109 protein-coding genes and 1 tRNA gene (2 of these 110 running past the window's edge) are annotated in these 113,177 nt (G+C 70.6%); 25 read left to right on the top strand and 85 right to left on the bottom strand.

All coding sequences use genetic code 11. From position 1 onward, the window contains the following. The 13 genes from hutI to PIR02_06940 all read right to left on the bottom strand — a co-directional run. Window positions 1-1,002, bottom strand: partial view of an imidazolonepropionase gene (hutI, locus tag PIR02_07000; protein ID WZH39089.1) — the 5' portion only. The gene continues 141 nt to the left of window position 1, outside the view; only the first 1,002 of its 1,143 coding nucleotides appear in the window; its start codon is at window positions 1,000-1,002; its stop codon lies beyond the left edge, outside the window. Window positions 1,003-1,031: 29 nt separating this feature from the next. Next, window positions 1,032-2,348 (bottom strand): formimidoylglutamate deiminase, encoded by a 1,317-nt coding sequence (locus PIR02_06995; GenBank protein ID WZH38410.1) that lies wholly within the window; start codon window positions 2,346-2,348, stop codon window positions 1,032-1,034. Then, complete coding sequence (locus PIR02_06990) at window positions 2,345-3,547, bottom strand: allantoate amidohydrolase (protein ID WZH38409.1); 1,203 nt, start codon at window positions 3,545-3,547, stop codon at window positions 2,345-2,347. The genes PIR02_06995 and PIR02_06990 overlap by 4 nt, the downstream gene beginning before the upstream one ends. Window positions 3,548-3,550: 3 nt before the next feature. Continuing rightward, a complete protein-coding gene (locus PIR02_06985) occupies window positions 3,551-4,318 on the bottom strand; it encodes an enoyl-CoA hydratase-related protein (protein WZH38408.1) in 768 nt (255 codons plus the stop codon). Further along, the gene (locus PIR02_06980; protein WZH38407.1) at window positions 4,315-5,277 is read right to left on the bottom strand and encodes a 3-hydroxyacyl-CoA dehydrogenase family protein; all 963 of its coding nucleotides are present in this window, start codon (window positions 5,275-5,277) and stop codon (window positions 4,315-4,317) included. Before PIR02_06980 ends, PIR02_06985 begins: the two co-directional genes overlap by 4 nt. Beyond that, a complete protein-coding gene (locus tag PIR02_06975) occupies window positions 5,274-6,494 on the bottom strand; it encodes a CoA transferase (GenBank protein WZH38406.1) in 1,221 nt (406 codons plus the stop codon). Before PIR02_06975 ends, PIR02_06980 begins: the two co-directional genes overlap by 4 nt. Then, window positions 6,484-8,079, bottom strand: coding sequence for an aromatic amino acid ammonia-lyase (locus PIR02_06970; GenBank protein ID WZH38405.1), 1,596 nt, complete (start codon window positions 8,077-8,079; stop codon window positions 6,484-6,486). The genes PIR02_06975 and PIR02_06970 overlap by 11 nt, the downstream gene beginning before the upstream one ends. Continuing rightward, window positions 8,079-9,812 (bottom strand): urocanate hydratase, encoded by a 1,734-nt coding sequence (locus PIR02_06965; protein ID WZH38404.1) that lies wholly within the window; start codon window positions 9,810-9,812, stop codon window positions 8,079-8,081. The genes PIR02_06970 and PIR02_06965 overlap by 1 nt, the downstream gene beginning before the upstream one ends. Next, complete coding sequence (locus PIR02_06960; GenBank protein ID WZH38403.1) at window positions 9,782-10,699, bottom strand: ABC transporter substrate-binding protein; 918 nt, start codon at window positions 10,697-10,699, stop codon at window positions 9,782-9,784. Before PIR02_06960 ends, PIR02_06965 begins: the two co-directional genes overlap by 31 nt. A gap of 80 nt (window positions 10,700-10,779) precedes the next feature. After that, the gene (locus PIR02_06955) at window positions 10,780-11,496 is read right to left on the bottom strand and encodes an ABC transporter permease subunit (protein ID WZH38402.1); all 717 of its coding nucleotides are present in this window, start codon (window positions 11,494-11,496) and stop codon (window positions 10,780-10,782) included. Beyond that, on the bottom strand, window positions 11,493-12,143 hold the full coding sequence (locus PIR02_06950) for an ABC transporter permease subunit (GenBank protein WZH38401.1): 651 nt from the start codon (window positions 12,141-12,143) through the stop codon (window positions 11,493-11,495). Before PIR02_06950 ends, PIR02_06955 begins: the two co-directional genes overlap by 4 nt. Continuing rightward, on the bottom strand, window positions 12,140-13,237 hold the full coding sequence (locus PIR02_06945; protein WZH38400.1) for an ABC transporter ATP-binding protein: 1,098 nt from the start codon (window positions 13,235-13,237) through the stop codon (window positions 12,140-12,142). The genes PIR02_06950 and PIR02_06945 overlap by 4 nt, the downstream gene beginning before the upstream one ends. After that, window positions 13,234-13,908 carry an IclR family transcriptional regulator C-terminal domain-containing protein gene (locus tag PIR02_06940; GenBank protein WZH38399.1) on the bottom strand — a complete coding sequence of 225 codons (675 nt, stop codon included), beginning with the start codon at window positions 13,906-13,908 and terminating at the stop codon, window positions 13,234-13,236. The genes PIR02_06945 and PIR02_06940 overlap by 4 nt, the downstream gene beginning before the upstream one ends. A 124-nt stretch (window positions 13,909-14,032) precedes the next feature. Between PIR02_06940 and PIR02_06935 the strand changes: the two genes are divergently transcribed. Then, window positions 14,033-14,521: a HutD family protein gene (locus tag PIR02_06935; protein WZH38398.1), complete on the top strand. Its 489-nt coding sequence runs from the start codon at window positions 14,033-14,035 to the stop codon at window positions 14,519-14,521. 31 nt (window positions 14,522-14,552) lie between these two features. Beyond that, a complete protein-coding gene (locus PIR02_06930) occupies window positions 14,553-15,146 on the top strand; it encodes a hypothetical protein (protein WZH38397.1) in 594 nt (197 codons plus the stop codon). A gap of 105 nt (window positions 15,147-15,251) precedes the next feature. On the opposite strand, the gene PIR02_06925 is transcribed toward PIR02_06930, so the two are convergent. The 5 genes from PIR02_06925 to PIR02_06905 all read right to left on the bottom strand — a co-directional run bounded on the left by PIR02_06925 (window position 15,252) and on the right by PIR02_06905 (window position 20,178). Further along, a complete protein-coding gene (locus PIR02_06925; GenBank protein ID WZH38396.1) occupies window positions 15,252-15,689 on the bottom strand; it encodes a MerR family transcriptional regulator in 438 nt (145 codons plus the stop codon). An 83-nt stretch (window positions 15,690-15,772) separates the two neighbouring features. Continuing rightward, window positions 15,773-16,762, bottom strand: a complete 990-nt coding sequence (locus PIR02_06920) for a DnaJ C-terminal domain-containing protein (GenBank protein ID WZH38395.1) — start codon at window positions 16,760-16,762, stop codon at window positions 15,773-15,775. 8 nt (window positions 16,763-16,770) lie between these two features. Beyond that, entirely contained in the window at window positions 16,771-17,388 is a 618-nt protein-coding gene (locus tag PIR02_06915; GenBank protein ID WZH38394.1) for a nucleotide exchange factor GrpE, read from the bottom strand. Between the two features lie 9 nt (window positions 17,389-17,397). Next, window positions 17,398-19,269, bottom strand: coding sequence for a molecular chaperone DnaK (gene dnaK, locus PIR02_06910; protein ID WZH38393.1), 1,872 nt, complete (start codon window positions 19,267-19,269; stop codon window positions 17,398-17,400). Window positions 19,270-19,404: 135 nt separating this feature from the next. Beyond that, window positions 19,405-20,178, bottom strand: a complete 774-nt coding sequence (locus tag PIR02_06905) for an SDR family NAD(P)-dependent oxidoreductase (protein ID WZH38392.1) — start codon at window positions 20,176-20,178, stop codon at window positions 19,405-19,407. Window positions 20,179-20,233: 55 nt separating this feature from the next. Between PIR02_06905 and PIR02_06900 the strand changes: the two genes are divergently transcribed. Further along, on the top strand, window positions 20,234-20,668 hold the full coding sequence (locus PIR02_06900) for a MarR family transcriptional regulator (GenBank protein ID WZH38391.1): 435 nt from the start codon (window positions 20,234-20,236) through the stop codon (window positions 20,666-20,668). A 205-nt stretch (window positions 20,669-20,873) separates the two neighbouring features. Here PIR02_06900 and PIR02_06895 read toward each other — a convergent pair whose 3' ends face one another. Further along, complete coding sequence (locus PIR02_06895) at window positions 20,874-22,586, bottom strand: DEAD/DEAH box helicase (protein WZH38390.1); 1,713 nt, start codon at window positions 22,584-22,586, stop codon at window positions 20,874-20,876. A gap of 128 nt (window positions 22,587-22,714) precedes the next feature. On the opposite strand from PIR02_06895, the gene PIR02_06890 reads away from it, so the two are divergent. Next, window positions 22,715-24,085: an MFS transporter gene (locus tag PIR02_06890; GenBank protein WZH38389.1), complete on the top strand. Its 1,371-nt coding sequence runs from the start codon at window positions 22,715-22,717 to the stop codon at window positions 24,083-24,085. Window positions 24,086-24,401: 316 nt separating this feature from the next. Here the strand turns inward: PIR02_06890 and PIR02_06885 are convergent, their stop codons facing one another. Beyond that, window positions 24,402-24,908 (bottom strand): MarR family winged helix-turn-helix transcriptional regulator, encoded by a 507-nt coding sequence (locus PIR02_06885; protein WZH38388.1) that lies wholly within the window; start codon window positions 24,906-24,908, stop codon window positions 24,402-24,404. 106 nt (window positions 24,909-25,014) lie between these two features. On the opposite strand from PIR02_06885, the gene PIR02_06880 reads away from it, so the two are divergent. After that, the gene (locus PIR02_06880) at window positions 25,015-25,872 is read left to right on the top strand and encodes a hypothetical protein (protein WZH38387.1); all 858 of its coding nucleotides are present in this window, start codon (window positions 25,015-25,017) and stop codon (window positions 25,870-25,872) included. 147 nt (window positions 25,873-26,019) lie between these two features. On the opposite strand, the gene dcd is transcribed toward PIR02_06880, so the two are convergent. Beyond that, entirely contained in the window at window positions 26,020-26,625 is a 606-nt protein-coding gene (gene dcd, locus PIR02_06875; protein ID WZH38386.1) for a dCTP deaminase, read from the bottom strand. 242 nt (window positions 26,626-26,867) lie between these two features. Here dcd and PIR02_06870 point away from each other — a divergent pair. After that, a tRNA-Gly gene (locus PIR02_06870) sits at window positions 26,868-26,941 on the top strand. 751 nt (window positions 26,942-27,692) lie between these two features. Beyond that, the gene (locus PIR02_06865; GenBank protein WZH38385.1) at window positions 27,693-28,268 is read left to right on the top strand and encodes a YdeI/OmpD-associated family protein; all 576 of its coding nucleotides are present in this window, start codon (window positions 27,693-27,695) and stop codon (window positions 28,266-28,268) included. A 78-nt stretch (window positions 28,269-28,346) separates the two neighbouring features. Here PIR02_06865 and PIR02_06860 read toward each other — a convergent pair whose 3' ends face one another. Further along, window positions 28,347-28,970 carry a Pr6Pr family membrane protein gene (locus PIR02_06860; protein ID WZH38384.1) on the bottom strand — a complete coding sequence of 208 codons (624 nt, stop codon included), beginning with the start codon at window positions 28,968-28,970 and terminating at the stop codon, window positions 28,347-28,349. Between the two features lie 238 nt (window positions 28,971-29,208). Further along, complete coding sequence (locus PIR02_06855; GenBank protein WZH38383.1) at window positions 29,209-30,198, bottom strand: LacI family DNA-binding transcriptional regulator; 990 nt, start codon at window positions 30,196-30,198, stop codon at window positions 29,209-29,211. A gap of 99 nt (window positions 30,199-30,297) precedes the next feature. Between PIR02_06855 and PIR02_06850 the strand changes: the two genes are divergently transcribed. Together PIR02_06850 and PIR02_06845 are read left to right on the top strand one after the other, a co-directional pair. Then, window positions 30,298-31,005 (top strand): ThuA domain-containing protein, encoded by a 708-nt coding sequence (locus PIR02_06850; protein WZH38382.1) that lies wholly within the window; start codon window positions 30,298-30,300, stop codon window positions 31,003-31,005. Next, window positions 30,978-32,063 (top strand): Gfo/Idh/MocA family oxidoreductase, encoded by a 1,086-nt coding sequence (locus PIR02_06845; GenBank protein WZH38381.1) that lies wholly within the window; start codon window positions 30,978-30,980, stop codon window positions 32,061-32,063. The genes PIR02_06850 and PIR02_06845 overlap by 28 nt, the downstream gene beginning before the upstream one ends. Before the next feature lie 10 nt (window positions 32,064-32,073). On the opposite strand, the gene PIR02_06840 is transcribed toward PIR02_06845, so the two are convergent. The 16 genes from PIR02_06840 to PIR02_06765 all read right to left on the bottom strand — a co-directional run bounded on the left by PIR02_06840 (window position 32,074) and on the right by PIR02_06765 (window position 46,201). Then, on the bottom strand, window positions 32,074-32,499 hold the full coding sequence (locus tag PIR02_06840) for a BLUF domain-containing protein (GenBank protein ID WZH38380.1): 426 nt from the start codon (window positions 32,497-32,499) through the stop codon (window positions 32,074-32,076). Between the two features lie 11 nt (window positions 32,500-32,510). Continuing rightward, complete coding sequence (locus PIR02_06835; protein ID WZH38379.1) at window positions 32,511-32,795, bottom strand: hypothetical protein; 285 nt, start codon at window positions 32,793-32,795, stop codon at window positions 32,511-32,513. A gap of 95 nt (window positions 32,796-32,890) precedes the next feature. Beyond that, window positions 32,891-33,130, bottom strand: coding sequence for a hypothetical protein (locus PIR02_06830; protein ID WZH38378.1), 240 nt, complete (start codon window positions 33,128-33,130; stop codon window positions 32,891-32,893). Next, window positions 33,127-33,627: a hypothetical protein gene (locus tag PIR02_06825; GenBank protein ID WZH38377.1), complete on the bottom strand. Its 501-nt coding sequence runs from the start codon at window positions 33,625-33,627 to the stop codon at window positions 33,127-33,129. The genes PIR02_06830 and PIR02_06825 overlap by 4 nt, the downstream gene beginning before the upstream one ends. A 33-nt stretch (window positions 33,628-33,660) precedes the next feature. Next, window positions 33,661-34,050: an ester cyclase gene (locus PIR02_06820; GenBank protein WZH38376.1), complete on the bottom strand. Its 390-nt coding sequence runs from the start codon at window positions 34,048-34,050 to the stop codon at window positions 33,661-33,663. A 179-nt stretch (window positions 34,051-34,229) separates the two neighbouring features. Beyond that, entirely contained in the window at window positions 34,230-35,807 is a 1,578-nt protein-coding gene (locus PIR02_06815) for a GMC oxidoreductase (protein WZH38375.1), read from the bottom strand. Between the two features lie 16 nt (window positions 35,808-35,823). Then, window positions 35,824-37,317, bottom strand: a complete 1,494-nt coding sequence (locus tag PIR02_06810) for an MDR family MFS transporter (protein WZH38374.1) — start codon at window positions 37,315-37,317, stop codon at window positions 35,824-35,826. 130 nt (window positions 37,318-37,447) lie between these two features. Then, the gene (locus tag PIR02_06805; protein ID WZH38373.1) at window positions 37,448-38,200 is read right to left on the bottom strand and encodes an SDR family NAD(P)-dependent oxidoreductase; all 753 of its coding nucleotides are present in this window, start codon (window positions 38,198-38,200) and stop codon (window positions 37,448-37,450) included. Next, the gene (locus PIR02_06800; GenBank protein WZH38372.1) at window positions 38,197-39,168 is read right to left on the bottom strand and encodes a fumarylacetoacetate hydrolase family protein; all 972 of its coding nucleotides are present in this window, start codon (window positions 39,166-39,168) and stop codon (window positions 38,197-38,199) included. Before PIR02_06800 ends, PIR02_06805 begins: the two co-directional genes overlap by 4 nt. Further along, complete coding sequence (locus PIR02_06795; GenBank protein ID WZH38371.1) at window positions 39,165-40,202, bottom strand: amidohydrolase family protein; 1,038 nt, start codon at window positions 40,200-40,202, stop codon at window positions 39,165-39,167. The genes PIR02_06800 and PIR02_06795 overlap by 4 nt, the downstream gene beginning before the upstream one ends. Further along, window positions 40,199-41,332: an FAD-dependent monooxygenase gene (locus PIR02_06790; protein ID WZH38370.1), complete on the bottom strand. Its 1,134-nt coding sequence runs from the start codon at window positions 41,330-41,332 to the stop codon at window positions 40,199-40,201. Before PIR02_06790 ends, PIR02_06795 begins: the two co-directional genes overlap by 4 nt. 36 nt (window positions 41,333-41,368) lie before the next feature. After that, window positions 41,369-42,361, bottom strand: a complete 993-nt coding sequence (locus PIR02_06785) for a cyclase family protein (protein ID WZH38369.1) — start codon at window positions 42,359-42,361, stop codon at window positions 41,369-41,371. After that, window positions 42,358-43,302, bottom strand: a complete 945-nt coding sequence (locus PIR02_06780; GenBank protein WZH38368.1) for a fumarylacetoacetate hydrolase family protein — start codon at window positions 43,300-43,302, stop codon at window positions 42,358-42,360. The genes PIR02_06785 and PIR02_06780 overlap by 4 nt, the downstream gene beginning before the upstream one ends. A gap of 4 nt (window positions 43,303-43,306) precedes the next feature. Next, complete coding sequence (locus tag PIR02_06775; protein WZH38367.1) at window positions 43,307-44,323, bottom strand: VOC family protein; 1,017 nt, start codon at window positions 44,321-44,323, stop codon at window positions 43,307-43,309. A gap of 106 nt (window positions 44,324-44,429) precedes the next feature. Further along, complete coding sequence (locus tag PIR02_06770) at window positions 44,430-45,158, bottom strand: hypothetical protein (protein WZH38366.1); 729 nt, start codon at window positions 45,156-45,158, stop codon at window positions 44,430-44,432. Continuing rightward, complete coding sequence (locus PIR02_06765) at window positions 45,155-46,201, bottom strand: Gfo/Idh/MocA family oxidoreductase (GenBank protein ID WZH38365.1); 1,047 nt, start codon at window positions 46,199-46,201, stop codon at window positions 45,155-45,157. The genes PIR02_06770 and PIR02_06765 overlap by 4 nt, the downstream gene beginning before the upstream one ends. Before the next feature lie 110 nt (window positions 46,202-46,311). Between PIR02_06765 and PIR02_06760 the strand changes: the two genes are divergently transcribed. From PIR02_06760 to PIR02_06745, 4 genes are all read left to right on the top strand, one after another. Next, window positions 46,312-47,580 carry an ROK family protein gene (locus PIR02_06760; GenBank protein WZH38364.1) on the top strand — a complete coding sequence of 423 codons (1,269 nt, stop codon included), beginning with the start codon at window positions 46,312-46,314 and terminating at the stop codon, window positions 47,578-47,580. Between the two features lie 84 nt (window positions 47,581-47,664). After that, entirely contained in the window at window positions 47,665-48,078 is a 414-nt protein-coding gene (locus PIR02_06755) for a hypothetical protein (GenBank protein ID WZH38363.1), read from the top strand. Beyond that, complete coding sequence (locus PIR02_06750) at window positions 48,075-49,097, top strand: restriction endonuclease subunit R (protein WZH38362.1); 1,023 nt, start codon at window positions 48,075-48,077, stop codon at window positions 49,095-49,097. The genes PIR02_06755 and PIR02_06750 overlap by 4 nt, the downstream gene beginning before the upstream one ends. Before the next feature lie 196 nt (window positions 49,098-49,293). Next, window positions 49,294-50,601 (top strand): cytochrome P450, encoded by a 1,308-nt coding sequence (locus tag PIR02_06745; GenBank protein ID WZH38361.1) that lies wholly within the window; start codon window positions 49,294-49,296, stop codon window positions 50,599-50,601. A 100-nt stretch (window positions 50,602-50,701) separates the two neighbouring features. Here the strand turns inward: PIR02_06745 and PIR02_06740 are convergent, their stop codons facing one another. From PIR02_06740 to PIR02_06680, 13 genes are all read right to left on the bottom strand, one after another. Continuing rightward, entirely contained in the window at window positions 50,702-51,139 is a 438-nt protein-coding gene (locus PIR02_06740) for a GNAT family N-acetyltransferase (protein WZH38360.1), read from the bottom strand. Between the two features lie 220 nt (window positions 51,140-51,359). Further along, window positions 51,360-52,223 (bottom strand): ThuA domain-containing protein, encoded by an 864-nt coding sequence (locus tag PIR02_06735; GenBank protein ID WZH38359.1) that lies wholly within the window; start codon window positions 52,221-52,223, stop codon window positions 51,360-51,362. Window positions 52,224-52,226: 3 nt separating this feature from the next. After that, entirely contained in the window at window positions 52,227-53,231 is a 1,005-nt protein-coding gene (locus PIR02_06730) for a sugar phosphate isomerase/epimerase (GenBank protein WZH38358.1), read from the bottom strand. Window positions 53,232-53,242: 11 nt separating this feature from the next. Continuing rightward, on the bottom strand, window positions 53,243-54,439 hold the full coding sequence (locus PIR02_06725) for a Gfo/Idh/MocA family oxidoreductase (protein WZH38357.1): 1,197 nt from the start codon (window positions 54,437-54,439) through the stop codon (window positions 53,243-53,245). Continuing rightward, complete coding sequence (locus tag PIR02_06720; GenBank protein WZH38356.1) at window positions 54,439-54,855, bottom strand: DUF6379 domain-containing protein; 417 nt, start codon at window positions 54,853-54,855, stop codon at window positions 54,439-54,441. The genes PIR02_06725 and PIR02_06720 overlap by 1 nt, the downstream gene beginning before the upstream one ends. Window positions 54,856-54,863: 8 nt before the next feature. Beyond that, window positions 54,864-55,646: a nuclear transport factor 2 family protein gene (locus PIR02_06715; protein ID WZH38355.1), complete on the bottom strand. Its 783-nt coding sequence runs from the start codon at window positions 55,644-55,646 to the stop codon at window positions 54,864-54,866. 27 nt (window positions 55,647-55,673) lie between these two features. Next, on the bottom strand, window positions 55,674-56,714 hold the full coding sequence (locus PIR02_06710) for a sugar phosphate isomerase (GenBank protein ID WZH38354.1): 1,041 nt from the start codon (window positions 56,712-56,714) through the stop codon (window positions 55,674-55,676). 16 nt (window positions 56,715-56,730) lie between these two features. Then, a complete protein-coding gene (locus PIR02_06705) occupies window positions 56,731-57,840 on the bottom strand; it encodes a TIM barrel protein (protein ID WZH38353.1) in 1,110 nt (369 codons plus the stop codon). Further along, on the bottom strand, window positions 57,837-58,244 hold the full coding sequence (locus PIR02_06700; protein WZH38352.1) for a DUF6379 domain-containing protein: 408 nt from the start codon (window positions 58,242-58,244) through the stop codon (window positions 57,837-57,839). Before PIR02_06700 ends, PIR02_06705 begins: the two co-directional genes overlap by 4 nt. An 88-nt stretch (window positions 58,245-58,332) precedes the next feature. Next, on the bottom strand, window positions 58,333-59,880 hold the full coding sequence (locus PIR02_06695; protein WZH38351.1) for a GMC oxidoreductase: 1,548 nt from the start codon (window positions 59,878-59,880) through the stop codon (window positions 58,333-58,335). After that, on the bottom strand, window positions 59,877-60,671 hold the full coding sequence (locus tag PIR02_06690; protein WZH38350.1) for a TIM barrel protein: 795 nt from the start codon (window positions 60,669-60,671) through the stop codon (window positions 59,877-59,879). Before PIR02_06690 ends, PIR02_06695 begins: the two co-directional genes overlap by 4 nt. Window positions 60,672-60,746: 75 nt before the next feature. After that, window positions 60,747-61,583, bottom strand: coding sequence for a carbohydrate ABC transporter permease (locus PIR02_06685; GenBank protein WZH38349.1), 837 nt, complete (start codon window positions 61,581-61,583; stop codon window positions 60,747-60,749). Then, window positions 61,583-62,548 carry a sugar ABC transporter permease gene (locus PIR02_06680; GenBank protein WZH38348.1) on the bottom strand — a complete coding sequence of 322 codons (966 nt, stop codon included), beginning with the start codon at window positions 62,546-62,548 and terminating at the stop codon, window positions 61,583-61,585. The genes PIR02_06685 and PIR02_06680 overlap by 1 nt, the downstream gene beginning before the upstream one ends. Window positions 62,549-62,705: 157 nt before the next feature. Between PIR02_06680 and PIR02_06675 the strand changes: the two genes are divergently transcribed. From PIR02_06675 to PIR02_06655, 5 genes are all read left to right on the top strand, one after another. After that, complete coding sequence (locus PIR02_06675) at window positions 62,706-65,861, top strand: glycosyl hydrolase (GenBank protein ID WZH38347.1); 3,156 nt, start codon at window positions 62,706-62,708, stop codon at window positions 65,859-65,861. Window positions 65,862-66,022: 161 nt separating this feature from the next. After that, window positions 66,023-67,306: an extracellular solute-binding protein gene (locus PIR02_06670; GenBank protein ID WZH38346.1), complete on the top strand. Its 1,284-nt coding sequence runs from the start codon at window positions 66,023-66,025 to the stop codon at window positions 67,304-67,306. Window positions 67,307-67,400: 94 nt separating this feature from the next. Beyond that, window positions 67,401-68,864, top strand: a complete 1,464-nt coding sequence (locus PIR02_06665; protein WZH38345.1) for a family 43 glycosylhydrolase — start codon at window positions 67,401-67,403, stop codon at window positions 68,862-68,864. Then, on the top strand, window positions 68,861-71,014 hold the full coding sequence (locus PIR02_06660) for a glycoside hydrolase family 3 N-terminal domain-containing protein (GenBank protein ID WZH38344.1): 2,154 nt from the start codon (window positions 68,861-68,863) through the stop codon (window positions 71,012-71,014). Before PIR02_06665 ends, PIR02_06660 begins: the two co-directional genes overlap by 4 nt. 104 nt (window positions 71,015-71,118) lie before the next feature. Further along, on the top strand, window positions 71,119-72,057 hold the full coding sequence (locus PIR02_06655) for a LysR family transcriptional regulator (protein WZH38343.1): 939 nt from the start codon (window positions 71,119-71,121) through the stop codon (window positions 72,055-72,057). 383 nt (window positions 72,058-72,440) lie between these two features. On the opposite strand, the gene PIR02_06650 is transcribed toward PIR02_06655, so the two are convergent. The 11 genes from PIR02_06650 to pcaH all read right to left on the bottom strand — a co-directional run bounded on the left by PIR02_06650 (window position 72,441) and on the right by pcaH (window position 83,101). Then, the gene (locus PIR02_06650; protein WZH38342.1) at window positions 72,441-73,373 is read right to left on the bottom strand and encodes an alpha/beta hydrolase fold domain-containing protein; all 933 of its coding nucleotides are present in this window, start codon (window positions 73,371-73,373) and stop codon (window positions 72,441-72,443) included. After that, the gene (locus PIR02_06645) at window positions 73,370-74,848 is read right to left on the bottom strand and encodes a DUF6379 domain-containing protein (protein WZH38341.1); all 1,479 of its coding nucleotides are present in this window, start codon (window positions 74,846-74,848) and stop codon (window positions 73,370-73,372) included. The genes PIR02_06650 and PIR02_06645 overlap by 4 nt, the downstream gene beginning before the upstream one ends. 63 nt (window positions 74,849-74,911) lie before the next feature. Beyond that, window positions 74,912-76,213: a DUF6379 domain-containing protein gene (locus PIR02_06640; GenBank protein ID WZH38340.1), complete on the bottom strand. Its 1,302-nt coding sequence runs from the start codon at window positions 76,211-76,213 to the stop codon at window positions 74,912-74,914. A gap of 227 nt (window positions 76,214-76,440) precedes the next feature. Further along, the gene (locus PIR02_06635; GenBank protein ID WZH38339.1) at window positions 76,441-77,607 is read right to left on the bottom strand and encodes a thiolase family protein; all 1,167 of its coding nucleotides are present in this window, start codon (window positions 77,605-77,607) and stop codon (window positions 76,441-76,443) included. A 3-nt stretch (window positions 77,608-77,610) separates the two neighbouring features. Then, entirely contained in the window at window positions 77,611-78,249 is a 639-nt protein-coding gene (locus PIR02_06630) for a 3-oxoacid CoA-transferase subunit B (GenBank protein ID WZH38338.1), read from the bottom strand. A 55-nt stretch (window positions 78,250-78,304) separates the two neighbouring features. Continuing rightward, window positions 78,305-79,051: a 3-oxoacid CoA-transferase subunit A gene (locus PIR02_06625; protein WZH38337.1), complete on the bottom strand. Its 747-nt coding sequence runs from the start codon at window positions 79,049-79,051 to the stop codon at window positions 78,305-78,307. Further along, complete coding sequence (gene pcaC / locus PIR02_06620; protein WZH38336.1) at window positions 79,048-79,503, bottom strand: 4-carboxymuconolactone decarboxylase; 456 nt, start codon at window positions 79,501-79,503, stop codon at window positions 79,048-79,050. The genes PIR02_06625 and pcaC overlap by 4 nt, the downstream gene beginning before the upstream one ends. Continuing rightward, window positions 79,503-80,300 (bottom strand): alpha/beta fold hydrolase, encoded by a 798-nt coding sequence (locus PIR02_06615; protein WZH38335.1) that lies wholly within the window; start codon window positions 80,298-80,300, stop codon window positions 79,503-79,505. Before PIR02_06615 ends, pcaC begins: the two co-directional genes overlap by 1 nt. Beyond that, window positions 80,297-81,745, bottom strand: coding sequence for a lyase family protein (locus PIR02_06610; protein ID WZH38334.1), 1,449 nt, complete (start codon window positions 81,743-81,745; stop codon window positions 80,297-80,299). The genes PIR02_06615 and PIR02_06610 overlap by 4 nt, the downstream gene beginning before the upstream one ends. Beyond that, the gene (gene pcaG / locus PIR02_06605) at window positions 81,735-82,292 is read right to left on the bottom strand and encodes a protocatechuate 3,4-dioxygenase subunit alpha (GenBank protein ID WZH38333.1); all 558 of its coding nucleotides are present in this window, start codon (window positions 82,290-82,292) and stop codon (window positions 81,735-81,737) included. Before pcaG ends, PIR02_06610 begins: the two co-directional genes overlap by 11 nt. Then, complete coding sequence (gene pcaH / locus PIR02_06600) at window positions 82,289-83,101, bottom strand: protocatechuate 3,4-dioxygenase subunit beta (protein ID WZH38332.1); 813 nt, start codon at window positions 83,099-83,101, stop codon at window positions 82,289-82,291. The genes pcaG and pcaH overlap by 4 nt, the downstream gene beginning before the upstream one ends. Window positions 83,102-83,191: 90 nt before the next feature. Here pcaH and PIR02_06595 point away from each other — a divergent pair, with 90 nt between their 5' ends. Together PIR02_06595 and PIR02_06590 are read left to right on the top strand one after the other, a co-directional pair. Next, window positions 83,192-83,944 carry an IclR family transcriptional regulator gene (locus PIR02_06595; GenBank protein WZH38331.1) on the top strand — a complete coding sequence of 251 codons (753 nt, stop codon included), beginning with the start codon at window positions 83,192-83,194 and terminating at the stop codon, window positions 83,942-83,944. Window positions 83,945-84,201: 257 nt separating this feature from the next. After that, window positions 84,202-85,383 (top strand): 4-hydroxybenzoate 3-monooxygenase, encoded by a 1,182-nt coding sequence (locus tag PIR02_06590; protein ID WZH38330.1) that lies wholly within the window; start codon window positions 84,202-84,204, stop codon window positions 85,381-85,383. Window positions 85,384-85,593: 210 nt separating this feature from the next. Here PIR02_06590 and PIR02_06585 read toward each other — a convergent pair whose 3' ends face one another. The 4 genes from PIR02_06585 to PIR02_06570 all read right to left on the bottom strand — a co-directional run bounded on the left by PIR02_06585 (window position 85,594) and on the right by PIR02_06570 (window position 88,838). Then, window positions 85,594-87,054 carry an amino acid permease gene (locus PIR02_06585; protein ID WZH39088.1) on the bottom strand — a complete coding sequence of 487 codons (1,461 nt, stop codon included), beginning with the start codon at window positions 87,052-87,054 and terminating at the stop codon, window positions 85,594-85,596. A gap of 155 nt (window positions 87,055-87,209) precedes the next feature. Beyond that, the gene (gene corA / locus PIR02_06580; protein ID WZH38329.1) at window positions 87,210-88,208 is read right to left on the bottom strand and encodes a magnesium/cobalt transporter CorA; all 999 of its coding nucleotides are present in this window, start codon (window positions 88,206-88,208) and stop codon (window positions 87,210-87,212) included. Between the two features lie 51 nt (window positions 88,209-88,259). Further along, window positions 88,260-88,454, bottom strand: a complete 195-nt coding sequence (locus PIR02_06575) for a hypothetical protein (GenBank protein WZH38328.1) — start codon at window positions 88,452-88,454, stop codon at window positions 88,260-88,262. 42 nt (window positions 88,455-88,496) lie between these two features. Next, window positions 88,497-88,838, bottom strand: coding sequence for a DUF3140 domain-containing protein (locus PIR02_06570; protein WZH38327.1), 342 nt, complete (start codon window positions 88,836-88,838; stop codon window positions 88,497-88,499). A 218-nt stretch (window positions 88,839-89,056) separates the two neighbouring features. Between PIR02_06570 and PIR02_06565 the strand changes: the two genes are divergently transcribed. Both PIR02_06565 and PIR02_06560 read left to right on the top strand, forming a co-directional pair. After that, window positions 89,057-89,962 carry a dihydrodipicolinate synthase family protein gene (locus tag PIR02_06565; protein ID WZH38326.1) on the top strand — a complete coding sequence of 302 codons (906 nt, stop codon included), beginning with the start codon at window positions 89,057-89,059 and terminating at the stop codon, window positions 89,960-89,962. Window positions 89,963-89,966: 4 nt separating this feature from the next. After that, window positions 89,967-90,980 (top strand): ornithine cyclodeaminase family protein, encoded by a 1,014-nt coding sequence (locus tag PIR02_06560; protein WZH38325.1) that lies wholly within the window; start codon window positions 89,967-89,969, stop codon window positions 90,978-90,980. Here the strand turns inward: PIR02_06560 and PIR02_06555 are convergent. From PIR02_06555 to PIR02_06480, 16 genes are all read right to left on the bottom strand, one after another. After that, window positions 90,943-91,677, bottom strand: a complete 735-nt coding sequence (locus tag PIR02_06555) for an aldolase/citrate lyase family protein (protein WZH38324.1) — start codon at window positions 91,675-91,677, stop codon at window positions 90,943-90,945. The genes PIR02_06560 and PIR02_06555 overlap by 38 nt on opposite strands. After that, window positions 91,674-91,967: a hypothetical protein gene (locus tag PIR02_06550; protein ID WZH38323.1), complete on the bottom strand. Its 294-nt coding sequence runs from the start codon at window positions 91,965-91,967 to the stop codon at window positions 91,674-91,676. The genes PIR02_06555 and PIR02_06550 overlap by 4 nt, the downstream gene beginning before the upstream one ends. Further along, window positions 91,964-93,172, bottom strand: coding sequence for an amidohydrolase family protein (locus PIR02_06545; protein ID WZH38322.1), 1,209 nt, complete (start codon window positions 93,170-93,172; stop codon window positions 91,964-91,966). Before PIR02_06545 ends, PIR02_06550 begins: the two co-directional genes overlap by 4 nt. Continuing rightward, window positions 93,169-94,890, bottom strand: a complete 1,722-nt coding sequence (locus PIR02_06540; GenBank protein ID WZH38321.1) for a hydantoinase B/oxoprolinase family protein — start codon at window positions 94,888-94,890, stop codon at window positions 93,169-93,171. Before PIR02_06540 ends, PIR02_06545 begins: the two co-directional genes overlap by 4 nt. Continuing rightward, window positions 94,887-96,968: a hydantoinase/oxoprolinase family protein gene (locus PIR02_06535; protein WZH38320.1), complete on the bottom strand. Its 2,082-nt coding sequence runs from the start codon at window positions 96,966-96,968 to the stop codon at window positions 94,887-94,889. The genes PIR02_06540 and PIR02_06535 overlap by 4 nt, the downstream gene beginning before the upstream one ends. A gap of 30 nt (window positions 96,969-96,998) precedes the next feature. Beyond that, a complete protein-coding gene (locus tag PIR02_06530) occupies window positions 96,999-97,979 on the bottom strand; it encodes an ABC transporter permease (protein ID WZH38319.1) in 981 nt (326 codons plus the stop codon). Beyond that, complete coding sequence (locus tag PIR02_06525; protein WZH38318.1) at window positions 97,976-99,496, bottom strand: sugar ABC transporter ATP-binding protein; 1,521 nt, start codon at window positions 99,494-99,496, stop codon at window positions 97,976-97,978. The genes PIR02_06530 and PIR02_06525 overlap by 4 nt, the downstream gene beginning before the upstream one ends. Window positions 99,497-99,522: 26 nt before the next feature. Then, window positions 99,523-100,563: a sugar ABC transporter substrate-binding protein gene (locus tag PIR02_06520; protein ID WZH38317.1), complete on the bottom strand. Its 1,041-nt coding sequence runs from the start codon at window positions 100,561-100,563 to the stop codon at window positions 99,523-99,525. Window positions 100,564-100,680: 117 nt separating this feature from the next. Continuing rightward, the gene (locus tag PIR02_06515; GenBank protein WZH38316.1) at window positions 100,681-100,989 is read right to left on the bottom strand and encodes a hypothetical protein; all 309 of its coding nucleotides are present in this window, start codon (window positions 100,987-100,989) and stop codon (window positions 100,681-100,683) included. Beyond that, window positions 100,986-102,512, bottom strand: a complete 1,527-nt coding sequence (locus tag PIR02_06510) for an aldehyde dehydrogenase family protein (protein ID WZH38315.1) — start codon at window positions 102,510-102,512, stop codon at window positions 100,986-100,988. The genes PIR02_06515 and PIR02_06510 overlap by 4 nt, the downstream gene beginning before the upstream one ends. 16 nt (window positions 102,513-102,528) lie before the next feature. After that, entirely contained in the window at window positions 102,529-103,530 is a 1,002-nt protein-coding gene (locus tag PIR02_06505; protein WZH38314.1) for a proline racemase family protein, read from the bottom strand. Window positions 103,531-103,578: 48 nt separating this feature from the next. After that, window positions 103,579-104,988, bottom strand: coding sequence for an FAD-dependent oxidoreductase (locus tag PIR02_06500; protein ID WZH38313.1), 1,410 nt, complete (start codon window positions 104,986-104,988; stop codon window positions 103,579-103,581). Then, on the bottom strand, window positions 104,985-105,320 hold the full coding sequence (locus PIR02_06495) for a (2Fe-2S)-binding protein (protein WZH38312.1): 336 nt from the start codon (window positions 105,318-105,320) through the stop codon (window positions 104,985-104,987). Before PIR02_06495 ends, PIR02_06500 begins: the two co-directional genes overlap by 4 nt. Continuing rightward, window positions 105,317-106,513: an FAD-dependent oxidoreductase gene (locus tag PIR02_06490; GenBank protein WZH38311.1), complete on the bottom strand. Its 1,197-nt coding sequence runs from the start codon at window positions 106,511-106,513 to the stop codon at window positions 105,317-105,319. Before PIR02_06490 ends, PIR02_06495 begins: the two co-directional genes overlap by 4 nt. Before the next feature lie 61 nt (window positions 106,514-106,574). Next, window positions 106,575-107,252 carry a GntR family transcriptional regulator gene (locus PIR02_06485; GenBank protein WZH38310.1) on the bottom strand — a complete coding sequence of 226 codons (678 nt, stop codon included), beginning with the start codon at window positions 107,250-107,252 and terminating at the stop codon, window positions 106,575-106,577. A 153-nt stretch (window positions 107,253-107,405) separates the two neighbouring features. Continuing rightward, window positions 107,406-108,677 carry a serine hydrolase gene (locus tag PIR02_06480; GenBank protein WZH38309.1) on the bottom strand — a complete coding sequence of 424 codons (1,272 nt, stop codon included), beginning with the start codon at window positions 108,675-108,677 and terminating at the stop codon, window positions 107,406-107,408. 217 nt (window positions 108,678-108,894) lie between these two features. Between PIR02_06480 and PIR02_06475 the strand changes: the two genes are divergently transcribed. Then, window positions 108,895-109,548, top strand: a complete 654-nt coding sequence (locus PIR02_06475) for a biliverdin-producing heme oxygenase (GenBank protein WZH38308.1) — start codon at window positions 108,895-108,897, stop codon at window positions 109,546-109,548. On the opposite strand, the gene PIR02_06470 is transcribed toward PIR02_06475, so the two are convergent. Together PIR02_06470 and PIR02_06465 are read right to left on the bottom strand one after the other, a co-directional pair. Then, complete coding sequence (locus PIR02_06470) at window positions 109,536-110,921, bottom strand: DEAD/DEAH box helicase (GenBank protein WZH38307.1); 1,386 nt, start codon at window positions 110,919-110,921, stop codon at window positions 109,536-109,538. The genes PIR02_06475 and PIR02_06470 overlap by 13 nt on opposite strands. Before the next feature lie 9 nt (window positions 110,922-110,930). Continuing rightward, window positions 110,931-111,365 (bottom strand): MerR family transcriptional regulator, encoded by a 435-nt coding sequence (locus PIR02_06465; protein ID WZH38306.1) that lies wholly within the window; start codon window positions 111,363-111,365, stop codon window positions 110,931-110,933. 6 nt (window positions 111,366-111,371) lie between these two features. On the opposite strand from PIR02_06465, the gene PIR02_06460 reads away from it, so the two are divergent. Then, a complete protein-coding gene (locus tag PIR02_06460; protein ID WZH38305.1) occupies window positions 111,372-112,271 on the top strand; it encodes an NAD(P)/FAD-dependent oxidoreductase in 900 nt (299 codons plus the stop codon). 38 nt (window positions 112,272-112,309) lie between these two features. Then, window positions 112,310-113,177 carry the 5' portion of a hypothetical protein gene (locus PIR02_06455; protein ID WZH38304.1) on the top strand. 221 nt of this gene lie beyond the right edge of the window, so the window shows 868 of its 1,089 coding nt (coding positions 1-868); it begins with the start codon at window positions 112,310-112,312; its stop codon lies off the right edge, out of view.

The following is a 113,177-nucleotide window of genomic DNA, read 5'->3' as shown; positions in this document are numbered from 1 at the left end:
CGAGCCCACGGCACCCTCGCCCGTCGCACGCCCGAGCGCGATCGCGCCGCCCCGGGTGGCCGCGCGCACGGCCTCGGCGACGCTCAACCCCATCTGCAGCACCGCCGTCGCGACGCAGAACGGCATCGAGCTCGTGTACGAGGTCCCGGGATTGCAGTTCGAGGCGATCGCGACCTCGACCCCCGCATCCAGCAGCTCCCGGGCGGGAGCGAGCGGCGCGCGCGTCGACAGGTCGCACGCCGGCAGCACCGTCGCAACGGTGGAGCCTCCGGCGAGCGCGTCCAGGTCGGCATCCGAGACGAAGTTGCAGTGGTCGACGCTCGCCGCGCCCAGCTCGACCGCCAGCCGGATCCCCTCGCCGTGACCGAGCTGGTTGCCGTGCACACGCAGCCCCAGCCCCGACGCCCGGGCGGCCAGAAGCACCTCGCGTGACTGCTCGGGGCTGAAGGCCCCGCGCTCGCAGAACACGTCGGCCCACGAGACGAACGGGAGGACCGCGTCGAGCATCGGTCCGCACACCTCGTGGACGTAGTCGTCGGCGTCGATGCCTGCGGGCACGAGGTGCGCTCCGAGGAAGGTCGCGTCATCGGCCTCGGCCGCGGCGATCCGGGCGCTCCGCTCCTCGCTCGCGAGGTCGAGTCCGTAGCCGGTCTTCGTCTCGATCCAGGTCGTCCCCTGCGCGCGCGCCTCGCGGACGCGCGCGGCGACGAGAGCGGCCAGCCGTTCATCGGAGGCCTCGCGGGTGGCATCCCGCGTCACCGCGATCCCGCCCGCGGCGTAGCTCTGACCGGCCATGCGCGCCTCGAACTCGGCCGTCCGGTCGCCGTCGAAGACGAGGTGGGTGTGCGAGTCGACCCAGCCGGGAAGGAGCGCCCGGCCGTCGGCGTCCACGCGCTCGTCGGCCGCGGGCGCGTCGGACGCCGAACCGATCCAGGCGATGCGGTCGCCGTCGATGACCACCGCGGCATCGCAAAGCACGCGATCCTCGTCGTCGACGGTCATCAGCTCGCCGATGCGGGTGATGAGGGTGCTCACGGTGTCATCGCCTTTCGCAGCAGGTCGCCGACCGGACCGAGGTCGGTGTGCGCGCCGTCTGCGGCACGCTCGCGTCCCCCGATGATCACACGGGTGACGTCGTGCGCGGTCGCGCTCAGCACGAGCTGGCCGGGGTCGCTCCCGGCGGTGCGGGCGCTGGTCTCGTCCACGACGAGGAGGTCGCAGGGCTCCCCCACGGCGATCCGCCCGACCGAGCGACCGACGGCCGCGGCGCCGCCCCGCGTGAGCGCGGCGACGAGCTCGGCGGGCGCGAACCGGCCGCGGCGACCCGATGAGAGCCGCTCGCCGTGTTCGAGCGCGCGGGCCTCGAGCAGCGGGTCGACGACGGCGTGCTGATCGGTGCCGAGCGCGAGGCGCGCTCCCGCGTCGGCGAGGCGCCGTGCGGGACCGACGCCGTCGCCGAGGTCTGCCTCGGTCGTCGGGCACATCACGATCGTGGCGGTCGCCGCCCCGAGGGCGGCGATGTCGTCGTCGGTGAGGTGGGTGGCGTGCACGGCCGACAGCCGCGACGACAGCAGACCGCTGCGTGCGAGCAGGGCCGTCGGTGTCAGCCCGGTCTCCTCGAGACAGGCGGCGTTCTCGGCGGGCTGCTCCGACAGGTGCACGTGCAGCGGGATCGCCGGATCCAGCTCGGCGCCGATGCGCTCGAGGGCGGCGACGGGCACCGCGCGCACCGAGTGCACGGCCGCGCCGACCACGACCTCGGGATGCTCGGAGCCGAAGACCTCGCGCAGCGCCGACAGACGAGCGAGCCAGGCTGCGGCATCCGTGTCCCCGAAGCGTTGTTGCGCGGGTTCGAGAGGCTTCCCGAAGCCGCTGGAGAGGTAGCACGTGTCGAGGAGGGTGAGACGGATGCCGGTGGCCTCCGCCGCGCGCGCGAGCGCGCGCTCCATCGCGTGGGGAGGGTCGTACGGCGAGGCGTCGGGCGCGTGGTGCACGTAGTGGAACTCGGCGACCGAGGTCCAGCCCGCGGCCACCATCTCGGCGTAGACCGCCGTGGCGACGCGCTCGCACGACGCGGGATCGAGGCGTCCGGCCTCGCGGTACATCAGCTCGCGCCAGGTCCAGAAGCTCCCGCCGTCGCCGTGAGTGCGCCCGCGGAGCAGCCGGTGGAAGGCGTGGGAGTGGGCGTTGACCGCGCCCGGCAGCACGAGTCCGTCGAGGCGGTGGTCATCGGCATCCGGGATCGCTCCGGTCTCGACGGAGGTGATGAGGCCCGCGGATGCCGAGATGCGCACGCCCGCAGCCACGGCGTCGCCGACCCACGCCCGCGGCGCCCAGAAGCGCGTCACGAGAGCAAGTCCTGCAGGACGTCGGCCAGGGCGGTGGCCGACGCGTCGGCGTCGGCGTCGGTCACGTACTCCTCCGGCGAGTGCGAGATACCGGAGGGGTTGCGGACGAACAGCATGCCGGTGGGGACGGCGCTCGAGAGGATGCCCGCGTCGTGCCCGGCCCCGGTGCGGAGGTGGGGAGCGTCGGCGAGGGCGGTGCCCAGACGACGGGCGAGCATCGGGTCGAACCCGACCGTGGGGCTCCACGACTCCTCGACGAGCACGGCCTCGCAGCCGCGCGCGGTGGCGAGCTCGACGCACGAGCGCTCGATGTCGGCGACGAGACGGCGGGTGACGTCGTCGTCGGGATGCCGGGCGTCGATCCAGAAATCGACCGACGACGCGATGACGTTGGTGCCGCCGGGCACGGGTTCGAAGCGGCCGACGGTCGCGCGCGCGTCGTCGACGGCACCGGCGAGCTCGGCGATCCGCCCGACCATGCCGGCTGCGGCGACCACCGGGTCGCGGCGGTCGGCCATGAGCGTGGTGCCGGCGTGGTTGCCCTCGCCGCGCACCGACACCTTGAAGCGACCGTGTCCGAGGATCGACTCCGCGACAGCGAAGGGACGGTCGAGGTCGATCAGCCCACGGCCCTGCTCGACGTGCAGCTCGACGAAGACGCCGATGCGGGCGAGCGTCTCGGGGTCGGGGCCGATCCTCGCGGGGTCGATGCCGCCCGCGGCGAAGACGTCGGCGAGCGTGTCGCCCTCGCGATCGGTGAGGCGCCGTGCCGCATCGGGAGAGAGAGCGCCGGTCAGTAGCCGCGAGCCGAGGCAGGCGACGCCGAAGCGCGAGCCCTCCTCCTCGGGGAACACCGCGATCGCGAGGGGCTTCGCGGGGGTGACCCCGCGCTGACGCAGCACCTCGACCGCGGCGAGCGCAGCCGCGATCCCGAGCGGACCGTCGAACGCCCCGCCGCCGGGCACCGAGTCGAGGTGGCTGCCGGTGACCACGGCATCCGGTCCCGGACTCCCCCACCACGCCCACAGGATGCCGTTGCGGTCGACCTCGACGTCGAGTCCGCGCGCCTCGGCCTCGGCGAGGAACCACGCACGGAGGTCGCGCTCGGCGGTCGAGAACACCGGGCGGGCGTAGCCGCCGCTGCGGGCCTCGCGGCCGATGCCCGAGATGGCGTCGAGGAGGGAGGTGACGGGCGTCATGGATCAGCGTCCTTCGAAGGTGGGGGTCTCGCGGGCGCCGAAGGCGCGCATGCCCTCGGCGCGGTCGGCGCTCGCGGCGATCAGAGCCGACAGCGCGCGCTCGTGCGCGACGGCCGCACCGAGGGGCATCTCGAAGCCGGCGAGCACGGCGCTCTTGATCATCGCGGCGGCCACGGGCGCGCCCTGGGCGATCTCCGCCGCGGCGGCGCGGGCGGCGTCATCGACCTCGGCGGACGCGACGGCGCGGCTCGCGATGCCGAGTCGCGTGGCCTCGGCCCCGTCGATGCGACGGGCGGTGAGCAGCAGGTCGAGGGCGGCGGCCTTGCCGACGGCGCGCAGCAGCCGCTGGGTACCCCCAGCCCCGGGGAGGATGCCGAGGCGCACCTCGGGAAAGCCGAGCACGGCGTCGTCGGCGATCACCACGACGTCGCACGCGAGGGCGAGCTCGAGTCCGCCCCCGAGGGCGTATCCCCGCACGGCCGCGACGAGGGGCGTACGGATCGCGGCGACGGCATCCCAGTGCTCGCTGAAGCCGCTGCGGTACAGCTCGACGGCTCCGGCCGAGCCCAGGTCGCCGAGGTCGGCGCCGGCGGCGAACGCGCGTTCGTCTCCGGCGATCACGATCGCACGGACAGCCGGGTCGTCGTCGAAGCGACGGAGCGCGTCGACGAGGGCGCCGAGGGTCTCGGCATCCAGCGCGTTGCGCTTCTCGGCGCGATCGAGGGTGATCGTGGCGATAGCGCCCTCGGCACGGACGCGAACCCCGCTCATCGCCGCTTCTCCGTGATCAGACGAACGAGCGAGTCGCGATCCGTGCGGGCACGGTCGGCATCCGCGGGAGTCCACGGGTAGAAGCCCCGGCCGCTCTTCGCGCCGAGGTGACCCTCGGCCACCAGGTCGGCGACGGTGCGGGGCACCCCGCCCGCGGCATCCAGGTCGGACATCAGGATGCCGGAGACCTTCTCGACCACGTCGAGTCCGGCCAGGTCCATCAGGCCGAGCGGGCCGAGCGCCGACCAGCGCGGGGCGAGGGTCGTGGACACGGCGCGGTCGACGTCGGCGACGGTGGCGATGCCGCCCTCGACGAGCGCGATGGCTTCGCGCAGCAGCGCGTACTGCAGACGGTTGACGACGAAGCCCGGCACGTCGCGATCGACGACGATGCTCTCGCGGCCGATGTCGGCGCAGAGCTCCTGCACGGTCGCCACGGCGGCGTCGGAGGTGCTCTCTCCGCGCACGATCTCGATGAGCGGCATGACGGTGGGCGGGTTGAACCAGTGCAAGCCCACGAGGCGCGTCGGGTCGGCGAGCGCTGCGGCGATCTCGGTGATGCGCACGCTGGAGGTGTTGGTGGTGAGCACCGCGTCGCTCGCCACGAGCGGCTCGATCCGCGCGAAGATCTCGCGCTTGAGGGCGAGGTCTTCGGCCACGCTCTCGATGACGAGCGCGGCACCGTGGGCTGCCTCGTCGATGTCGGTCGTGGTCGTGAGGCGTTCCGCCGCCGTGGTGTCGTGCGCCGCGACCAGCTCCCGCGCCGCCTCGAGCGTCGAGGTCGTGCGGGAGAACAGCCGCACCCGGCGGCCGTGCGCGGCGAGGACGGCGGCGATGCCGGCGCCCATCGTCCCCGCGCCGAGGACGGCGACCGGACCGTGGCCGGCGACCGGGCCCTCGCCCCCGGCCGACGAGAAGCGCGACGCGGGCGCGGAGGATGCGCCAGATGCGCCGCTCACGCGACCACCCCCGCTGCGCGCAGACGCGCGATCTCGTCGGCCTCGAGCCCGAGGTCGTCGGCGAGGACGCCGTCGGTGTGCTGGCCGAGGGTCGGCGCGGGCGTCTGCGCCGCGGCATCCGTTGCACTGAACCGCACGGGCTGCGGCACGACGGGGACCGTCCCGGCGACCGGGTGCTCCACGCTGCGCACGAGGCCGCGGGCGCGGGCGTGCTCGCTGCCGGCGAGTTGGGCGACGTCCCAGATGGGGGCGGCGGGAACGCCCGCCGTCTCGAGCTCCGTGACGGCCTCATCGACCGTGCGGACGCTCGTCCAGACCTCGATCTCGGCGCGCAGCGCGTCCTGGTGCGCGAGACGGGAGGGATCGGTGGCGAAGCGGGGATCGTCGAGCAGGTCGGCGCGGCCGAGGGCGTTCGCGAGCCGCACGAACAGCGCATCGTTCGCGACCGCGATCACGAGATGACCGTCGCTGCACGGGTAAGCGTCCATCGGCGCACTGATCGGGTGGGCGTTCCCCAGTCGCGCGGGAGCGGGGGCGCCGGCCAGCACCTGGGAGAGCGCGACCATCTGCAGCGAGAACATCGCGTCGAGCATGGCCACGTCGACGTGCTGCCCCTGACCGGTCTGGGCGCGCTGCAGGAGCGCGGCGAGAGCGCCGAAGGCGCCGTACATGCCCGCCACCACGTCGCCCACCGCATCGCCGACGCGGGTCGGGGGCCCGTCGGCCCACCCGGTGGCCGACATGATCCCGCCCATGGCCTGAACGATGTGGTCGTACGCGGGACGGTGAGACAGGGGCCCGGTCTGCCCGAAACCCGAGATGCTGACGTACACCAGGCCGGGATTGAGCGTGCGGACGCTCTCCCAGTCGATGCCGAGGCGGGCGGTCACGCCGGGCCGGAAGTTCTCCACGAGCACGTCCGCGTCGGCGATGAGACGGTGCAGCAACGTGCGTCCCTCGTCGGACTTCAGGTCGAGGGCCATCGACCGCTTGCCGCGGTTGACGAGCATGAAGTAGCTGCTCTCGCCGCCGATGTGCGGCGTGAAGTGCCGCGAGTCGTCTCCCCGACCGGGCACCTCGATCTTCGTCACCGTCGCGCCGAGGTCGGCGAGCATGGAGGCGCAGAGCGGTCCCGCGAGCACGCGCGAGAGATCGAGCACGCGGATGCCGTCGAGCGGTCGGACGGCGCCCTCCGGGGGCGAGGTGTCAGTCGGCACGGGGGTCTCCTTCTGGAGCGGTGGCGGCGGTCGGGGCCGCAGCGGCCGGGGCGGGGACGGCGGAAACGGTGGTGGTGTCGGCGACGACCCGGCCCAACGTGCCGTCGGTGACGAGACTCGTCACCGCGTCGATGTCGGGGGCCATGAGCCGGTCGGTGTCGCGCGGGGCGACACGCTCGCGGATCGCGGCGTGCGCGCGGCCGGTTCCGGTGCCGGCCGCGAGCGGCGCGTGGAAATCGAGGGCCGCCGCGGCGCAGAGCAGTTCGATCGCGACGATGCGCTCGGCGTTCGTCACGGCCTGACGCGCCTTGATCGCCGCGGTGGTCCCCATGCTCACGTGGTCCTCCTGCCCCGCGCACGTCGGCACGGTGTGCACCGACGCGGGGGCGGCGAGCGCGCGGTTCTCGCCGGCGAGGGCGGCCGAGACGTACGGCGGGATCATGAAGCCCGACATGCCGGGGGCTCCGGATGCCAAGAACGCCGGCAGTCCGCTCAGGGCGGCGTGCGTGAGACGGTCGGCGCGGGCCTGCGACATCGTGCTGACTTCGGCGACGGCGATCGCGAGGGTGTCGAGGGCGAGGGCGACGGGGGCGCCGTGCCCGTTGCCGCCGGGGAGGGCGATGAGTTCGTCGTCCTCGATCACGAAGACGGGGTTGTCGGTGACGGCGTCGATCTCGGTCTGCACCGCGGCCTCGACGTAGGCGAGCGCATCGCGCACCGAGCCATGCACCTGAGGGATGCAGCGCAGACTCAACGCGTCCTGCAGGCGATGGTCACGGTTCGCCGCGAGGATCTCGCTGCCCTCGAGCAGGGCGTTCAGGCGCCGGGCGGTCTCGATCTGGCCGGGGTGGGGGCGCAGGGCCTGCAGGCGAGGGTCGTACCCGCGGGTGTTGCCCCGCAGCGCCTCGAGCGACATCGCCCCGGCGAGGTCGGCGACGTCCACCAGGGCGCGCGCCCCGGCCACGGCGAGCGCGCCGATGCCGGTGATCTCGTAGGTGCCGCTGATGATCGCGTGGCCCTCGCGCGCCGCGGGGACGAGGGGCGCGATCCCGGCCCGCTCCAGCGCGGTGCCCGCGGGGAGCCGCTCACCCCCGAACCACGCCTCGCCCTCGCCGAAGGCGACGAGACCGATGTGGGCCGTGGCGGTGAGGTACCCCACCGATCCCTGCGAGGGCGCCACGGGGGTCACCCCGCGGTTGAGCATCTCGACCAGGGTCGTGACGAGAACGGGACGGATGCCGCTGTGCCCGCGTGACAGCGCCCGCACGATCGCGGCTGTGATGGCGCGCGTCGCCGGTTCGTCGTGCGGCGCACCGACGCCGCTGGCGTGGCTGCGCAGCATCCCGAGCTGCACGTCCGCGACGTCGGGCTGGACACCGGCGACCTTATAGAGGTCACCGACGCCCGTCGTGAGACCGTAGATCTGCTGCCCGGAGGCGGCGAGACCCGCCAGGAGGAGGTTGGTCCGCTCGACCGCGGCGAGCGCTTCGGGTGCGACTCGCAGGGGTGCTCCGTGAGCGACGGCGACGAGTTCGTCGATGGTGGTCGAGCCGAGCCCGAACACGACCTCCTCCCGGCCGCGCATCAGGCCTCGACCTTGTCGGCATCCAGCATCGGCACGCGCACCCCGCGTTCGCGGGCGACCTCGATCGCGCGGTCGTAGCCCGCGTCGACGTGACGGATGACGCCCATGCCGGGGTCGTTCGTCAGCAGGCGCTGAAGCTTCTCGGCGGCGAGCGGCGTGCCGTCGGCGACCGAGACCTGACCGGCGTGGATCGAGCGACCGATTCCGACGCCGCCGCCGTGGTGCAACGACACCCAGGTGGCACCGGACGCGGTGTTGATGAGGGCGTTCAGGATGGGCCAGTCGGCGATGGCATCCGATCCGTCCGCCATCGCCTCGGTCTCGCGGTAAGGCGAGGCCACGGAGCCCGAGTCGAGGTGGTCGCGACCGATCACGATCGGGGCCGAGATCTTGCCCTCGGCGACGAGCTCGTTGAAGCGGACCGCGGCCTTGGCGCGGTCGCCGTAGCCGAGCCAGCAGATGCGGGCGGGGAGGCCCTCGAACTCGACGTGCTCCTGCGCCGCCGTGATCCAGCGCTTGAGCCCCTCGTTCTCGGGGAAGAGGTCGAGGATCGCCTGGTCGGTGACGGCGATGTCGGCGGGGTCTCCCGACAGCGCCACCCAGCGGAACGGACCGAGGCCTTCGCAGAACAGCGGCCGGATGTACGCGGGGACGAAGCCGGGGAAGGCGAACGCGTCGGCGTAGCCGCCCTGCCGAGCCTCGTCGCGGATCGAGTTGCCGTAGTCGAACACCTCGGCGCCGCGCTTCTGGAACTCCACCATCGCCTCGACGTGACGCGCCATCGACTCCCGCGAGCGCACGGTGAAGCCTTCAGGATCGCGGGCCGACTCGGTGCGCCAGTCCTCGAACGCGATTCCGGCGGGCAGGTAGGCGAGCGGGTCGTGCGCCGAGGTCTGGTCGGTCACGATGTCGACGGGCACCTCGCGCCGCAGCAGCTCGGGCAGCACCTCGGCACTGTTGCCCACGAGCCCCACCGAGAGGGCGCGCCCCTCGGCCTTCGCGGCCAGCACGCGCTCGAGAGCGTCGTCGAGGTCGGTGGTGACCTCGTCGAGGTAGCGCTTGCCCTGGCGACGGCGGAGGCGCGTCTCATCGACGTCGACGATGAGCACGACGCCGCCGTTGAGGGTGACCGAGAGGGGCTGAGCCCCGCCCATGCCGCCGCAGCCGCCGGTGACGGTGAGGGTGCCCGCGAGGGTGCCGCCGAAACGCTTACGCGCCACGGCCCCGAACGTCTCGTACGTGCCCTGCAGAATGCCCTGCGTCCCGATGTAGATCCACGAGCCGGCCGTCATCTGGCCGTACATCATGAGCCCCTCGGCCTCGAGGCGGCGGAACTCGGGCCAGGTGGCCCAGTCGCCCACGAGGTTGGAGTTGGCCAGAAGCACGCGCGGTGCCCACACGTTGGTGCGGAACACCCCCACGGGCTTGCCCGACTGCACCAGCAGCGTCTCGTCGTCGTCGAGGTCGGCGAGGGTCGCCACGATCGCGTCGTAGCTCGCCCAGTTGCGGGCGGCCTTCCCCGTGCCTCCGTAGACGATGAGGTCTTCGGGCCGTTCCGCGACCTCGGGGTCGAGGTTGTTCATGAGCATCCGCAGCGGGGCCTCGGTCTGCCAGCTCTTGGCTGTCAGCGTCGTCCCTCGCGGCGCGCGCACCGCGCGGCTTCCGGTCATCTCGGTGTCTCTCTTTCTGGTGGAGCGGGGAATCAGGCGCCGAGGTCGTGGGCGCTGATCCATTCGGCGGCGACGTCGTCGAGGCTCTGCTGGTCGTCGAGCTTGGCGTTCATGTCGATGAGGTCCTGCGTGGTGAGCGCGGCGGAGACCTTGTTGAGCACCTCGGCGACCTGATCGGTCTTCTTGTCGGCCGCCATGATCGGAACGATGTTCTGGGCGGGGAAGAGGTTGAGGTTGTCTTCGAGAGCGACGAAGTCCTTCATGGCGGGCGACGTCGAGTACATGTCGGCCGCCTGGATCTGGCCGTTCGAGAGGGCCGCGATGGTCAGCGGGCCACCCACGTCGAGCGCCTTGAACTCCTTGAACGTCAGGCCGTAGACCTCCTGCAGACCCTGGACGCCCTCGTGGCGGGTCGGCCACTCCGGGGGCCCGCCGAGGACCATCTCGGCCGCGTAGGGCTTGAGGTCTTCGATCGTCTTCAGGTTGTACTGCGCGGCGGTGTCTTTGCTGACCGCGAGCACGTCGGAGTCCTGCGCCTCCGACGGCGTCAGCATGGTGATGCCCTCGGGCAGCGCCTTCTCGAGGGCGGCGGCCACGTCGGCCGAGCTCGAAACGCCGGAGTCGCCCTTGGTCAGGTAGCTCAGGGTCGCACCCGTGTACTCGGGGAGCATGTTGATGGACCCGTCGAGGAGCGCGGGCATGTACACCTCGCGGCTGCCGATGTTCAGCCGCGTGGTCGCCTCGACACCGGCTGCGGTGAGCGCCTGCGCGTAGATCGTCGCGAGCAGCTGGCTCTCGGGGAAGTCGGCCGAGCCGATGACGATGCTGCCGGCCGGGGCCGATTCGTCTGTGCCCGACGAGAGGGGGTCACCGCCGGAGGAGCAGGCGGAGAGGGCGAGGGCGGCGACGGTCGCGAGGGCGGCCGCCGCGGCGAGGCGGGTACGGATCATGAGGGTTCCTTTCGGCGTGCAGGGCACGGTGGGGAAAAGCGATGGTGCGGGTCGGGTGGTGCTTTCGGAAAGGTAGGGGTTCAGGAAGCGGGGACGGCGGCGCGACGAACGCGCAGGGGGATGCGCGAGGTGCGACGGTCGAGGCCCGGGGAGACGAAGACACGGGAGGCCACGGCGAGCAGCAGATCGACCACGAGCGCGAGGATCGCCACCAGCAGCGCGCCGACGAGCATCTTGTCGTAGTCGTTCTGCGCGCGGCCGTCGATGATGAGTCGGCCGAGACCGCCGAGCGAGACGTACGCGGCGATGGTCGCCGTCGAGATGACCTGGAGGGTCGCGCCACGGAAGCCGGAGATGATCAACGGCAGCGCGCACGGCACCTGCACCGAGAACAGCACCTTGAGAGGTCGGTAGCCCATGCCGACCGCGGCGTCGACGGCGGCGGCATCCACCGCTCGGATCCCGGCGTACGTGTTCGTCATGATCGGCGGGATCGCGAGGAGGACGAGCACGATGATGCTGGGGATCACGAACGCGAGGTCGGAGGTGATCAGCGGCGCGACGATCATGACGAGCAGCACGATCAGACCGAGCGTCGGCAGAGCGCGCAGCGCGTTGGCGAAGCCGGCGATCAGGACGACGCCCCGGCCGGTGTGACCGACGTACAGACCGGCGGGGACACCGATCGCTCCCGCGATGAGGAGCGCGACGGCGGTGTAGACGAGGTGCTGGCCGACGAGCACCGGGATGCCACCGGAACCCGTCCAGTTGTTCGGGTCGAGCAGGTAGTCGATCACGCGTGTGCTCCTCTCGGGGTCCACGGGGTCATCAGGCGCGCGAGCAGCAGCACGAGACCGTCGAGCACGAGCGCCAGGACCAGGCACAGCACGATGCCGACGAGGATGGGCGTGAGGAAGCGCAACTGCGCCCCCTGGGTGAAGAGCAGCCCGAGCTGCGGCGTGCCGATGAGCGCGGCGATCGAGACGACACTGACGTTGGAGACGACCGCGACGCGCAGGCCCGCGGCGATGACCGGTACGGCCACCGGAAGCTCCACCGACAGCAGGCGGTGAAGGGGGCGGTAGCCCATGGCATCCGCCGCCTGCAGGGTCTCGGGCGCGACGGAGTCGAGTCCGTCCGACACGGTGCGGACGAGGAGGGCCAGCGTGTAGACGGTGAGGGCGACGACGACGTTGAGCGGGTCGAGGATGCGCGTGCCCAGCACCGAAGGCAGCAGCACGAAGAGAGCGAGCGAGGGGACCGTGTACAGCAGGCCGGTGATGCTCAACAGGCCGGTCTTGAAGACGCCGCTGCGTTGCGCGGCCCAGCCGAGCGGCAGCGCGAGGAGGAGCCCGACGACGACGGGGACGACGGAGAGCGCGACGTGCGAGCCCAGGAGCCCGAGGATGGTGTCGCTCTCGCGCAGCACCCACTCGAGATTCACGCCGCCGCTCCCGCGTCGAGCTCGGGGATCATCGCCACGACGGCGGCCGCGGTGACCGAGCCGGCCACGGCTCCCGCGTCGTCGACGATCACACCGCGACGGCTGGGGGCGCTCAGCGCCGCGTCGAGCACCTGGCGCAGGGTGCCGCCGCGCGGGGCGACGGTACCGGCGAGATTGAGGTCGGATGCCGCGATCGGGGCGGTCAGACGGTGGGTCTCGACCCATCCGAGCGGACGACGTTCGTCGTCGACGACGAGGAGCCAGTCGTCATCGGTCGCCGCCCGAGCCTCGGTCGCCGCCGCACCGAGCGTGACCGTGGGCTCTGCCGTCAGCGGGAGGTCGGCGACGGAGCGGAAGCCGAGAGAGCGGTATCCCCGGTCGCGCCCGACGAAGTCGGCGACGAAAGCGTCGGCGGGACTCGTGAGCAGTTCCTCGGGGGTGGCGACCTGGGCGAGGCGGCCGCCCGTGCGCATGACCGCGACGTAGTCGCCGAGCTTCAGCGCCTCGTCGATGTCATGGGTGACCATGACGATCGTCTTGCCCTCTTCGCGTTGGATGCGCAGGAACTCTTCTTGCAACTGCGCGCGCACGACGGGGTCGACCGCACTGAACGGCTCGTCCATCAGCATGAAGGCGGGGTCGGCGGCGAGAGCCCGGGCGACGCCCACGCGCTGCTGCTGACCGCCCGAGAGCTGCCAGGGGTACCGCGAGGCGAACGAGGTCGGCAGCCCGACGCGCTCCATCAGCTCGAGGGCGCGGCTCCGCGCGGCAGCGCCCGAGACCCCGGCCAGTCGCGAGGTCGTGGCGATGTTGTCGACGATCGTGCGGTGCGGGAAGAGCCCCGCGTGCTGGATGACGTACCCGATGCGGCGGCGGAGCGCCGCGACGTCCATGCGAGCGGTGGACTCTCCGTCGAGCAGGATGTCGCCCGAGGTCGGCCGGATGAGGCGGTTGACCATGCGCAGCGAGGTCGTCTTGCCGCACCCCGAGGGGCCGACGAGGATGGTGAGCTTGCCGGTCGGCGCCACGAGCTGCAGGTCGTCGACGGCGACGGCGTCGCCGTAGCGTTTCGTGACGTTCTGGAAGGTGATCATCGGGAGCGCTCCTCGGTGGCGGCGGGCAGTTCGGGGTGCGCGAGAATCGACCGGCTCTCGGTGACCAGCAGGCGCCCGACGCTCGCGTTCTTCACGTCGGTGGTGCGGTAGCTGGGGACGACGACCGAAAGGGACGCCACGACCCGGCCTCCCACGACGATCGGCGCGGCGATCGCGGTGACGTCGTCCTCGACGCCCTGCGTGACGACGATGTAGCCGGCGTCGCCGGTCTCCCCCTCGAGCACGGCGCCGGCGGCGGAGCCGTGGAGCGGAATGCTGCGTCCGACCCAGCTCGCGTGGCGGATGGAGTGGGTGCCCTCGACGATCGCGATGTACAACGCCGTGTCGCCGGCACCCCGGACGGCGAGATAGCAGGACTCGCCCGTCTCTGCCACGACCCGGGCGAGCGCAGGCTCGGCGAGCGAGACCAGGGAATCGTTCGACAGGGCGAGAGCGCCGAGCTGCACGATGCGCGCCCCCGCGGCGTACCGGCCATCCGCGACGCGGCGGACGAATTCTTGAGCCTCGAGCGTGCGCAGGAGCCGCAGCGCAGTGCTGGCCGACAGGTCGGCGGCCCGGGCTGCATCGGCCAGCGTGATCGGTCCGGAATCGCAGACGGTCCCCAAGAGCGACAGCGCCCGATCAACGGTGCGGGTGGGTGTTTCGGCCATGCGTCCTCCCTTCGTTGCGAGTGACGTTATTCGGCCGCTGTTACACGGTCCGGCCGTTCATGTTTCCAGTGAGTAAAACGCTATTGCCACCAAATGGCAATACTTCGCCGGGTACGGTGTCGATATGCCCCGCGTGATCCGTCGTTTCGCCGAGGTGACCCCGGCGCCGTGGCGCAACGGTCGAGGACAGACGTGGGGACTGTGCGAAGACAGCGGCGACGCCTGGCGACTGAGCGTCGCGCAGCTGACGGCCCCCGCCGTGTTCTCGAGCTTCCCCGGCATCCGGCGCACTCTCGTGCCCTGGGGCGGCGACATCCGCCTCGAGATCGACGGGCGGGTGGGCGACACCCGCCACGGCGATGCCGTGCGGTTCTCCGGGGAGGCGGATACACGCCTGATCGCGCTCGATCAGCCCTGCCACGCCGTGAACCTGCTGGCATCCGGCCGCGAACCGACCCTCCTCACGGTCGCCGCGGGCACACGGTTCGACGACGAGACGATCGTTCTCGTCACGGAGACGACGGAGCGTGCCGCACGCTTCGACGTGATCCAGCTCGCCCCCGACGAGCCCCTGCCGTCGGCGGGGGTCGCGGTGCGCTTCGACGGGGAGTGACCGAGCGAGCCTCGACTTCTAGGCTGGACGCATGTCACGACTGCAGGCCGACGCTCCCGCCGACCGCTGGGTGCCCGTGACGGGTTCCCTCGGCTTCCGTGGCCGCCGCCACCGCAAGGCCGCCATCGGCATGCTGCTGAACCAGGCGAACACCGCGGCGGGGTCGACGCCCCGGCCGGGCGGGGGCGCGTTCGCGTGGGTCCTGAGCCAGGCGGCGCCCTTGCTCATGCGCCGCGCCGCCGGGCGCGTGCTCGTGTGGGTGTGGAAGAGCGACCCGGAGCTGCTCGTCGTGATGGCGCAGCTGCAGGAAGCCACGCCGCAGCTGCGGACGGCGCGCGCGATGATGCCGATGGAGTACGACGACACCGAGTCGTTCCGCGGCACCTACCTCGGCGTCGGCGAAAAGCTCGCGATTCCGCTGCCGGCCGACGCCAAGACGCCGCCGTTCGCGACGTACACGTGGGACACCGGGTCGCACTTCGTGACCGTCACCGCGGTCTGCTCCGACCGCGAGCGCTTCGGCACCGTGATCGGCGCCGTCGACGACGTCGCGCGGACGATCCGCATCGTCGACGACCTGAAACTCGGCGAATCACCGGCCGTTCTGCGCCTCGATCCCGCCTGATCCGGCCCCGCGTCACGAGAACAGGCGGCGCCTCTCAAACAGGCTCGTGGGGGCGACATCGCCCTGCCCCCGTCGCGCGCCCTGTTCTCGTCGCGCCTCTGCGCGTCAGTCGCCGTGCACGTCGCGCGGACGCCACAGCACGACCTCGGTCGCCCGGCGGACCCGGGCACCGTGCGGCAGGGTCACGACCGAGCCGGTCGCTCCGGCCGCGAAGACGCGCGCCCCCGGCCGGGATTGACGCTCGGCCAGGAGTTGGCGTTCGAGGTCGCTCACCCGACGCGACAGGTCGTGCACCTGCTGTTCGAGGGTCAGCAACCGGGCGATCGCCGGGAGGCTCATGCCCTCGCTCGACAGGCGGGCGACCTCGCGCAGTTGCTGGACGTGCCGGCTCGAATAGCGGCGCGACCCGCCCTGGGTGCGCGCCGGAACGACGAGTCCGAGCCGGTCGTACTGCCGCAGCGTCTGCGGGTGCATGTTCGACAGCTCGGCGGCGACGGCGATGGCGAAGATGGGGGAATCCTCATCGATCTCTCGGTCGGCCACGTCTTCTCCTCTCGCTCGTGCCGTCGTCCGGGGTCCCGGCATCCGTTCGTTCCGGATGCCGCGACCCCGGCACGGTGATGTCTCTACCGCGCCTTGGCCATCAGGTCGGCGCGGGGGTTCTCTTTCGGTTCGAGCTCGTGGAACCGCTCGAGGGCCTCGCGGGCGGCGTCGTCGAGGTGCGCGGGGACTGCGACCTGGACTTCGGCGAGCAGGTCGCCGGTGCCCTTGGAGGTCTGGATGCCACGCCCCTTGACGCGCAGGACGCGTCCGGACGGGGTGCCGGGGGCGACCCGCAGCCGGACGGGCTCTCCGCCGAGCGTGGGCACCTCGATGGTCGCGCCGAGCGCCGCCTCGGTGAAGGTGACGGGGACCGTCACCCGCAGGTTGAGGCCGTCGCGCGTGAAAACCGGATGCGGACGCACCGCGACGGTCACGACGATGTCTCCGCTCTCACCGCCGTCCGGCGACGGACGTCCCCGGCCGCGCAGCCGGATCTTCTGTCCGTCCGAGACACCGGCCGGGATCTTCACCTTGAAGGGCTTGTTGTCCTCGCCCTGGAGGGTGATCGTCTCGCCCTTGGCCGCCGTGACGAAGTCGATCGTCGTGCGTGCCGTGACGTCGGAGCCGCGCTGAGGACCGCCGAAGCCGCGATAGCCGCCCGTGGTCTGACCGAACCGGCCCGACCCGAAGCCGCCACCCTGCTGCTCGAACATCGAGAACAAGTCCTCGAAGCCGGCGGCGCCACCCGCGGTCCCGCCGCGCTGCTGACCGAAGCGGCTGAAGACGTCGTCGAAGCCCCCGCCGCCACCCGTTCCCGGAGCCGAGAAGCGCGCCCCCGAGCCCATGGCCCGGATCTGGTCGTACTCCTCGCGCTGCTCGGGATCGTTGAGCACCGAGTAGGCCTCGCTGATCTCCTTGAATTTGGCCTCCGCCTTGGCGTCGCCCGGGTTCGAGTCGGGGTGGTACTGGCGCGCGAGCTTGCGGTAGGTCTTCTTCAGATCGGCCGCGCTGACGCTCTTGTCGACACCGAGGACCTTGTAGAAGTCCTTGTCGAACCAATCCTGACTCGCCATGTGTCCTCCTATTCGGCCGGCACGGCGACGACGACCTTCGCGGGTCGCAGTTCGACCGAGCCGAGGCGGTAACCGACCTCGACGACCTCGAGGATCGTCGTCTCGGTCACGCCCGGAGTCGGGGCCTGGAAGATCGCCTCGTGCTGCTGCGGGTCGAACACGTCGCCGACGGCGCCGTACGACACCACGCCGAGACGCTCGGCCACGGCGCGCACCTTGTCGCCGATCGCGGCGAGGGGGCTGCCCTCGACGAGGTCGCCGTGCTTGGCGGCGCGGTCGAGGTCGTCCATGACGGGCAGGAGGCCCTTCACGGCCTCTCCCTTGGCGCGCTCGATCTCGCGCTCGCGCTGCTCCTCGGTGCGCCGACGGTAGTTGGCGTACTCGGCCTGCAGACGCTTGAGATCGATCAGCAGTGACGCTTCCTTGTCGGAGGAAGCATCCTCTGCGGCGGCCTCGGGCGTCTGCTCGGCACCGAGGATGTCGTCGATGGTCAGGCCCTCGGCATCCGGGGCCTGCGTCTCGGACTGCTCGCCCGACGGCGCGGGGCCGGAGGTGTTCTCCTCCGGCCCCATCTCGTCAGGACCGGCGCCCGAGCCCGTGGGCTGTTCGTCGTCCTTATGTGCCATGGTCTCTGCTTACTTCTTCTCGTCGGGGTTCTCGTCGTCGACGACCTCGGCGTCGATGACGTCTTCCTCGGGGTTCGGCGTCTCGCCGTTGCCCGGCTGACCCACGTTGGGGTCGGCGGGCTCACCGGCAGCCTGCGACGAGGCGTAGATGGCCTCGCCGAGCTTGCCCTGGCTGGCGTTCAGCTTGTCGAACGCAGTCTTCACCGCGTCGTCGTCGTCACCGGCGAGAGCCGTCTTGAGCGCGTCGACATCGCCCTGGACCTCGGTCTTCACCTCGGCGGGGAGCTTGTCCTCGTTCTCCTTGATGAGCTTCTCGATCGAGTACGACAGGGTCTCGGCCTGGTTGCGGGTCTCGGCGGACTCGCGGCGCTTCTTGTCCTCTGCGGCGTTCTCCTCGGCCTCGCGCACCATGCGCTCGATGTCTTCCTTGGGCAGCGACGAGCCGCCCGTGATGGTCATCGACTGCTCCTTGCCGGTGCCCTTGTCCTTCGCGGAGACGTGGACGATACCGTTCGCGTCGATGTCGAAGGTGACCTCGACCTGCGGGATGCCACGGGGAGCCGGGGCGATCCCGGTGAGCTCGAAGGTGCCGAGCGGTTTGTTGTCGCGGGTGAACTCGCGCTCGCCCTGGAAGACCTGGATCGCGACCGACGGCTGGTTGTCGTCGGCGGTGGTGAAGGTCTCGCTGCGCTTGGTCGGGATGGCCGTGTTGCGCTCGATGAGCTTGGTCATGATGCCGCCCTTGGTCTCGATGCCGAGGCTCAGGGGGGTGACGTCGATGAGCAGCACGTCCTTGCGCTCACCCTTGAGGACACCGGCCTGCAGGGCTGCGCCCACGGCCACGACCTCGTCGGGGTTCACGCCCTTGTTCGCGTCCTTGCCGGTCTCCTTCTTCACGAGCTCGGCGACCGCGGGCATGCGGGTCGAACCACCGACGAGCACCACGTGGGCGATGTCGTCGACCTTGACGCCGGCCTCGCGGATGACGTCGGAGAAGGGCTTGCGGGTGCGGTCGAGGAGGTCCTTGGTGAGGTCCTCGAACTTGGCGCGGGTGAGGGTCTCGCTGAGCGAGACGGGGCCCGAGTCGGTGAGCGACAGGTACGGCAGGTTGATGCTGGTCGAGGTCGAGCTCGACAGCTCCTTCTTGGCCTGCTCGGCCGCTTCCTTCAGACGCTGGAGGGCGATCTTGTCACCCGAGACGTCGACGCCGGTGGTGTCCTTGAACTGCTTGATGAGGTAGTCGACGACGCGCTGGTCCCAATCGTCTCCACCGAGGCGGTTGTCGCCCGAGGTGGAGCGCACCTGAATGGTCGAGAAGTCGTCGTCCTTGCCCACCTCGAGCAGCGACACGTCGAACGTTCCGCCACCGAGGTCGAAGACCAGGATGAGCTCGTCTTCCTTGCCCTTGTCGAGGCCGTAGGCCAGGGCCGCGGCCGTGGGCTCGTTGATGATGCGCAGGACGTTGAGGCCCGCGATCTCGCCGGCTTCCTTCGTGGCCTGACGCTCAGCGTCGTTGAAGTAGGCGGGGACGGTGATGACGGCATCCGTCACGCTGTCACCCAGGTACTCCTCGGCGTCGCGCTTGAGCTTCTGGAGGATGCGGGCCGAGATCTCCTGCGGCGTCCACTTCTTGCCGTCGACGTCGAAGGTCCAGGTCGTGCCCATGTGGCGCTTGACGCTGGAGATGGTGCGGTCGACGTTCGTGACGGCCTGGCGCTTGGCGGTCTCGCCGACGAGCACCTCGCCGTCCTTCGTGAACGCGACGACCGAGGGGGTCGTGCGGAAACCCTCGGCGTTGGCGATGACCTTGGGCTCGCCACCCTCGAGCACGCTCACGACGGAGTTGGTCGTACCGAGGTCGATTCCCACTGCACGTGGCATATGTGTCTCCTTGCTTGTGAGCCCGACCGGTGCCGAGCTCGTGGTTCCGATGAAGTCTTCTCACGGGTTGAGCCGCGATGACTCAAGGTTATCGCAGCGCCTTCCGGGCGTCAAGGAGACTTGATATGAATTGGCTCAACTTCTCGCGTCACGGGGTACGAATCGCCGCACAGGGAAGCGGCTTGCCGACACCGCGAAACGCCGGGCCCCCTCGGTGAGAAGGTCTCGGAACTCCTCGGTGCCCGTCGCCCCCGCCCCGACCTCGGCCCGTCGCTCTTCGATCGCCGGGAACACGGCGTCGCAGAACTCATCGAGTCCCAGACCGTGGGGCGCCGCCGCCCCCGAGAGGCCGGTGGCGACCGCCGGGGGAATCAGCTCCGTCACCGCGACGGATGTCTCGGCGAGCGCATCGCGGAGGGTGACGGTCCAGCTGTGCAGAGCAGCCTTCATCGCGCTGTAGACCGGCGCGAAGGGCTGCGGCGTGAAGGCTCCGCCGGAGGTGACGTTGACGATCTGGCCCGCCGCAGCACTGCGCAGCGCGGGAAGGAGCAGGGTCGCGAGGTGCACCGGGGCCGCGAAGAGCAGATCGATCTCGCGTTGACGCTCCGACCAGGACGCGTCATCCTCCGCCACCCCCCGACGACGTTGGATGCCGGCGTTGTTCACGAGCACGTCGAGCCGGCCGAACCGCGTGAGGACCGCATCGGTCACCTCTTCTCGACCCTCCGGGTTCACGAGGTCAGCGGCCACTGTCGCCACACCGGGGACCAGGCGGGGCACCGCGTCCAGGTGGGACGAAGGTCGCGCAACGACGATCACGCGCGCCCCGGCCGCCGCGTACCGCTGCGCCAGGCCCAGACCGATTCCCGAGGTTCCCCCGGTGACGAGGGCGATTCTCTGTGTTGTCATGTCAACATGTTCGATCGGAAGCGTTGATATGTCAACAGATCGGTAGAGTCGGATCATGTCTGCACGCCTCGACGCCGACGAGATGTCTCGATGGATCGCCTGGAAACGAGCGACCGAGCACGTGATGGCATCCGTCGTCTCAGCCATCACCGAGGCGACGGGCCTCTCGAGCGCCGACTTCTCCGTGCTGACGCGCGTCGTCGAGGAGGGGCGGGGAAGCATTCGGCAACAGCGCCTGTCGGACGACCTCGACTGGGAACGGAGTCGGCTCTCGCGTCAGCTCGCGCGCATGCACGAACGCGGGCTCATCGTGCGCGAAGGCGACACGAACGAGCGCCGCATCACCGCGACCGACAGGGGCCGTGCCCTGACGGCGACCGCACGCGAAGCCCACGCCTCAGCTGTCCGTCGCGCGCTCCTAGACGTCGCCGGGGACAGCGGCCCCTTCTGGCCGACCGTCGACGCCCTGGGGGGCACGGGCCGCGCGTAACCGCTTCGGCCCGCCCGACGGAAGAATCCCGAGGTCCGCGCCGCCGAAAAGACCCCGGCCGCCGGTTGACCGGAACGACGGATGCCGTGGGCGCCGCACCACGATGGATCGACCGCGCCCCCGCCCCCAACGGGGAACGGGGGCGTCGGACGGATGCCGGGAACGCGGTGCCACGGCGAGCGCGGCGCGGGCTCAGACGTCGGACTCAGTCGCGATCGTGATCGCGGCGCTGCGGACGGTCGCTGCGCTTCGCGGAGCGGCCGCCCTGGTCGAGACGCAGGTCGATGAGCTGGCCGGAGATGCGGGTGTCGGCGAGGCGGTTGATCGTGTCGCGCGAGAGGTCGGCGGGCAGTTCGACGAGCGAGAAGTCCTGACGGATCTGGATCGCGCCGAAGTCGTTGCGACGCAGCCCGCCTTCGTTCGCGAGCGCGCCGACGATCTGGCGCGGCTCGACGCGCTGACGACGCCCGACCGCGATGCGGTAGGTGGCGAACCGTCCGCCGCCACCGCGGCGGTCGCTGCGATCGTCGCCCCCGCGGGGCTCGCGCGCCGGACGGTCGCGGTCGAAGCGCTGCTGCGGCAGCGTCTCTTCCTCGAGCAGCAGCGGAGTGTCGCCCTGCGCGACCACGGCGAGCGCCGCAGCCACGTCGGCCTCGGGCACGTCGTGGTGCGCCACGTAGTGCGCGACCACATCACGGAAGGTCGCGATCGCCGCGGTGTCTTCGAGGGCGGTGGTGATCGCGTCGTCGAAGCGGGTGAGGCGCGTCGCGTTGACGTCGTCGACGCTGGGCAGCGACATCTCGGTCAGCGGCTGACGCGTCGCCTTCTCGATCGCGACGAGCATGCGGCGCTCACGCGGGGTCACGAAGCTGATCGCGTCTCCCGTCCGCCCGGCGCGACCCGTACGACCGATGCGGTGCACGTACGACTCGGTGTCGATCGGCAGGTCGTAGTTGACGACGTGGCTGATGCGCTCGACGTCGAGACCGCGGGCGGCGACGTCGGTGGCGACGAGGATGTCGAGCTTGCCGCTCTTGAGCTGGTTGACCGTGCGCTCGCGCTGCACCTGGGCGATGTCGCCGTTGATGGCGGCAGCCGTGTAGCCGCGGGCGCGGAGCTTCTCGGCGACCGTCTCGGTCTCGTTCTTCGTGCGGGTGAAGACGATCATGCCCTCGAAGTTCTCGACCTCGAGGATGCGCGTGAGGGCGTCGATCTTCTGCTGGTACGACACCACGAGGTAGCGCTGGGTGATGTTCGCCGAGGTCGTGGTCTTCGTCTTGACCGTGATCTCTTCGGGGTCGTTGAGGTACTGGGCCGAGATGCGCCGGATCTGCGCGGGCATGGTCGCCGAGAACAACGCGACCTGCTTCGTCGAGGGGGTGTCGGCGAGGATCGTCTCGACGTCTTCGGCGAAGCCCATCTTCAGCATCTCGTCGGCCTCGTCGAGCACGAGGAACTTCAGCTCGCTGAGGTCGAGCGTGCCCTTGTCGAGGTGGTCCATGATGCGACCGGGCGTACCGACGATCACGTCGACACCGCGGCGGAGCGCCGACAGCTGCTGACCGTAGCCCTGACCGCCGTAGACCGGCAGCACAGAGACGCCCTTGATGTGCGCGGCGTACTTCTCGAACGCCTCGCACACCTGCAGCGCGAGCTCGCGGGTGGGGGCCAGCACGAGCGCCTGCGGGTTCTTGTGGCCCGTCTCCATCTGCGACAGCACCGGCAGCGCGAACGCCGCGGTCTTGCCGGTTCCGGTCTGGGCGAGGCCGACGACGTCGCGGCCCTGCAGCAGGACCGGGATCGTGGCCGCCTGGATCGCGGACGGGGTCTCGTAGCCGACGTCCTTGAGGGCCTTGAGCACAGCGGCATCCAGTCCCAGGTCGGCGAAGGTGAGCTTGTCAGGATTCTCGGATGCCATGACTCCACGGTAGTCGGCCCGGCCTGTGAACGAAGGGTCGGGGATACCCTGACATCGCGCGCTGCCATCAGCGCGACGGCCTCCGGCGAGCGACCGGACGTTCACCGAAGGGCCCTAGCGTGACCGATATGGACTCTCCCGACTCCGCGGCATCCGTCATCTCTCCCCGACGCCCCGTGCTCGCCTGGGCGCTGTGGGACTGGGGATCGGCCGCCTTCAACGCCGTGGTGACCACCTTCGTCTTCAGCACGTACCTGGCGAGCGAGCTCTTCGTCGATCCCTCGATCGTGGCCGCCGCCAACGGGAATGACGACGACCCCGCGATCGTCCGCGCTCTCGCCGAGAACGCCAGCCTCGTGGGGGTGGCGCTCATGATCGCCGGCATCGTGGTCGCGCTCGTCGCCCCCGTGCTCGGTCAGCGCTCCGACGGAACGGGCCGCCGTAAGCTCTGGCTCGGCGTCAACACCGGGATGATCGTGCTGGCGATGGCCGCGATGGTCTTCGTCGAGGCGACGCCCGGCTACCTCGTCCTCGGCGCGACGCTCTTGGCCGTCGGCAACATCTTCTTCGAGTTCGCGAGCGTCAACTACTACGCGATGCTCACACAGGTCTCCACGCGCGAGAACATCGGGCGCGTCTCGGGCTTCGGCTGGGGCATGGGCTACGTCGGCGGCATCGTGCTCCTGGTCCTGCTTCTGGTGCTGTTCATCCAGAGCTTCGGGAATCCGGATGCCGGGGGCCTGCTCGCCGTGCCGAAGGACGGCGGCCTGAACATCCGCCTCGCGGTGCTGGCATCCGCCGCCTGGTTCGCCGTCTTCGCGATCCCGGTGCTGGTGCGCGTGCCCGAGATCCCCGCGCAGCGCCGCCAGGTGCGGGTCGGCTTCTTCCGCTCCTACGTGGTGCTGTGGGGCACGCTCCGCTCCCTGTGGCGCGAGAGCCGCCAGGTGCTGCTGTTCCTCGTGGCCAGCGCGGTCTTCCGCGACGGCCTTGCCGGCGTCTTCACGTTCGGCGCGATCATCGCGGCCCAGGTGTTCGGTTTCAGCTCGACCGAGGTGCTGTACTTCGCCGTGGCCGCGAACGTCGTGGCCGGCATCAGCACGATCTTCGCCGGCCGCCTCGACGACCGCTTCGGACCCAAGCGCGTGATCCTCGTCTCGCTCATCGGCCTCATCGTCCTCGGCAGCGTGATCCTGTTCATCGGAACGTCTGTTCCGGCGTTCTGGGTCGCCGGCCTCGGTCTCGGGCTGTTCGTCGGTCCGGTGCAGTCCGCGAGCCGGTCCTTCCTCGCGCGCGTCGCCCCGGAGGGCCGTGAGGGCGAGATCTTCGGCCTCTACGCCACGACCGGGCGGGCCGTCTCGTTCCTCGCGCCGGGCCTGTTCGCCCTGTTCGTCGGCGTCACGGGCGACACGCGTCTCGGCATCCTGGGAATCGTGCTGATCCTGGCCGCGGGCCTGCTGCTGATGATCCCGGTGAAGGCGAAGCCGGCCGTCATCGTCTGAGTCGCATGCTGGCGCAGCGCGCGGGAGCCCTCGGCGCAGAGCGCCGGCGCGATGCCCGGCACCCGCGGCACTGAACGCCGGCGCGACGCTTGGGGTCCGCGGCACTGCGCCGGCGCGACCCGCGGCGACAGTTCGGGCTCCGGGCGCGGCACGGCCCAGGTGCGCGGGCGCGGCGCACCCCGCCCCGGGCGAAACTCCTGATCCTTCAGCGTCGCAGCCCAGAAGACCCGCGTGATCTCGCGACCGACGTTGGCGACGCACGCCGTTCTTCAGGAGTTTCGCACGCCCCGCGAGGACGACTCCGGATGCCGCGGACTCAGCCGCGCGGCCACGCCTCGGCGAATTTGGCCAGCAGACGCGCGAGGTCGGCGCGTTCGGCGTCGGTGAACGACTCCAGCGCGGAGCGCACGGCATCCCGTCTCCTGCCGCGGAAGCCGGAGATCAGCGTCTCCCCCTCGGGCGTCAATCGGACGCGAGTGCGGCGCGCATCGTCGGGGTCGGGTTCGCGCGCGACCAGCCCCATCTGCGTCGCCTGCTGCACCAGCCGCGAGGCGCGGGGCTGATCCACGCCCACCGCCTCGGCGATGTCGCTGACCGTCAGGGGGGCGGATGCCGCCACCAGGGCGTCGAGCATGCGCAGGCGCGCGGGTCCCCCGAAGCGGCCGTGCGCGGGGTCGGCCCACGGCGGAGCTCCGCGGCTCCAGGGGCCCCCATGCCCGTGGGGGTGGTGGTGATGCTCGTCCGGCCCGAACGGAGGACGCGGGCGACGGCCACGCAAGCGGGCCAGGGCTGCGGCGATCTCGTCGGCGGGGTCGGTCGTCATGAGGGAATTTTACATGTCGCTTGACAAGCATCTGGAATACATGTCACAGTACATCCGTTGTCACATGACATACATCGGCGGATCTCCCGCCACGAAAGGACACCTCATGAACACCTCTTCTTCTCTTGACGCACGCGCCCTCGCCCATCGCCTCACCGCCGTCGGCCACGCGCTGCACCACCGCCTGTTCGAGCAGCTCCGCGAGAGCGACCTCGACCCGCGGACCATCGCGATCCTCAGCGTGATCGACGGCCGCCTCGACGCCCCCTGGGTGAGCGACCGGATCTCGCGCGGCGGCAAGCGCGTCGCGGCCCTGGCCGAGCGCGGCTGGATCGTCCGCGTCGACGACGCCTGGGCGCTCACCGACGAGGGACGCGCCGTCCTCGACCGGGCGGACGCCGACCGCGCCGCCCTTCTCGCCGACCTCCCTGCCGACGAGCTGGCACAGCTGAACACCTCGCTCGACGCCGTGTCGGAGGCCCTCGGGGTGGACGCCACGGACTCCGGCCCGCGCGGATTCCGCGGCGGACGCGGGGGTTTCGGGCCCGGATTCGGACCCGGGTTCGGTCGGGGCTTCGGTCCCGGTTTCGGCCCGGCGTTCCCCGGGCGCGGTGACGGCGAGCGCGACGCGCTCGGCCACGGCGAGCACGGCGGCCCCCGAGGCGGCCGGAACGGCGAGCGCGCGGAGTTCGGCTCCGGCGACGGGCACGGCGCGCACGGCGCGCACGGCGACGGTGGCACGTTCGGCCGACACGGTCACGGCTCACACCGTGATGGCGATCACCACGACGGTGGCGCGTTCGGCCGGCACGGTCACGGCTCGCACCGTGATGGCGAGCACCGCCCCGGCGGTTCGCACCGGGCCCACCGTGCCGCACAGCACGCCTTCGAGCGCGGCTTCGACGCCGGATTCGTCCGCGGGCGCGAGGCTGCGGCATCCGGTGAGTCCTCGGCATCCGAATGACCACTCATAAACGCTCTGTGCGACCAGAAACGCGACGACATCGTGTTTGTGAGCGCGGATCGCGTTTATGGCGCGGCAGGCGCCCCCAAGAAAACAATCAGCCCCGTCGAGCTCGACTCGACGGGGCTGATCTCGTGTGCGGGCCGCTCAGCCCCCCGCAGCACCTGCGTCGGTCGCACCGACGTCGGTGCGGTGGAAGTTCATCGCCGAGCGGGATGCCGTCGGGCCGCGCTGGCCCTGATACCGGTTGCCGTACGGGCCGGAGCCGTAGGGGTTCTCGGCGGGAGAGGTCAGGCGGAAGTAGCAGACCTGACCGATCTTCATGCCGGGCCAGAGCTTGATCGGCAGGGTCGCCACGTTCGAGAGCTCGAGCGTGACGTGACCGGAGAAGCCGGGGTCGATGAAGCCGGCGGTCGAGTGCGTGAGCAGGCCGAGGCGACCGAGAGACGACTTGCCCTCGAGGCGCGCGGCGACGTCGTCGGGCAGCGAGACCCGCTCGAACGTGGAGCCGAGGGCGAACTCCCCCGGGTGCAGGATGAACGGCTCATCGGGATCGACCTCGATGAGGCGCGTGAGCTCGGGCTGGTCTTCGGCCGGGTCGATGAACGGGTACTTGTGGTTGTCGAACAGCCGGAAGTACCGGTCGAGCCGCACGTCGACGCTCGACGGTTGCACCATGGCCGGGTCGAAGGGATCGAGGCCGAGGCGCCCGTCGGCGAGCTCGGCACGGATGTCGCGATCGGAGAGCAGCACGAGGCCAGCCTAGAGGGGGCGTCGCTGCGGCGCCCACGTGTCCTCACCCCGCCCGCCGCCCGCCGCGCACGACCCCGCCCGCCGCCCGCCGAGACCGCACTCGTTCGCCGAAGCCGCATCCGTTCGGCCGCAAAAGCCTGCGTCCTCGCGAATCACCTGCGGCTTCGGCGACGGATGCCGTTCGGCCCCGCCAGCACGCGGCCCGGACGCTGTTATGCTGGCCGGGTTGCCGCAAGGCATCCGGGGCTGTAGTTCAATGGCAGAACTTCTGCTTCCCAAGCAGACAGCGCGGGTTCGATTCCCGTCAGCCCCTCCAAAGGTCCGACATCCCGGCGCAGCCGGGGTGGCGGACCTTTCGCGTGGGTGCCGTAGGAACCGATCCGCCCGCGGGTGGGCCCACTCCGCCCGAGGCTCCGCGGCCCGGCGGAGCCGGGACGTGGAGGGGCGGTGGGGACGATTCCCGTCAGCCCCTCAAAGCCCTCACGGGCGGCCGCTGGCCGTTCGGGAGGGCTTTCGTGTTGCCGTGAATCGAAGCCGCGGGTGGGCCCCCGCCGCCGGAGGCTCCGCGTGCCGCGCAGCGGGACGTGGAGGGGCGGTGGGGACGATTCCCGTCAGCCCCTCCAAAGGTCCGACATGCCGGCGTAGCCGGTGTGGCGGACCTTTCGCGTGGGTGCCGTCGGAACCGATCCGCCCGCGGGTGGGCCCGCGCCGCCCGAGGCTCCGCGGCCCGGCGGAGCCGGGACGTGGAGGGGCGGTGGGGACGATTCCCGTCAGCCCCTCAAAGCCCTCACGGGCGGCCGCAGGCCGTTCGGGAGGGCTTTCGTGTTGCCGTGAATCGAAGCCGCGGGTGTGGGCCCACGCCGCCGGAGGCTCCGCGTGCCGCGCAGCGGCGCGCGCGCGCCCGGAGCGGAGGAGTTCCCGACACGGGAGGACCGTGGGCGCGGCATCCCTCCTCCGCTCCCGGAATCTCCTCCCGTGCCAGCCCCGCAACCGCGGCGCCCGCCGCCCGCCCGATGTCGCAACCCCCCGCTAGGGTGCGAAGCACCACCCCGCACGAGGAGACGACCGTGGCAGACGCGCCCGAACTCACCGTTCCTGACGCCGTGCACTGGCGCGCGTGGCTCGACGACAACGAGAGCGTCAGCGACGGCGTGTGGCTCGTCCTCGCGAAGAAGGGGACGACGGAACCCACCTCGCTCACCTACGCCGAGGCCCTCGACGAAGCGCTCTGCAGCGGATGGATCGACGGGCGGAAGCAGTCTCGGGATGCCGCGACCTTCCGCCAGCACTTCACGCCACGGCGCGCGCGGTCGATGTGGTCCACGCGCAACGTCGACATCGTGGCCCGGCTCGTCGAGGAGGGGCGGATGCGTCCCCGCGGGGCCGACGAGATCGCTCGCGCGCAGACCGACGGCCGCTGGGACCGCGCGTACGCGGGATCGGCGACGATCGAGGTTCCGGCCGATCTGCGGGCGGCCCTGGATGCCACTCCCGCGGCGGCGCGCGCGTTCGAGGCTCTGACCAAGACCGCTCGCTACTCCGTCCTGCACCCCGTGGTCACGGCGACGAACGACGCCCTCCGCGCCGCCCGCATCGCGCGCCAGGTCGAACGGCTGGCGGCCTCCGGCGACGCGGCCGGTTGATCGGCGCGCGAGTCCTCGCCCCGGTACGCCGCGGCGGCGGTGACGAGCACCCCGGCACCGACCGCGAACACCACACCGTCAGGAGCGGTGCGACGCGCTGACGAGAGGGCGGGCCCGGCTCAGTCCCCACACTCCCGTCGCCGCGAGCACCAAGAGCGCCAGGATGCCGACGACATGGGCCACGAGTGACAGCGGGCCGCGCTCGGGCAGGAGGAACCCGTACGGGACCCACCCGTCCGTCTGCCCGCGCACGAGGACGACCACGAGCCACAGGCAGGGGTACGGCAGCGCCCACCAGAGCGCACGCCAGCGCAGGCGAGGACGATCGGATGCCGAGGCGAAGTCGACCACGACGAACACCGGGAACACGATGTGGAGGATGACGCTCACCCAGGGCGGCGCCGACCCCGTTCCCGGCACCAGAGTGTTGTAGACGACGGCCACCACGATGAGACAGGCCGTGCCGACACCCCAGGCGATGGCGAGCGCCTCGGGAATCCCGCGACCAGCGAGCCGGCGAAGGGCGACCGCGATCAGCACGAGAGCGGTCAGGCTGCTCGTCTGGTTCGTGAAGTAGCCGAAGAAGTCGAACGGATTCCCGTCGCCGGCGGCGAGGCGCAGTCCGTACGCGACCAGCACGACAGCGACCGCGACGCCCGCCGCGACGAGACGCGCGATCGGGCGAGCACGGCGCGAAGTCACCCCGCGACCCTAGCGCGCGACGGCGGGACGGCGTGGGGTCCCGTGACGCGCGGAGGCCCAGGGACGAACGGAGACCCAGGGACGAACGGAGGATGAATCGCCCCGGCGGGATCCTCCGGCGCATCCCCGTCCTCCGCTCGTCACACGGATGCCTTCGGTGACGAGGGCGTGCCCAGGTCCAGCGGCGCGGCCACGGCACCCCCGACGCGAGACCGTCCGCGATCGCCGCGACCGCGCCTCACCCCGTCGACCCCCGCACCATCAATCGTGTCGGGAGCTCGATGGTCACCGGTTCGTCCGTCGACGGCGGCCGCACGAGCACCTCCACCGCCGCGGCCGCCATCTCGCGGATCGGTTGGCGCACCGTCGTCAGCGCGGGGCGCAGCCAGCGCGCGCCACGGACGTCGTCGAATCCCACGACGAGCACGTCGTCGGGGATGCGCAGTCCCGCGTCGGCGACGCCCGCGTACACGCCGGCGGCCATCTCGTCCGAACAGGCGAAGACGCCGACGAGGCCGTCGCCCGGAAGCTCATCCAGGGTCGCGCGGGCGACGCGGCGGGCGCCCGCCGCGCTCCAGCCCGTGGCGACGCGGTGGACAGCGGCATCCGGAGCCCTTTCCGCCAGGGCCGCGCGGAATCCCTCGACGCGCGCCCGACCCCAGCGGTAAGAGGGTGCACCGTCGACCACGACGAAGCGGCGGGCGCCGCGGGCGAGCAGGTGCTCCGCGGCGGCGGCGCCTCCGGCTCGATCGGTCGTGCGGATGCTCGGCAGCGGCACGCGCGACTCCGAGGAGGGTTCGAACAGCACGAGGGGGATGGCCGCGGCGGCGAGGATCGCGCGCTGACGCGCGGTGGGGACGATCAGGCCGAGCACCACCCCGCCCGAGCCGCGCGCCGCGATGCGTGCGGGCCAGTCGTCGGCCGGGTCCTGCCGCTCGGCGGTCAGCACGAGGTCGTAACCGAGACGCGTCGCCGCCTCGCGCGCGCCGACGACGACCTCCTCGTTGTACGGGCCGTCGTAGCGACCGAGCACCAGGTCGATGAGCCGGGCGGTACCCGCGCGCGGGCGCCCGGGTCCGCCGCCGCCGTAGCCGAGGTCGGTCGCGGCGGTGCGCACGCGCGCCCGGGTCGAGGGGGAGATCTCGCCCCGCTCGCGCAGTACTCGCGACGCCGTCGACACGCTCACCCCGGCCGCGGCGGCGACCTGGGCGAGCGTGGGGCGGGGCACGATCCCAGTGTGCCGGACACCCTAGCCTTTTGCGCAAAACCTCGTGCCACGTCGCGGGGGCCGTGCGAGGGTGGCATCCATCCACAACGAGGAGGACGAATGAGCCATCGACGAGCACTCGTCGTGCGCGGAGGCTGGAACGGCCACCACCCGGTCAAGGCCACCGAGATGTTCCTCCCGTTCCTGCGCGAGAACGGTTTCGACGTCCGTGTGAGCGAAACGAACGACGTCTACGCCGACGCCGACGAAATGGCCGGGGTCGACCTCGTCGTGCAGTGCGTGACGATGTCGGAGATCTCTCGCGAGGCAGTCGCGGGGCTGCGCACTGCGGTCGAGAACGGTATGGGCCTCGCGGGGTGGCACGGCGGTATCGCGGACTCGTACCGCGCCTCGTCGGACTACCTGCAGCTGGTCGGCGGGCAGTTCGCCACGCACCCCGGTCGGCATCCGGATCAGCGACACGGCACCGAGGAAGACAACTTCCTCCCCTACCGCGTCGAGTTCACCGACCTCGGCCGTACGCACGACATCACCGCCGGCCTGACGGACTTCGACCTCGACACCGAGCAGTACTGGGTGCTCACCGACGATCTGAACGACGTGCTGGCCACCACCACCCACCCCGTCCAGCCGTACCACCCGTGGCATCGCCCCGTGGTGTCACCGGCGGTGTGGACCCGGCAGTGGGGTGCGGGGCGCGTGTTCGTCGCGACCCCCGGGCACACCCCCGACGTGCTGCGCGAGCCGTCGGTCCGCACCATCATCGAAAGGGGACTCCTGTGGGCCAGCCGCACGGTATCGGAATAGTCGGCCTCGGCGTCATCTCGGCGCAGTACCTCGCCACGCTCGGCGATCATCCCGACGTGCGCATCGTCGCCACCGCCGACCTCGACCGTTCGCGCGCTGAGGAGATGGCGGGACGCGTCGAAGGATGCCGCGCCCTCAGCGTCGACGAGCTCGTCGCCGACCCGGCGGTCGACACCGTGCTCAACCTCACGATCCCCGCCGCACACGCCGAGGTCGCGCTGGCCGCGCTGGCCGGCGGCAAGGGCGTGTTCGGGGAGAAGCCGCTCGCGGCGACCCTCGCCGACGCGCATCGCGTGGTCGACGCCCGCGGCGACGCCTGGCTCGGCTGCGCCCCTGACACCGTGCTCGGCACGGGCGTGCAGACCGCGCGCGCAGCACTGGAGAACGGGGCTATCGGTCGGCCGGTCGCGGCCGCCGCGACCTGGGTGTCGTCCGGGCACGAGACCTGGCATCCGCATCCCGATTTCTACTACCGCGAGGGCGGCGGCCCTCTCCTCGACATGGGGCCGTACTACCTCACGACGCTGTTCCACCTCCTCGGGCCCGTCGCCCGGGTGTCCGGAGCATCGTCGCGGCCGCGGGACACGCGGACCATCGCGAGCGGCCCGCGGGCGGGCGAGGTCATCCCCGTCGAGGTCGACACCCACGTCACGGGGGTTCTCGAGCACGCGGACGGGGCGGTGTCGACCGTGACCTTCAGCTTCGATGCGCCGGTCAGCGATGCGGCCGCGATCGAGGTCTACGGCGAATCGGGCACCTTGTCGGTTCCGGATCCGAACCTGTTCGACGGGGAGGTGCGCGTGCGCGCCGGTCGTCGAGACGAGTGGCACGCGGTGACCGAACGCGCCGGGTACGAGCACGCGGGTCGGGGGATCGGCATCCTGGATCGCATCCGGACGGGCTCGGATCGCACGGATGCCTCGATCGCGCTGCACGTGCTCGAGGTGATGACGGCGCTGCAGGAATCGGCGCGCGCCGGTACGCGTGTGGAGATCGGCACGCGGCCGACGCCCCCATCCGTGGTGCCGTTCACAAGCGAGGAGCAGTGGCGCGGCTGACGGTCGCGGATCAGCTCGCGGGGGCGCTTCGCGCCCGGAACCACACGGTCAATTCGCGAACGGCGCGTGCGCTGACGTCGTCGTCGTCGGACTCGAGGTCGTCGAAGGTGTCGCGGAACCCCTCGGGCGGCGCGCCCACGGGAGCGCCGATCGGTTCGTACCCCATCGTCCACTCATCGAAACGGCGGGCGTCGATCGCCTCGCGCAGGAGGACGCGCACGTCGCGGTGCCGCCCGTCGGCGCGGATCTTCTCGAGAAGGGTGTCGACCGCATCCTCCGGACCTTCCAACACCTGGAAGAACCGCCCCCGGCGGTGCAGAAGCATGCCGGTGAGATCGTGCGCGTGGTTGGAGCGTCGACTCTGCGTGAGCAGGTCGATCAGACGACCGTCGTCGAACGGCTCCGCCTCGCCGCTGACATACGCCACGGAGACCATGCCCACCACCGTCACCGCGCCCCACCCGCGCCCAGCGAGCCGGACGACGGAACGCGGACTTGCTCGAGCAGGATCTCTTCGTCGTGAGCCGGTTGCCCGTTGGTGACGGCCGCCATCGCAGCGGTCAGTGCCGGGAAGGTCCCGACGACGCGTGACCGACCATCGACGGCGAGGAAGCCCCCGTCGGGCTGACGGTCGATATAGCCGAGGAAGACGCCTCGACGGCTGCCGACGTGAAAACCGTCTTCGACGCGGGCCCACACCACACCTGCAGCGGGGCGATCGGTCGTCTCCATGCGCAACTTCCTTCTGCCCTGCGGGAACCGGGCCTGAGAGACGTTACTGGGAACCCCCGACATCAACCGTCCCTTGACAGTCGGCGCATGACGGCTCAGTCGAGCGTGTCGGTTCGGCGCCCCCGGAGGATGGTGAGCACGGCAGCCGTGACCAGGAGCAGCCACGACAGCACCAGCACCGCCCCCGAGACCGTGTGCATCGCCACGAGGCGCGGAGGCGTCGGGTCTGACGCGGCGAAGACGAAAGCGCTGATCAGGAAACCGATCGCACCACCGAGATAGAGCCCACCCAGAAGGAATCCGAGGCGAGGAACGGGACCGTGCGCCATTGTCATACCAGCCCCTTCAAGGTCGCGGCGACGAGTCCGGCGGCCGCGGTGAGCACGGCACCGATGACCCGCACGTACCAGGTCGCCCCGCGCTCGGCGAGCGCCATCCACCCCAGCGCCGCCAGGATCACCAGCGCCGACACGACGGCACCGCCGAAAGAGACCGCCTCGGGAAGAAGGCCCAGCGCCCCCAGAGCGAGGATCGCGATCGGGATCACGGGGCCGATCAGGATGCCGCTCGAGTGCGTCAGCGCGACCCGGACGGAGGCGCGCACCCCGGACGAGGTGTCGCCCCGTACGCCGTGCGTCGCGATCGTCACCGCCACGACGTGCGCCGCCCAGATCGCGGTGGAGGCGAGCAGACCGTAGAAGAACACCTCGGCGGGAGAGACTCCCTGCTTCGTCCCCGCGAGCACGCCGGTGACGAGAATCGTGCCGTAGATGGCCTCGGGTGTCGCGAACACGTAGCGCAGCGGTGTCGTCCGCGCGGGGGAAGAGGTCACGCTGACATTCTGCGCGACATCTCCCGCCTTCCGTCAGGCGACCTGCGCGCGCACCTGCTCGGCGTCGTCGGTTCCGGATGCCTCGACGATGCGCCCGCGCGAAAGCCGGTACATCGCGAACGCGGCGATGTTCACCCGCCGGCGCGTGGCCGCGAGGTGGCGGAACGTCGCCGTATGAGTGCCGGACCCGCGCAGATGGACGGCGATCCGGTCGTCCTCGACGATCAGTTGGATCCGTTTCCACTGCCAGTCGGGGAAGGCGTGCCACAGCTCGGCGTCATCGGCGATCCACGCCTCGGCGCCGGCGGGCAGGTGGGCGCGACGCACACCCGGATCGAGGAACGCCCGCACCGCCTCGAGGTCGTGGCGGTTCAGGGCGTCGAGGTAGTCGGCGAACCACTCGCGCGTCTCCCAGGCCTCCACCGTTCCATTATCGGCGAGGCTCCCGGCGGGGCGTGGTGTCGGCGCCGGGGCGTGGTGTCGGCGCCGGGCCGTCGGGCGGAGTTCAGTCCCGACACGCCGCCCCACGGCATCCCGCCACGGCGAGTCGCCCCCGAATTCCGCACAACGGCACACACCACCGGGCGGCGGCAGCCCGGGTGTCAGCCTCGCGCCGCCCCCACCTCCGCCGCGAGGTGCCGCGCACCGCGCACGGCGATCGCGACGCTCATGAGCGTGGGGTTCATCGTGTTGGCGGTGGGGATGAGCCCGTTGCCCCCGACGACCAGGTTGTCGAAGCCCCACACGCGCGAGAAGGGGTCGGCGACCGAGGTCGCGGCATCCGTCCCGGCGCGCATCGTGCCCATGAAGTGGAGGCTCGATCCGTTCGGCAGCAGGCGCGGTTCGGCGACGAAGGAGCCCAAGGCGTCGCCGGCCCGGCGCAGGCGCTCGGTCGCCTCGGCGATCTCCTTCTGCTCGCGATCGGTGAGGGCGTACTCGATCGTGAAGTTGGGCAGGCCGCGGTAGTCGAACTCGTCGTCGGTGAAGGTCACGCCGTCTTCCACGCGCGGGAACTTGCGGATGCCGAAGCCCATGTTCACGAACCCCCAGCGGTTCCCGCGGGCCGGGTGATCCGGCGCGAGAGGGAACGGAGGGGTCTCGGCGTACATGATCTGCGCCGAATAGGGGTGCCCGGGCTCGGAGAACGGGATGCGGTTGACGGCGGCGACGGGATCGGTCGGGTTCACGGCGCGCCGGGCGAGCTCGGCCTCGAGCTCGTCGTCGGTGACGAGCGCCGACATGCGGTCCTCGTCGAGGGCGACCGTGCTGATGACCACCTGGTGCTCGGTCAGGTAGCGACCGAGCGGGGCCGGACGGATGCCGGAGGCCCAGAGCAGTTGCGGAGAGCGGAACGCGTCGGCGGCGACGACCACGGCGTCCGCGGCGACGAACGACTCCTCTCCCGTGCGCAGGTCTCCGACGACAACGCCACGGACATGCTGACCGTCGTGCTCGATGCGGCGGACGAGCGTGAGGTCACGAAGCGCGAAACGCGCCGCGGTGTCGGTGCCGGTCTCGATGAGGGGGCCGAGCACCGTGTCGGATCCGGCCCAGCGCATCGAGCCGTCGGGCTGCGGGTCACCGGCCACGGGCAGTGTGCTCACGCCGTACCCCTCGGGAAGCTCCGCGCCGAACTCGCGGTCGAGCAGCGTGCGGATGGCGGCACCGACCGGGGAGTCCGAGAAGGCGGCGCTCTGCTTGTGCAGGAGGCCTTCGGCCGTGGAGATCAGGTCGTCCCACTCCTCGTCATCGATGAAGTCGAGCTTCTCGCTGAAGGCCGGGCGCGGAATGGCGCAGGTCCAGTGCGCACCCTGACCTCCGACATTGGTCGCCGCAGCCGCCGCAGGGAAGGACGGGGCGTGCGCGGAGCCCTCGCCGCCGAAGTCGAGGAGGTGCGTGCCCTGTCGCGCGGTGAACATCCCCTCGACCACGGTGCCGGCGGGGATGCCGAGCGAGGCGCGGAATCCCCCCGCCTGCGGCCCCTGCGAGCGTTCGCGGGCGCGGGCCTTCTCGTCGGGATCGGCGATGTTGCGCACGCTCTCGCCGGGGCGCGCGGTGATCTGGGGGCCCGCCTCGAACATGATGACGCGCGCGGTGGGCAGGGTCTCCAGCAGCACGCGGGCGTAGGCGGAGCCGACGGGTCCGCTGCCGACGACGGCGATGGTGGGAGTGTCGGACATGTTCTCTCCTTCGAGATCAGGCGGGCTGGTGTCGGGCCTCGGACGGGGCCGCAGCGGGCACCTCGTCGGAAAGGCGTCCGGCGGGCAGGAGGAGGGCGATGACCACGCCGCAGGCGTAGACGGCCGCGAGACCGAAGAACACGGGGGCGAAGACGTCGTGGTAGACGACGGCGATCTCATCGCGCACGCTCTCGGAGGCAGCCCGGGCCACGGCGGGTGTGAGGGTGTTGGCATCCAGGCCGGCGGGGAGGCTCGACGCGACCCCGAAGCCGACCACGCCGCCGACGATCGCGGTGCCCACGGCCGAGCCGATCTGGCGCACGAGGTTCGTCGTCGCCGTGACCGCGCCGAGGTCGGAGCGGGCGGCGGCGCTCTGGACGACCGCGAAGATGAGGTTCGTGAACGACCCCGTGCCGATACCGACGACGGCCATGACGGCCATGGGCACCCACAGCGGCGTCCCCACCGGCAGGGTCGCCATGGCCGTGAGCCCGGCGGCCCCGAGGGCCGTGCCGATCACCGGGTACGCGCGATAGCGCCCCGAGCGGCTCACGAGCCACCCGGTGAGGAGGTTGCTGACGAGCATGCCGAGCACGGTCGCGATGGGCACGAGTCCCGACACGGTCGCGCTCGTGCGGTACGCCATCTGAATGTACGTCGGCACGTAGGCCACGATCGCGAACAGTCCCGCTCCGACGACGAGGGAGAGGCCGAGGCACACGAGGATCGTGCGGTGGCGGAGGATCCTCGGCGGCAGGATCGGCTCGGCTGCGCGCCGCTCGATGACGACGAGAGCCAGGATGCCGACGACCGCGAGCACCGCGCAGACGATCGCCGCGGGACGCAGGGCGTCGTCACCGATCCAGGTCACGGCGAGCACGAGGGCGACGAGGGCGCCGGTGAAGACGACGGAGCCGGGGATGTCGAAGCGCGGGTGAGCCCCACCGGGCAGGCGCGGGAGGGCGACGAGGGCGAGGGCGAGGGCCGCCACCCCCACGGGGATGTTGATCCAGAAGACCCACGACCAGCCCCAGAAGTCGGTGATGAGCCCACCGACGACGGGCCCGACGACGATCGCCACCGGGAAGGCCGTGCCGATGATGGCCATGTAGCGCGGGCGCTGGCGGGGGCTCGTGACACGGGCGATGATCGTCTGCGACATCAGCTGCAGGCCGGCCGAGCCGAGCCCCTGCACGACGCGCGCCGCGATCAGCCAGCCGAGGTCGGGCGCGAAGCCGCACGCGAGAGAGGCGGCGAGGAAGAGCACGAGCGAGACGAGAAAGACGCGGCGCGGGCCGACGACGTCGCCGAGCTTGCCGAGCACGGGAAGCATCACGGTGGCGGCGAGGGTGTAGCCGACCATGATCCAGCTCATGTGTTCGAGCGCGCCGAGGTCGCCGGCGATGGTCGCGAGCGAGGTCGAGACGACGGTGTGGTCGAGGGCGCCGAGGAACGACACCGTGAGCAGGGCCGCGACGAGGATGCGCACGCGTGCGGGAGAGAGAGTCATGCGTGGGGCGCCCGTACGACCGGGCGATCGACGCGACCGGATGTGCCGCTCCGGCTCCCTCACCGGGCGAACGGGCTGATCCAGCCCCGACGTCCCCCTCATCATAGCGGACTTATGTCGATTTTCAACATTAGCGAAGGGCGCTCGACAGCACCGTCGCCGCACCCGAGAACGTCTGCCCGCCGTCGACGCCGATCTCGGCGCCGGTGAGGAAGCTCGCGGCATCCGACAGGAGGAAGGCGACGATCTGGGCGACCTCTTCCGGGACGCCCGCCCGCCCGAGCGGGATGATCGACTCGTTCGCCGCCCGGAACGCGGGCGGTGCGCTCGCGGTCATGGCCGTGTCGACGAACCCCGGATGCACGAGATTGACGCGGATGCCACGCGGCCCGAGCTCCGTGACGCACGCGTGCGTGAGGCCCCGGAGCGCCCACTTGCTCGCCGTGTACGCGGCCGTGTAGTGCCCGGTGAGTCCCGCGACCGAGCCGATGTTGACGATCGAGGATCCGGCATCCATCGAGGGGAGAAGGGCCTGGATGCCGAGCATCGCCCCCGTGACGTTGACGGAGAACACGCGGTCCCAGTCCGCACGGCGCAGTGCGCCGATGCGGGCGCGGTGGGTGATGCCCGCGTTGTTGACGAGGCCCCGTACCGGCCGGCCCTCGAGCGACGCGGCGAGCTCGGCCCAGTCCTCCTCGGAGGAGACGTCGAGGCGGCGGTAGGTGATCCCATCCCCGGCGGCGAGGTCCGGCGCGTCGTCGGCCACATCGACCGCGATGACCTCGGCCCCCGCACGGGCGAGGGTGAGTGCCTCTTCGGCCCCCTGACCGCCCGCGGCGCCCGTGACGACGAAGAGGTTCCCGGTGAGACCGGGGGTGCTCATCTCGTGCGCGCCCGCGTCCGCGCGCGTGCCCGCCGCACCGGCGGGGCGGCCACGCGCTCCCCGACGACATTGACGACCTCGCCGACGCCCTCGATCACCAGGCGCACCTCGTCGCCGGGCTCGAGTGGTCGCGGGTCGAGACCGCCGCGGCGACCCCAGAGCTCGCCGAGGCAGCCGCCGTTGCCGACCGTGCCCGAGCCGAGCACATCACCCGGCACGACGACGGAATTGCGCGCCGCATAGGCGACGAGTTCGGGAAAGGGCCAGCCCATGTTCGACACGAGGTCGTGCCCGATGAGCTCGCCGTTGACGAACAGCTCGGCGCGCACGGCGAGGAAGCCGTCGGCGTCGAGGAACGGCTCGAGCTCGTCGGCCGTGACGATCCACGGGCCGAGCGTCATCGCGAAGTCCTTGCCCTTCGCCGGCCCCAGGCGCACCTTCATCTCGCGGGACTGCAGGTCGCGCGCCGACCAGTCGTTCATGACCGTGTAGCCGAAGATGTGGGCGGCGGCGGAGTCGGCATCCAGGTTCTCGCCGTCGGAACCGGGAACCGCCCCGATGACGACGGCGAGTTCGAGCTCGACGTCGAGGCGCTGCGTCTCGGGGATCGCGACGACGTCACCGGTCGCCCGCACGGTGTGGGGGTTGGTGAAGTAGAACGTCGGCGCCTCGTACCACTCGGGCACGACCTCGCTCTTGCCGTCGACCGAAGCGCTCACGCCCTCCACGTGCTCCTCGAACGCCACGAAGTCGCGGATCGACGCCGGCACGAGCGGAGCGAGCAGGCGCACCTCGGCGAGCGGCCGGGCCGCCGCGGAATCGCGCCGGTCGAACAGCGCCGAAGCCGCTGGAAGCCCCTGCGCGAGCACCTCGGCGACCCGCAGGCCGTCGGGGAACGGCACGACCTCGGAGCCGACGACGAACCCTTCGCCCACGTCGGCCCCGTCGGCCCAGCGCGCGATCCTCACGCGTGCACCCGGGTGCGCAGCAGCTCCGCGGCGTTGCCGCCCAGAATGCGGGCGACGTCCGTCTCGGCAAGGCCCGCGCCGCGCACGAACGCGACGGGCTCGTCGAGACCCATGTCGAACGGGAAGTCACTGCCGAGCAGCACCCGGTCGGCGCCCGCGGCCTCGACCAGCCAGCGGAGGGCTCGCTCGTCGTGCACGACGGTGTCGAACCACAGCTTCGACAGGTAGGTCGACGGTGCATGAGCGCAGCCCCGCGCCTCGGGGCGCACGCGCCATGCGCGGTCGGATCGTCCGATCGCGGTCGGCAGATAGCCCCCACCGTGAGCGGCGATCAACCGAAGGCCCGGATGCCGGTCGAGCACGCCCGCGAAGATGAGGTGCGACAGGGCCACGGCGTTCTCGGTGGGCTGACCGACCGTGTTCGACAGGTAGAAGCGGTCGAGCCGCTCGTCGAGGGAGCAGCCGAAGGGGTGCAGGAAGACGACGGCGCGCAGCTCGGCCGCCCGCGCCCAGAAGGGCTCGAGCCGCTCGTCGCTGAGCTCGACGTCGCCCGCGAAGGACGAGATCTCCACGCCCGCGAGACCGCGTCCGAGGACGGCGTCGTCGAGGGCGTCGACGACGAGCTGCGGGTGCTGGAGCGGGACGACACCGAGACCGACGAGGCGGTCGGGCGCCTGCGCGACGTGCTCGGCGACGAGGCGGTTCGCCTCGCCGGTGGCCCACGTCGCGAGGCCCTCGTTCGCCCACGGGTAGAAGTGGTTCGGAGACGGGCTGACCCACTGCCGGTCGACGCCCTGCGCGTCCATCGTCTCGAGGCGAGCGCGCACGTCGGTCAGCCGCGGGAAGCGCTCGCCGATCATGCGCCCCGACGCCTGCAGGCTCGCCAGTCCGTTACGGCGCAGCTCGAGATCGGCCGCCGCCTGCACCTCGTCGGGCACGCGACGCTCGACCTCGGCATGCAGTCCCGGCATGAGCAGGTGGGCGTGGACGTCGGTGACCTCGTCCGTGGCGGCGCCGTCGTCTCCGAGGCTCATGCGCGGGCCGCCGTCAGCTGGGCCACGCCGAACATGAGGCCGCCCATGTCGGCGTCGCGGACGCCGTCGAGCTGCCACTGGCCGAGCTGCACCGAGGCGTCGACGATCGCCTTCGCCCGCGCCACCCGGCGCTCGTGGAAGGCATCCCACAGCCCCTGGTCGACGGCATCCCGCTGCACGAGAAGCTCGCTCAGCACCGCCGCGTCCTCGAGACCCTGGGCTGCACCCTGGGCGATCGTGGGCGGGCAGCTGTGCGCGGCGTCGCCGATCACGACGGCGCGACCGCGGTTCCACGGCGCCTCGACGAGGTGGCGCGTGAACCACGTGTAGTTCGCGTCGGCGCCGGCCTCGATGTCGGCACGGATGTGGTTCCACGGGCCGTCGTACGCGCGCGACTGCTCCACCATGATGCGCCGCGCCTCCTCGGGCGAGACGTGCGAGCGGTCTTGCGCTGCCTCGACGAGGAAGGCGTACATGGTGTCGTCGCCGGTGGGCGTGTAGCCGGCGATGTACATCGGGCCGCCGTAGTACAGCTCGCTGCGGTCGACGTCGGGCGGCAGCGACACGAACGTGCGCCAGATGCCCATGCCGGTCTGCTCGGGAGTCACGTGGATGCCGATCATCTCGCGCACCGCCGAGTGCAGGCCGTCGGCGCCGACGAGCAGGTCGAACGCGCCCGCGGGTTCGCCATCCACCTCGACCTCCACGCCGTCGTCGGTCTGCGAGACGCCCGTGACACGCGTGCCGAAGTGCACGCGGGCACCGGAGCGCTCCGCCTCGGCCAGCAGGATGCGGGCCAGGTCGGGACGCGACATGCCCATCGTGGAGGGGTAGTCGGGGCCGCCGGTCTTGAGGTCGGGCAGGGCCGCGACGACGGGGGCACCGGGGCCGGGAGCACGCAGGTTGAGACCTTCGAACGCCTTTCCGGCAGCGGCGACCTCGTCCCACACGCCGAGTTCGTCGAAGACGCGGAGGGCGTTGCCCTGGAGGGTGATGCCCGAGCCGCGCGTGGACAGCGCCGGCTGGGCGTCGTAGAGGTCGACCTCGACGCCGGCCTTGGCGAGGAAGATGGCGGTGGCAAGGCCCGCGACGCCGGCTCCGGCGATCGCGACTTTCTGAACGGCGGTCATGTCAGAACCTCTCTGTTCTGGGACGGGGGATTCGGTTTACAGCAGAGCCAGTGGATTCACCGGCGACCCGACGGCCCCGGTGATCGGCAGCGGCGGGGCCGAGAGGAGGAACTCCCAGCGTCGCGCATCGGCACACGCAGCGGCGAGCGCGTCGAGATTCCACATCTCCCCGATCGTCAGCCCCATGTTGGGGATGACGACCTGATGCAGCGGTTGGAACGCCGGCACGTCGAACTCGTTCGGGCGCACCTCGAAGCCCCAGGTGTCCGTCGCGATCGCGGCGATCTCGGTGCGGTGCAGCCATCCGGCCGTGGTGAGCGAGAGGCCGGGGGCGGGCCCACCGGCGTAGTCGCCCCAGCCCTCTCGGTGCGCGCGGGTGTAGTGGCCGGTGCGCACGAGCACGATGTCGCCGCGACCCACCTCGACGCCCTCCGCCGCGGCGCAGGCCTCGAGGTCGGCGACGGTGATCGCGTACCCGTCGGCGAGCTCGCCCGTGTCCGGGGCGAGGTGGCGGCCGACGTCGAGCAGCACGCCGCGCGAGACGATCACGTCGGCGGCGTGCTCGATGCCGGTGACGAGGTCGCCGTCGCTCGTGACGACGTCGCCCGCGCGACGGCCGTTCCATGCGAAGCCATGGTCGAAGATGTGACCGAGGCCGTCCCACTGCGTCGAGCACTGCAGAGGCATTGCGATGACGTCGTCGGCGCCGCCGATGCCGTGCGGGAAGCCCTGGTTGCCGCGCTCGGCATCCGTTCCCGTGTCGGTCATCGTGTGCACCGGGTTGGTGCGCCGGCGCCAGCCCTTCTGCGGGCCGTCGGTGTCGAAGCGCTGCGAGAGCGAGATCGAGATGCCGTCACGGACGAGGGCCGCGGCCTGGCGGCGCTTGTCGGCGTCGATGAAGTTGAGCGTGCCGAGCACGTCGTCGTCGCCCCAACGCCCCCAGTTGCGGAAGGTCTCTGCACGCGCGGCGATCTCGGCCTCGGGGTTCTGCCGGTCGAGGTCGGCGGGGTTCTCGGAGGGAACGGTCACGACGCCCCCTCCGCCACGCACCGCACGACCTGCGTGCCGAGCGTCCCGATGGTTCCGGTCATCACGTCGCCGTCGCGCAGGAACCTCTTCCAGTGCTGCCCGTTGCCGGCGGGGCTGCCGGTGAGCAGCAGGTCGCCGGGGAGGAGCGGGTGGGTCTGGGAGGCCGCCGCGATGAGCGCCGGCACGTCGAACAGGAGGTCGGAGGTCGAGGCATCCTGCATCACCTGGCCGTTCAGCTCGAGGCGCACCGGGGTGTCGGCCGGGTCGACGAAGCGCGCGGGCACGAGGAGAGGTCCGGTCGGCAGGAACCCGGGCGCGTTCTTGGCCCGGTACCAGTCGGTGCCGATCTCCTTCATGTCTTTGCGGAAGACGAGGTCGCGCGTGGTGACGTCGTTGACGATCGTGTACCCGGCGACGTGGTCGAGCGCCTCCTCGCGCGAGACGCGGAACGCCTCGCGCCCGATGACGACGGCGAGCTCCAGTTCCCAGTCGTGGACCTCGCTGTACGCCGGCAGCACGAGCGGGACGTCGTCGCCCACCACGCACGCCGTGAGCCCGATGAAGAAGTACGGCTCGCCGCTGCGAGCGCGCTCGTCCATCATGTCGGCGGCGAACGCGCGCGCCTCTTCGGGCGTGCGGTCGGTGTTCTGCGTGAGGCCCGCGGCCACCAGCTCGATGACGTGCTGGCGGTAGTTGGCGCCGGTCTGCAGCACCTGGCGCGGCTCGACCGGGGCCGTGAGGGTGACGTCGGAGAGCGGATGCCACTCCCCCGGTGCCTCCGCCAGGGCGGCGATCCGATCCCAGTCGGGGTCGGCGAGGAAGGCGTTCAGACCGCCCCCGAGCTCGTCGGCGGTCAGCTCGCGGATGCGGTCGCCGGCCACGAGGCCGACGTGCACGGCATCCCCGTCGCGGAAACGGGCGAGAGCGTAGGGGGCGGTCATGATGTCAGCCCCGGCCTTCGACGGCGTACGGGTTGAGCAGCGCGTCCTTGATCTCGTCGGGCACGCCCTCTTCGGTGGCACTGGGGCCGTCGGCGGCCGGGAACGACTCGGTCATCGACATCGGCATCCGGCCGTTTCGGTAGAAGTTGTTCGATCCCTGCGAGGGCTTCCAGGTGTTGGCCTCCCAGTCGGGCACGTAGTTGCGGTAGCCGCCGGTGTTCAGCTCGATACGCAGGCTGGAGGGCTCGCGGTAGTAGAGGAACGTCTGCTCGCCGATGCCGTGGATGTTGGGGCCGTACTCGATCGGGATGCCGTTCTCCATGAGGGTGTCGGCGGCGATGAGGAGCTCTTCGCGGGTGTCGACCCAGAAGGCGTAGTGGTTGATGCGGCCGGCGCGAGTCGAGCCGTCGAGCACGACGCCGAGGTCGTGCGACTTCTCGTTCGTCGTGAGCACCGAGAACACCGAGATGGGCGCCTCGTCGAGAACCGTGCGCGCCATGAAGCGGAAGCCGAGAGTGTCGACGTACCACTGCACGAACGCGTCGACGTCTTGCGTGGCGACGGTGACGTGGTCGAGCTGGCGCGGGGCGCCGGCGACGGGGCTGCGCTTCTCGGGACGGTCGGGGTATATCGAGGCGGTGTGCGGTTCGGCGCGGTGACGCTCGACGTCCCAGTGCAGGGTCATGTTGTGACCGAACGGCCCGGTGAAGCGGAACGCGCGGCCGATGCCCCGGCCCTCGAACCACTCGCCCTCGATGCCGGTGGCCTGCACCCGCTTGGCAGCCTCCTCGAGCGCTTCGGCCGAGGACGTCCGCCAGGCCATCGTCTCGAGAGTGGGCTCGTCGCCCTTGGCGACGACGACGGAGTAGGCGTAGTAATCACCCCAGCAACGGAGGTACACGCGGTCGTCTTCGCGAGCGACCTCGGTGAGGCCCACCTGGTTGACGTAGAAGTCCACCGACGCCTCGACATCCGGAGTCGTGATCGCGACGAACGACAGATGAGAGAGAAGCTTGATCATCTTCGATCCTTTCGGGTGAATCGGGTCGTTCCGACTCTTCTTCCACTATCCGACCGAAGTCGGTATCAGGGAAGCCGATTCCGTGGATGCTGGGTATCGGTGTGACTTATCCGTCTGAGCCGAGAATCACGTCGTCGGCCGCCAACTCGGCAAGGTCGCTCACCACGGCGCCCACGTCGACGGCATCCAGGATCCGTCGCAGTGCGAGACGCTCCGGAGATTCCCGCCGGACGGGCCGGATGCGGCGACCGTCCTCGTCGTCGAACGCGACCTCTGCGAGCGGTGACGCGGAATCCACGCGCACGTCCAGACGGCGCGGCCCGAGCGCCGTAGCGACCAGTGCGCCGCCCACTCCGCCGCCGATCGCGCGGGTGACGCTCGCGCCGACGCCGTCCGGCCCGCACAGGGCGATGGTCGTCGCCGTCGTCGTGTCGGCGCGGTCGACGACGCTCACCGGACCGCCGGCGAGGACCCGCGCCCACCCGAGCGCATCACGCAGGAGCGCCGTGGCATCCGTTCGTCCACCCCACGCGTCGACCACGATGTGGCGGGGAATAATCGTCTCCGCTCCCGCGTCGGCGACGATGTCGGGGCGCACGCGTCGACGAACGATGGCGACCGGCGTGGTGAGCCGCGCCAGGCGCTCATGGACCTCGACGGATGCCGGGGCGGGCTCGTCGACGACGAACGCCACGGCGTCGGTGAGATGCTCCCACCAGGCACCGCCGCCCGCGACAACGCGGACGGCATCGGCACCGCCGCCGAGCCGGACCAGCGGCGCGAGCTCGGCCACCGCAGCCCGGTAGGCGGGGATGTCCGTCCACACGTCTCTCACCGCGCCACCCCCGCCCGCACGGCCTCGGCCGCACCATCGGCGATCGCCATCACGAACACCGCGTCCGCGCGCAGTTCGTCATACTCCATCGCCGTCTCTCCCCGGAGCAGCGCCGCGAGCGCCCGCCACTCCACCTCGTAGCCGTCGCGACGGTCGATCGGGTACACCGTCTGCACACCCTGCGCATCGCGCACCGTCGTCCGGGCGCCGCCGACGTGCACGAAGGCCGGCGGAAACTCCACCTCGACCCGGGCGCCGGCGGTCGTGACACTCACTCGCCAGAGCGAATCCGCTCCGTCGGGCACCATCACTGTGGTGAATCGCACCAGGGCCTCCTTCGCGCGCAGCGCCAGGTCGAAGCCGATCGGGGGCACGGGTCGCGCCCAGAGCAGCTCGGGGGTCTCGGGCACGAGATCGCGGACGAGGGGGAGGTCGTGCACGCCGAGCCCGGCGACGAGCTGACGCACGATGACCGCGCTCTGCTCCGGGTCGTCGAGGTCGAGCGGCGGGCGCTTCGGGGGTGGAGCCGCGGGGAGGGGTTCTCCCATCGTGAGCGCGTGATACCGGTCGTTCGGCGAGAGGCACAGGGTGACGGTGACCGACGAGATCCGCCCCTCGAGCGCGTGCAGGTGGTGCGTCGCCCGCACCCATGCGGGGTCGAAGAGGTGGTTCGTGCCCACGACCAGCAGCGCCCCGACCGCGGCGCATTCGGCCACGATGCGCTCCGCCTCGTCGGCGGTGTCGGCGAGCGGCTTCTCGCAGAAGATCGCTCGCCGACCGGCGGCGAGACTGGCCCGGACGTGCTCCGCGTGGAGAGCGGGCGGGCTGCAGATCGCCACCACATCGACCTCGGGGTCGGCCAGGAGCGTGTCGGTCCCCGTGGAGGCGCGTGCACCGAAGCGCTCGGCGATCGCCGCGGCCCGCCCACTCCCGGCGTCGCTGACATGCACGAGGCGGAAGTCGCCGCTCGTGCGAGCAAGGGTCGGCGCATGCAGGGCGGCCACCCCGGGCCCCGATCCGATGATGCCCACGCCCCATGTCATGTCGGCCCCCTCGCCCACTTCGGCATGATTTATGCCGAAGTTGTCACGTCACGAACTATAGATGACGCATTCCGAGCAGGACAGACCGCCTCTTATGTGAAGATCAACCCATGGCGAACGTGTCCACCCTCCGCTTCGGCGCGCAGACCGACGAGGTCACGAGCCTCTTGCGCATCGTCAACATGGTTCGTCTCGGCGAAGCCGTGACCCGCCCCGAGATCGGTCGCGTCACGGGCCTCGGCCGCGGGGTCGTCGCCCAGCGCGTCGACCGCGCGGTCGAGATGGGCTTCCTCGAGGATGCCGAGTACGCCCCCTCCTCCGGGGGCAGAGCACCCCGCACACTGCGCTTCCGCGCCGAGCGCGGCCGCATCGTCGTGTGCGCCCTCGGCGGCCTGCACATTCACGTCGGCGTGACCGACCTCGACGGCGAGATCCTCGATGAGGCTCACCGCGTCTGGGACATCGCTCGCGGCCCCGAGGAGACCCTCGTCACCGCCACGGCGATGGTCGACGAACTCCTCGCCGCCGGCGACGGGACCCCCGTGTGGGCGATCGTGGTGGGCCTGCCCGGTCCGGTCGACTTCGAGACCGGTCGCCCGGTCGCTCCGCCGATCATGCCCGGATGGAACGGCTACGACGTGCGCGCCGCATTCGAGGAGCACTACGACGCCCCCGTGTGGGTCGACAACGACGTGAACCTCCTCGCCGCCGGCGAGCGCGCGCGACGGCGCGAGGACGCGGTCGACCTCATCTACTGCAAGGTCGGCACGGGCATCGGCGCGGGGCTCGTATCGCACGGGCGCCTGCACCGCGGCGCGAACGGCGCCGCGGGCGACATGGGTCACGTCCGTGTCCCGGGCGCCACCCAGGTCTGCCGCTGCGGCAAGGTCGGGTGCCTCGAGGCCGTCGCCGGAGGATGGGCGCTCGTACGCGACGCCCGCGCCGCGATCGAGGGCGGCGCCACGGGGACCCTCGCCGACAGCGTGGCCGCGGGCGACGATCTCAGCCTCGAGAAGATCACCCTCGCGGCCGGAAGAGGCGATGCCCTGGCCATCTCCCTCGTGCAGGCCTCCGCTCGGCAGGTCGGCGAGGCCGTCGCCGCGCTGGTGAACATGTTCAATCCGAGCCTCATCGTCATCGGCGGGGCCGTCGCGTCGACCGGAGAGCTGTTCCTCGCGGAGGTGCGCCACCGCGTCTACGAGCTCTCCCTGCCGCTGGCGACCCGCGATCTCTCGATCAAGACGAGCGAGAACGACACGCGCGAGCCGGTGCGCGGCGGCGTCGACCTCGCCCTCGAGCAGTTGTTCGAGGTGAGCCTTCCACGCTGGTTCGCCGAGGGGCGCCCGACGGTCGCCGCTGTTCACGGGCTGAGCGCCTGACTTCTTCCGTATTTCGACATTAGTCGGTAAGTTGTGAGCGGAAGCGCGCCGTGGGGTGCGCTGTGACACGAGGACGTGCCCGCCATGACCCTTTCCGCTCTGCGCGATGACGCGCTGCGCGCCCGCGGGGACGCGACCGAGATCCGCCTGTCGCTGCCCTGGATCCGCTCGCTGCCCGTCGCCGGCCTTCTCGACCCCGAGGTCGTGATCGACGGCGCCCACCACGCCCCCACGGTCGCCCTCGGCGAGCGCCGGCTGCCCGCCGCCGCGCTGGTCGAGGAAGACGACTGGTGGTACCTGCAGGACCGCGTGGTGCTGGAGGTTCCGGATGCCGTGACCCCCGGCATCCATGAGGTGTCGGTGTCGTTCCGGCTCGAGATCCCGTATCTGCCCGGCGGGCCCGATCAGCCGCTGCGGCTGCCGTTCTGCTTCACCCGGACGCTCGAGACCGGCGCCCGCGCGAAGAATGTCTCCCTCGACGTCGGCGGGGCCGCGTGAGTCTCCCCGAGGGTTGGACCCTGTCCGCCAGCGCCTTCAACCTCACCCCCGAGGTGATCCGCGCCGAGCGCACCGCCCCCGAGCTCGCGCTCACGCTGGTCGAACGGGGAATCGCGTCGGCCATCGAGATCGAGCTGGGTCAGATGTGGCGCGGCTTCCCTGCCCCGCCGACGCGCGAGGTCGAGGCCTTCCGCGACCGGCTCGCCGCCGCGGGCGGGCGCGTGAGCATCGTCGGCGTGAGCATCGACGAGTTCGACCGCGGACGTCGGCGGACGGATGCCGAGCGCCGGGCGTTCCTCGAACCGCAGCTCCGCGCGGCGGCTCGCGCGGGAGCCGCGGGGGTCCGTCTGCCGATCGGCCAGGCGGGGCCGCTGCTCGCGGGACTCGTGCCGCTGCTGGAGGAGCTGGACCTCGTGCTCTACGAAGAGGCGCAGGGCCACGAGACGCCCGCCGCCCGTCCGGAGGCCTACGACCGCATCGGCGAGCTCGACACCCCGCACGTGCGGCTGTTGCTCGACATCAGCATGCTCATGCCGGCCCTGCCGGTGACCTACCTCGAACGCCTCGAGCACGGCGGCATCCCGTCGGACCTCGTGCGACGCCTCCGCGACGAGTGGCGCGACCCCGCAACCCACGACGCGGTCATCGACCTGCTGCGCTCCGGAGGGGTGCCGGGACCGGTCCTCACGCTCTCCATGAACCTGCTCGTGCGGTTCGGGCGTTCCCGGGTGGACGATCTGGCATCCGTCCTCCCCCTCCTCGGGGCGGCGCACCTGAAGTTCTGGGACCTCGACGACGACGACGGCCGTCTCACCGACCCCCTTCGCGATGTGGGCACAGCCCTCGCCGCGACGGGTTTCACCGGCACGCTCTGCAGCGAGTGGGGCGGCCAGGAATGGCTCGACGACGACCCGTGGGAGACGACCTCGCGTCATCTCGCGCTGGCCGCCGGCATCCTCTCCGATCGTCCCGCAGCCGCTGATCGGTCGAGAACAGGGGATCGCGCCGAAACAGGGTGAGCTGCGCCGCGGGCGACCTGTTTCGGCACAATCTCCTGTTCTCGTGACATGGATGCCTCGGGACGCAGCGGGCGGGACGTGCCCAGCCACTCCGGCTGCCGCGCGGCGACGGAAGCCTGCCCCTCTCGCGGTATCACATGGGCCGGGCACGCGCCGCCCCCTCGGTCGCCTGTCGCCCCCGTGGAACCGTGGAGGCATGGCATCCCCCCTCGCCCTGCTCCGCGACGACTCGCTCTCACTCCTGGTCCGCGGCTACGGCTTCGGAGCGCACCTGTGGCGCCGCGCCGACCGCGGTGCGCGGGCGGTTCCGTTCCGCCTGCTCGGACGTGACGCCCTGTTCGTGCGCGGCGAGGAGGGCGTGCGCGTGTTCTATGACGAGACGCTCGTGCGCCGCCACGGCGCAATGCCAGCGTTCATCCAGGAGTCGCTCTTCGGCCACGGCTCGGTGCACAGCCTCGACGGCGACGAGCACCGCCACCGCAAGGCCACCTTCGTCGACGTGCTCTACGACGACGCCGAAGTGCAGCGCCTCCTCCCCGAACTCGAGCGGCAGTGGCAGGGCGAGCTCGACGCGTGGGTCGCGGGCGGTGACCGCTCCGCGTACGAGTCGGCCGTCGGAGCCCTGGGGCGCGCCATCATGCGGTGGGCCGGCATTCCGGGCACCGCCGACGCGCAGACGCGCTGGGCGAAGAGGCAGGCGCAGATCGTCGACGGATTCGGCGTGCCGTACTCCCCCGAGTTCGCGCTCGCGCTGCTGAACCGCCGGTGGTCCGACCGGCATGCGGCCGAGCTGATCGAGGCGGTGCGCGAGGGTACCCTCGACCCCGCCGAGGGCACCGCGCTGCACGCGTGGGCGTGGCACCGCGACCGTTCGGGTGAGCTCCTCCCGGCGAAGCGCGCGGGAGTCGAACTGCAGAACAGCTTCCGCCCGATGATCGCCGTCTCGCGCTTCGTCGCCTTCGCCGCGAAGGAGCTGCACGACCGACCCGAGTGGCGAGAGCGCATCGCCGCCGAGACCGCCGAGCGCGGGTCGCTCGTGGGCGGAACGCTCGCGACGGCGTTCGCGCAGGAGGTCCGCCGCACCGCCCCCTTCGTGCCGATGCTCCCCGCCTGGGCCGTGACCGATGTGGAGCTCGACGGCGAGCGCGTGTCCGCGGGCGGCCGCGTGGTGCTCGACATCCTGGGCACCGACACCGACGCGCGCGAGTGGCAGCGGCCCTCGACGTTCGACCCCGAGCGCTTCGTCGGCGTCGACGACTACGAGGCGCTGCACGCGTTCGTGCCCCACGGCGGCGGCGAGGTGCCGACCGGTCACCGCTGCCCGGGTGAGAAGCTCGCGATCGCCGGGCTCGCGGCATCCATCGCCGTCCTCAGCGACCCGCGCCTGCGCATCTCGGGCCACGGCCTCGACGTCAACGGGCGACGGATGCCGACCAAGCCCCGTTCCGGCGGGCGGGTGCGCCGCGCGGACGCGCCGTCGGGCTGTCCGTTCCACCGCGGCTGACCTGTCACGAGAACAGGCTCCGCGACGGAAACAGGGCGATCAGCGCCGCAGTGGCCTGTTCCGGTGGCACCCCCTGTCCTCGTGACACGGATGCCGCGGCTCAGCGGGAAGGACGCACCCAGCGCCGCCACTCCGACTGCGGCTCGTACCCGCGCGCCGCCCACGCGGACGCGCCGAGGTCGTTGCCCTCGAGCACCATGGCGTCGAAGCGCCCCGCGCCGAGCGCACGGAGGCGTTCCTCGGCCGCGTCGAGGAGGGCCTGGGCGATGCCCCGTCGGCGGTGGTCGGGGTGCACGGCGAGACGGTAGAGGTGGGCGCGCCACCCGTCCCAGCCCGCGATGACGGTGCCGACGATGCGGCCTCCGGACCGCACGAGAAGCACCGCGTCAGGGTCTCGACGCAGCAGCGCCTCGACGACCGCGGCGGAGTCGCTCGGGCGAGCGTCGTTCTCTCCGGCGACCTCCCAGAACGACAGCAGGGCGTCGACGTCGGCGAGGGTGGCGGTCTGCACGGTGGGCGTCGCGGGGTGATCCGTCATGGTCCACGACCATAGCGGCGGCGTCGCGCGGCGGTCACGACACGTCGGTTCCGATCGCGAGCGCGCCCGCCTCCCCTCACGCATAAACGCGATCCGCATGCATAAACGCCGCGTGCTCGCGTTTATGAGCGTGAATCGCGTTTATGGCTGCCGGCACGGCGTCGCGCGCGGCGCCGCGCCCCACAGCACCGCATCGCACCCCGAAGCGCAGCGCCGCGTCTCACCCCTCGCCGTTGTAGTACGGCCACGGGTTGATGCGGCGATCGCCGCGGCGGTCGGGGCCGGTCAGCGTGACCTCGCCCGTCGCCGCCCACTCCACGCCCCGCGGGAACATCCGGATGAACTCGATGCGGCGGAAGGTGTCGATGTCGTGTCCGATCGTGATGGTGAAGGACCGGCCCGCACCGTACTCGTTGATCCACGCGAGCGGCTGCTCGGTGTTGATACCGGGCAAAGCGGCAATGCCCTCGGGCGGGATGTCGACCGGGTAGTGCGACATCGGCCACACCGGCGCCTTCTCGTACGCCTCGAGGTCATCGAATGTCGTCAACAGCACCTGGGCGCCCTCGTACATCTCGACGCCCACGAGGATGTCGTCGCCGGTGACGGTCCACGTGGCGGTGATGCCCTCCGTGATCGGATGACGCGGCTCGGTCGTGTGCAGTTGCGCCTCGCCCCACGGGCGGGGGCGCAGGCCCGTCTCCCACGCGCTGAGCTTGGCTCCGCGCAGGACGTTGTACTCCTCGGGGTAGCCCCAGCGGTCCTCTTGCACGGCGGAGCCGTGGAACCACACGATGCCCTTGCCCTCGTCATGGACGAAGCGCAGGATCGCGGCATCCGTCTCCGCACCGAAGCCGGTCGCCATGTCGTGGTAGCCGTCGCGGCCCTCGAAGATGACGATGAGCACGTCGTATCTGTCGATCACGCTCGCGGGCAGGCCGCGAGGGTCTTCGACGACGCGGACCGTGAAGCGGCCGGTGTCCTCGAGCAGGGTCGTGATCCACTGGTTGTGCAGGCGGAAGCTGCGGTGGGCGTTGTCGTGCTCGACCGTCATGTGGCCCGACAGGATGAGGACGCTGAGCACGGCTCAGCCCTTCTGCGAGAACGCGGCGTCGAAGAGCTGGTGCGGAGGGCTGATCTCGCCGAGCTTGCGCACGAAGGCCAGGGCCTCGGGCCCGCCCACGAGGCGGTCCATGCCGGCGTCCTCCCACTCGACGCTCGTCGGACCGTCGTAGCCGATCGCGTTCAGCGCGCGGAAGAGCGGCTCCCACGGCACGTCGCCGTGCCCGGTCGAGACGAACGTCCAGCCGCGGCGCGGGTTGTCCCACGACAGGTGCGAGCCGAGCACGCCGTTGCGCCCGTCGAGGTTGGTCGTGGACTCCTTGCAGTGCACGTGGAGAATGTGCTCCGCGAAATCCAGCACGAACGCCACCGCGTCCAGCTGCTGCCAGACGAAGTGCGAGGGGTCGAAGTTGAACCCGAAGCTCTTCCGGTGCCCGATGGCCTCCAGGGTCTTCTTCGCCGTCCAGTAGTCGTAGGCGATCTCGGAGGGGTGCACCTCGAGCGCGAAGCGCACGCCCACCTCTTCGAAGACGTCGAGGATCGGATGCCACCGCTCGGCGAAGTCCGCGTACCCTCGCTCGATCATGGCGTCGGAGGCGGGCGGGAACATCGCGACGTACTTCCAGATGCTCGACCCCGTGAAGCCGGTGACCGTCTTCACTCCGAGCTTCGCCGCGAAGCGCGCCGTGTCCTTGAGATCCTGAGCCGCGCGCTGCCGCACGCCCTCGGCATCCCCGTCGCCCCAGACGCGCGGCGGCACGATGTCGTGGTGGCGCTCGTCGATGGGGTCGTCGCACACGGCCTGGCCGACGAGGTGGTTGGAGATCGTCCACACCTTCAGGCCGTTGCGCTCGAGGATGTCGAGGCGCGACTGCACGTAGGCGGCGTCGTCCCAGCGCGAGACGTCGATGTGGTCGCCCCAGCAGGCGATCTCGAGGCCGTCGTAGCCCCACTCCCCGGCGAGGCGCGCGACCTCTTCGAAGGGGAGGTCGGCCCACTGGCCGGTGAACAGGGTGATCGGGCGGGCCATGACAGAACCTTTCACAGAGCGGGGACAGCGGATGCGACGTCCGTCCACGTCGCGTCAGCGGCGGAGCTGCGCTCGACGGCGTCGAGCACCCGCTGCACCGCGAGCCCCTCCTCGAACGAGGGGTGCGGGTCAGTGCCGGCGTCGATCGCTCCGACGAGATCGACGACCTGGTGGCTGAAGCCATGCTCGTAGCCGAGCATGTGGCCCGCGGGCCACCACGCCGAGACGTACGGATGCTGCGGCTCGGTCACCAGCACCTGCGTGAAGCCCTGGCGTCCCTCGGGCGCCGTGCGGTCGTAGAAGCGCAGGCTGTTGAGGTCTTCGAGGTCGAACGCGAGCGCCCCGCGGTCGCCCGACACCTCGATGGTGAGGGCGTTCTTGCGGCCCGTCGCAAAACGGGTCGCCTCGAACGAGACGAGCGCCCCGTTGGACAGGCGACCCGTGAAGATCGCGACGTCGTCGACGGTCACGGCCCCCGTCTCGCCGGCGCCGGCTCCCTTCGACAGCCCCATCGAGCCGTCGGCGGGCAGCGGACGCTCGGCCACGATCGTGTCGATCGTCCCCGACACCCGTTCGACGCCGAGGCCCGTCACGAACTGCGTCATATCGATGATGTGCGCGCCGATGTCGCCGAGCGCCCCGGATCCGGCGTGCTCCTTCTGCAAGCGCCACGCGAGCGGCATGTCGGGATCGACGAGCCAGTCCTGCCGGTAGGCCGCGCGCACCTGCTGCACGGTGCCGACCGCACCCTCGGCGATCATGTCGCGCAGCAGGGTGACGGCCGGCACGCGACGGTACGTGAAGCCCACCATCGACCGGATGCCACGGGCCCGCGCCCGCGCGGCCGCCTCGGCCATCGCCTCGGCCTCGGCCACGGTGTTGGCCAGCGGCTTCTCGCACAGCACGTGCTTGCCCGCCTCGAGCGCCGCGATGGCGATCTCGGCGTGCGAGTCACCGGGGGTGACGATGTCGACGATGTCGATGTCGTCGCGCCCGATGACCTCGCGCCACTCGGTGGCCGACTCGGCCCAGCCCCACTTCTCCGCGGCCGAGGCCACGGCATCCGCGTTCCGGCCCACCACCACGGTCATCTCGACCGCTCGGGGCAGGTTGAACATGCGCGGCGCCTGGCGCCAGCCCACGGAGTGGGCGGCGCCCATGAAGCCGTAGCCGATCATCGCCACTCGGAGGGGATGCGCGGGAGTCATCACGACAGCACCAGTTCGCGCTCGACCGGCACCCGGTTGGTGACGTAGCGACCGGGTCCACCGTCGACCCCCGGCATGATCTGCATGTACAGCAGTCGCATGGTCAGCACCACCTCGACGCTCACCTTCTCGCCCGCGGCGGGCGGGGTGTCGAGGTGGATGAGCACGTCCGGGCGGTCGGCGACGAACCACAGCGTCTCGGACTGCTCCGGCAGCTTCTCGATGCGGTACTCGCGCCCTTCGAGCGAGAAGCGCACGTCGCCCTTCGGCACCGCGACGCCGTTGACCGAGACCGCGACATCGTCGACGGCCGACAGCCAGAGGCTCCGATACCAGGGCAGCTGCACCGAGACGGCCAGGCCGTCGTCGGTGCGACGCACGTCTTTCTCGGCGAAGAGGGAGTTGTGGGTGGCCATGAGGGCTCCTAGGCGAACGTGTCGGTGAAGCGGTCGTGCGGCACGGGCGGCGCGGGCTCGAGCTTCTGCGTGGTCTCGGGGCTGTACGGGTGGTTGGTCGACGGTACCGGCTCGTCGGCCGGGGGCATGAAGACGGGCTTGCCGTCGTCGCCGAAGTACATGAGGTCGAGGTCGAACGCGCCCTGGTTCTTCAGGCCGAAGCTCACCCAGTTCTCCTCGAAAGGTGCACGGGCCAGTTCGTAGCAGCGGAACTTCCAGAACTTCCACTCGCCGTCCTGCTTGAGGAAGTCGATCGCGTACTTGCACCACACCCAGTGCGCCCAGACCTTCTTGCCGAGCACCTCCTCGGGCGAGTACATGTCGGGGAACGCCTCGGCCACCTTGGGGTCGGTCAGGCCCGACTCGGTGCCGGCCATCAGCCACACGCCCTTGGCGGTCTTCCCGTCGGCGGCGACCTCGATCACCGGGGTGTTCGTGGTGTGGAGGATGAGCTTTCCCTCGGGGTGGGGGCGCCCGCGGTGGTAGTCGGTCACGCTCTGCCAGGTCGTGTACTGACCGGCGTTGGTGTACCGCGCGCGGATGCCCTCGGTTCCCTCCTTCACCCACATCGGGATGATCTGCTCGTCCTCGAAGGCGTTGTGCAGGAACATGTAGCGGTTGAAGAGGTTCTCGACCTGCCCGCGGTCCTCGGCGCGCTGCGCGAGGGCGTGGGCGGCCTCGACCTGTTCGCGCAGGCGCGCCACCTCGGCGACGAGCTCGGAAACGGATGCATCGGTGGGGGTGTTCGACACGGTTACTCCTTTGTACGTGGTGGGATCTCAGGCCGGCTGACGAGCCGAGACGGTGTCTTCGATGGCCCGGCGCATGAGCGCGTGCTGCTTCTTGACGAGGTCGATGGGATCGCTCTCGCCGAGGTCGCTGAAGGCGTGACCCTCCCACTCGCTGGAGAGATAGCCCTCGTACCCACCGATCACGAACTGCTTCACGATGCGCGGGATGTCCATCGCGGGCTCTTCGCCGTCGGCGCCGATGTCGTAGAACTTCGCGTGCACGTGGAAGATCTGCGGCATGATGTCGAGCCACTCCTCCGGGGCCACGAGACCGTGCATGTTGAACGCGAGGCGCGTGAAGGGCCCGAAGCGGAGGAAGTCGACGCCCTCCCCGGAGAGGTAGTCCTCGAAGGTCTGGTTGCGCACATGCATGGGGGTCGGTTGGTGCCAGATCTCCTCCATGACGGAGAAGTGCTTCTCGTCCATGCCCATCTGCCCGAGCGTGCGCAGCAGGGTGGGCGACAGCGAGTGCATCGTGGAGGAGAAGTCGGCGGTGAACCCGAGGCGGTCGCTTCCCAGCTCCTCGTAGACCTCGCGGATCTCGACGACCTTGGGGTCATTGGGCCCGGAGGGCGCGTGGATCTCGTAGCCGAGCTTCTGGTCGTACTTCTCGGCGAGAGGAAGGAGGCGGCGCAGCAGCTCCTTGCCGGCCGAGCGGATGACCACCCTCTTGAAGCCGAGCGTGTGCGCCGACTTCAGCTGCCGAGCGAAGAAGTCGTGCTCCTCGTCGGGCGTCATATCCCGGTCCTTGCGGCGCCCCATGTCGAGGTTCGTGCCCACGGCACTGGCCTCGAGGCCGTACCTCTCGAGAGAGTCGAACCACAGCTTCACGAAGTCGGCGTCGACATCGGGGTACGAGCGCAGCAGCTGCGCGAAGTTGAACTCGACGCCGGGGCCGATGCCCTGGTCGTGCACCTCTTTGATGAGGGTCTCGGGCGTGTAGAGGCCGGCGGCGAACTCGCTCGTCAGGGAGTAGAGCGTCGTGCCGAGTTTGATGCCTGTTCCGGCGATGCCGTTGGTGTCCGTCATGTCGTCGCCCCGGAGGTCAGGCGCGCACCGCGTGCGCGAGGTGGGTGTCGAGGGCACGCCGGGCTTCCGCGGCATCCGTGATCATCCGCGAACCGGCCGCCTCCGCCGCGGTGCGCTGGATGAGCTGTTCGCCGCGGATGATCTCGAACGGGCTCTGCCAGTGGTTCCAGTGCCAACCCTCGTACTCGCTCGAGACGGCACCGCTGTAGCCGTTGTCGACGAGGAGCGTGATGAGGTCGGCGACGGGCACCGAGGGCTCGTTCCCGTCCTCGTCGATGCCGAAGAACTTGCCATGCACGTGCCGGATCCACGGCATGATCTCGAGCCAGTCGTCCACCCGCGCAGGACCGAACAGGCCCGTGCCGTTGATGCCGAAGTCGATGCCGAGATCGGGGCGACTGTGCTGGTGCGCGAGGCCGATGAACCGGCCGAAGCGCTGGCCGTGGTCGGCCTGGTCGGCGGGCGGGCCCTGTTGGTAGAAGTCGTCCCACAGCGCGACGACGGCGGACAGCAGTTCTTCCGACGCGCCGCGGCGCCGGTAGGCCTCGATGAGCGAGGGGGCGAAGCCGGTGACGGTGGCGCCCCAGTCCATCGTGAAGCCGAGGAACGGCGAGCTGACCTTCTCGTAGCGGTCGCGGAGCGCGAGGATACGCGGGTGCGAGGCGTACTGGTCGGCGTGCACCTCGAGCGCGAGGGTGACCCCGTACTCCTCGGCGATGGGGGCGAGCGCCTCCATCGAGTCGGGGGTGAGCGAGATCTGCACGCGCGCGATGGGGAAGCCGAGCTTCGCCGCCGCCGCGATCTGTCGGCGCATGTAGGCGATGAGCTCGTCCTGGTCCATGAGCTTGTCGGGGCGCAGGCCGATGTCGGCGTTGACGGCGAGCGAGGTGCGCACCAGGCCGACCTCGTCGATGAGGTCGCTGAAGCGCCCCGCGAAGTGGTCGTCGATCTCGGGGAACCCGCGGAAGCTCGAGAACCCGATGATCTCCAGTCCTGGCCCGAAGCCCTCGGCCGCGGTCTTGCGGATGAGCTGGTCGAGGTCGTACTCGCGACCGTGGAAGGCGCGGGTGAAGCTGTAGAGCGTGACGCCCTGGATGGGCGTGCCCTTCGCGGCGGGCTCGGTCATGCGCGGGCCTCCTCGACCTGGCGGACGGCCATTGTCTTCACGTCGTGCTCTTCGATGTGCAGCACTTGGTCGTCGGCGATGATGATGTACGGGATGTAGAGCTCGAGGTCGACCCGCACCTCGTGCTCCCCGGCATCCACCGCCACATCTCCCGACAGCACCGCGGAGTCGGTGGGGAACCACCACTGCTCCGTGTTCGTCTTCATGTCGGCGAAGGTGAACTCCTCACCGTTCATCTCCCAGCGCAGCGAGGCGACGGGCGCCTCGATGCCGTCGACGGTGAGCTTCGCTCCGGAGATGCAGGATGCCGGCAGCGCGCGGTACCAGGGCAGGCGCACCTCCACCGACGCCCGGCCGCCCGCGGCGGTGAGCGTCCCCTGCTCGATGATGCGATCCGGGATCACGGTGACCTCCTCGTCGGTGCGGCCGAAGCCGCGAACTTCTTTGTTCTTATTCCTACACTCTATTGTCTGATTCCTGCATAAGCAAGGATCAGCCAGATGCCGTGGAGGCGACGGCCCGCTCCTGCGAGAGCACGGCCGCGATCTTGCGGGCGCCCCGTACCGCCAGCGCGACGGACGTCACCGTGGGGTTGCACGCCGTCGCGGTCGGAATGACGCCGTTGCCGGCGACGAAGAGATCCGGGACACCCCACACCTCGCTGTCGACGTCGCACACGCTCGTGCCGTCGTCCGCGACACCCATCCGTGTCGAGCCCTGGTAGTGCAGTGACGACCCGAGCGGCAGGGTGAAGGGACGATCGCCGACCGGGTCGCCGATCGCCTCGGCCAAGCGCACGATCTCGCGGCGAGCCCGATCCACCACCTCGCGATCGCGGTCGGTGAGCCGGTAATGGATGCGAGGAGCCGGCATCCCGTATCCGTCGACGTGCTCGTCATCGAAGACGACACGATCGTCGGCCTGCAGGTCTTTCGCGCAGAACAGTCCGAGCCCCACGATCGACCCCGGGACCACCGGATCGTCCTCGGCGAGGGCGATGGGCGACGCATCGAGCTGCATGATCTGGCCGTGGAAGGGCATGTCGTCGGTGAAGGGCACCCAGCTGACGCCGCTGTACTCCGCGAGCCCGGTCGTCGGGGCGTCCTCGGCGAGCGGTGGCATGTCGCGGAGCCGGGAGGCGAACACGACCTGCGCCTGGTCGTTGAGGTACCGCCCGAGAGCCTCGGGACGCACGCCCGACGCCCACAAGAGCTGCGGCGTGCGGAGCGCGTCCGCCGCGACGACGACGAATCGCGCCGCGACCCGGTGCTCCTCGCCGGAGCGCAGATCGCGCACGACCACACCGGCCGCGCGGCCGCCCTCGACGACGACGCGAACGACGAGCGACTCGTCGAACAGCGAGAATCCGGGATTCTCCCGCGTCGCCTCGCCGAGGACGACGTCGGAGCCCGACCAGACCAGGCGGCCGTCGTCGCGGCGGTGCACGGCGAGCGGCATCCGCTGCACCTTCGTCTCGTCGACGCGTCCCTCATCGACCGCGACCGAGAGGCGCTCGCGCACGATCGCCCCGAAGGGCGCCGCGTCGAAGGCGTTCCGGGTGACCCCCAGCAGACGATCGCCCTCGTCGAGAAGCTCATCGAGGTCGTCGAGGAACGGGATGCGCTCGCTGTCGTTGGGGCGCGGGCAGGCGCCCGTCCAGTGCGCCGCCATGCCGCCGACATTGCTCGACATCGCCGCGACCGGCATGCCGTCCTCGCCGTCGAAGGCGTAGCCGTCGTCGAGCAGGAAGGTACCGGGGCGCGCACCGCGCACCCCCGCCTTCGCCGCGCCCGGGTTGGCGACCTTCTCGCCGCGCTCCCCGGGGCCCTCCGAGGCCACCTGCGCGCGAGCGCGCTCGGCGGGGTCGGCGATGTTCTTCACGTGCGCGCCGGGCGGATTCGACACCGTCGGCCCCACCTCGAACATCGCGATGGTCGCGCCCGGGACCCGCTCCGACAGGATGCGCGCGTACGCCGCGCCCGTGGGGCCGCTGCCGACGATGGCGACGTCGACCGCTCCCGGATACCGCCGGGCGCTCATGCGGCGCGCGCGATCTCGACGACGTGCGCGACCGAGGCCTCCGACGCGGTGGTCGGGTAGTACTCCAGACCGACGGGGCCGTCGTAGCCACCCTCCCGCAGCAGGCGGAAGCGCTCCGACCAGTCGAGGGCGCCGGTCCCGGGCTCCCCTCGCCCGGGGGCATCCGCGAGCTGCACGTAGTGGATGAGGTCGCCGGCGTTGGCGAGCTCCGCCTCCATGTCCTCGCCTTCGACGGCCGAGTGGTAGATGTCGTACAGGACGCCGAATCGCGGCGACGCGACGCCGCGAGCGACGTACACCGCCTCGGCGGTGCGGTCCAGGAGCGAGCCGGGGTGGTCGACGCGGACGTTGACCGGCTCGAGCACGAGGCCGACGCCCGATCCCTCGATCTGCGCGATCGCCTTCCGGTAGATCTCGATGAGCTTGTCGAGCTGTACCTGACGCTTCCACCCGCCGAACCCCGTGCCGCTGCCGACGACGATGCGGGGGCAGCCGAGGTCGCGGGCGATCTCGACGCCCTCATCGAGCTTGCGGAAGAACTCCGAGTGGTCCCACGGCGGAATCATGAACTGCGTGCGCGGCTCGGCCAACTGCGCGGTGAGTTGCACGCCGGTCTCCTCGAGCGCTTCCTTCAGCGCGGGGAGGTCCTTCGGGGTCGATGGCGCGTCGACGCCCGTGGGACCCCACATCTCGACGGCGTCGAAGCCCGCGGCCGCGGCCGCGCGGACGCGGTCGTGGTAGTCGCCGGCCTCGGTGAAGAGCAGCTCGATGTTGGGGGCGAGGTGATACACGGGAGTGTCCTTTCGAGGGATGCGGGCGCGACGATCGACGGATGCCGCGCTTCGCGGCATCCATCCGGGAGGGGATCAGCCCTTCAGACCGCCGGCGAAGCCCTGGATGAAGCGCTTCTGGGCGAACATGTAGAACAGCAGGATCGGGATCATCGAGATGATCACGACGGCGAAGATCTTGTTCCAGGCGGAGACCAGACCGCCGACGTACGTGTACATCGCCACCGGGAGGGTCTGCGTGGTGGAGCCGCCGAGGAAGATCAGCGAGTTGAAGAAGTCGTTCCACACGATCAGGCCCGCGAGGATCGCCACGGTCCCGGTGGCCGGCGCCATGAGCGGCAGCACGACCCGGAAGAAGGCCTGCACGGGTGACGCGCCGTCGATCACGGCCGCTTCCTCGTACTCGGTGGAGAGACCGCGGAAGAAGCTCGCGTAGAGGAAGACCGACAGCGGCATGAGGATGCCGATCCACAGCACGATCATGCCGAAGGCGTTGCCGGTCAGGCCGATCGAACGGGCGCCGATGTACAGGGGCACCGTGCCGAGCTGCGCGGGAAGGATGATCGCGATCAGCACCAGGTAGTAGGTGATCGTCGTCCATTTGCGCGTGCGGCGGGCGATGACGTACGCCGCGACCGAGCCGAAGAGCACGAGTCCGAGGATCGCGCCGCCGGTGATGATGACGCTGTTCAGGATGCTCATCGGGATGCTGTTGCGCCCCGTGGCGGTGAGCACCGAGACGAACGCCCCGAGGTCGATGCTCGTCGGCGGGGCGATCGCGCTGCTCGACAGGGCCTCCTTGTCGCTCTTCAGCGCGGTGGCGACGAGGATGTAGAGGGGCAGGAGGCCGATCAGGGTCACGACCCAGACGAGGACTTCGCGGACGGCCGTGAACTTCGTGTAGCGGAACATCAGGAGACCTTCCCGACCTCGCGGTCGCGCGTGACGTACTGCTGGAGGATGGCGAACGCCAAGATGATGACGGTGAGCACGAGCGCGAGAGCCGAGCCGAAGCCGAACTGCCCGAGCGAGAACGCGTTCTTGTAGACCTCCGTGGCCAGCGTCTCGGTCGCACCGGCGGGACCGCCCCCGGTGAGGGCGAGGATCTGATCGAAGATGCGCAGCCCCTGGATGAGACCGAGGGTCGTGGCGATCGCGATCGAGGGACGGATCGCGGGGACGACGACGTTCCAGAAGCGGCCCCACACGCCGGCGCCATCGAGGGCCGCGGCCTCCTCCACTTCGACCGGCACCGAGGCGAGCCCGGCGAGGTAGATGACCATCGTGAATCCGGTCTGCTGCCAGACGACGGTGATGAGGATCGCCCAGATTGACCACGTCGGGTCGGCGAGCCACGTCTTCTGCAGCGACTCGAGTCCGATCGCGCCGAGGAACCCGTTCAGCGGTCCGTTGAACTGGAAGATGAACTTCCAGACGTAAGCGACGGCGAGCGGGCTGAGCACGACGGGCATGAAGAGGAGCGTGCGCAGGATGTAGCGCGTCTTGAGCGTGCGGTTGATCGCCAGGGCGAAGAGCAGACCCAGGACGTTCGTGATGATGACGGAGCCGAAGGCGAGGAAGAGCGTGTTCCACACGGCCCCCAGCAGCTGGGGGTCGGCGAAGATCTTCGCGAAGTTGTCGAAGCCGGTGATCTCGAAGGACCCGAGGCCGGTCCAGTTCGTGAAGGCGAAGAACCCGCCGGTGAGGGTGGCGGCGTACTGCACGCCGAGCACGAGGAGGATGGCGGGAAGGGCCCACCACCACTGCCCGTAGCTGATGAGGGGCTTGCCCCCGCGCACCGGCCGCTGGGACGTCCGCCGCGCCGTGGGCGGCACGGTGAGCGTCCGTGTGGTGTCCTTTTCGATGGTCACAGTCATCTGCTCTCTGACTTCTTCGTCATTGCGCTCCGTTGCGTCGAGCGCCGGTTCTCCGACTATCGCACCCTTGTGTCGAAAAGACACATTAGTCAGACGGATGGGCGGCATAAGGAGGCGGATCGGCCAGAGCCGCAGGCCCGATGCGAGGATGCGGGCTGTGCCCCATCCCTCTCCGCACCCCTCCTCCGACGACCTGTGGAACCTCTTCGTCGACCCTCCCGACGAGGCTCGACCGCGCGCGTGGTGGCACTGGATGGACGGGAACGCGGATGCCGAGGGCGCCGTCGCCGACCTCGAGTGGCTGCACCACGTCGGGGTGCGCGGCGTGCACATGTTCGACGGGGGGATGGGGATGCCGTCGGTCGTCGGCCCTCCGCGGCATCCGGGATCACCCGAATGGGACGACGCGATCGAGGCGGCCACGGTGACCGCCGAACGGCTCGGAATGGAGATCGCGATCGCCACGTCCGCGGGATGGAGCGCCTCGGGCGGCCCCTGGGTCGAACCCGCCGACGCGATGAAGAAGATCGTGTGGAGCGAGACGATCGTCGAGGGGGGTCCCGTCGACATCGCGCTCCCGCCCCTGCCCGACACCGCGGGCGGCTTCCAAGACGCCCCGCGCCCCGGCGGCGACGGCGGCCCGCGGTGGAGCACCGACTGGCGCGTGGTGGCCTTCCCCGCGGCGAGAGGACACGCGCCTCTCGTGCCCGCGGCGTATCGCCTCGCGGGGACCGAGATCGACGGTGCGGTCCTCACCGACGGCGCCTTCGGCCCCGGCATCCGTCTTCCCCGGGATCCGGACGCGTGGTCGGAGGCCTCGCTCGAGGCCTGGTTCGACGAGGCGGTGACGGTGCGCGCGGTGACCCTCGGCCTACCCGGACCCCGCGGTTTCGGGGCGGCACCCCCACCGCTCGCGGTGCTCGAGGCCGACGACGGCGAGGGGTTCCGCGAGATCGCGCGCCTCGAGCCCACGACGGTCGTCGCCCGGACGGCGAGCTTCCCCGCGATCACCGCGCGCCGCTTCCGCCTGCTGCTGTCGGGGGCGAGCGCGAGCGAGGCGCTCCCGCAGCTGGCACCCGGGGTCCGGATGCCGCCGGTGCTGCGCCGCGCGGACGCCTTCGACGTCAGCGAGTTCGCGCTGTTCGCCTCGAACCGCGTGCACCACGCCGAGACGAAGGCGGGATTCGGCGTCGAGGCGGACTTCTACGCCGTGGACACGATCGACGACGAGGATTCTCTCGCGATCGATCCCGCGGCGGTCGTCGACCTCACCGACGCCGTCGACGGGGAGCGGCTGCGGTGGGAGGCACCGGAGGGCTCGTGGCGCATCCTGCGGCTCGGAGCATCGCCGACCGGACAGACGAACGGCCCCGCCCCGGCCGTCTCGACGGGACTCGAGGTCGACAAACTCGACGGCCGCCGCGTCGCCGCGTACCTCGAGACGCATATCGAGCGGTACCGGCCGCGTTCAGGACGCTTCACCGCCCTGCTCAGCGACAGCATCGAGGCCGGCGCACAGAACTTCACCGACGACATCGCCGAACGCTTCCTCAGCGCTCGCGGCTACGACCCGACCGCGTGGCTCCCCACCCTCGCCGGGTACATCGTGGGCGATGCCGCCTCCAGCGACGGCTTCCTCTACGACTACCGCCGCACCCTGAGCGAGCTGCTGGCGCACGAGTACTACGGAACCCTCTCGACCGAGGCCCACCGCCGCGGGATGATCTCCTACGCCGAAGCCCTCGAGGACGGGCGCCCGCAGTGGGGCGACGACCTGGCCATGCGGGCCGCCGCCGACGTGCCGATGGGGGCGATGTGGACCTTCGATCCGGACCGGGGGCCGAAGCCCACCTACGTCGCCGACCTCAAAGGCGCCTCCTCCGTCGCGCACGTGCACGGGCGCACGTGGACCGGAGCCGAAGCGTTCACCTCGTTCGGAGACCCCTGGGGATGGATGCCGTCGAACCTCAAGCACGTCGCCGACCTGCAGCTCGCGCTCGGGGTCACGCGGTTCTGCGTGCACACGTCGCCGCACCAGCCGGCATCCACCCCTCCGCCCGGGATCGCTCTCGCGCCGTTCCTCGGCCAGGCCTTCACCCGTCACGAGACGTGGGCCGAGATGGCGGAGCCGTGGATCGCCTACCTCGCTCGCTGCTCGGCGCTCCTGGCCGCCGGGCGCCCGGCGGTCGACGTCGCCGTGTTCGTGGGAGAGGAGGCCCCGGTCACGGGGTTGTACGAGCATCGGCTGGATGACACCGTCCCCGCGGGCTTCGATTTCGACTACCTCGGGGTCGACGCGCTCGCGCTCCTCCGCGTCGAGGGCGACGAGCTCGTCGCGGGGCACTCCCGCTACCGCCTGCTCTTCCTCGGCGGGTCGAGCAGGAGGCTGACCCTCTCGACATTGCGACGCCTGGCATCTCTCGTCGACGCGGGCGCGACGATCGTGGGGCTCGCACCCGAGACCACTCCCTCTCGAGGGGACGACCCGGTCGAGTTCGCCGCGCTCGTCACCCGGCTCTGGGCGACGCCCGGGGTCATCGAGACCGACGACCTGAGCCACGCGCTGTCACGGCTCGGGATCGCCCCCGCGCGCCCTGTCTCCGGTGCTCCGGTGCGACGGATCGCCCGTTTCGTCGGGAGCCGCCGCGTCGAGTTCATCGCCAATCCGGTCGGCGAGCCTGTCACGGTGACTATGACCGGGGTGCCGGGTGCGGTCGAGGTGTGGGATCCCGTGCGCGCGACGCGGCGCGCCCTCCACCCGCGGGACGGCCGGGTCACGGTGGACCTGCCCCCGTTCGGCTCCGTGTTCGTCGTCGACGGCGAGGGGGCAGGACCATCGGCCACCGAACGTCCCCTCCCGCTCGACGGGGAATGGCAGGTGGAGCTCCCCGGCCTCGCGATGGTCGCGCACGGCGCGCAGCCGCATCCCTGGACCGACGACACCGCCGCCGCCCGCGGTTTCTCGGGCACCGGCGCGTACCGCGCGCGGTTGACGGCTCCGGATGCCGGCACCCCGGCCGTCGTGGAACTCGATCTGGGCGCGGTGCACGGCGTCGCCCGCGTCCGGGTGAACGGGACGGACTGCGGCATCGCGTGGACCGCTCCGTACCGCGTCGACGTCACCGCAGCGTGGCGCGAGGGCGCGAACGACGTGCGGGTGGAGGTCGCTGTTCCGTGGCGCAACCGCCTCATCGCCGAGGCGGCGGAGCCCACGGGCGAGATCTTCGCCCCGATGACGGAGGTGTTCTCTCCCCGGGCCGAGGGGCGTCCCGCCGGACTCTCCGGACCCGTGAGCCTCGTCACGTTCCCCTGATCAGCGGGACGTTCTGCGGCGAATCGCTGGGACTATTGCCCAGCATCAGCAAAGCTAATGTCGAAAACCGACAGATGTGTGCCACCCTGAACTCGCGGCTACGAAGCCGTACCAGCCACTACCCGGGGCTGGAGACAAAGAAGTCACGAAAGGGTTCGTCCATGCCACAGCACAGTTCGCTCCGGCCCCTCCGCCTTCCCCTGCTCGCAGCCCCTCTCGCCGGTGTCCTCATCCTCGCCGGGTGCTCGGGCGGCAGCGGCTCCGGAAGCGACGACAGCGCCGACGGGTTCACCGTGATGGTCGCTCAGTCCAACGACGACGATCAGGCCTACGCCAAGACGCTCGAGGCCTACGGGCAGGAGAAGGGCCTCAACATCGAGGTCATCCCCTACCCCTCCGAGGCCTACAACACGCAGGTCACCACGCAGCTGCAGGCCGGCAATGCCGCCGACGTCATGATCCTCGCGCCCGGCACCGGCCAGCCGATCTCGGTCATCTCGCTCGCCGAGGCCGGGCTTCTCGCGCCCCTCGGAGACTCGTCCGCGAGCCTCGTCCCCGACAACTCCGAGAACCAGTACGAGGTCGACGGCAAGGTCTACGGCCAGCCGACGGCGCTCATCCCGGTCGGCCTCGTGTACAACAACGGCGCGGCGAAGGAAGCCGGCCTGACGGAGTACCCGGAAAGCTACGACTCCCTCCTCGCCGACTGCACGACCGCACGCGCCGCGGGCAAGGACTTCACGGTCCTCGCCGGTGCCATCACCTTCAACACCGGCCTGATGGCCCAGCTCATCTCCGCCACCCGCGTCTACGAGGCCGAGCCCGACTGGAACCAGCAGCGCGCCGACGGCAAGGTCACCTTCGCCGACAGCGAGGGCTGGAAGGAGACGCTGCAGGACCTCGTCGACATGAACACCGCGGGCTGCTTCCAGGACGGTGCCGCCGGTGGCACGTTCGACAACATCACCGCCGGCCTCGGCGGCGGCACGGCCCTCTCGGCCGCCGTCCCCGGCAGCGCAGCCAGCTCGATCGGTGCGGCCACCGGCGCCGACCTGACGGTGCAGAGCTTCCCGCCCTCCTCGGGCCAGAAGCCGTTCCTGCTCGCGTCGGCCAACTACGCCTGGGGCGTCAACGCCAAGGCGAGCGACGCGAAGAAGAAGCTCATCCAGGACTTCCTCGACTGGGTCGCCACCCCCGAGCAGGCCAAGGCCTTCGCCGACAGCTTCGGCGGCGTGCCGATCGTAGGCGCCTCGGAAGACAGCCTGCTGCCGCAGTACAAGAACATCGGTTCGCTGCTGGAGTCGAACGCCTACACGGGCCTGCCGAACGCCGCCTGGCCGAACCCGGGTGTCTACGACGCTCTCGGTGCCGGCGTTCAGGGCCTGTTGACCGGGCAGAAGACGGTCGACCAGGTGCTCGCCGACATGGACAGCGCCTGGGGCTGATCCGCCCGGGGCTGATCCCCGCCACGCGATCGGCTGTCGTCCCCCTCCGGGACGGCAGCCGATCCGCGTTTCCCGACCCGACACAGGAGCTTCCGTGACCACCTTCCGCAATCCCGTCCTCGGCGGAGACCGCCCCGACCCGGCCGTCATCCGCGTGGGCGACGAGTACTGGATGACCTCCTCCTCCTTCGAGTCGGCCCCGGGTCTGCTGCTCTTGCGTTCGCGAGACCTGGTCACTTGGGAGTACGTCACGGCGGCTCTCCCCGAACCCGTCGGGGTCACCTTCGCCGTCGACATCGCCGAGGTCGACGGGCGCTTCTTCATCTACATCCCGTTCATCCCGGCGTCCTGGTCCCCGCTCACCGAGCCGTCGATCTTCGTCATCCACGCCGACGCGATGGAGGGCCCCTGGTCGGAACCGATCGATCTCGGCATCCGCGGGGCGATCGATCCCGGTCACGTCGTCGGCGAAGACGGGAAGCGCTATCTGTTCACCAACGGCGTGCGCCGCATCGCCCTCAGCGACGACGGGCTGTCGACGATCGGGGACCTCGAGCACGCCTACGACGGATGGCACTACCCCGACGAGTGGATCACCGAGGCCTACGCGCTCGAGGGACCCAAGCTCCTGCGGAAGGACGGCTGGTTCTACCTCGTCAGCGCGGTCGGCGGTACGGCCGGTCCGCCCACCGGGCACATGGTCATCGCGGCGCGGTCGCGGTCGGTGCACGGACCGTGGGAGAACAGCCCGCACAACCCCGTCACCCGGACGACGGATGCCGCGCAGGCCTGGTGGTCGCGCGGACACGCGACGATCGTGCCGGGCCCCGCCGACGACGACTGGTGGATGCTGTCGCACGGGTACGAGAACGGCTACCGCACGCTGGGGCGGCAGATCCTGCTCGAACCCGTCACCTGGACCGACGACGGGTGGCCCGTGGGCGCCGACGACATCGGCGGCGACCTCACCTCTCCCTTCGGAGCCGCGCCGCAGGCTGCACCCGCGGCGTGGACCGACGACTTCTCGACGCTCCGCCTCGGCGAGCGCTGGACGTTCCATGCAGCCGGCCCCGGGGAGGCGGGCCGCCTCACGCTCGAGGGCGGCCTCGTCCTCGCGGCGACGGGGTCCTCTCCGTCCGACACGTCGCCGCTGACCACGATCGCCCCCGACCACGCCTATGAGGTCGAGGTCGACGTCGAGGTGCGGGGGGCCGACGTGGAAGCGGGGCTCCTGCTCTTCTTCAACGACCGCCTGTACTGCGGCGTCGGCATCGACGGCCGGCGCATGCACACCCACTTCGGCGGGCACCCGCACCACCGGCCCGAGCCGGCTCCGCCCGTCCGCCGCCTGCAGCTGCGTCTGCGCAACGACCACCACATCGTCGAGATCCACTACCGCGAACCCGACGGCGAGTGGATCCGCCACGGCCTGCGCTTCGAGGTCTCGGGCTACCACGCCAACACCGTCGGCGACCTCCTGAGCCTGCGGCCCGCCCTGTACGCGTGCGGCGACGGTGCCGCGCGCTTCCGGTCTGCCACCTATCGGCCGCTCCCGTGAGCGCCCGTATCGACGACCTCCTCTCGCGCATGACGTGGGAGGAGAAGCTCGGCCAGCTCCAGATCGTCTTCCGCCCCGACCCCGACGACGCGGCGGCGCTCGTGCGCCGCGGGATCGGCTCGACGTTCTGGCCGCCCTCCGCCACGGCGACGAACGCCCTCCAGCGCGTGGCCGTCGAGGAGACCCGACTGGGTATCCCCCTCCTCGTCGGTCTCGACGTCATCCACGGTCAGCGCACGATCGCGCCGATCCCGCTGTCGCAGGCGGCGGCGTTCGATCCCGAGCTCGTCCGCGCGCTCGCTCGTCTGGCCGCGACGGAGGCACGCTCGGGCGGGGTCACCTGGACGTTCTCGCCGATGGCCGACGTCTCACGCGACCCGCGCTGGGGCCGCGTCTCGGAGGGCTTCGGGGAGGACCCCTGGCTGACCGCTCTGCTCGTGGCCGCCATGGTCCGTGGCTACCAGGGCGACGATCTCTCGGCTCCGGATGCCGTCGCCGCCACCGCCAAGCACTTCGTCGGCTACGGCGCGGGCGAGGGCGGGCGCGACTACAACGGCGCCGATCTCAGCGAGCGGGCCCTGCGGACCGTCCACCTCCCTCCGTTCGAGGCCGCCGTCCGCGCGGGGGCGGCTTCGGTGATGGCCGCGTTCACCTCGGTCTCCGGCGTCCCGATGCACGCCCATCGCCGCTTGCTCACCGAGGTGCTCAAGCGCGAGTGGGGCTTCACCGGCGTGATCGTGGGCGATGCCGAGGGGGTCGCCAACCTCGTGCCCCACGGTGTCGCCCACGACCTCGCGGATGCCGTGCGCCAGGCGTACGCGGCCGGTCTCGACGTCGAGATGGGTGGGTCTCCCCTCTCTCTCGACGCCGCCGAGACCGCCCCCGACCGTCTCGACCCCGCGCGCGTGGACGACGCCGTGCGCCGGGTGCTCGCGACGAAGGAGGCGCTCGGACTCTTCGAGAACCCCTACGTCGATCCCGCGGCCGAGATCACGACCCCGGATGCCCGCTCCCGAGCGCTCGTCCGCGCCGCCGCCGCACGTGGCAGCGTGCTGCTGCACAACGACGGGTCGCTGCCTCTCGCGACACCGCGGCGCGTGCTGCTGACCGGGCCGTACGCACGGTCGACCGATCATCTGGGCGCCTGGGTGCAGTTCTTCGGCGCCCGCTCCGGGTCGGTCGCCGACGAACTGCGCGCCCGTCGCCCCGATCTCGAGCTCGTCATCGACGAGGGAGGGGACTTCCTGTCGGCCGACGACGCCGGGATCGCCTCGGCCGTGCGCTCCGCGCGCGAGGTCGAGGTCGCCGTCGTGCTCGTGGGCGAGCCCTCGGCGCTCTCGGGAGAAGCCGCCTCGCGCAGCGACCTGCGACTGCCGGGTCGTCAGGAGGAGCTCATCCGCGCGGTCGCGGCGACCGGGACGACGACCGTCGTCGTCCTCGTCACCGGACGCCCGCTCGTCGTGGCCGCGTGGATCGACGCGGTCGCCGCAGCGGTCGTCGTCTGGCACGGCGGGACCGAGGCCCCCGCAGCGATCGTCGACCTGCTGCTCGGCGACGCCGAGCCGTCGGGCCGACTGCCGATGTCGTTCCCCCGCTCCGTCGGGCAGGTGCCGATTCCCTACGCCCACGAGAACACGGGTCGCCCCGCCACGACCGGCGGCACCCTCTCGGCCGAGCACCATGACGTCGGGCTCCACGGCCCGGGCAACGTGCAGGACAAGTACACCTCGAAGTACCTCGACCTCCCCCTCGGCCCGCAGTTCTCCTTCGGACACGGCTCGGGGTACGCGCGCTTCGCCCACGGAGAGCCCGAGGTGTCGGCATCCGCGTTCCCGGCGGCCGGGCCGTTCGACGAGGCCGTCGTCACCGTCGACGTCGAGGTGACGAACACCTCCGACCGTCGGGGCGACGAGGTGGTCCAGGTGTATCTGCGCGACGTGGTCGCCTCGGTCACCCAGCCCGTCCGGCGGCTCGTCGGTTTCGCGCGCCGGAGTCTGGATGCCGGGGAATCGGCGACGGTGTCGATCCCCCTGCCGCGCGAGGTGTTCGCCCTGTGGGCGGACGGCTGGCGCGTGGAGCCCGGAACGTTCGAGCTGCACGTGGGAAGCACGCTCGAATCGACGCAGCTCGTGACCGTCGAGGCGCGCTGAAACCGGATCACGATCGGGAATATCTTCAGGCATTCCATCGACCGGATTGATACGCTCGAGGTTCCCGATTCGTTCCGCCCCCGGCACGAGGAGAACACGACGACGTGTCCGACAACGCAGCTCTTTCACGCCTCGACCTGAACCTTCTGGTCTCGCTCGACGCGCTTCTCACCGAACGCAGCGTGACGCGCGCGGCGGAGAGCCTGCATCTCAGCCAGCCCGCCCTGAGCGCCTCGCTCGCGCGGCTGCGCACGCACTTCAACGACCAGATCCTCGCGCGTCGCGGCAACACGTACGAGCTGACGCCGTTCGCCATCCGGCTCACCGATCACACCAGCACCGCCCTCGAGGCCGCGCGTCGCGTGTTCGAGAGTCAGGCCTCGTGGTCGCCGGCGGAGTCGACGCGCGAGTTCTCGATCTACGGCTCCGACTACGGTTTCGTCACCGTCGGCACCGTCGTCTCACAGCTCGCCGCCGAGCAGGCTCCCGGGGTGCGCTTCCGCTACATGCTCCACAATCCCGGCATCGTCGAAGACGCGGCGAACCGCCTCCGCTCCGCCGATGCCATGGTCATCCCGCACGGGCCGGTGTCGGAGCTGCCGTACATCGACCTCTGGCAGGACGACTGGCTCGCCGTCGTCGCCGACGACAACGACGAGGTCGGCGACGTCCTCACCATGCAGAACCTCGCCGACATGCCCTGGGTGCTCACGTTCCAGTCACGCTCGGCGTTCACCTCGGCTGCGCGCCAGATCCAGCAACTCGGCGTCGAACCGCACATCGAGGTCGTGCTCGAGAGCTTCCTCTCGGTGGGCCATTTCGTCAGCGGCACCCGCCGCGTCGGCCTCGTGCAGTCGGCCCTGGCCCCGCATCTGCTGCGCATCGGCGGCATCCGGGTCGTGCCTCTCCCGTTCGCGGCGACCCCCATCGTGAGCGCGCTGTGGTGGCATCCCTCCCACAACCGCGATCCGGAGCACGAGTGGATGCGCGGCCTCTTCGCCGAAGCCGGCCGCGTCATCGCCGCCGGCCACGCCCCGCACTGACCCGCGCGCCCCGCGCCCGCCCGCCCGCCCCGCGCCCGCCCGCCAGACGCCCCCGCGCCCGCCCCGCGCCCCGACCCTCGCCCGGCGCCCGCGTCCCCGCCACCGTTCGGTGTCCAAAACACCCGGACCATTTCGCGACAGGTCCGGGTGTTCTGGACACTCAACCGGCCTCGGGTCCCCGCCCCAACCGCGGCGACCCTCGACACCTGAGACGCCACCGAATTACGCCGCTGTAGTTTCGAAGCTTCCCTCGGGTCGAAGGTTTTCCACAGGCCATCTACACAGAGAATGGCGGTTTACGCACACCTCTCCACAGAGTTATCCACAAGGCCCCTCCCGCCTGTTCGTAAACGCGTGCGCCCCCGCGGCACGGATGAATCGCGTCACCCCGCGTCGCGCGTCGGACCGGAACCACCGACCGGCACGCGCCGGATCCACTTCGCGATCGCCTCCACCGTCGGAAGCGCCGTCGGATCGGCGGGCTCGTTGATGTGCCCGTGCCCGGCGCCCGGCTCGAGATGCACGGCCACCGTCCCGCCCGCGGCGCGGATGAGCTCGGCGAAGGCCTCACCCGACGGTCGCAGGTCGTCGAGCTCGCACACGACGACGAGCACGGGCGGGTAGCCGTCGCCGCGACCGAGGCCGGGGAACGCGTACGGATCGCGGATGCCGGTCGGCCCGGCGAAGTTGACCGAGATCCGCCCGATCGGCGCGGTGGGGTCCAGCGGTTCGCCCGGCGCGCCGCCGTTCGGGTGCAATGCCGGGTACACCGGCACCAGGCCCGCGGGCGCGGGCCCTGCACCGTCCCGCAGCCGGGCCGCGACGCCGGTGACGAGGGTGCCGCCCGCGCTCGCGCCGCCGAGGACGATGGCATCCGGACCCACCCCGAAGAGCTCCTCGGCGTTGTCGACAGCGAGACGCCATCCCGCCGCCACGTCGTCGGACGGCACCGGGAAGTGCGTGTCACCGAGGCACTTCGTGTAGTCGAGCGCGAGGACGGGGATGCCACGCGCGGCGAGCTCGAGGGCGACCCAGTGCGACTCCGGCATGTCGAGGTGCCCGCCGACGAACGCCCCGCCGTGCACCCAGACGAATGCCCGCCCGCTCGGTACGGCGGAGGAGTCGCGGTACAGCCGCGCCGGTTGGGGGCCCCGCGCTCCCTCGAACGTCAGCTCGCGCAGCTCCACGTGCGAGAGATGCGGAAACCGCCGACGAAGCGACGCCGTGTCGATGTCCCCGCGCGGATCGGCCGGCTCCCCGTGTTCGCGCAGGTGCGCGAGCATCTCGGCGAACGGCAGCGCGCGCAGGTCGGTCATACCCCCGCCGTCACCGCCCGCATCGCATCGCGGATGAGGTCGTGCTGACGCCGCACCAGCAGCAGGGGGTCGACCTCGCCCAGCTCGGCGAAGGCGTGGCCCTCCCACTCGCTCGACCAGAATCCGCGGTAGCCGCCCTCGACGAACACGCGCACGAGCTCGGGGTAGTCGATCGCGGGTTCCTGCCCGGCGTCGTCGATGTCGTAGAACTTCGCGTGCACGTGCAGGATCTGCGGCATGATGTCGGCCCACTCGCGCGGGTCGACGTGCCCGTGCATGTTGAAGGCGAGGTGAGCGAACGAGCCCAGACGACCCGGGTCGAAATCACGGCCGCGCAGGTAGCCGAGGAACTCCTGCTGACGCGCCTGCATCGTGGCATCCGTCGCCCAGATGTCCTGCAGACGCTGCACCGCCTCGTCGTCGAGACCGGCGCGCCGGACGGCCCGCAGCAGGGTCGGCGACATCGCGTGCATGGTGGACGAGAAGTCGGCGACGAAGCCGAGCAGGGGGGAGTCGAGCTCGGCGTACGTCTCGCGCACGCGCAGGATCGGGTCGGCGTTGGGCCCCATGGGCGCGTGGATCTCGTATGCGAGCTTCAGCTCGAGGTCTTCGGCGACCGGCAGCAGCCGACGCAGCAGCTCGGGCTTGGCGCTCTGGATGCGCACGAGGGGGAACCCGAGCTTCTTCGCCCCCTCGAACATGAGCTTCGAGAACGCGAACTCCTCGTCGGCAGTCATGTCGCGGTCGCGACGGCGGCCCATGTCGAGGTTCGCCCCGAACGAGCTCGCGATGAACCCGTGGCGGTCGAACGCCGCACGCCACGTGCGCTCGAACTCGTCGGTGACCCGCGGGTAGGTCGGCAAGACCTGGGATGCCACGATCTCGATGCCCGGACCGATCCCCAGCTCCGCGACCCGGTCGAGCAGGCCGTCGAAATCGAAGTAGCCCGCGCGGAACTCCGCGCTCGCGGAGTACAGGGTCAGGCCCAGCTGGAAAGGATCGCCGTCCGTCGCGGGCGACGGGGGCGCCACGTCCGACACGAGCGCCGGGATCTCGGCATCCGCGTCCACGACGGTCAGGGTCTTCACGTCGTGCACGACGTTGGGCACATAGATCCCCGGCCCGCCGTCGGAGCCGGGCGCGATCTGCATGTACGGCAGGCGCAGCTCGCCGTGCAGCACGACGTCGTGCGTCTCGCCGAGCGCGACCGGCTCGGTGCGGCGGGCGATCAGCAGCGGGTGCTCCTGCAGGAACCACAGCGTCTCGCTCTGCGCGGGCAGCTCGTCGAGGCGATAGCTGCGGTCTCCGAGCTCGAACCGCAGGTCGTCGGCATCCACCTCCTCCCCGTCGACGGTGAGGGCGAGCGAGGTGACCGACGAGAGCCAGAGGCTGCGGTACCAGGGGATGGTCAGGCGCAGCGCGAGCCCGTCGGGGTGCGCGCGCAGGCTGTCGGCGTGGATGAGTCCGTTGGGCATGGGGGTCTCCTGGGTGCGATGGACGCGGGTCCGACCACCGCCGTCGGGCGGGGTCGGATCGACTCAGATGCGATCGGCGATCTGGCGGATGAGGGAGTGCTGGCGCCGCACCTGCTCGATCGAGCGCCACGGCTCGCGCTCACCCTCGTACTCGCTCGAGAGGTATCCGGTGTAGCCCGCGTCCTTGAGGGCCTTCAGCACGGGCTCCCACGGGATCTGCTTGTCGTCGAGCTCTTCGTCGATGTCGTGGAACTTCGCCTGGATGAACACGACGTTCTCGATCACGTCGAACACGTCGTTCGGGTCGACATGGATGCCGTCGAGGAACGCCGGACGCTGGCCGGGGAGTTCGCCGGGCTTCAGCGGGATCGGGCGGTCCTGGAAGATGCCGGTGTCGAGCAGGAGGCCGAAGTGCTTCGTGCCGGTGCGGCGGATGAGAGCGATGTAGTCGTCGACGACCTCGTGCTTGATGGGGGTCGGCGAGTGGATCTCGGGGCAGATGATGACGTCGAGCTCCTCGGCGAGAGGGAGGGATGCCTCGACGACCTCGGTCCAGATCGGGTGGGGGATGAGGTCGCCCGACACCACGCCGATCTTGGGCCGCACGAAGCGGAAGCCCAGGCGCTTCGCGAGGCGCAGGTCGCGCTGCAGGGCGGCGGCGCCCTCCTCCACCGTCATGTCGCGACCGTTCGGGCCGCTGGAGTGCAGGCGCGTGTCGATCCAGGAGCCGTAGTTCGTCGGCTCGAGGCCGTATCTCTCGAGCAGGGCGAACCACTGCTCGACCCACTCGTCCGACGGGTGGGGGTAGTTCGGGATGTGCGCCTCGCCGAGGATCTCCAGACCCGTGGCCCCGAGGTCGGCGATCGAGGCCATCGCGGTCTCGAGGTCCATGACGGTGCCGAAGTCACTCATGTAGCTGTACAGCGAGACGCCGTACCGGAAGGGAGCCCCGGATGCCTCGGGAGCGAGCGTGACGTGCTTGGTGACGCGGTAGGTGCTCGGCTGGTGCTCCTGGGGGATGTACGACATGCGCAGGCGCAGCTCGATCGAGAGCTCGTGCACGCCGTCGGGGAGGCCGCCGGGGAGGGGAACGGTGATGATCGCTGCATCCTCGAGCGGCCAGCGCACGCCGTCGCCGTCCCACAGCTCGGCGAGCGTGTACGTGCCGCCCTGCAGCGTCCACAGGGGGACGTCGGGCTCGACGTCGACCAGGCCCGGGATGCGGACGCCGATGCCGTCGATCAGCGAGGCCGCCATGCCGCGGTACGACGGCATGCGCACACGGAACTGGAAACCGGTGATCTCGCCGTTCTCGCGGACGTTGCGGAATCCGACGGACTGGATGAGGTCTCTCTCGAGAAGCATCGTCGCTCACTCTCTGTGGGGTTCGCTTCGACGCTACCCGCTTTTGCCTCATTCAGACATAAGGGGTTGTGATGCCGCGTATCAGCCGTCGTCGACCCCGCTCGCGGAGCCTGCCAGCGACGCAGGACAGGGGATCGTGCGAGGACAGGCCGCTCCCCTACGAATGCGGCCTGTTCTCGCACGATCCCCTGTTCCCGACGCACCCACCCTCCCACGACGCCCCCGGCTCAGCGCTCGAGCACCACCGCGAGGCCCTGGCCCACGCCGATGCAGATCGCGGTGACCGCGACCCCACCGCCGCGACGCTTCAGCTCGTGGGCGGCGCGGGCGATGATCCGCCCACCCGAGGCGCCGAGGGGGTGACCGATCGCGATCGCGCCGCCGTTCTGGTTGAGCAGTTCGGGGTCGAGCTCGGTCCACAGCTTCGCGCACGCGAGGGTCTGCGAGGCGAACGCCTCGTTCAGCTCGACGAACGAGACGTCGCTCCATGACCGGCCCGCGCGGGCGAGCGCGCGGTTCGCGGCCTCGACGGGGGCGACGCCGAACACGTCGGGGTCGTTGCCGAACGCAGCACGGCCCGCGATGCGCGCGAGGGGCTCGGCATCCACCGCCCCTTCGGATCCGAGCAGCACCGCCGATGCGCCGTCGTTGATGGGCGAGGAGTTGCCGGCCGTGACGGTCCCGTCTTTCTGGAACGCCGGGCGCAGGCCCGCGAGCACCTCGGCCGTGGAGTCGTCGCGGATGCCCTCGTCGCGCGCGAGATCGTGGCCCTCGACCTGCACGATCTCGTCCGCGAAGCGGCCGTCGGCCCACGCCGCGGCGGCCAGGCGGTGGCTGCGGGCGGCGAAGGCGTCCTGCTCCTCGCGCGAGATGCCGTAGATCTGGGCGAGCTTCTCGGCGCTCTCGCCGTTGGAGATCGTCCAGTCCTTCCGTAGGCGCGGGTTGGTCATGCGCCAGCCGATCGAGGTGTTCCACATCGTCTGGTTCGCCGCGGGGAAGGGGCGCGGGCTCTTCTCGACGACGAAGGGGGCGCGGGTCATCGACTCGACGCCGCCGGCGAGGATCACGTCCGCGTCTCCGGCCTCGATCGCGCGCGAGCCCTGGATGACGGCATCCAGAGACGATCCGCACAGGCGGTTGATCGTGGTGCCGGGCACCGACGAGGGGAAGCCCGCGAGCAGCGCCCCGAACCGCGCGACGTTGCGGTTGTCCTCTCCGGCCTGGTTCGCGTCGCCGAAGATCACGTCTTCGATGCGGGCGGGGTCGATCCCGGTGCGGTCGACGACGGATGCCATGACGGCGGCTGCGAGATCGTCGGGGCGCACGTCGGCGAAGGCTTTACCGTGCCGGGCGAAGGGCGTGCGGACGGCGTCGTAGACGAACGATGCGGGCATGGGTCAGGCCTCCAGCTTGAGACCGAGCAGCGCCTCGATCTCGGTGAGCGTGTTGTCGCCGAACAGCTCCCGCACGCGGAAGCCGTCGGAGGTGACGTCGAAGACGCCGTGGTCGGTGTAGACGCGCGAGACGCAGCCGACGCCCGTGAGCGGGTACGTGCACACCTCGACGAGCTTGGGCTCGCCGCCCTTGGTGAGCAGGTCGGTCATGACGTAGACGTCCTTCGCGCCGATCGCGAGGTCCATCGCCCCGCCGACGGCGGGGATCGCGCCCGGTTCTCCCGTCGACCAGTTCGCGAGGTCGCCCCCGGCCGACACCTGGAACGCCCCGAGGACGCACACGTCGAGGTGGCCGCCGCGCATCATCGCGAACGAGTCGGCGTGGTGGAAGTACGCCGCCCCCGCGAGTGCCGTGACGGGCTGCTTGCCGGCGTTGATGAGGTCGGGGTCGACGCGCCCGCGCTCGGGCGCGGGCCCCATGCCGAGCATGCCGTTCTCGGTGTGCAGCACGATCTCGAGGCCCTCGGGCAAGTAGTCCGCGACCAGCGTCGGCGCACCGATGCCGAGGTTGACCACGGCACCCTCGGGGATGTCGGACGCCACGCGCGCGGCGAGCTGCGCGCGGGAGATGCGGGTGGTCACTGCGGTGCCCCTTCGTCGGTGCGGCGATCGCCGCGGGCGGTCACGGTTCGGGCGCTCACGCCGGGTCTCCCTCGGATGCCAGGGGGCGGCCCTCGATGTCGACGCCACCGACGAACTCGCCGTCGCGCAGCCACGCCCGTTCCCCGACCGCGACGACCCGATCGACGTACAGCCCCGGCGTCACGACCGCTTCGGGGTCGAGCCAGCCCAGAGGCACGATCTCATCGACCTGCACGACGGTGGTGGCGGCTGCGGCGGCCATGATCGGGCCGAAGTTCCGCGCCGTCTCGCGATAGACGAGGTTGCCCCACCGGTCGGCCGCGCGGGCGCTGATGAGCGCGACATCCGCTCGGATCGGGTACTCGAGCACGTAGTCACGGCCGTCGATGCGCCGCGTCTCCTTGCCCTCGGCCAGCTGTGTGCCGAAGCCGGTGGGGGTGAAGAACCCGCCGATGCCGGCTCCCGCCGCACGGATCCGCTCGGCGAGGTTGCCCTGCGGCACGAGTTCGAGTTCGACCTTGCCCTCGCGGTACAACCCGTCGAACACCCAGGAGTCGCTCTGGCGCGGGAACGAGCAGATCATCTTGCGCACCTGCCCCGCGGCGAGCAGGGCTGCAAGACCTGTGTCGCCGTTGCCGGCGTTGTTGTTGACGACGGTGAGGTCGCGGGCGCCGTGGGCGATGAGCGCGTCGATGAGCTCGACCGGCTGCCCCGCGCGTCCGAAGCCGCCGATCATGACGGTGGCTCCATCGGGGATGCCGGCGACCGCGGCCGCGACGTCGGGAACGGTCTTGTCGATCACTTCGCGCCTCCCTCAGCGGCGTCCGCCGATCCGGTGGCACCCGTGGCGCCCGACGCGGCGGCGGCATCCGCGGCATCCGGTGCCGAGAACACCTCGGACGCGATCCGGAACGCCGTGTTCGCGGCCGGAACCCCCGAGTAGATCGCCGACTGCAGGATGACCTCGCGGATCTCGTCGACCGTCAGCCCGTTGCGCAGGGCCGCGCGCAGGTGCATCGCGAGCTCCTCGTGGTGACCGTGCGCGATGAGCGAGCTCAGCACCGCGACCGAGCGCGAGCGCCGGTCGAGGCCCGGCCGCGACCAGATGTCGCCCCACGCGACGCGGGTGATGAAGTCCTGCCAGTCGGCGGTGAGATCGGTGGCCGCCGCCATCGAGCGGTCGACATGCGCGTCCGACAGCACGGCGCGGCGCACGGTCATTCCCTGGTCGAAGCGTTCCTGATCGGTGGGCATCAGGCGTCCTTTCCGGAGGGCGGTTCTGTCGAGACCGCGACGAAGAACGGCCGCAGCAGCGCCGCCACGGCCTCGGGGTGTTCGGCGGGCGGCAGGTGGCCGGCGTCGTCGATGCGGGCGACGCGGCCATCACGGACGCCCTCGGCGATCTCGACGGCCTTGGCCTCGGGCGCGACGGCGTCGAATGCGCCCCACGCCGCGAGCACGGGGACGGTGATCCGCCCGAGCGCCGGGCGCACGTCATACGCGGCGAGCGCCTCGCAGCAGCGCGCGTAGCTGTCGTCATCGGCATCCTGCAGCACGTGCAGCAACCGCCCGGTCAGCTCGGGGCGGCGGGCGATCGAGTCGGGGGCGAACCAGCGCTCGGCCGACGCGATGATGAGGCTCGACGTGCTCTGGGCGCGAGCCTGCGCCGCGCGCTCGGCCCAGGCAGCCGGGTCGCCGAGCTGGGCTCCGGATGCCACGATCGCGGCCGCTCGCACCCGGTCGCCGTGCCGGAGCGCGAGCTCCAGTCCGGTGGCGCCGCCGAGGGAGACCCCGGCATACAGGAACGTCTCGTCGGGAACGGCCGCCGCCACGGCGTCCGCGAGATCGGCGACGGTGAAACCCTCGCGGGCGAGGGGGCCCGCGCCGTGGCCGGGAAGGTCCCAGGCGGCGACGCGATAGTCGTCGGCGAGCAGCGGGACGACGTCTTCCCACAGGATCGTCGACGTGCCGAGCGAGGGCCCGAGCACGACGAGCGGCGCGCCCTCCGGCCCGACCGGCGCCGTCAGCGAGATCAGCGAACCGGCACTCATGCGTCTCCTCCGTGTCGGTACGTCGTCGTGCGAAAGGCGTCGGCGCGATCGCCCGAGGTCTCGGCACCCGCTGCATCGGCGCTGGCGGTATCCCCCGGCGAGCCGGGAGCCGCGGCATCCGCCCCGCCCCGCGCCAGTCGCGGCGCGAGGCCGACGTACGCGCGCGGGTCGAGCAGGGCGTCGACATCGAGGCCCGCGGTCTCGGGCAGTGCTCGCAGCGCAGGAGCGAGATCGCCGTCGCCCGCCAGCAGCTCGGCGAAGCGCTCGGCCCCGATGAGCGGCACGAGCACGCCGCGCAGCCGCTCGCTGACGAGGCGACCGCCGGTCGCCCCGGCGTTGCGCTCGGCCGCCGACGCGTCGACCTGCAGGTGCGCCGCGAGTGAGGCCGCATGCCGGGTCGCCCCGAGCGCGAGCCGGACGAGCTCGCGCAGCGTCGGCCACTCGGCGTGCCACGCACCGTCGGGACGCTCATCGACGGCGAGGGATGCCGCGAGGTGCAGGGTGGCCCCCAGCTGCGGCGCGCGAAGAGCGGCCGAGCGGATCAGCACCGCCTCGGCGGGATTCTGTTTCTGCGGCATGGCGGACGATCCGCCGCCCACGCCCTCCGACACCTCGCCGATCTCGGTGCGGCTCAGGGTTGCGACGTCGGCGGCGAACTTCCCGAGCGCGTCGAGGGCCTGCACGATCGCATCGCCGATCTCGGTGATCGGCCAGCGCGTCACGTGCCACGGAGTGTCAGGGGCGTCGAGCTCCACGGCGCGGGCGAACGCGGCGGGGAGGGCCGCCGCGGTCTCTTCCGAGCCGGTGATCTCCACGAACGAGGCGAGCGTGCCGCCGGCCCCGCCGAGTTGCGCGGGGTACTCGAGCGCATCGATGCGCGTCACCGCCCGTTCGATCCCCCGGGCCCACGTCGCCGCCCGCGCGCCCACGGTGGTGGGAACGGCGTGCTGGGTGAGGGTGCGGGCGGCCGCGACGTCGTCGGCGTGCGCGACGGCCAGCTGCCGCGTCCAGTGACCGGCGATGTGGAGCGAGGAACGCACCTGGCCCATCGCCCGCCGCACCACCATCATCAGCGCGGTATCGAGGATGTCCTGGCTCGTCGCCCCGCGGTGGATCCACGACCGATGCGCGGCCGGCACCTGTGCCTTCAGCATCCCGACGAGGGGGATCACGGGGTTACCGCCGCTCACCGACTCCGCGATGAGGGCGTCGACGTCGAGACCGCCGGTCAGGTGGCCGTACTTCTCATCGAGCCCGAAGACGTGATCGATGTCGCGGCGCGCCTCGACGGGAGCGACGCCGAGGTCGACGTAGGCGGCCACGAGGGCGCACTCCGCGCGCACGAGCGCGTTCAGCACGAACCGGTCCGACACGAGCAGGTCGTGCCCGACGGTGACGGGCGACAACAGCCCGAGATCGATGGGCGGGAGGGACTCAGAAGGCAAGGAAGACCGTCTCTTTCTCGCCCTGCAGCCGGATGTCGTGCGTGAGACCCCCACCGGGCGTGCGCGTCGCGACGAGGGTAGCGCGCTCCCCCGCCGTCAGCGTCGACAGCAGCGGGTCGGCGCCGAGCGCCGCCTGGTCGCCCGGCACGTAGATGCGTGTGTGCAGCTTGTCGGGCAGGCCGCGCGCGAACACGATCGCCGCGAAGAAGGCGGCTCCGCCCCGGATGCCACCGGGCTCGCGCGTCCAGAACTCGTAGTGCCCCTCGTCGTCGGTGAACGCGCGCCCGAAGCCGGTGAACGTGTGGTCGTCGCGGCGGAACGCGCCGCGCGCCCGGGGCACCGAGCCGTCGGCATCCGCCCCGAAGATCTCGACCAGCGCGTCGGGGACCGGTGCTCCGGCCCCGTCGTACACGGTGCCGCCCAGCACGATCGCTCCGGGCGAGTGCGGGAAGACGATCTCGTGCTGCTTCGGGTACTCCAGCCCGTAGGCGAAGAACGGGCCGACGGTCTGGCCGGGGGTCGCTCGGTGGGTCTTGGCGGGGATCATTCGTCGCCCTCCTGCTCGAAGTAGGTGGCATCCGGGCCGTCGACGACGATGTCGAAGCGATAGCCCGTCGCCCACTCGGGCGAGGTCAGGTCGTGGTCGTAGACGCCGACGAGGGCGTCGCGGTCCTTCTGCCGGTGGATGGTGTTGTAGATCGGGTCGAGGGCGAACAGCGGGTCCCCCGGGAAGTACATCTGCGTGACGAGCCGCTGCGTGAACGACGACCCGAAGACCGAGAAGTGGATGTGCGCCGGTCGCCAGGCGTTGCGGTGGTTCTTCCACGGGTAGGGGCCCGGCTTGATCGTGGTGAAGCGGTACTCCCCGTTCTCATTCGTGATCGTGCGGCCCGCGCCGGTGAAGTTGGGGTCGAGGGGCGCGGGATGCTGGTCGCGCTGGTGGATGTAGCGGCCCGCGGAGTTGGCCTGCCAGATCTCGACGAGCTGGTTCGCCACCGGCCGGCCCCACGAGTCGAGGAGGCGCCCCTGCACGACCATGCGCTCGCCCAACGGCTCACCGACGTGCTGGAGGGTGAGATCGGACTCGATCGCCGCGACGTCGCGCTGGCCGAACGCGGGCGAGAACAGCTCGATCGTCTCGGGGTCGACGAGCTTCGGGTTCTTGGTGGGGTGGCGCAACACGCTCGAGCGGTACGCCGGGAAGTCATGAGCCGTGGCGGGCACGTTCTCGCCGGCGGCGTCGCGGGCATCGAGCTCGGCGTGGCGCGTGCGGATCTCCTCGACGATCTGGCTCTGCGTGGCCTGATCGGGTGCTGCGAGCAGCGACTCGGGCGCGGCGGCGGGGGTGTGCGTCATGGGGTCTCCTTCGACACCTCCATCGTCCGACACCCCGCGACGGCGGAGCTCATCGTTCCCGGTGAATGGGAATCGTGGCATCCTGACCCCATGGCGAACTCCCCCTCGGGCGACTCGGTGACCGACCGGCTGGTGCGCATCCTCGAGACCTTCACCCCCACGCGCACCGCCCAGACGACCGCCGACATCGGTCGACGCGCGGGCCTGCCGAGCTCGACGGCGCATCGGATCGTGAACGAACTCGTGGATGCCGGTCTCCTCGAGCGCGACGAGGAGCGACGCGTGCGCGTGGGGATGCGCCTGTGGGAACTGGCGACACGGTCGTCGCACGCGCTGCGGCTGCGGCAGGCGGCCCTGCCGTACATGGAACGCGTGCAGCAGCGGGTGCGCGAGCACACGCAGCTCGCGATCCTCGAACACGATGAGGCACTGTTCCTGGAGCGTCTGAGCGCTCCCGACTCGGGGGCCAACATCACGCGAGTGGCCGGCCGGCTGCCCGTGCACGCCTCGTCGTCGGGTCTCGTGCTGCTCGCGTTCGCCCCGCACGATCTGCAGGAGCGCGTGCTCGCCGGACCCCTCGCCCGCGTGACCCCCGAGACGATCGTCGACCCGGCGGTCCTGCGCCGCACGCTCGCAGAGATCCGCACTCTCGGTCGCGTGATCGCTCCCGGCTACGTCGACGAGGTCTCCACCGGCGTGGCCGTGCCCGTGCGGGATGAGACCGGGGCCGTCATCGCAGCGCTCTCGGTGGTGCTGCCGCGCGATGCCGAGACGCAGTTCGCGCTCGTCGAGCTGCAACGCTCGGCGCGCGACACCGAGCGCGCCCTGGGCTACCGGCGCTGACCCCTCTCCGGGTCAGCCCCCGCGCCGCTCCCGCGCCGCCCCGCTCCCGCGCCGTCGCATCGCTCCCGCGCGTCACCCCTCGTCGAGTGTCCAAGAAACGCCGTAACGACTCGCGCGATGACGGCGTTTCGTGGACACGCAACGGCTCGGAAGCTCCCGGCGCGGTATCGCGAAACATCCCGATCAATGGGAGAAGCACCTCGGGACATGCCGCGGCGCGGGCACCATCAGCAACAGCCACCGTCGAAGGAGACGCCATGACCACCACCGTCCGCACCCGCGTCGCCATCGTCGGAGCCGGTCCCGCCGGGCTCCTCCTGTCGCATCTCCTCGACCAGGCGGGTATCGAGTCCGTCGTCATCGACCAGCGCTCGCGTGACGAGATCGAGAGCACGATCCGCGCCGGCATCCTCGAGCAGGGCACCGTCGAGCTGCTCGGCACCATCGGCGAGGCCTCGCGCGCCCGCACGGTCGGGCACCGCCACGACGGCATCGAGCTGCGCTTCGAGGGAGAGGGTCACCGCATCGACTTCGCCGCGACCGTCGGCCGCGCCGTCTGGCTGTATCCGCAGCACGAGGTGCTGAAAGACCTCATCGCCGCACGCCTCGCCGCGGGGCAGGACCTGCGCTTCGGTGTCACGGCCGAGGGCATCGAGGGCGCCGACACCGACCGCCCCCGCGTGATCGCGCGCGGTGCGGACGGCGAGCGGATCGAGATCGAGGCCGAGTTCGTCGTCGGCTCCGACGGCTCGCGCAGCGTCGCCCGCGCCACGGTCACCGGCTCGAGCACGGGCGGGTACTTCCGCGAGTATCCCTTCGCGTGGTTCGGCATCCTGTGCGAAGCCCCGCCCAGCGCGGACGAGCTCATCTACAGCAACTCCCCCGACGGCTTCGCGCTCGTCAGCCAGCGCTCCGACACCGTGCAGCGCATGTACTTCCAGTGCGACCCCGACACCGACACCGCCGCGTACAGCGAGGAGCAGCTCTGGGACGAGCTGCAGAAGCGCGTGCCCGGCACGACGCTGAAGCAGGGCCCCATCTTCCAGCGCGACGTCCTCCGCTTCCGGAGCTTCGTCGCGCACGAGCTGCGCCGCGGTCGCGTCGCGCTCGTCGGCGATGCGGCGCACACCGTTCCGCCGACAGGCGCGAAGGGCATGAACCTCGCGATCGCCGATGTGCGTCTGCTCGCCGCCGCCCTCCGCGCACTGCTGCTCGAGGGCGACGACCACGTGCTCGACGCCTACCCCGAGACCGCCAGCCGCCGCATCTGGAAGGCCCAGCACTTCTCGTGGTGGATGACGAGCCTGCTCCACGTGGCCCCGGATGCCACCGACTTCGACCGCCGCCGCCAGCTCGGCGAGCTCCGCACCGTCGTGGAGTCGGAGCACGGCCGCGCCTACCTCGCCGAGGCATACTGCGGCTGGCCGTTCGACGCCTGACCCGCGCCCGCACGCGGGAGCCCGACGCCCCGGGCGCAAACGCGAGCGCCGGGATGCCGGCATCCGGGCGCTCCACCCCGTTGAGTGTCCAAGACACCCGGACCGAAATCGAAAACGTCCGGGTGTTCTGGACACTCAACGCACGCCGCCACGCACACGAGCGCGGTGCCCGAGCCGAAGCCCGAGCGCCGCGTCACCCCCGCGCCCGGCTCAGTCCTTGCGCGACTTCGGGAAAGGGCTCGGCACGACCGGCACCGTCCCGGTGTAGCCCTCGCGCTCGGCGGCGAGCTCGGCGATGCGCTTGCGGCACGCGAACCATCCGGCCGTGATGAGCAGGCTCGCCACGACCGCGACCAGGAGCGTGGCGGGGGAGTCGATGAAGACGAGGACGAGCACCACGGCGAGGAACAGGAGCGTCAGGTAGCCGGTGTACGGCGCCCAGAACAGCCGGAACGCCGGACGCACCAGCTCACCCCGGTCGGTGAGGCGCTTGAACTTCATCTGGCAGAGCATGATGGTCGCCCAGGTGACGAGGATGCCGACGGCCGCGACGTTCAGCACCGTCTCGAACGCGTCGCTGGGGTTGACGTAGTTGATGACGACGCCGAGCAGCGCGACGACCGCCGTGATCGCGATGCCGCCGTAGGGGACGCCGGCCTTGTTCATCCGCGCGGCGAACTTCGGCGCCGACCCCGCGACCGCCATCGACCGCAGAATGCGTCCGGTCGAATACAGCCCCGCGTTCAGCGATGACAGCGCTGCGGTCAGCACGACGAGGTTCATGATCACGTCGACGCCCGGTACGCCGATCGAGGCGAAGAACGTCACGAACGGGCTCTCGTCCTTGGAGTAGGACGTGTAGGGCAGCAGCAGCGCGAGCAGGAGGACCGAGCCGACGTAGAAGATCGCGACGCGGAAGATGACCGAGTTGATCGCTCGGGGCATGACCTTCTCGGGGTTCTTCGTCTCACCGGCGGCGGTGCCGACGAGCTCGATCGAGGCGTAGGCGAACACGACGCCCTGCATGAGGATGATGGCGGGCAGGATGCCGTTGGGGAAGAACCCCCCGTTGTCGGCGATGAGCGTGAACCCGGTGGGCGCTCCCGTGGGCGTGCCGAAGACGACGAAGTAGATGCCGACGAGAAGGAACGCCACGAGGGCGGTGACCTTGATGAGGGCGAACCAGAATTCCAGCTCGCCGAACACCTTCACCGACACGAGATTCACGGCCAGCACGGTCACGAGCGCGGCGAGCGCCCACGCCCACTGCGGGACGGCCGCGATCCAGGGCACGTACTTGCCGAAGAAGTTCATGTACAGGGCGGCCGCGGTGATGTCGACCATGGTGGTCGTGGCCCAGTTGATCCAGTAGAACCAGCCCGACACGAACGCCGCCTTCTCCCCGAAGAACTCGCGGGCGTACGACACGAACGAGCCCGACGTCGGGCGGTGCAGCACGAGCTCGCCGAGGGCGCGAAGAATGAAGAAGGCGAAGAGTCCGCACACCGCGTACGAGATGACGATCGCCGGCCCCGCTTGGGCGAGGCGTCCGCCCGCGCCGAGGAAGAGACCGGTGCCGATGGCGCCACCGATGGCGATCATCTGCACCTGACGCGATGTCAGGCGCTTGTGATAGCCGGCGTCCTCGAGTTGAACGGTCGAGGTGTGGATCTGCTCGGCAGCGTCGCCGGAGCGAGGGGTGGAGTCGTTCACGTACCCATCATTCGTTTCGCGAAGCGCCTGTCCAGCAAGCGCGCCGCAAACCCGTCAGGGATTCGCCCGGCCCGCCGCCCCCGCCCGAACGGGCGGCCCCACCACCCGAGCCGTCAGAGCCACTTCTTCACTTTGAACGTGAGCCACAGTCCGGCCGACACCGCCACCATCAGCGCGAGCGCCATCGGATACCCGAACTGCCAGTCGAGCTCGGGCATGTTCTTGAAGTTCATGCCGTAGATCGCGCCGACCAGCGACGGGCCGAAGAGGATCGCCGCCCATCCCGAGATCTTCTTGACCTGCTCGTTCTGCTGCAGCGAGGTCTCGGTCTGCCGCTGCGTCACGAGGGTCGCGTTCACGGTGAGGGCGTTGTCGAGGATCGATCGCAGCGCCGTCAGCTTGTCGCACTGGCGCAAGACGTGGTCCAGCACGTCGCGCAGCGAGCGCTGGAGCTCGATGTCGACGCCGTACTTGTCGGCTCCGCGCAGGAGGGCCTGCAGCATGTCCCGCAGGGGTTCCACCGCCCGCTGGAAGTGGATCACCTCTCGCGCGAGCTCGTAGATGCGCTGCGTGAGCTCGGCCCCGCCGACACCGAAGAGCTGGTCCTCGATCTCGTCGACGTCGTTCTGCAGTCCCCGGGCGACGGGGTCGTACTGGTCGACCACCTCGTCGAAGATCGCGTAGAGCACCGCTTCGGGCCCGCGGGCGAGGAGGTCCGGCTGCGCCTCGAGCCGGTGGCGGACCCGCGCGAGGTCGGGCACCTCGGCGTGGCGCACCGTGACGACGTAGTCGTCACCGACGAAGACGTGCAGCTCGCCGAACTCGACCGTCTCGGTCTCGTCGATGTAGCGGGCGGGCCGCAGCACGGCGAAGAGATTGCCCCCGTAGCGTTCGAGCTTGGCCCGCTGGTGCCCGGCGAGCGCGTCCTCCACGGCGAGGGGGTGCAGCGAGAACTCCGCGGCGACTCGTTCGAGTTCTTCGGGCGAGGGACGCAGCAGACCGATCCACGCCATTCCGCCGTGAGCCTCCATGTACTCGAACGTCTGGTCGAGACTGGCGGGGTTCTCGATGCGGTGTCCGTCCACGTACACGGCGCTGTCGATGATGGGCATGTGTCAGTTGTACGCCCGTCAGGTGGACGGCCGATGACGGCGGCCTCGGTGTCAGCCTTGTCGAGTGCCCTTGCTCATCACCTGGATGATGCCCGCCGCGATGAAGACGAAGCTCACCAGGAGCGACAGGATGTTGTTGACCAGGCTCGCCCCCTGGGAGATGTCGACGATCGCGAGCACGAGGTTGAACAGTCCGACGACGATGAGCAGCCAGCCGAGGACGACGATGGTTTTCGCACGATTCACAGCTGAACCATAGCGTCCGGAGCCATCGGGCGGGTGGATCGGTCACTTCTTCTTCGGGTCGTGGCCCCAGTTCATGAGCGAGTACCGCCAGTCGGTGTCGGTGACGTCGCCCTTCGGGCGCTGTGCGCTGTGCCGCTTCACGTAGCCGACGACCTTGCGCATGTGCGCGACGTCGTCCTCGGTGAGGTCGGCCTTCTTCTTCGCGAGAATGCGCACGATGTGCCGTCCGCTCTCGTGCCCGGTGGACTCCCCACCGTCTTTCTTCTGCCCCACGCTCTTCGAGGAGTCGGTGTCCAACCAGTCCGACAGCTCCGTAGCCGTCATGTTCACGGCGTCGCCGAAGTCCGCCCGTGTCTGCTCGTCGTCGTCGCTGAGTTCGCTCATACGTTCATGGTCATCGGCACCCAGGCGCGACCCGGCCCCCTTGCGCGGCGCTCGGGGGCATGGCATCCCGTGGTCGACCGCCGAGCTCGCTCCCCAACGGGCTGCGGCTGCGGCTGCGAAGCGACAGCCGACTGGACGAGTGACGCAACGCCCGTTACAGTGGTATTGCACATATTACATGTCTCCAGGCGCTGCCTGCCGATCCACCAGGAGAACCCATGCCCTCTACCCATCCGTGGCAAGGCGTCAACGTCGCGACGACCCTCCCGATCAACCCGGACTTCTCCGTGAACTTCGACGCGTACGGGGAGCACGTTCGCTTCCTGCTCGCCAACGGCGTGGACGGCATCATCCCCAACGGGTCGCTGGGCGAGTACCAGACGCTGACCGAGGAGGAGCGCAAGCGTGTCGTCGAGACGGCCGTCGCCGCAGCAGACGGCGCCCCCGTGATCCCCGGGGTCGGCGCGTACGGCGCTCTGGAGAGCATCCGCCACGCGGAGCACGCGGCAGAGCTCGGCTCCCCGGCGGTCATGCTTCTCCCCCCGAACGCGTACCGTGCCAGCGATGAGGAGATCGTCGACCACTACCGTCGTGTCGCCGCGGTGGGTCTTCCGGTTCTGGCGTACAACAACCCGATCGACACGAAGGTCGATCTGCGCCCCGAGCTCCTCGCCCGCCTGCACACCGAAGGACTGATCGTCTCCGTGAAGGAGTTCTCGGGCGACGTTCGCAACTCTTACGCCATCCACGAGCAGGCGCCGGGGCTGGACGTCTCCATCGGCAGCGACGACGTCGTGCTCGAGCTCGGTATCAACGGCGCCCGCGGATGGGTGGCCGGCTACCCGAACGCCATCCCCCAGTCGACCGTCGAGCTGTACCGGCTGTCCACGTCGGGTGACCCCGAGCAGTGGCGTCGTGCCCACGAGATCTACCGCGACCTCCACGCCCTTCTCCGCTGGGACAGCAAGACGTGGTTCGTCCAGGCCATCAAGCTGTCCCAGGAGGTCGCCGGAGTGGCGCCGGCGGGTATCACCACCCGCCCGCCGCGCCTCGCGCTCCCCGCCGAGGTGCACGCTCAGATCGTGCGCGACACCGAGGCCGTGCTCACCAAGGGATACCGCTGAGTCCGTGGAATCGACCCCGGGCTCGACCTCGCGGATTCCCCTGCTGGGAAGCGACGCTTTCGATCGCTTCCTGAGTCCCGTCGCCGCCGTCGAGGCCCTCGAGCGTGTGCTGCTCGAGGGCCTCGACGTGGAGGCCGACCCGGCACGGCTGTTCAGCCCTCTCGCGGCGGGGGAGTTCCTGCTCATGCCGTCGGAGACCCCTCGTCACGCCGGCATCAAGGTGGTCACCATCGCCCCGGGCAACGCGGCTCTCGACCTCCCCCGGATCCACGCGTGGTACCTGCTCTTCGACGCCGCGACCCTGGCCCCTCTGGGCATCGTCGACGGGACGCGCCTGACGCTCGTGCGCACGGCCGCCGTCACCGCCCTGGCCATCCGTGGCCTCCTCCGTCTCGATCCGCGCGGCGCCCGCACGGGCATCACCCGACTCGCCGTGATCGGCACCGGGCCGCAGGCGGAAGCGCATATCCGGACGCTATCCGCGGTCATGGACGTCGAGACCGTCACCCTGCACGGCCGGCGTCCCGAGAAGCTGTCCGCCCGCCTGGAGCAGCTCGACGACCTCCGGCAGGAGATCCGCCCGGGGCGGCCTCGAGATCTCACGGTCGCCGATGTCGTCGTGACCGCGACATCCTCGCCTCTCCCCGTTCTCGATCGGGGGATGATCCGCGCCGACGCCGTCGTCGCTGCCATCGGCTCCCACGGTCGCGCGAATCGAGAACTGGCATCCGATCTCATGACGGATGCCGATGTGGTGGTGGAAGCCCGCTCCTCCGCCCTGCGCGAGAACGGCAACGTCCTGCTCGCCGCGCGCCGCCCACCCTGGGATTCCTCGAACCTCCGCAACCTCGCCGAGCTCGTCGTCGGCGACGTCCGCCGCCGCCCGGGACATCCCGCGGTCTACACCGGCGTCGGAATGTCGTGGGAAGACCTCGCGCTCGTCGCGGCGCTCACAGACGCGGAGGCAGCCGAGAACCCGGTCAGCCCACCTGCGCGCGGACCGCGTCGACACCGATGACGGCGGCGTCGAGGTCGCTGACGATCGAGACGAAATCGGCCCCGTGGGCGATGAACTGCCGCGCTCGGGGCGCATCCCCCGCGAATCCCCCGAAGCGGACATCGGCCGTGCGCGCCGCCCTCGCGATGCGGGGGAGGGGTCCATCGTGATCGTGATCGGCGAGGAGCGCGTCGACGGACACCCCCAACGCCAACGACAGGTCGAAGGGGCCGACGAACAGCATGTCGACGCCGGGAACGGCGGCGATCGCCTCGACGTCGTCGAGCGCGGCTGCGGTCTCGATCATGACGACGACGCATACCCCGTCGTTCGCGGCGGTCAGGTCGTCCTCCTCGCCGAAGGGGGACCGGATCGGTCCGAAGCTCCGCCGGCCGAGCGGAGGAAAGCGAGCGGCCTCGACCACGGCGCGCGCCTGCTCGGCGGAGTCGATGAGGGGGACGATCACGCCCGCGGCGCCGGCGTCGAGAGCCCGGCCGATCAGGTCGGGCGCCGCCGACCGCGGCCGCACGAACACCCGCGCCGCGTCTTCGGGGATTCCCCCGCCCACGTGATCGAGGGCCGCGAGCACGCTCGCGTCGTCCCATCGCCCATGCTGCGCATCCAGACAGAGCCACGCCAGCCCAGACCGCGAGAGGGTCTGCACCAGAGCGGCCGAGCCGGAGAAGCAGAAGGCGCCGACGTCGACCGTTTCGTTCATGATGAGCCCTTCGTTCCCGAAGCCAGTTCCGTCGTACGCGTCGGTCCGGCGGCGACGGAGCGGCCCACGAGCCCACCGAAGTCGCCGGGTTCGCGGCCCTCGAGAGCGTGGTACGTGACGCCGTCGGGGCTCGTGACGCGGCTTCGCCGCTCCCCTGCGTCCTCACCGGAGCGCTCGAGGAGTGCCGCGGTCACCCGAGAGAAGGCCCGGGGCTCGTACACCCAGCCGGGCAGCAGCGGGCGCGCGAGCGACCCGGCCCCGACGACGGTCGGCGGCAGCGGCGTGGTCATGCTCCGCCTCGACCGACCACCCGTCCACCCTGAACGATCGTCCGCGGGCGCGACTCGTCCGAGATGACGGAGATGTCGTCGAGGGGGTTGCCCGACCAGACCACGACGTCGCCGACGGATCCCACCGCCAAACCGCCCAGATCGTCGCTCTGCAGCACTCTCGCGTTCCCGCTCGTCAGGGCGCGCAGGGTCTCCAGGGGGCTGGAGGCCTCCGCCTGGAGCCGAACGCCCACGAGCTGGTCCGATGCCAGATCGCCCATGAGATCCGACCCGAACCCCACGGTGACACCGGCGTCCAACGCGTGGCGGACAGCGTGGCGCCCGGCCTCGAGGACGATCCGGTTCTTCTCGGCGGACACCGGGGACAGTCCCACCTCGTCGCCGCGCCGGTCCATCGCGTCGTAGGCCGCAAGGGTCGGCACGAGCACGGCCCCGTGATCCGCCATGGCGGCCGCGGTGGGGGCATCGAGGAGGTTGCCGTGCTCGATGGAGCGCACACCGTTCTCGATGGAGTGGAGGATGGCCTCCGGCGAGTAGGCGTGCGCGGCGACGTACGACCCGCGCCTGTTCGCCTCCGCCGTGACGGCCCTGACCTCCTCCGCCGTGTACTGGGGAACGCGGATCGGGTCCGTCAGCGAGGCCACGCCCCCCGACGTCATGATCTTGATGGCGTGCGCGCCGTGGTGCAACCGGGAGCGAACCGCCACCCGCAGGGCGTCCGCCCCGTCCACGAGCTCGCACATGTGCCCGCCGTGGAAGCAGAGGTCCTCCTCGGCTCCGCGGTGATCCCCGTGTCCGCCGGTCTGGCTGAGGGCGGCGCCGGTCCAGAGATAGCGCGGAGACGGGAGAAGCCCGCGCCGGATGGCGGCGGACAGCCCCGCGTCTCCTCCCGCGACATCGCGCACCGTGGTGAACCCCCTCGACAGGGCGTCCTTCAGACGCGCCGCCCCGGCGAGTGCGAGGAAGCTGAGATACGCGCTCTCGATCTGGCTCGTGATCATCGAGATGGCGTACGCGTGGAAGTGGGCGTCGATGAGGCCGGGAGTGACGACCGCACCGCCGGCGCTCACGACCTCTTCGCCGCGGCTCACATCGCCCACCTCGACGATTCGCCCGTCGACGATGCGCACGCCTCCGGGGAGGAGGGCGTCGCTGTGTCCGTCGAACAGCAGCGCGTCGACGATGGTCAGATCGCGAGTGCTCATCCGGAGACCTTCTGCGCCCGCAGGGCGGAGGTGGCCTCCACATCGACCTCGAACGAGTCGCCGACGAACGCGACGCCGTAGCGTTCCTCCGCCGCGGCCCGCGAGACGAAGCCGTTGCGGACGTCCGACGCGACGGCCGAGGGGTCCCGCTCGAAGGCCGGGCCCCATCCCCCGCCTCCGCCGGTGGCGTTCACGAGCACGTCTCCCGCTTCGAGGTGGCTGTACTCGCCGGAGCCGCGGCGTTCGCCGGGCGTGCCGGGGTTGACCGTCATCCCGTTCGGGACCGCCTCTTCTCCACCGGCGATGGCCCACGGTGCGCTGGTCTTGTAGACGAGACCGATACCCACGGACGGCGCGGTGAACCGGTACGCGCGGCTCACGCCGACACCGCCGCGATGTTTGCCCGGGCCGCCCGAGTCGGGGCGGTAACCGTAGTGGTCGATGATCATCGGCGACTTCGCCTCGAGCACCTCGACCGGATTGTTCCGGCATCCCGGCTCGGAGAAGTGCATGATCCCGTCCTCGCCGTCCCCACCGGAGTGGCCGCCGAAGCCCACGGCTTCGTTGGTGGCCTCGAGCCACGACTCACCCGTTCGCGGGTTGACCCCGAGACCCATCATCGAGTTGACGTCGCCCCCGGAGCTCGCGGGGATGAGGTCCGGCATCCCCTGCGCCAGCGCCTTCAAGACGACCTCGCCGGCCAGCAGCCCGGTCCACAGGGTGAAGGTGGGCATCGGCGGGACGGCGTGCATGACGCTCCCCTCGCGGGTGATGACCCTCAGCGGCGCGAAGTTTCCCGCGACCACGGGGGTGTCCGGGGTGGTCAGCGACTTGAAGACGAGCGAGCAGAGCGCCTCGGTCTGTCCCGGCGGAAGGTTGATGGGGCCCTTCACGTCCGCATCGCTCCCGGACCAGTCGATGATGAACTCGTCATCGGTGATGGTGACGAGGGCGTCCATCTTCACGGGCGTGGACTTGTCGATCCCGTCGCTGTCCATGAAGTCGTGGGCGTGCCACGTGCCCTTCGGCAGGCGGGACAGGCCGATCCGCGCGAGCTTCTCGCCGTGCTCGTTGATCGCGGTCATCGCCTCGAACAGCGTCTCCACGCCGTACTTGTCCGCGATCTCCCGCGTGCGCGCGGCACCCGCGTGGACGGCCGAGACCTGGGCCTGCAGATCGCCGATCGTGCGCTCGGGCATCCGGCTGTTGAATCGGATGATGTTGAACACGTCGTCGCACTGACGCCCCGCCTGGTACAGGCGCGTCCCCGGGAAGAAGATGCCCTCCTGGTACATGTCGGTGGAGTCGAGGACGTATCCCGCGTCCTTCTGCATGAGATCGAGCACGTGGATCCGAACCGACGCGAAGCCGATGTGCTGCCCGTCCGAGGAGTGGATCGGCGCGAAGACCAACGTGTCGAGCGTGTGGGCGGACGACCAGTACGGGTAGTTCAGGAGGAAGACGTCGCCCTCACCCATCGCATCCCTGCCGAGGAACTCGACGGCCTTCTTGATGCCGTAGTCGTTGCCGCGCGTGAAGATGGCGATTCCGGGGGCGTCGGCGACGACGTCACCCGCGACATCGTGGATGCCCACGCCGTAGTCGTGGATCTCGTAGACGACGGTGTTGTAGGCGGTACGGCACAGGTTGTGCGCGACTTCGGCGGCGGCGGCGATCAGGGCGTGGCGGATGACTTCGGTGGTGATGGCGTCGCTCATCGCAGTGCTCCCTCGAGGACGGCGTCGGTGGTGGGGGAAGGCAGCTCGGCGGAGATGGCGATGGTCAATTCGCCGAGGTCGCCCACGGTCAAGACGTCACCGGCGTGCATCACCGTCGTCGCCGTGTGTTCCGTGATGACAGCGGGCCCCTGGATGCGGTCGCCCGCCAGGAGGCTCTCGCGGGCGTAGAGGCCGTAGGTCTGGGTCGATCCATCGGCGAGGTGCACGGTGCGATCGCCCAGCCGTTCGACCTCTCCTTCGCTGCGTCGCGGGACCGTGGGGAGCGAAGGCTTCTCGATGAGCCCCAGGCCGCGCAGCCGCAGCGTGGTGATCTCGACCGGATCGCTCATCGTGTGCCCGTACTGGCGCTCGTGCAGGCGCGAGAACGCCGCCTCGATCTCGTGTGCGAAGTTCTCGTCGAAGGCGGGGCAGTCGACGGAGACGGAGTGCTCCTGGCCGGAGTAACGGACGTCCACGGTCCGCAGGATCCGGCGGCTGGCCTCGTCGAAGCCCTCGGCAACGAGAGCCTGTTGCGCGGACTCCTCGAGTTCGCGGAAGGATGCCTCGACGTCGGCGACGTCGAGACCGTCGAGCGGCGTGATGGTGGTGCGCGAGAAGTCGTGCTGCACGTCGGCCATCAGCATGCCGAGAGCCGAGAACGCCCCCTGCCCGGGAGGGACGATGACAGCGGGGATGCCGAGTTCGTGGGCGACATCGACGGCGACGAGGCCGCCGCCACCGCCGAAGGAGAGCAGCGCGAAGTCCTTGGGGTCCAGTCCGAGCTCGACCGTGATCCCGCGGACGGCGCCGACGATCTTCGTCGTGGAGATGCGCAGCATCCCCCGCGCGAGATCGCGCGGGGCGAGGCCGAGCGGGCCCGCGATGGTGCCGAGCGCGTCGAGGGCGAGCTGCTCGTCGAGGACGAGGGTTCCGCCCAGGGGGGTGTCCGCACCGAGGTACCCGACGGCGAGGGCCGCGTCGGTGAAGGTGGGTTGGGTCCCCCCTCGTCCGTACGATGCGGGTCCGGGGTCGGCGCCCGCGCTCTGCGGTCCGACCTGGAGCGCCCCGGCGGCGTCGAGCCAGCCGAGGGATCCGCCCCCGGCGCCGATGGTCTGGATGTTCAGCGACGGCGTCGTGATCGGCAGGCCCTCGAACTCCGCCCCGGTGTGCCGGAGCGGCTCGTGGTCGAGCACCAGCGACGCGTCCAGGCTTGTCCCGCCGAGGTCGATGGTGATGAGGTTGGGCGTGCCGATGAGCTGCGAGAAGGCGGCCGCGCCGATCACTCCCCCGGCCGGCCCGGAGAGGATGAGATTGACCGGCTGCTCGCGTGCGGAGGTGGCCGTCATCGCGCCGCCCCCGGAACGGGACATGAGGAATCGACCCTTGAAGCCGCGCTCCTCGAGCTCCGCCTCGAGGACTTCGAGATAGCTGCGGACGATGGGCTTGATGTAGGCGTCGAGGACCGCCGTGCTCGTCCGCTCGTACTCCCGGTACTCGCGCGCGAGCTCGTGCGACAACGTCACGTCGATGTCCGGCGCGACCTCGTGCAGCACGTCGCGCATCTGCCGTTCGTGAGCGGCGTTGGCGTACGAGTGCAGGAAGGCCACCGCGACGGAGTCATACCCCCCGTCACGGACCGACTCGGCGACGCGGCGCGCGTCGTCGATGTCGAGGGGCGTGCCGACGGTGCCGTCGAAGTAGCTGCGCTCGATGACCTCGAAGGTGTCCGCACGCTCGACCAATGCGGCCGGCTTGCGATAGCGGATGTCGTACATGGCGGCGCGGTCGGTGCGTCCGAGCAGGTAGACGTCGCGGAACCCCGCGGTGGAGATGATCGCCGTACGCGCACCGTTGCGGGTGAGCAGGGCGTTGAGCCCCAGGGTGGTGCCGTGATTGAACATCACCGTCTCGGAGAACTCGGCCTCCGCCGCGGCGAAGCCGGCGAGCACTCCCTCGGTCGGCGCGGACGGGGTGGTCGGAACCTTCTCGAAACGGATGGAGCCGGTCGCGGGGGTCAGCTTCACCACATCCGTGAAGGTGCCGCCGACATCGATGGCGACTCGAACGTTGTCGGTCATGAGAGTCCTTTCGTGGAGCAGGATCGTCGGTCAGCGGCGGCGGGTGCCGGCGGCGGCGAGCGCGACGGCGGCCAGGATGATGACGCCCGTGACGAGATCTTTGATCTGGGGGTTGAAGCCGAGGATGTCGAACCCGTTGCCGATGAGGGCGATCAGGAAGACGCCCGCGAGCGATCGCCAGACGGCACCCACACCGCCGTAGATGCTCGTGCCGCCGAGGATGATGGCGGCGATGGCGGAGAGTTCGAGGCCGGCTCCGGCCTGGGGTTGGCCGGAGGCGATGCGCGAGACGCCGATGGCGGCGGCGATACCGGCCGCGAGGCCGCTGAGCGCGAAGACCATGACCTTCACGCGGTCGACCCGGATGCCCGAGAGGCGTGCGGCGTCGGCATTGCCGCCGACGGCGAAGACGTGACGGCCGAACACGGTGCCCTTCAGGAGGAACCACATGACCGCGACGAAAAGCACGAGGACGATCACCGAGTAGAAGACTCCGCCGATCCGCCCACGACCGAGCTCCGAGAAGCCGGTCGCCGTCACCTGGATGAGGGCACCGCCGGTGATGAGCACGGCGATGGCCTTGTAGATCAGGCTCGTCGCGAGCGTGGCGAGGAACGAATGCACGCGCAGTACCGTCACGGCGAGGCCGTTCACGATCCCCAGTACGACGCCGATCACGATGGGAGCGATGAGGGCGAGCGTGATGTTGCCGCTCTCCACCGCCACCCACGCCGCCGACACGCTCCCCACGGCGTAGATCGCCGCGGTCGAGAGGTCGAAGGCACCCGAGATGATGACGAATGTTCCGGCGACGGCGATGAGCGCGAGGGGGACGTTCTGGTTGGCGATGTTCAGCAGGTTCGCGAACGTGAAGAACGAGGGAGAGGCGATCGCGAGGACGAGGATGAGGATGCCGAGGAGGATCAGGACCGCATAGTCACGAAGGAAGACCAGGACACGGGCCAGGGTGAGGCCCCGGGGCACGGTGGTGGTGGACGTTGTGGCGGTCATGCGGGGTTTCCGATCTCCTGGTCGACGGCAAAGAGGTGGGCGAGCACGTCGCTGACGCCGAGGGCTGCGGGGTCGACTTCGCCCGCGATCGTCCCGGCGGTCACCGTGTACGCACGGGTGCTCAACGCGAGGACTTCCTCGTGCTCCGAGGAGATCAGGAGGACTCCGACCCCCCGATCGGCGAGGTCCGCGATGAGGTGGTAGATGGTGGCCTTGGCGCCGATGTCGACGCCTCGTGTGGGTTCGTCGAGGATGACGAACGTCGGATCGCCGATGAGCCATTTGGCGAGCAGAGCCTTCTGCTGATTTCCGCCGGAGAGGCCGCCGATCTCGAGGTTGATGCGCGGAGGACGCATGCTCAGCGCCTCGGCGAACTGCTGGGCGTTGTCTCGTTCCCGACGCGGGTTGACGACTCCGAGGCGGGCGAACCGACCGAGGAAGGCGAGCGAGATGTTCTCTTTCACGCTGCGCTCGAGCACGAGGCCCTGGGCGTGACGGTCTTCGGGAACCATCACGACGCCGGCCTCGATGGCCGTGCGGGTGTTCCAGCGGCGGCGTTCTCTCCCCTCGAAGACGACCCTTCCTGAGGTGATCGGATCCGCCCCGGCGATGGCGCGTGCGATCTCCGATCGACCCGAGCCGACGAGCCCGAGGAGACCGACGATCTCCCCGGGACGCACCTCCAGAGAGGCGGACTGCACCCCCGCCGTCGTGGACACGCCCTCCACCGTCAGGACGGGACGGACGGACGGATCGACGCGCGGGCGCCGTTCGGGGAAGGTCACGGAGAGCTCGCGCCCCAGCATCCCCTGCACGATGGAGCCCTTTGTCTCGTCGGCCGCGTCCGCCGTGCGCACGCGCACGCCGTCGCGCATGATCGTGATGCGATCAGAGACGTCGAGGACCGCGTCGAGGAAGTGCGAGACGTACACGATGGTCCGGCCCTGCTCCCGGAGGGAGCGGATGAGGGTGTGGAGCCGCTCGGTCTCGTGGGCGGTGAGCGACGAGGTCGGTTCGTCCATCACGATCACGCGTGCCTCCCGAGCGAGAGCGCGCATGATCTCGACCTTCTGCTGGTCGGCGATCCGAAGATCGCCGACCAGCGCCTTCGGCGGCAGGCGGAAATCGGCCTGTGCCTCGAGGTCGGCGAAGCGCTGCGCGACGTTTCGTCGCATCACGCCCAGGGTGTTGCTCTCGACTCCCAGGAACACGTTCTGCTCCACCGTCAGCTCGGGAACGAGGGAGAGTTCCTGAGCGATCATCACGACACCGGCTCGCTGGGCGCGGACGGTGTCCCAGCGCCCCACGGGTCGGCCGTCGACGGTCAGCTCGCCGGAATCGGGGCTGTAGAGCCCCGCGACGATCTTTCCGAGGGTGGATTTTCCGGCACCGTTCTCGCCGACCAGCGCGTGCACTTCTCCCGCGCGCAGGTCGAGGTCGACGGCATCCAGCGCCTTCGTGCCACCGAAGCGTTTCGAGATCTGGCGCAGTTCGATGATCGAGGACGTGGTGTTCATAGAGAGTCCGATCCGTCAGGGGCGGCTCAGCCGACCCACTCACCCGTGAAGTCGGGCGACTTCTCGAGCGTGGTCTTGTTGGCGTAGGGCTCGACGCCACCGATCTCATCCGCATTGACCCACGCGGTGACCTCGGCGCCGGTCAGGCTGTTGTAGAGCTGCTGCATGGCGGCGCTCCCCATCGAGACGGGGAAGTTGAGGTAGTCGGCCTTCCAGATGCCGTCCCGAACGTTCTGGACCGCTTCCTGCGTGCCGCCGCCACCGGTGAGGTAGACCGACTTCGGGTCGATACCGGCGTCTTCGAGCGCGATCTGCGCGCCCTTCGCCTGCTGATCCGCGTTGGAGAGAACGACGTTGAGGTCCGGTGTGGTCTGCAGCACGTTGCTGATGCTGGTCGCCGAGGCGTCGGGGTCGTAGTTTCCCTCGACCGTCGCGACGATCTGGATGTTGGAGTTCTTCTCCAGGACGCTGCGGTACGCCTTCTCGCGCGCGACGTCGAGAGGCGCGTTGAGCTGTCCGACGAGCAGGGCCACCTTGCAGGGGTTGATGTCCTTGCAGTAGCTGACCACGTCCTCCGCCTGCGTGGCCGCGGCGTCGCTGGGCGGAACCGCCACCGTCGAGACCACGCCCTCCACCTGGGGGTCCATGTTGTCGATGTCGGGACCGATGGGGTTGAGCACGGTGGCGACGGGGATGCCGTTGCCGAGCGGGAAGGCCGCCGCCAGGGCGGTGCCGTCGGACGGCACGACCACCACGCCGTCGTACTGATTGCCGGTTCCGGCCGTCTCCAGCTGACCGAGCTGCGTCCCGGAGTTGAACTGGCCGTCGAGAATGGTGATCTGGATGTTCGGGTCGAGCTTGGCTGCTTCCTGCTTGACGCCGTCGCCGACGGCCTGGTTGTAGCCGTTCTGACTGGATGCCAGGAGAACCGCGATGCGGTACCCGCCGTCGGCGCCGCCGCCACCGCTCGCCCCGCCGCTGCACGCGGTGAGGGTTCCGGCGGCGACGGCCAGTGCTGTCGCTGCGACCGCGATCCGGCGGATGCGCTGCTGTGATTTGTGCTGCACTTTCCTACCTCCTTGTGGAACGTGACACGAGGGTCGAGCACCCTCTTCAGTACTATGTCACATCTCCTATGCCAAAGGTAGTGAGGAAGTGTGTCCAGCGCATTTCCGCGGCGTTGCTCAGTCCTTACGCACGGCGTGGTCGATCTCGAACAGTCGTGCCGAGCCCACCTCCACCCCGTCGAGGATCGCCACGAGCCCCGCTCGTTGACGCCGAGGGTGGTCGAGCCACTCCTGATAGGCGTCCAGATCGGGCCACAGCGCGGTCACCATGACCTCCCCCGACCCGTCGGTGGCCACGGAGATCTCCGACGCCACCGCGCGGGAGTTGTCCAGGGAGAACTGCAGGATCTCCTCGGCGCGGTACACCTCGAGGACCTCGCCCACCCGTTCCCGAGGAGGCCGGAGCGAAAGGACGCTGCGGATCATGCGCCGACCCGCCCCGACGTCGCCGCGTGCCCCCAGGTCGCCGACTCACCCGCGGGCGCGTGGCGCTGGGGAACACCCCAGGGGTTGCTGTCGCGCAGGGGCGCCGGGAGAACGGCATCCGGAGCGCTCTGGTAGGTGACGGGCCGCAGGAATCGCGTGATCGAGGTCGTTCCGACCGACGTGCCGCCGAACCCGGTGGTGGCCGGGAACGGGCCGCCGTGCGTCATCGCGGGCGTCACGGCGACACCGGTGGGCCAGCCGTTGAAGACCACGCGTCCGGAGTGGGCCGCCAGCGCGTCGGCGAGGTCCGCGTAGCCGGACGGATCCTCTCCGGCAGCCGTGTGGAGAGAGCCGGTGAGGTTGCCGGGGAACAGCTCGCGGACCACCCCCGGCAGATCGTCTGCGTCGGAGTACTCGACCAGGATCGCCAAGGGGCCGAAGGCTTCGTCCAACAGCCGTTCGCGGTCGGCGCGAAGCGCCTCGAGGTCGGTGCGGACGAAGGTGGGAGTGACCCAGGCGTTGCCGTCACCGTCTTCGCGCACGACGCCCTCGACGATCGTCTGCACCTTCGGAGCCGAGAGGATGCTCCCTCGCCTGTCGAGGTAGCCCTGCGCGATCCCGGGGTACAGCAGGCGATGTTCGGGAACGGTCGCCGCGGCCTGCCGGACGACCTCGTCACCGAGTCCGCCGGCGGGGACGAAGACGAACCCGGATTTCGTGCAGAGCTGACCCGCTGATCCGCCGACGCTGGCGACCAGCTCGGCGGCGAGGGCGTCTCCGCGCTCCTGCGCGGCCGCCGACGTGATGAAGACGGGGTTGACGCTGCCCAGCTCCCCGAAGAAGGGGATGGGCGTGGGGCGGGCGGCCGCGATCGCCGCGAGGTGCAGACCCCCCTTCGTCGATCCGGTGAACGCGGCAGCCGTGATGCGCTCGTCCTGCAGGGCCGCGACCCCGACCTCCCGGCCGATGATGACATCGAGGCTGCCCTCCGGCAGACCCGCCGCGACCAGAGCGTCCGCCACGATCCTCGCCGTCATCAGCGAGAGCTCCAGGTGTCCGTCGTGAGCTTTGACGACGACGGGGCATCCCGCGGCCAGGGCCGCGGCCGTGTCGCCCCCGGCCACGGAGAACGCGAAGGGGAAATTGCTCGCGGCGAAATTCAGCACCGGCCCGACCGGCGCGAGGTAGCGACGAAGGTCAGGGCGAGGACCGAGCGCGAAGGCGCTGTCGGCCGCGTCGAGCCGGACGTCGAGGAACGACCCGTCGACGACGACATCCGCGAAGAGCCGGAACTGCACGGTCGTCCGCCGGAGCTCTCCCCTCAAGCGCTGTTCCGTGAGTCCCGTCTCTCGCTGGGCGACCTCGACGAGAGCGTCGACCGCGGCATCCAGAGCATCGGCCGCAGCGACGAGCGCGGCGGCGCGGACGCTCGGCGGGATCGCGGCCAGCACCGGGGCGGCGCTGGCCGCGGCGGCGAGAACCGATTCCCGGTGGAGATCGGTGGTGGGGGTGGGCGACGTCATGATTCCTCCGTGTCAGTCAGAACTCGAATCCCTGGGGGAAGGGATCCGAGGGGTCGAGCATGTATTGACCGATGCCTGTCACCCAGGCGCGACCGGTGATCGTCGGGACGACGGCCGGGATGCCGGCGACCTCGGTTTCGCGGATGAGACGGCCGGTGAAGGTCGACCCGATGAACGAGTCGTTGCGGAAGTCCTGTTCGAGAGGGAGCTCGCCCCGCGCCCACAGCTCCGCCATCCGCGCGGACGTTCCCGTGCCGCAGGGGGAGCGGTCGAACCAGCCGGGGAAGATGGCCATGGCGTGGCGGGAGTGGGTGGCGTCGGAACCCTTCGCGATGAACTCGACGTGGTGACAGTGGTCCACACCGTCGATCTCCGGGTGCGAGGGAGGGTTCTGGGTGTTGATCGCGTCCATGATCGCGAGCCCCGCCTTCAGGATCTCGGTCTGATGTGAGCGGTCGAAGGGGAGCCCGATGTCGTCGAGTTCGACCATCGCGTAGAAGTTGCCCCCGAAGGCGAGGCTGTAGGGCACGTCGCCGAGGCCGTCGACGGTGATGTGGTCATCGAGGCGGACGGCGTACGACGGCACGTTCTCGATGGTCACGGATTCGGCGTGCCCGTCGGAGACGTGAACGCGCGCGATGACGAGTCCCGCCGGTGTGTCCAGGCGGATCGTCGTCACCGGTTCGACGACGTCCACCATTCCGGTCTCCACGAGAACGGTCGCGACACCGATGGTGCCGTGGCCGCACATGGGCAGGCACCCGGACACCTCGATGTAGAGCACGCCGAAGTCGGCGTCGTCACGGGTCGGCGGCTGGAGAATCGCTCCGCTCATGGCCGCGTGGCCCCGGGGTTCGTTGACGAGGAGCCGACGGATGTGGTCGAGATGCTCGATGAAGTAGAGCCGACGCTCGTTCATCGTCGCGCCGGGGATGACCCCGACCCCGCCGGTGACGACGCGGGTGGGCATCCCTTCGGTGTGGGAGTCGACCGCTGTGTAGAGCGTGGTTGAGCGCATGGCGCACCTCCGGGTTGTGCAGGACGTTTCGGCCGGACGGGGAGAGGATCAGGGATGTGGTGGTGCCTGTTCGGCCAGGGACGCGAGGTCGCCCAGTCGCTGGGGTGTCGAGATGGGCCGACGGTCGACACGCGCACCGTCCGCACCCGGCCCCGGCCCGCCGAGGATCTGCTCCACGGTGCGACCGCAGATGCGCCCCTGGCAGATCCCGAGCCCCGCGCGCGTCGTCAGCTTCAGGGAGCGCAACCCCGGCGCCGCATCGGCGCTTCGACAGATCGCTCCGTAGGAGACCTCCTCGCACCGGCACACGACCGTGGAGTCGGCCATCCACTTCCGCCATCCGGGCCGGATTCCGTGCGCGGCAGCGATCCGGGCGGCGAAGCCCGAGAAGACGGTCCGGCGGCGCAGAGCGCCGGCCATGGGGTTCTCGCCCGCCGCGCACGCGCCCGCGATGGCGCCTTCCGCCAGGGCGAGGTCGACTCCCCCGATGCCCGTGACCTCTCCGGCGGCGTACACCCCGGCGACCGTGGTCATCTGATGGCCGTCGACGACGACGAAGCGGTCCTCCGTCAGCTCGCATCCGGCGGCCAGCGCGACCTCGAGGCGCGGAGTGAAGTCGTGGGTGACGCAGACCGCGTCGACGGCGATACGTCGTTCCGTGCCGGGAAGGGGCGCCCAGTCCGCATCGAGCTCGGCGACCGTCACGGCCTCGACGCTGTCGGTGCCGTGTGCCGCGATGACTCCCCTCCCCGTGCGGTACGGGATGCGTCCGCGGACGAATGCGCGCGCGTACCCGACGAGCTCTCCGGCCTTGGACCGTGCGCCGGCGAGCTGCCACGGCTGAGGGGACCACCCTCTCAGCAGGCGCCCCGTGCGGTTCGCCTCGAGGACTTCCACCACCCGGGATCCCGTCTCGGCGACGGAGGTGGCCACCGGCAGCAGGAACGGCCCCGCGCCGGAGACGACGACCCGGCGCCCGATGGAGATCCGCTCTCCCTTCGCCAGGGCCTGAGCGGCCCCGCCGGTGAACACTCCGGGCAGTTCCCACCCGGGGAAGGGAAGGGTGCGGTCGTGCGCGCCCGTGGCGATGACGATGCTGTCCGGGGTGAAGCTCCGCATGAGGGCTCCGGTCTGATCGACCGGGCCCTCGGCCACGTTGACTCGGCGGCCGCTCGGAGAGGAGGGATCGGGTTCGACGGACCAGACGTTGGCACGAAGGAGGAGGGTGCAGCGGGGGTCCGCCGCGACGCGCTCGTGGAGGGCGCGATACTTCTCCCAGCCGTGGTGGAGACGCTTCTCGTGACGTCCGGCTCGAGCGGGTGGGAGATGCCGCCAGTACTGGCCACCGGTTTCGTCGGAGGCATCGAGGAGGGTCACCGCGGCACCGGCATCCAGTGCTGCGACGGCTGCGGCGAGACCCGCGGGGCCGGCGCCGACGACGAGGACGTTCCTGGTCATGCTTCCTCCTCGGAGACGGGGACGGGGAGAGCGTCCTGTTGCGAACGGACGACGTCGCCGTCCTTCGCGCGGCGTTGGCACAGTCGAACGTCTCTCTCGCCGTTCACTTCGGCGATGCAGTCGAAGCAGACTCCGATGCCGCAGAACACGCCACGAGGACGACCGCCGACGGACGTCGTGCGCCAGCCGAGCCGTCCCGAGGCCAAGAGGACCCCTGCGATGGTCTGCCCCTCCGCTCCCTCGAGCGTCGCACCGTCCACGGACACCGTGAGCGTGGGCGAGTGCGTCGGCTCCACCGCGTCGCGATCGCGGGGCACACGCCACGACGTCATGCCGCCACCTCGTCGAGGTGGGGCTGGAGCGTGGGGCGTTCGAGCGCGAATCCGGAGGCGTCGATGGGGGTGGGCTCGCCCGAGATCATCGCGCGCAGAAGGACCGCCGTCGCGGGAGCGAGACCGATTCCGGCGCCCTCGTGCCCCGTGGCGTGCCAGAGCCCGGCAACGCGATGGTCGTGGCCGATCATCGGGAGATGGTCGGGCATGTAGGGACGGAATCCGCTGTAGCTGCGCATGGCGGACGCCGACGCGAGGAACGGGAAGAGAGTGATCGCTTTTCTGGAGAGTTCGGCCACGATGGCCGCCCGGAAGTCGTCGCGGAACCCGACCTGCTCACGGGAGGATCCGATGAGGACGGTGCCCGCCGCCGTGGATTCGACGACGCTCGAGGTCTGGAGCTCCTCGCCGGAGGACCCGACGGCCCCGACGTAGTCGGCGTCGTAGACCTTCCTCCTGATGCGATGAGGCATGCGGGTGGTGACCAGAACCATGCCGCGACGGGGGCGGACGGGGATGGGCGCGCCCAGCTGGGCACTTACCTCCGCGCTCCAGGGTCCGGCTGCCACGACGACGTGATCGGCATCGAGGCGGGCTTCTCCGCGGGGGCCGGAGATCCGGACGCCGACGATTCGTCCCGCCGTGTCGCGGACACCGGCGACGACGCGAGTGCTGCTGAGGACGCGCGCGCCCGACAGGCGTGCCGACGCGAGGAACGCCTCGGTGGCGATGACCGGCTGCACTTGAGCGTCGTCGGGGTACAGCACCGCTGACGTGAAGCGCTCGGTCAGGTGGGGCTCGAGAGCGAGCACCTCATCGCGCTCGAGCACCTCCGCACGAACCCCCACCGCCCGCTGCCTGTCGGCGAAAGCGAGGAGCGACTGCGCGCCCTGATCGGTGGTGGAGACCACGAGACCGCCCTTGGGTTCGAACTCGATCCCCGGGAAGTCCGAGGGGAGCTCGGCACGCAGCTCCCGGACGAGGGCAGGCCACAGCCCTCGCGACAGGAGGGAGAGGTCGAGTTCGGGGCCGGGGCCCTTGTCGCTCACCAGGATGTTTCCCTCACCGCGACCGGACGTTCCCGATGCCGCGGTGGATCGTTCCACGACGACGACCTCGTGCCCCGCGCGCGCGAGCTCTCGCGCGGTCGCGGCTCCGACGATTCCGGCGCCGATGACGACGATGCGCGACATGCTTACCTCCCGATGACCGCGGCCATCAGTACTATGTCACACTTCGTGAGGTCCGGGACGCTCAGGCTCCCGGCTCGGGGCGACCCGCCCACCAGCCGATGACATGGCCGATGTGCTTGTGCATGAGGTCCTCGGCCTCCTCGCCCTTGCCCTCGGAGAGCAACCGCAGGAGATCGTGGTGCTCGGCCGCCGACTGCGCCAGCTCTTCCGTTGCGAGAAGACCCGCAAGGCCCGGCAGGCGGGTCTGACGTCGAAGATCCGACACGAGTTCGGTGAGCCGTCGATTCCCCGCCTGATCCGTGAGGGCGGCATGAAACGCCCTGTCCGCCTCGAGATACGCGCTCAGATCACCGCGGGCCGCGTTCGTCACGATGGCGTCCGCAAGTCGTGACAGTTCGTCGTGGGCCTCCGGCCCGATCTTTCCGGCGATCTGCCGCATGACGGGGGGCTCGAGAAGTCGGCGGACCTCCACGATCTCGTCGATGTCGCGGTCGCTGACGGCCGTGACGCGAAAGCCCTTGTTCCTGACGGTCTCGACGAACCCCTTGGCCTCGAGATTCAGCATGGCCTCCCGCACGGGGGTGGCCGAAACGTCGAACTGCGCTCCCAGAGCCGGTGCGGAGAACACCTCGCCCGCCGGCATCTCCCCGGACCTGATGGCCGCTTCGAGCGCCAGCTCGACCCGTTCGCGCAAGCTCGACGCGGGCCGGATCGGGGTCACAGCGGGAAGGGAAGTCATGGGTGTCGATTCGCTCGGAGGCCTGTGTGGTATGCGACACGTTACCCCGGCTCACCCCGTGTCGCGTCATCGGAGCGCGAACCCGGGCCCCGTGGCATCCTGCGTCGCGTGGACGCCCATCGCCTTCGCCTCCGGCGCGCAGCGCGGACAGCGTCAGGGGGTCGGCACCGTGCAGATCGCGTTGCCGACGATGCCGTCGCGCATCTGCTGAGCCGTCCACGGGAGTCCCGCCTCGGGCGCGGTCTGACCGGAGGCCGCGGGAGCCTTCGACGCGATCGCCGCGAGCTCCCAGGTCAGCCACGCGGCGGTCTTCGGGTTGCCGGCGGAGTTGTTCAGCACGACCGAGACGGCCATGCCGGTCTCGGGATCGGCGAACGAGCCCACCATGTACCCCATCGTGACCCCGAACTGCCCGATGAGCGAGCCGGCCTGGTAGGCGCCCCCGGCCGCGGTGAACCACGTGGGGTCGTCGGCGCTCACCGGGAGCGGCGAGGCGAAGCGGTCGGTGCCGTCCGGGAGGAGAGAGCCGGATGCCAGGGCCTGGGTGTAGCGGCCGAGGTCGGTGATGTTCGTGACAGCGCCCGATGCGGCGCCGCCGAAGCTCGACGACAGCACAGTGACGTCCTGCGGCTGATCACAGGTCCAGCCGCCCTCGGGGATCTGCTGCGAGCGGAACCCTTCGAGAGGCGACGAGGACGGCGCGGCGGCGGCCGGCGCCGGCAGCGCGGTGGCCGACAGACCCAGAGGTCCGGCCACGCGCTCACGGATGAGGTCCGACAACGACTCACCCGTCGCGTGCTCCGCCGCAAGACCGGCGATGAGGTAGTTCGTGTCCGAGTCGGAGAACGACGCACCGGGGGCGTTGCGTCGCGGGCTGGAGATGCCGTACGCCAGCAGCTCTCGCGCGTTCCACGCCCGGTCGGGGTTGTTCAGCTCCACGCCGTTGAGCACCGACGAGTACGAGCCGAGCCCCGACGTGCCGTCGCACAGCATCCGCAAGGTGATGTCCTCGTACCCGGGGAGGTTGCTGACCCACGTCGTCACGCTGTCGTCGAGCTTGAGGGTCCCGTCGGACGCGAGACCGTAGAGCACATCGCACGTCATCGCACTGGTGACGTCGGCGGCGCGGAACCCGAGGTCTGCGGTGACCTCGGCTCCTCCCGGCCCCTGCGTGCCCAGACCCGACACCCAGGTGCCACTCCACGGCACCCAGACGCCCACGATGGCGCCGGTCGATCCCGTGGCGGCCATGGCGGTGGTGACGGCGTCGCGCAGTTCGGTGACCGTCTGGTCGGCCAGCGGCGCATCCACCTGCGCCGGCACGTCGACAGAGACCGTGGCCTCCGGCGTGCACCCGCTCAAGATGACGGCGAGGACACCCGCGCCGGCGATCGCGACCGCGGCAGATCGACGCCAAGTCCCCATACCGAACCCCCTGGAATCCGCGCACGACGAATGACGCGGTCCAAGAATTCAAACACACGCCACCTGAGCGTTCCTGCCGCTTGCGCCGGCCGGGCGTCACGTCTGCATCACATCTCGATCGCGCGACCGAGGACTTCCCCTTTTCCCCGGCCACACCACGGCAAGACACAGCGAATCAGGGGTTAGGTTCCCCTAACTCGGTGCGTATGATGGCCCCATGAACGCCGTCGTCCCGTTCTCCGCCGCCCTGCGTGAGCGCTCCAGCAGCGCCCACTCCACCGCCGAGTGCGCCGGATTCATGGCGGATCTGCTCGGCGGTGCGGGCACGCGCGACGACTACATCGCCCTGGTCGTCCAGCACTGGTTCATCTACGAAGCCCTCGAAGCGGCGACGGAGCGCATGCGGCACGATCCGGTGGCATCCGTGTTCATCAACGACAAGCTCACGCGCCTGCCCGCGCTCGAGGCCGACCTCGCGTTCCTCCTCGGCGACGACTGGCGCGAGCAGATCGCTCCGCTGCCCACGACCCAGGCGTACGTGTCACGTATCCGCCGGGTCGCTGCGACCTGGCCCGGCGGGTTCGTCGCCCACCACTACACGCGATACCTCGGCGACCTCTCAGGCGGCATCTTCATCGGCCGGCTGATGCAGCGCCGCTTCGGGTTCGACACCAATGGCATCGGATTCTTCCTCTTCGGCGACATCGCCGACCCGAAGGCGTTCAAGAACGTCTACCGCGAGCAGCTGGACGCGGCCCCGTGGGACGACGACGAGAAGGCGCGCGTCATCGACGAGGTGCTCGTCGCGTACCGGTTCAACACCGAGCTGTTCGAGGATCTCGCGCGGGCGAAGGCGTCTCAGGTCGCCTGAGCGGCGCTCGCCTCGGCCTGCCGACCGAGCCACGCCTGCTTCATGAAGCGGCGCACGTCTTCGTCGACGCGGATGTCGCTGGGGCGCAGCGGGCGAGAGAGATAGAGGCCCTCGAGCGAGGTCAGGCGGCTGAGCGCCACGTACGTCTGCCCGGGGGCGAACGCCCCGGCGCCGAGGTCGACCACGGCGCGGTCGTACGTCTTGCCTTGCGACTTGTGGATCGTCACGGCCCACGCGAGGCGCAGGGGGAACTGGGTGAACTCCGCGACGATCTCGCGGGACAGGTTCTTCGTGCCTGGGTCGTAGGCGTAGCGGTACCTCTCCCACACGGCCGGTTCGACGTCGTGCTCGGTGCCGTCGACTTCCACGCGCACGCTGTCGCCCGCGATGCGCGTGACGGTGCCGATCGTGCCGTTGACCCAGCGCGGTGCCTCGCCGAACTGCGCCCCGTCGTTGCGGAGGAACATCACCTGCGCGCCCACCTTGAGGGTCAACTCCATCTCGGCGGGGTAGTTCGCTTCGCCGCGGCCGAAGTCGCCCGAGATCTCGGCGTTGGCCGTCTGCGTGCGCCCGACGAGCTCGTCGAGGTGCTTGCGGTTGATGGTGTTCACGCGGTCGTTGCGGGTCGCGAGCGTGATGACCGGGTGCTCTCCGTCGGCCGGGTGCGGCGGCGTGCGGGCTCCCGCGGAGTTCAGGATGCCGGCCATCTCGGCCGTGACGCGCCCGTACCGCACCGCGTTGAGCAGGGTCTTGAACCCCGGGTCGGATTGCCGATGGATCTCCACCAGCTCGTTGACGTGCAGGTGAGCACCGTGGCGGCCGATGTCGATGAGCCCGTCGCTCGCCGCCTCGCCCGACCACACCTTCGCGTCGAAGAACCAGAACGACCGGTAGTGGTCGCTGATGTAGCGAGCCTCGTCTCCTCGGGGTGGCACGGGGGCGAGCTGGTAGGGGTCGCCGAACATCACGACCTGAGTGCCGCCGAACGGCTCGGCCCGCCGGCCCCGCGCCTGGCGGAGCGAGCGGTCGATGGCATCCATGAGGTCGGCGTTGACCATCGAGATCTCGTCGATCACGAGGGTGTCGATGGCGTTCAGGATCTTGCGCGTCGCGTCGTTCTGATCGATGTCGCCGTTCGCGATGAGACCGATCGGCAGACGGAACAGCGAGTGGATCGTCTGTCCCTCGACGTTGAGCGCGGCCACACCGGTCGGCGCGCACACCGCGATCTGCTTCTTGGTGTTCCACGCGAGGTGCTGCAGCAGCGTCGACTTCCCCGTCCCGGCGCGCCCCGTGACGAAGACGTGCTCCCGGGTGTCTTCGATCAACCGGAACAGCGCCTGCTGCTCGGCGGAAAGAGGCGGGGTGGTCATCGATTCATGCTAGTTCGCGACGCCCGTCCGGGGCGGCTCGGTGTGGATGAGCAGCCACCGCGCCTCGCCCGAGAGCACGTCGGCGACGTGGCTGCGGAACCGTCGGCACTGCGTGATGTCGTGCGAGCGGCACCGCAGCGCGTGCTCGGTCATCGCCCGCGCCTCGGCGATGTCGGCCGCGCGGCGGTCGAGTTCGGCGATGTGCTCCTCGAGGACGCGGTGCCGGTCGGGCGCCCCCTCGTCGAGCAGCACGCGGATCTGATCGAGCGACAGGCCCGCCGCCTTGTTGCGCAGCACCACGGCGATGCGCACGCTGTCGTCGTCCGAGTAGCGCCGCCGACCGGCGGTGTCCCGATCCGGATGCAGCAACCCCTCGTCCTCCCAGTACCGCAGCACGTGCGTGTCGAGCCCGAACTGGGCGGCCGCCTCACCGATTGACTTCATGTCGACATGAAGTCACACGATGGATCCGAACGCAAGCGAAAGGAGTTCATCGTGTACGACGCGATCATCATCGGAGGCGGCCCGGCGGGCCTGCAGGCCGCCCTCACCCTCGGGCGCATGCACCGGCGCACCCTCCTCCTCGACTCGGGCGCATACCGCAACGGCACCGTGCCGCACGCCCACAACCTGCTCACCAACGACGGGCGCGACCCCGCCGAGCTCCGACGCGTCGCGCGCGACGAGATCGCCGCGTACGAGACGGTCGAGATCCGGGATGCCGCGGCCGCCACCGTGTCGCGCAGCGACGACGCCCTGGAGGTCACGGTCGGCGGAGCACAGCTGCGCGCCACCGCCGTGATCCTCGCGACCGGGCTCGCCGACGACCTGCCACCGGTCCCCGGACTCGCCGCGCATTGGGGTGACCGCGTGGCCAACTGCCCGTTCTGCCACGGACACGAGTTCGCCGGACAGCGCGTCGCGGTGCTGAACGCCGGCCCCCACGCGGTGATGCTGTCCGCCATGCTCGAGCCCGTGGCATCCGAGGTCGTGGTGATCGATCCGGCACGGGTACGCGAGGTCGGCATCTCCCCGGCCGGGCTGCGGCTGCACCTCGACGACGGTCGTGCGGAAGACGTCGCGGGGGCGTTCGTCGCACCTGTCTCACGACAGCGTGCCCCCTTCGCCGACCACCTCGGACTCGAGCGGCAGGAGTCGGGCGCCGTCCGCGTCGATCCCTTCGGCCGCACCAGCGTCGACGGCGTCTACGCTGTGGGCGACATGGCTCAGCCCGATCACTTCGCGGGGCCGATGGCCTCGCTCGCGAACGCGATCGCCGCGGGCCAGCTCGCCGCGGTCGCCGTCGTGCAGGCCGACGTGCAGGCGCGGACGGCCGCGTCGGGCGGCTGATCCAGCCTCCGCGGGGGTCGTCTTCCTAGACTGGGGGCGTGGACAACGCAGGCGGGGGCCCCGCGACGCCCGAGGGCGTGGCGCGCGCGCCCCGCCGCCGGCCGCGCCTCGCCGTCGAGCTCACCGCCCTCGCGGTCGTCGGCGTCCTGCTGATCGCCGCGCTCGGAGCGGGGGCCGCGGCGCTGTACCGCGAGTTCTACAGCCCACGCGCGTTCGTCCTGCACTACCTCGAGTTGCTCGAGGATCGCCGCGCCGCGGAGGCCCTGGCCGTCCCGGGAGTCGCGATCGACGCCGCCGACCTCGAGGCGGCGGGGCTGCCCTCCACCGCATCCGAGGCCCTCCTCCGCGCCGATGCGCTCACCGCCCTGTCCGACGCCGAGGTCGTCGATGAGAAGGACGACGGCGATCTCACGCGCGTGAGCGTCACGTATCGCGCCGGCACGTACGCGGGCCGCACCACTTTCGCGGTGGAGAGAGACGGCGCGAGCGGTCTTCTGCCCCGCTGGCGCTTCGCCACCAGCCCTCTCGCCGTCGTCGATCTGTCGGTGCGCGGATCTATGCGCTTCTCCGTGAACGGTTTCGAGGTCGACAAGCGACAGGTGTCTGTCGACGAAGCGGATGCCGATCCCTCCAGCGCCGTCCCGCTGCTGGTGTTCTCTCCGGGCCTGTACTCCGTGGCGATCGACACCCCGATCTCGGCGACGCCGGGGGTCGCGGTCCTCGCGGATGCTCCGCTCACGGGCATTCCGGTCGACGTCCAGGCCGAGCCGACCGACGAGTTCATCTCGGTCGTGCAGCAGCGGGTCGAGGACTTCCTCACCACCTGCGCCGAGCAGAAGGTCCTCCAGCCCACGGGCTGCCCCTTCGGCTATACGGTGCGCAACCGTATCGAGGGCGCCCCCTCCT

The sequence above is a fragment of the Microbacterium enclense genome, assembly GCA_038182865.1.
In the GTDB taxonomy this organism is placed as follows: Bacteria; Actinomycetota; Actinomycetes; order Actinomycetales; family Microbacteriaceae; genus Microbacterium; species Microbacterium enclense_B.
This window is presented reverse-complemented; position numbering and strand designations above follow the sequence as displayed.

What these genes read in the sequence shown, in the direction of transcription:
- PIR02_06490 (WZH38311.1), bottom strand. Translation starts at nt 106,513, where the DNA reads ATGTCGCGCATCGTCGTCATCGGCGCCGGAATCGTCGGAGCCGCGACC.
- pcaG (WZH38333.1), bottom strand. Translation starts at nt 82,292, where the DNA reads ATGATCCCCGCCAAGACCCACCGAGCGACCCCCGGCCAGACCGTCGGC.
- PIR02_06615 (WZH38335.1), bottom strand. Translation starts at nt 80,300, where the DNA reads ATGAGTGCCGGTTCGCTGATCTCGCTGACGGCGCCGGTCGGGCCGGAG.
- PIR02_06640 (WZH38340.1), bottom strand. Translation starts at nt 76,213, where the DNA reads ATGCTTCTCGAGAGAGACCTCATCCAGTCCGTCGGATTCCGCAACGTC.
- PIR02_06940 (WZH38399.1), bottom strand. Translation starts at nt 13,908, where the DNA reads ATGGCCGAAACACCCACCCGCACCGTTGATCGGGCGCTGTCGCTCTTG.
- PIR02_06650 (WZH38342.1), bottom strand. Translation starts at nt 73,373, where the DNA reads ATGACCGACCTGCGCGCGCTGCCGTTCGCCGAGATGCTCGCGCACCTG.
- PIR02_06900 (WZH38391.1), top strand. Translation starts at nt 20,234, where the DNA reads ATGTCTGCACGCCTCGACGCCGACGAGATGTCTCGATGGATCGCCTGG.
- PIR02_06595 (WZH38331.1), top strand. Translation starts at nt 83,192, where the DNA reads ATGGCGAACTCCCCCTCGGGCGACTCGGTGACCGACCGGCTGGTGCGC.
- PIR02_06725 (WZH38357.1), bottom strand. Translation starts at nt 54,439, where the DNA reads ATGACTCCCGCGCATCCCCTCCGAGTGGCGATGATCGGCTACGGCTTC.
- PIR02_06685 (WZH38349.1), bottom strand. Translation starts at nt 61,583, where the DNA reads ATGTTCCGCTACACGAAGTTCACGGCCGTCCGCGAAGTCCTCGTCTGG.
- PIR02_06885 (WZH38388.1), bottom strand. Translation starts at nt 24,908, where the DNA reads ATGACGACCGACCCCGCCGACGAGATCGCCGCAGCCCTGGCCCGCTTG.
- PIR02_06795 (WZH38371.1), bottom strand. Translation starts at nt 40,202, where the DNA reads ATGAGCCTCGGAGACGACGGCGCCGCCACGGACGAGGTCACCGACGTC.
- PIR02_06550 (WZH38323.1), bottom strand. Translation starts at nt 91,967, where the DNA reads ATGACCACGCCGCTGCCGCCGACCGTCGTCGGGGCCGGGTCGCTCGCG.
- PIR02_06495 (WZH38312.1), bottom strand. Translation starts at nt 105,320, where the DNA reads ATGACGTCGTGGCGTGTGCCCCGCGATCGCGACGCGGTGGAGCCGACG.
- PIR02_06720 (WZH38356.1), bottom strand. Translation starts at nt 54,855, where the DNA reads ATGGCCACCCACAACTCCCTCTTCGCCGAGAAAGACGTGCGTCGCACC.
- PIR02_06535 (WZH38320.1), bottom strand. Translation starts at nt 96,968, where the DNA reads ATGACCGACAACGTTCGAGTCGCCATCGATGTCGGCGGCACCTTCACG.
- PIR02_06905 (WZH38392.1), bottom strand. Translation starts at nt 20,178, where the DNA reads ATGACAACACAGAGAATCGCCCTCGTCACCGGGGGAACCTCGGGAATC.
- PIR02_06505 (WZH38314.1), bottom strand. Translation starts at nt 103,530, where the DNA reads ATGCGCTCAACCACGCTCTACACAGCGGTCGACTCCCACACCGAAGGG.
- PIR02_06765 (WZH38365.1), bottom strand. Translation starts at nt 46,201, where the DNA reads ATGACATGGGGCGTGGGCATCATCGGATCGGGGCCCGGGGTGGCCGCC.
- PIR02_06480 (WZH38309.1), bottom strand. Translation starts at nt 108,677, where the DNA reads ATGGGGACTTGGCGTCGATCTGCCGCGGTCGCGATCGCCGGCGCGGGT.
- PIR02_06920 (WZH38395.1), bottom strand. Translation starts at nt 16,762, where the DNA reads ATGGCGAGTCAGGATTGGTTCGACAAGGACTTCTACAAGGTCCTCGGT.
- pcaH (WZH38332.1), bottom strand. Translation starts at nt 83,101, where the DNA reads ATGACGCACACCCCCGCCGCCGCGCCCGAGTCGCTGCTCGCAGCACCC.
- PIR02_06880 (WZH38387.1), top strand. Translation starts at nt 25,015, where the DNA reads ATGAACACCTCTTCTTCTCTTGACGCACGCGCCCTCGCCCATCGCCTC.
- PIR02_06570 (WZH38327.1), bottom strand. Translation starts at nt 88,838, where the DNA reads ATGAGCGAACTCAGCGACGACGACGAGCAGACACGGGCGGACTTCGGC.
- PIR02_06970 (WZH38405.1), bottom strand. Translation starts at nt 8,079, where the DNA reads ATGCGCGGCCGGGAGGAGGTCGTGTTCGGGCTCGGCTCGACCACCATC.
- PIR02_06990 (WZH38409.1), bottom strand. Translation starts at nt 3,547, where the DNA reads ATGACGCCCGTCACCTCCCTCCTCGACGCCATCTCGGGCATCGGCCGC.
- PIR02_06930 (WZH38397.1), top strand. Translation starts at nt 14,553, where the DNA reads ATGTCACGACTGCAGGCCGACGCTCCCGCCGACCGCTGGGTGCCCGTG.
- PIR02_06960 (WZH38403.1), bottom strand. Translation starts at nt 10,699, where the DNA reads ATGATCCGTACCCGCCTCGCCGCGGCGGCCGCCCTCGCGACCGTCGCC.
- PIR02_06790 (WZH38370.1), bottom strand. Translation starts at nt 41,332, where the DNA reads ATGACCGCCGTTCAGAAAGTCGCGATCGCCGGAGCCGGCGTCGCGGGC.
- PIR02_06945 (WZH38400.1), bottom strand. Translation starts at nt 13,237, where the DNA reads ATGATCACCTTCCAGAACGTCACGAAACGCTACGGCGACGCCGTCGCC.
- PIR02_06485 (WZH38310.1), bottom strand. Translation starts at nt 107,252, where the DNA reads ATGACTTCCCTTCCCGCTGTGACCCCGATCCGGCCCGCGTCGAGCTTG.
- PIR02_06985 (WZH38408.1), bottom strand. Translation starts at nt 4,318, where the DNA reads ATGAGCGGGGTTCGCGTCCGTGCCGAGGGCGCTATCGCCACGATCACC.
- PIR02_06740 (WZH38360.1), bottom strand. Translation starts at nt 51,139, where the DNA reads ATGACGGATCACCCCGCGACGCCCACCGTGCAGACCGCCACCCTCGCC.
- PIR02_06775 (WZH38367.1), bottom strand. Translation starts at nt 44,323, where the DNA reads ATGATCAAGCTTCTCTCTCATCTGTCGTTCGTCGCGATCACGACTCCG.
- PIR02_06830 (WZH38378.1), bottom strand. Translation starts at nt 33,130, where the DNA reads ATGACAATGGCGCACGGTCCCGTTCCTCGCCTCGGATTCCTTCTGGGT.
- dnaK (WZH38393.1), bottom strand. Translation starts at nt 19,269, where the DNA reads ATGCCACGTGCAGTGGGAATCGACCTCGGTACGACCAACTCCGTCGTG.
- PIR02_06470 (WZH38307.1), bottom strand. Translation starts at nt 110,921, where the DNA reads ATGACCACCCCGCCTCTTTCCGCCGAGCAGCAGGCGCTGTTCCGGTTG.
- PIR02_06500 (WZH38313.1), bottom strand. Translation starts at nt 104,988, where the DNA reads ATGACCAGGAACGTCCTCGTCGTCGGCGCCGGCCCCGCGGGTCTCGCC.
- PIR02_06730 (WZH38358.1), bottom strand. Translation starts at nt 53,231, where the DNA reads ATGGCCCGCCCGATCACCCTGTTCACCGGCCAGTGGGCCGACCTCCCC.
- PIR02_06590 (WZH38330.1), top strand. Translation starts at nt 84,202, where the DNA reads ATGACCACCACCGTCCGCACCCGCGTCGCCATCGTCGGAGCCGGTCCC.
- PIR02_06805 (WZH38373.1), bottom strand. Translation starts at nt 38,200, where the DNA reads ATGAGCACCCCCGGTCTCACCGGGAACCTCTTCGTCGTCACGGGCGCC.
- PIR02_06515 (WZH38316.1), bottom strand. Translation starts at nt 100,989, where the DNA reads ATGATCCGCAGCGTCCTTTCGCTCCGGCCTCCTCGGGAACGGGTGGGC.
- PIR02_06565 (WZH38326.1), top strand. Translation starts at nt 89,057, where the DNA reads ATGCCCTCTACCCATCCGTGGCAAGGCGTCAACGTCGCGACGACCCTC.
- PIR02_06530 (WZH38319.1), bottom strand. Translation starts at nt 97,979, where the DNA reads ATGACCGCCACAACGTCCACCACCACCGTGCCCCGGGGCCTCACCCTG.
- PIR02_06815 (WZH38375.1), bottom strand. Translation starts at nt 35,807, where the DNA reads ATGTCCGACACTCCCACCATCGCCGTCGTCGGCAGCGGACCCGTCGGC.
- PIR02_06915 (WZH38394.1), bottom strand. Translation starts at nt 17,388, where the DNA reads ATGGCACATAAGGACGACGAACAGCCCACGGGCTCGGGCGCCGGTCCT.
- pcaC (WZH38336.1), bottom strand. Translation starts at nt 79,503, where the DNA reads ATGCCCACCGATCAGGAACGCTTCGACCAGGGAATGACCGTGCGCCGC.
- PIR02_06835 (WZH38379.1), bottom strand. Translation starts at nt 32,795, where the DNA reads ATGGAGACGACCGATCGCCCCGCTGCAGGTGTGGTGTGGGCCCGCGTC.
- PIR02_06850 (WZH38382.1), top strand. Translation starts at nt 30,298, where the DNA reads ATGAGCCATCGACGAGCACTCGTCGTGCGCGGAGGCTGGAACGGCCAC.
- PIR02_06545 (WZH38322.1), bottom strand. Translation starts at nt 93,172, where the DNA reads ATGAGCACTCGCGATCTGACCATCGTCGACGCGCTGCTGTTCGACGGA.
- corA (WZH38329.1), bottom strand. Translation starts at nt 88,208, where the DNA reads ATGCCCATCATCGACAGCGCCGTGTACGTGGACGGACACCGCATCGAG.
- PIR02_06895 (WZH38390.1), bottom strand. Translation starts at nt 22,586, where the DNA reads ATGGCATCCGAGAATCCTGACAAGCTCACCTTCGCCGACCTGGGACTG.
- PIR02_06680 (WZH38348.1), bottom strand. Translation starts at nt 62,548, where the DNA reads ATGACTGTGACCATCGAAAAGGACACCACACGGACGCTCACCGTGCCG.
- PIR02_06475 (WZH38308.1), top strand. Translation starts at nt 108,895, where the DNA reads ATGAACGCCGTCGTCCCGTTCTCCGCCGCCCTGCGTGAGCGCTCCAGC.
- PIR02_06555 (WZH38324.1), bottom strand. Translation starts at nt 91,677, where the DNA reads ATGAACGAAACGGTCGACGTCGGCGCCTTCTGCTTCTCCGGCTCGGCC.
- PIR02_06810 (WZH38374.1), bottom strand. Translation starts at nt 37,317, where the DNA reads ATGACTCTCTCTCCCGCACGCGTGCGCATCCTCGTCGCGGCCCTGCTC.
- PIR02_06840 (WZH38380.1), bottom strand. Translation starts at nt 32,499, where the DNA reads ATGGTCTCCGTGGCGTATGTCAGCGGCGAGGCGGAGCCGTTCGACGAC.
- PIR02_06465 (WZH38306.1), bottom strand. Translation starts at nt 111,365, where the DNA reads ATGAAGTCAATCGGTGAGGCGGCCGCCCAGTTCGGGCTCGACACGCAC.
- PIR02_06745 (WZH38361.1), top strand. Translation starts at nt 49,294, where the DNA reads ATGGCATCCCCCCTCGCCCTGCTCCGCGACGACTCGCTCTCACTCCTG.
- PIR02_06525 (WZH38318.1), bottom strand. Translation starts at nt 99,496, where the DNA reads ATGAACACCACGTCCTCGATCATCGAACTGCGCCAGATCTCGAAACGC.
- PIR02_06460 (WZH38305.1), top strand. Translation starts at nt 111,372, where the DNA reads ATGAAGTCACACGATGGATCCGAACGCAAGCGAAAGGAGTTCATCGTG.
- PIR02_06890 (WZH38389.1), top strand. Translation starts at nt 22,715, where the DNA reads ATGGACTCTCCCGACTCCGCGGCATCCGTCATCTCTCCCCGACGCCCC.
- PIR02_06755 (WZH38363.1), top strand. Translation starts at nt 47,665, where the DNA reads ATGACCCTTTCCGCTCTGCGCGATGACGCGCTGCGCGCCCGCGGGGAC.
- PIR02_06780 (WZH38368.1), bottom strand. Translation starts at nt 43,302, where the DNA reads ATGACCGCCCCCTACGCTCTCGCCCGTTTCCGCGACGGGGATGCCGTG.
- PIR02_06760 (WZH38364.1), top strand. Translation starts at nt 46,312, where the DNA reads ATGGCGAACGTGTCCACCCTCCGCTTCGGCGCGCAGACCGACGAGGTC.
- PIR02_06710 (WZH38354.1), bottom strand. Translation starts at nt 56,714, where the DNA reads ATGACGGACACCAACGGCATCGCCGGAACAGGCATCAAACTCGGCACG.
- PIR02_06935 (WZH38398.1), top strand. Translation starts at nt 14,033, where the DNA reads ATGCCCCGCGTGATCCGTCGTTTCGCCGAGGTGACCCCGGCGCCGTGG.
- PIR02_06965 (WZH38404.1), bottom strand. Translation starts at nt 9,812, where the DNA reads ATGGATCAGCGCCCACGACCTCGGCGCCTGATTCCCCGCTCCACCAGA.
- PIR02_06695 (WZH38351.1), bottom strand. Translation starts at nt 59,880, where the DNA reads ATGAGCGCCCGGCGGTATCCGGGAGCGGTCGACGTCGCCATCGTCGGC.
- PIR02_06635 (WZH38339.1), bottom strand. Translation starts at nt 77,607, where the DNA reads ATGCCCGCATCGTTCGTCTACGACGCCGTCCGCACGCCCTTCGCCCGG.
- PIR02_06705 (WZH38353.1), bottom strand. Translation starts at nt 57,840, where the DNA reads ATGACCGAGCCCGCCGCGAAGGGCACGCCCATCCAGGGCGTCACGCTC.
- PIR02_06540 (WZH38321.1), bottom strand. Translation starts at nt 94,890, where the DNA reads ATGAGCGACGCCATCACCACCGAAGTCATCCGCCACGCCCTGATCGCC.
- PIR02_06670 (WZH38346.1), top strand. Translation starts at nt 66,023, where the DNA reads ATGCCACAGCACAGTTCGCTCCGGCCCCTCCGCCTTCCCCTGCTCGCA.
- PIR02_06645 (WZH38341.1), bottom strand. Translation starts at nt 74,848, where the DNA reads ATGCCCAACGGACTCATCCACGCCGACAGCCTGCGCGCGCACCCCGAC.
- PIR02_06510 (WZH38315.1), bottom strand. Translation starts at nt 102,512, where the DNA reads ATGACGTCGCCCACCCCCACCACCGATCTCCACCGGGAATCGGTTCTC.